Genomic DNA, 112,881 nt, shown 5'->3' with positions numbered 1-112,881 from the left:
ATAGCCATGCCGGTTTGCGATTTCAGCTGGGCTATGGCGGCCCAGATTTCCTGCCGCACCACAGGTGCCAGGCCTTCGGTCGCTTCGTCCAGAATCAACAGGCGCGGGTTGGTCATCAACGCGCGGCCAATCGCCAGCATCTGCTGTTCGCCGCCCGACAAGGACGCCGCCTTCTGGCTGCGTCGTTCTGCCAGACGCGGAAACAGCGCCGCAACCTTGTCAAAGGTCCAATCGCCTGGGCGGGCGGCTGCGGTCAGGTTTTCCTCAACCGTCAGCGGTGCAAAACACCGTCGTCCTTCGGGCACCAGACCAATGCCCAGCCGGGCAATCCGATGCGATTTCATCTGCCGCAGATCCGCCCCGGCGAACTCCAACTCGCCAGCAGACGCAGCAAGCATGCCACAGATCACCTTGATCGTGGTGCTTTTGCCCATGCCATTACGCCCCATCAGGGCCAGAACTTCGCCCTCACCAATCGACAGATCGACGCCAAACAAGGCCTGCGAGGGACCGTAAGAGGCGTTCAGCCCCCGAACTTTCAACAGGCTCATGTCAGCTCCTCTTCGCCAAGATAGGCGCGGCGCACCTCTGGATTGGTGCGAATTTCATCTGCCGTGCCGGTGGCGATGACCGTCCCGTAAACCAGCACCGATATACGGTCCGCCAGGGCAAAGACGGCGTCCATATCATGTTCCACCAACAGGATCGGTGCCTCTTGACGCAAACCATCCAGAAACCCGGTGAGCTCTTTCGAGCCACTGGCCCCAAGCCCCGCCATGGGTTCATCCATGAGGAACAATCGTGGTTTCAGAGTCAGTGCCACAGCCACCTCTAGCTGGCGGCGCTGCCCATGAGACAGATCGGCAGTACGCGCCTGTGCGGCGGCTTCCAGTCCCACCCGCGCCAAGGATTCATGCGCGGTATCGAGCAACGCCTTGTCCTTCATCACATTGCGAAACAGCCCCAGGCCACCGCCGCGCGCGCGACGCGCGCCCAGGGCCCCCAGCACCGCATTTTGCAGCACCGAGAATTCCATTGCCAGCGATGAGATTTGAAAGGTCCGCCCCAGCCCCATGCGCGCCCGCGCCACGGTATCCAGTGCGGTTACATCCCGGCCCAGCACCTCTATCCGGCCGGCATCCGGCGTAAGCCCGCCCGAGATCTGCTTGATCAGGGTGGATTTCCCTGCGCCATTGGGACCGATCAGCGCGTGGATTTCTCCCGGGCGCAGGTCAAGCGAAACATCATTGCTGGCCTTGAGCGCGCCAAAGCTTTTGCTCAGATGTTCGACCTTCAGAACCAGATCAGTCATGTGCAACCTCCCGGCCCAAAAGCGCGCCAATCAGCCCGCCACGGGCAAACAGCACCATGCCCAGCAGCAAAAGCCCCAGAAAGATCTGCCAATATTCGCTGATCCCGCCAAGAAGGTGTTCAAGCAGGATATAGACCGCCGCGCCCACCAGCGGACCATACAGCCGCCCCACCCCGCCAAGAATGACAAAGATCATGATCTCGCCACTGGTGTGCCAGCTCAGCATCGTCGGGCTGACAAACCGATTGAGATCAGCAAACAGCGCCCCGGCCAACCCGGTGATCGCGCCCGAGATAACAAAGGCCATGAGCCGCAGCTTGAACGGGGTCAGCCCCACGGTTTCCACCCGTTCTTGCGATTGGCGCGCCGCAGACAGGGCCAGCCCAAAGGCCGATTGCGCCAGACGCGCCGCGAACCACAGCGCCAGACAGAGAATGACAAAGGTGACGCCAAAGAACTGGATCGGATCAAGGGTATTCAGCCCCGGCATTTCATTGCGCACCCAGATCGACAGCCCGTCTTCGCCGCCATAGGCGGACCAGCTGATGGCGAAGTAATAAAGCATCTGCCCAAAGGCCAAGGTGATCATGATGAAATAAACGCCCGAAGTGCGCAGAGACAACGCCCCGATCACCAGCGCCGCGGCGGCGCTTGCCAGCACGGCCACCAGCCAGATCAGCGGCATCTGATTGCTGCCCTCAAACAAAAACGGCCAGGTAAACAGCGGCTCATAATTCTGCGCATGGGCTGCCAGAATGCCCATGGCATAGCCGCCAATGCCAAAAAATGCCGCGTGGCCCAGGCTGACCAGGCCGCCCAGGCCCAGGGCGATGTTCAACCCGACGCCCGCCAGCGCCAGGATGGCAACCTTGGTGGCCAGTGTGATGACAAAGGGTTCGTCCATGGCCAAGGCCAAAAGCGGCACCGCCAGCAGGGCCAACAGCATCGCTGCGTTGAAAAACTTTTCGCGCCCCATCTTATGCGCTCCCCCCGAATAGGCCGGATGGGCGTACCAAAAGCACAGCCGCCATCAGGATATAGATCAACATAGAGGCCAAAGAGGCCCCCAACGAGGCAGCAGCAGCAGGCTCCATCAAGAGCGCGAACAGCCGTGGCAGGAACACGCCGCCAAGGGTATCCGTCAACCCCACCAAAAGCGCGCCAACCAGCGCCCCCTTGATCGAGCCGATACCGCCAATGACGATCACCACAAAGGCCAGGATCAGCACCGGCTCCCCCATGCCCACCTGCACCGACTGGATTGCGCCAACCAGTGCGCCTGCCAGCCCCGCCAGCGCAGCGCCCAGCGCAAAGACCAGGGTATAGAGCTTGGAAATATCAACGCCCAGTGCCGCGATCATCTCGCGGTCGGCTTCGCCTGCGCGGATCTGCACGCCAATGCGGGTGCGGGCAATCAGCCAGAACAAGCCAGCGCCCACCATCAGGCCAATCACGATGATCGCCAGACGGTAGAGCGGATACTGAATGCCCCCCGGCAGCGTCACCGGACCGGACAGGTAATCCGGCACATCCAGAAACAGCGGGAAAGAGCCAAACAGCCAGCGGGTGCCTTCGGAAAAGATCAGGATCAGCGCAAAGGTCGCCAGGACCTGGTCCAGATGGTCGCGATCATACAGGCGACGGATGACCGTGACCTCGACCAGCGCACCGGCAGCAGCAGCAGCGGCAAGACTGGCGATCAGCGCCAGCACAAAGGATCCGGTCCAGCCCGCGACAGCGGCGGCGGCAAAGGCCCCCACCATATACAGCGCGCCATGGGCGAGGTTGATCAACCCCATGACACCAAAGACCAGCGTCAGACCAGCAGCCATCAGGAAGAGCATGACCCCGAACTGTAACCCGTTCAGGACCTGCTCAAGAATGAGAATAAGAGACATGGGGGTTTCTTTCCTTGGGTCGGGGCCGCGCCACAGCGCGGCCCCACCGTTCAAGGTCTATTACATATTGCACTCGGATGCGTAGGCATCCGCGTGATCGGTCAGGCCAGTGGCAATGATCTTGTTGGTAAAGACATCGCCTTCCTGGATCACTTCGCGCACATAGATGTTTTGCACCGGGTGGTGGTTGTTGCCAAATTTGAAGTCACCACGCACGGAGTCAAAATCAGCCGCTTCCAGGGCCGCGCGGAAGGCGTCCTGGTCCTTGACATCGGCCTTGTCCAGCGCACTGAGGATCAGATTGGCAGTATCAAACCCCTGGCTGGCATAAAGCGACGGCAAACGGCCGTATTTGGCCTGGAAGTCAGCAACAAAGGCCACATTGGCCGCATTGTCGATATCCTTGTTCCACTGCGAGGTGTTCTTGATGCCCAGCGCCGCGGCCCCAACCGCCTGCAGGATACCCTGATCAAAGCTAAAGGCCGGGCCAACAACCGGCAGGTCCACGCCGCTGTCGGCATATTGCTTGAGGAAGGAAATCCCCATGCCACCGGGCAGGAAGAAATAAACTGAATCGGCACCCGATGCCCGGATCTGCGCAATCTCGGCAGCGTAGTCGGTCTGGCCCAGCTTGGTGTAGATTTCACCCGCCAGTTCCCCGCCATACATCCGCTTGTAGCCGGTCAGCGCATCCTTGCCCGCCGGATAGTTCGGCGCCAGGATAAAGCTGTTTTTCAGGTCGGCATCATTGGCATAGGCCCCTGCCGCTTCGTGCAGGTTATCGTTCTGCCAGGCGACGTTGAAATAGTTCTTGTGGCAGCGCTTGCCAGCCAGCGCCGAAGGCCCGGCATTGGGCGAGAGATAGAACACATCCTGCGCCGTTGCTGCTGGCACCACGGCCATCGCCAGGTTCGACCAGATGATGCCGGTCATGATATCCACCTTTTCAGACTGGATCATGCGGTCGGCGATCTGTACCGCGCTTTCTGGTTTGCGCTGGTCGTCCTCAATCACCACCTCGACATCGTCGCGGCCTGCGGCTTCAATCGCCAGCATAAAGCCATCGCGCACATCCACGCCCAGCCCGGCACCGCCGCCGGACAGGGTGGTAATCATGCCGATCTTGGTCTCGGCCTGGGCCGCCAGGGCCAGCGTCGACACAGCCGTTGCCACTGCAAGTGATTTTAGAATTTTCATGTCTTACATACTCCCATAGTACTTCAGGTTTTCGCCCCGCGTTGGCCGCAGGTGCATGGCGTTACTATTCCCGCATCCGACGGGCGGCGCCAGTTATTCTTGCCCCATTCCGCGCGCTCTCTGGCGGAGCCTTGGCCGGACAGGGGCCCCGCAGTCTATCGCGGGCAGATTTTGAAGAAACTGTAAGCGGCATCCTGCTTTTGTTTCAAGGTTAAAATATTAAACCCTAAAATACAGCCTGTCTTACAGCCTGTCTTACTGGCAGGAAATCTGCCAGCGCCAGCGCAGAACGCCGGGAAAAAGACTGGCAGCTGCGATGCAGAAATGCGCAGGATTGCAACGGCCTGCCCCCAACGCAGGCAGCGCGATAAATCCCGCACGAAGGGTGCAGCGCTTCAGCGGGCCTTTTGCTGTAACCGGTTAAAACTCATAGAAATATGCGCGCGCTGAATATGCGCCACCGCTTCGACATCGCCCGACTTCAAGGCGCATTGGATGGCCTCCAGCTGATGTTGGAAGATCTTGAACTCCTCTTCCAGATCCAGCTGCGCTTCCTCTGCCGCCCTCAGCCAGAGCCGCTTGGTCTGAAAATACAGCCGCTCCAGCGTCTGGCGCAGCGGCTGATTGGCTGTCAGCTCTTGCAGGGTTAGAAATACATCGATGTCAAACTGGGTAAAGGCCCGTGCCGTGCCACTTTGTACAATGGCCGCGCCACGCAGGACCAATTGATCAAAACGGGCAATATATCCGAAATCCGGCGGCACCGGATCCAGCCGCCCGGTCATGGCCGTCAGCTCCACCCGTAGTCGGTAGACCTGTTCCAGCGCATCAAAATCCGCATCGGTCACCAGCGTCCCCACCCCGTGGAAGGACTGCACCAGACCCTCATCCTCGAGCCGGGCCAGAACCCGGCGAATCGGCGTGCGGCTGGTGCCGAATTCTTCCGCCAGGGCTGCCTCGGAAAGGCGCATCCCCGGCAGATAATCGAGCAGGCAAATCCGCTGACGGATTTCATGGTGCATCAGGGCATGACGATCCCGCACCGTCAGCCCCTCATCTGCCAATGCCTCTTGCGTCGAAGGAGGCTGGGTCACCTAAAGATATCCCCCAAGTTTCTGTAGCACGGATAGGCATTGATCCAGCTGATCCAGGGATAGATACTCATCCGCCTTATGCGCCTGATTGATTGAACCTGGGCCACAGACCACCACATCCATGCCCATAGCCTGGAAAATGCCGGCCTCGGTCCCAAAGGCGACCAGATCGGCCCCATTGGCCCCGGTGAGTTCGGACATGATACGGCGGGCCTCATTCTCGGCCATAGGCTCCAGCCCTGCCACTTCGCCAATGGTTTCCACCGTGATATCCGCCTCGGGATAGATCTGGCGCATCTCTGGTAAGAGCTCTTCTTCGCAGAGGCGGCGCAGCGCGGTTTTGACAAAATCCGCGTCACGGGCGCAGACCGGGCGCATTTCCCAATCGACCTGTGCCTTTGGGGCGATCACATTATAGGCCACACCACCCTGCATCGCCCCCACATTTACCGTCGTCCAAGGCGGATCAAATCGGCTGCCAACAGGGGCCATGCCGCGCAGGCGCTGTTTCAGCTGCAACAGTTCTGACACATAGCGCACTGCATATTCCACCGCGTTGACGCCAAGGTCGGGGGCAGAGCCGTGCCCAGGCAGGCCATGGAAATGGGTGCTATACTCATAGCAGCCTTTGTGCCCCTCGATCACCCGCATCTCGGTTGGTTCTCCGATGATGGCAACGCCGGGCAGTATCCCGCGCGCTGCCAGATCTTCGGCAAGATGCTGCGCGCCCAAACAGCCGACTTCCTCGTCGTAGGTAAAGGCAAAGTGGATTGGCCGGGCATTGACCTGGGTCGCATAGATCGGCGCCATGGCCAGGGTCGCCGCGATAAACCCCTTCATGTCGCAGCTGCCGCGCCCATAAAGCCGCCCGTCGCGCTCCTCCATATTGAAGGGGTCGCTGCTCCAGTCCTGATCCGTGACCGGCACCACATCGCTGTGCCCCGACAGCAAAATCCCACCGTCGACTTCTGGGCCAAGGGTCGCAAAGAGATTGGCCTTGCGACCACAGGGCGAGGTGGTGAAATCGATCTTGGCACCACAATCGTCCAGCAGGCCTGCTGCATAGGTGATCAGCGCCTGATTGCTCTCGCTCGAGACCGAGGGAAAGGCAATCAGATCATTGAGAATTTCCCGTGTGCGGGCATGCAGCTCCATCGCATCAGTCCTTGACGAAGAGCTTACGCTCGATGTTGCACAGCGGCTCGGCCGATCCGGTTTCGGTGATCAAGATGGTCTCGGTGGTTTCCAATCCCCAGGTATCCATCCAGAGCGCGGGCATGAAGTGGAACACCATCCCCGGCTCTAGCACGGTTTCATCCTCGCTACGGATAGACGCGCTGCGCTCGCCCCAGTCTGGCGGATAGCTGAGACCGATAGGATAACCGCAGCGCCCTTCCCGGTGGATGCCATGACTTTTCAGCACGCCGACAAAGGCATTGGCAATGTCACAGGTGCGATTTCCCGCCCGCGCCGCCTCTAGCCCGGCAGAAATTCCTTCCAGCTGGGCTGCCTCGGCATCCAGCACCTCTTGTGGGGGTTTGCCCAGATAGACCGTCCGGGATAGCGGCGCATGATAGCGACGGTAGCAGCCGGACAGCTCAAAAAAGGTGGCTTCCCCCTCTCGCATCGGGGCACCATCCCAAGTCAGATGGGCAGCGGTGGCATCCAGCCCCGACGGCGTCAGCGGCACAATCGCCGGATAGTCACCCCAGAGATCATCAACCCCGGTGATGCCGGCATGATAGATATCCGCCACCAGATCATTCTTGCGCAGGCCAGGCTCGGCCCGGTCGATCGCGGTAGACATGACCTTTCCCGTGATGCGCGCCGCCTTGCGGATAAAATCGATCTCGTCGTCGGATTTTACCAGGCGCTGCCAGTTGACCAATGCAGTGGCATCCAGAAGATGCGCCTGCGGCAAGGCCTCGGCCAGCACCATATGCGCCTTGGCAGAGTAGTAGTAATTCTCCATCTCGACGCCAATTCGCGCCCCGGCAAAGCCCAGCCGGGTGATATGTTCAGCCAGATCCTGCATCGGGTGACACTGGGTTGACTGCACATAATGGTCGCCATAGCCAAAGATCTGGTCCGCCCCCATCCAGCAGGTGCGCCCGGCACCAATACTGTCCATATGGCGCCCCCACCAGATCGGCTCTCCCTCCAGCCCCAGCAGGACCCCCTGATGCACATAAAATGACCACCCGTCATAGCCAGTCAGCCAGGCCTGATTTGACGGATCAGTGACAAAAAGCAGCTCGATCCCCGCCTGCTGCATGGCAGCGCGGGTCTTGGCAATTCGGCGGGTATATTCAGCACGGCTGAACGGGGCGTTTCCTGGGGCCAATGAGGTGTCCTTTCGAACATAGAATTTCATGATGTGTACAACACCAGTGATGATTTGGTGTTTGATAGGAATTACTGGCACAATTCACTATAAACGCAAGTGATTCATTTCGTGTTGTACACAAATTTACCGATTACACGTGACGGCTCTCAAACACATCCTGCCAAATAGCGACAGCCGGAACCACGAGGATGGCCTGGCGCGCTATTGCTCAGCGATGGGGATACGGGATGGTGCGGCACCCGCCTGGTGAGAAAATACAGCATGAACGGACACGAAGCCGCCACTGAGCCTATGGAAGATGACTCTTTCCGCATGCTTAGATGCATAGGGAGGAGCGCCAGAACATCGAGGCGTGGGTTCTAAGGGCTCTCGATACAGAAATGCTGCAACAAAGGGAAAGGATCAAACAGAAGACATTCCAAGCACGACGCTTGCACCACAGCCAACGTGCCGACCCAGCAACGGCCCCCGCGAAGCTATCTGAATCGTGATGGCACTGGCGGTGTGTCAGGCGTTTTCTGGGCGGTAGATGCAATCGGCAAGCGTGCCCCGGTTCAGATCGGCAACAAAGGCTGCTTCGGCCTGGGCAAGCCGCGCCTTCAATCGGCAATGCGGCGTCAGGGTACAGGCGTTGCCACTGACTGCGAAACATTCCACCAGAGCCTGATCGGCCTCAAGACGGGCAATCACATCCCCCAGCCGAATATCTTCGGCAGGATGCGCAAGGGTTGCGCCGCCGCCACCGCCCCGGCGGGTTTGCAGATACCCCGCCCCCGCAAGAGCCGAGATCACCTTGGCCAGATGATTGCGAGAGACACGGAATTCGTCGGCCAGTTCAGCCGTGGTGAACGGCCGGTCGGGGTCACCCGCCATCCGCATCAACACACGCAAGCCAAAATCGGTGAAAGAGGTGAGGCGCAAGGTCGCAGTCCTGATTTGGTAATTGATATGCCTATTCAGCGGGTGGTATGCGCATCCTAACTACCAATTCGCCGCGGCGCATGCAAGGCCGGGCACCCAGCCCTAGAAAGAGCCTGCGATGAACGATCTCTCTGCCCGCCAAGCCCCGCAGGAAACCGGTGCCCTGTACCCCCACCTGCCCCCGGAAGAAGACACGATCCTTGCCTGGTGCCGCAGGGCTATCGCCCCCGATACGACCCAGACAGAGGAGCTGTGAATGCACGACCCTGCAACTGATGCCCTGACAGACGTCCAGACCGAGGCACTGATCTCACATATCCGCACCCGCTATCACGATACGCACCGAAGAGAATTCCCGGATCTGATCAGGCTTGCCCGCAAGGTCGAGACCACCCATGCCACAGACCCCAACACGCCACATGGCCTCACCCATGCGCTTGAGGTGATGATTGCAGAGCTTGAGGCACATATGCACGAAGAGGAAGAGATCATCTTTCCCGCCGCCCGCACCGGGGCTGCCGGGCTTGCAACGGCGGCCATTCCCGGCCTGCGCAGCGCCCATGACGCGCATGAGGCAGCGCTGAACCAGATCGCGGCGATCACCCATGGCTTCCGGCTGCCCCTCAACGCCTGCCGGAGTTGGCGGCGCCTTTATCACGGGCTCGGCAAGCTGGCCGAAGATCTGGACGAGCATATTTACCTCGAGAACGAGGTGCTGTTCCCGCGCCTCGGAACGCAGGCATGACTGCCGAACGAAAGGATCGAAATTGAGCATGATCAGCGAAACGCCGCGGCCGTCGCGGCCCGGCGAAGGGGCGGTGGCGCGTTTGTCCTGCCTGGCACTTCAGCCGATCCTGTCGCGTATCGTGCGCCGGATCGCAAAGAAGCATTCTTCACTCTTTGCACGGCTTGGGCCGCACCAGACAACAGACTTCCTGATCGATCCGGTGGAACTGCCCTTCGCGCTGCATCTGCGCCCGGACCCGCAGGCGCTGGTGTTCCGCGCCGTGCCCCGCCATGCGGCACCGCAGGCAGGCGCGGTGATCCGGGGCCGTTTCCTGCTGCTGCTGGAACTGGTCGATGCCGAAGAGGACGGCGACGCGGCCTTCTTCTCGCGCGATCTGGAGGTTTCGGGCGATACCGAAGCGGTGGTACGGCTCAGGAATGCGCTCGACGATATGGAGGACTCGCTGGCCGAGGAAACCGCCGGAATGTTCGGCCCGCCAGGCCGGGCGATCCTGGCCCGGTTCAGGCGGGCCTATCTCAACACCAGCACAGAAGAAGAAAACCCATGAGCCTTGCTGAACTGATCTGCCCGGCTGGAACCCCTGCCGCCCTGCGCACGGCTGTCGATGCCGGTGCCGATGCCGTCTATTGCGGGTTCCAGGACGCCACAAACGCGCGCAATTTTCCGGGGTTGAATTTCACCCCCGACGAACTTGCCGCCTCTGTCAGCTATGCGCATGCAAAGCGCACCAAGGTCCTGTTGGCGCTGAATACCTATCCGCCTGCAGGCAAGGTCGATCTGTGGCGCCAGGCCGCCGACACCGGGGCGCGGCTGGGGGTCGATGCCTTTATCGTCGCGGACATGGGGGTGGCCGACTACATCGCCCGCACCCATCCACAGGTCCGCCTGCACCTGTCAGTCCAGGCCGCCGCCTCCAGCCCCGAGGCAATCCGGTACTACTGCGAGAGTTTTGGCGTCAAGCGCGTGGTGCTGCCCCGTATCCTGACGATCCCGGAAATCCGCCAGATCCGCGGGGAAATCCCCTGTGAGATCGAAACCTTCATCTTTGGCAATCATGGACTGATGGTAGAGGGCCGGTGCAGCCTGACCAACTATCTGACGGGGCAATCGACCAACATGGATGGGGTCTGCTCGCCCGCGTCCGACGTCGAATATGCCCGCCACGCCGATGGCTCGATGGCCTCGCAGCTTGCGGGTTTCACCATCGACCAGTTTGGCCCGGACGAAAAGGCAGGCTACCCGACAATCTGCAAGGGGCGCTATACCGCCCCCAACCGGCCCCAAGGCTACTACGCCTTTGAGGAACCGGTAAGCCTGAACCTCTCGCGGCTCTTGCCCGAACTGATCGAGGCAGGGGTGCATGCCTTCAAGATTGAGGGGCGACAGCGTTCCAAAAGCTATGTCCGCGGTGTGGTGCGGGCCTTTCGGGCTGCGGTGGACGACATCAAGGCAGGACGTGAGGCGAATATCGCCGACCTGGTCGCGCTGACCGAGGGGCAGAAACAGACCCAGGGCGCCTTCGAGACGAAGAAATGGAGATAACCCTGATGACAAAATTGACGCTCGGCCCCGTCGCCTATCACTGGTCCGCCGAGATGCGCCGAGATTTCTATGCCCGCATCGCTGACGAGGCCCCGGTGGACGAGGTCTATCTCGGCGAAGTGATCTGCTCCAAGCGCGCCCCCTTCCACGAACCCGACCTGCCCGCGACGATCGAGCGGCTGCAGAGGGCTGGCAAGCTGGTGATCCTCTCGACCCTGGCCGAGGTAATGCTGAAGCGAGAGCGCAAGGCAACCGAGGATCTGGCTGCGATGGAGGTGCCCGAAATCGAGATCAACAACGCGGCGGGCCTGTTTGCGCGGGGCAAACGCCCGCACCGGATCGGGCCCTTCATGAACGCCTATAACGAAGCGACAATCGCATGGATGGCCCGGCAGGGGGCGACCCATATCTGCCTGCCCAGCGAAATGCCTGCCCCGGCCATCGCCGCCGCCGCGCAGGCCGCGCGCCATCTTGGTCTCGGCGTGGAAGTCCAGGCCTTTGGCCGCGCCTCGCTTGCGGTTTCGGCGCGCTGCTACCACGCCCGCGCCCATGGCCGCACCAAGGACAACTGCCAGTTCGTCTGCGAAGAGGACGCCGACGGGATGCCGCTGCGCACACGTGACGATCAGCCAATCCTGCGGGTAAACGGTATTCAGACCCAATCCGAGAGCTATATCGATCTTCTGCCCGAAACTACGCGTCTGGTGTCAGAGGGGGTCACCCATCTGCGTCTGATGCCGCAGGCGGTCGATATGGTTGCCGTCGCACAACTATTCCGCGATGTGCTGGACGGCAAGATACCAATGGCTGAGGCCGATAGCCAGCTGGCAGAACTGAGCGGCGATACAGGCCTGAGCAACGGCTTCTATCATGGCGCGGCAGGCTATCGTCGCATCGCCATGGCCGCGCCAGTGTGACTGCGACAGCGGCAAGCCGATGTCAGCGCCACACCGCGCCCTGTTTCTGACGGGCGGCGCCTGGGCAATTGTAGCCGTCGCGCTGGCCAACTGGGACACAGGATTTAAAATCCCCAAGTCTCCGCTGGGCAGCTTGGTCGCTTGGCACGCATATGAAATGGTCTTTGACTTCGCCGCCGTCATGTTTGCCGGCTACGCCTTGACCGCAATGACAAGCTGGCGCGGCAAACCAACCCTGTCGCGGCTGGCGCTAGCGGTCTTGCTGTCGCCCTGATGTCTGGCGCGAATACAGCCGCCTTTTAGTCTGCTTCCTAGTGAGTGCCGCCATACAACACACCATATTTCACCCCACTCAAGGAAAGCATATGAGCTAGATCGAAAGAAATCCGACGGAAAGAATGGGGCGCATAAGCGGATGATTAAAAACGAAAAAGGCCGCCAGAGGCGACCAATTCACTGCCAACAAAAAGATATGATGGCGGAGACGAAGCCCGCCATGATGCGTAAGTAATCGTGTGCAATCAGATATCTAATCTGTTGTAAGAAAAGAACTTATTTCGAAATCCTGCATCACTGGCCATGCAATCTTGCACAATCGAATACATCCAATTACACTATTTATGTGGGGTAGGTTGTGGGGTGTAAAGTTGCCAAAGATTACAGATGAGCTTTCAGCCTTAGACGTGAAGCGTCTTACCCATCCCGGTGGGAATCGAAATGTCTTGGTTTCTGTCGGTGGTGTTCCCGGCCTACATTTGCAGTTGACCCCCAAGCGTGGCCGCTCTTGGGTGCTGCGCGCCAAGATTGGCGAAGCTCGCCGTGATATCGGTCTGGGCGGTTTTCCGGCTGTTACACTATCACTGGCCCGCCAAAAGGCCCGCGAGGCGCGCGAATTGATTAGCCAGGGTGTTGATCCCATCGAAGAACGCAAGGCCGCAAAGGCGGCGCTGGCAACCGCCCAGCGCCGTGGCCTGACATTTGCCGATGCGACGGATAAGTACCTTGCCGCCAAACTGGATGCCTTCAGCAACCCCAAGCATCGCCAGCAATGGCGAAACACTCTTGAGACCTATGCCAAACCTGAGTTGGGTAAGATGCTGGTGCAAGATATCACCGTGCAAGACGTTTTGCGCGTGCTGCAACCCATCTGGATGGAGAAGACCGAAACGGCTTCACGCCTTCGGGGTCGGGTCGAGGCGGTGCTGTCATGGGCAACGGTGGCGGGGCATCGCACGGGCGACAATCCGGCGCGCTGGGCTGGCAACCTGAAAGAACTCTTGCCCGCGCCTTCCAAGGTGGCACCGGAGGAAAACCAGCCTGCAATTCAGATTGAAGATGCACCACGTTGGTTTGCTGCCCTTAGGACACGCGAAGGGTTTGGCGCGCGTGCGCTGGAGTTTTTGGCGCTGACAGCACTTCGGTCAAAGGAGATACGTGGCGCACGGTGGGATGAAATTAACTTTGAACAGGCTTTATGGATCATCCCTGCGTCTCGGATGAAGATGAAGAAAGAGCACCGCGTTCCGCTTCCGGCGGAGGCTGTGGCACTGTTGCAAGCGCTGCCCCGGCTGTCAGACAATCCGCTCATATTTCCGGCGGCACGCGGCGGGCAGTTGTCAGATATGACCTTATCAGCGGCAATGAAACGTATGCATAAGGCGGATATTGAGGCGGGTGGCGCGGGGTTTGTGGATCGCGCGTCAAAGCGCCCGGCGGTGCCGCATGGGCTGCGCAGCACGTTTCGCGATTGGGTGGCAGAACGCACAAACTATCCCGGCGACATGGCTGAGGTCGCGCTGGCACACCGGATCAGCAATGCGGTGGAGGCGTCCTATCGGCGCGGTGACATGATTGAAAAGCGGCTCAAAATGATGGGCGATTGGGCAGAGTATTTGGCAGGCGCGGCGCGAGGCCGTGCTGAGATTGTGAGGATTGGGTGAACTACGGAGATTGGGAAGATTTTCATTACGAGTTGGAGCATTGGAGGTGGTGCGAGCATCTTTCGGTTTTTGACGCTTCGATGCTTGCCGCTGGACTGAACCCTAGTGTTTATGAACCATCGGTGCCAGGACGGTTGAGGGAAGGCGACTTCCACAAAATTGGCACTTCAAATAGCACCCAAAACTATCTTCAATCAAACGCGTTTGTGCCTATCTTTCGCGCGGTAACTTCGGCAGCCCTACGGGGTGATTTATCATGCGAATTTGCCCACCATGCACGAACGATCCCGACAATGACATATGGGGATCGAGATTTCGATGTCCCGTCAGAAGGTGGTGAAGACAGTATTAGCTATGATTTTCTGATCAAGTCAGACGCGCAAGTTTCCTCAAATTTTGAGATCCCAACTTACGGGGGGATGCGAACGTTCTATTTCGTTAAAGAACCTGATTGGGAACGCAGCACCATCAAAGTTGATGAATTTAAGGACTGGATGCGGAAACTGGGCCGAAGACCATTTTTCTTTTTTCCTGATACTAAGGATGATAGCGACGCATTCCGCAATCGAGAACATGAACATTTTTCTGCTGAGTTAGATTTCGCGGTTACGGTTTGGCAAGCACTCCTACCGAAACGGAAATTTAGCGGTGGCATAAAGGCCGCAATTGAAGCGTGGATTGAGGAAAACCCTGATGCGTGGCAGGGCGACGATGCGCTTTCGGGCGCAGCGAAAGAAAGAATTGTCACCCTCGTAAACTGGAACAAAAGCGGCGGCGCGCCGAAGTCCGGTGGTTAAGCTACCCACCCGTTGTCTGTATCCCTCCCCCCCTCAACAGCCCCTTGTTTCTAAGCGTTTTGGCACACGCCCACGGAAGAAATGGACTTAGCAATAAAGCTAAGTGGGTAGGTTTGGTGATTTCGGCTGGGTAGGTTTTCGTAACCCACCCAGCTATTCAGCGGTAAATCTTACGGCTCAATATGCAATCCAACGCAACCAGTTGGAGTGCATCACATGCCAGCCACATACCTCACAGACCGCCAAATCGGCGCACGTTACGGGGTCCATCACCTGACCCCGCGCCGCTGGCTCAAGACTGACCCGACTTTTCCCAAACCGATCCGCCTGACGCCCGGCTGCACACGCTGGAAGCTTTCGGATATCGAGGCTTGGGAAGAAGCCAAGGCAAACGCCGCATAACGAAAAACCGCCACCTTTTGAACGGGCAGCGGCTCTATTCGGCATAGCTTTGACAAGTGCAGGATACCCCCGTCCCGTTTTGTTTTCAATGAAGGAAACAGAACTCATGACAACCACTTCTAAGACCATCCGGCCACCCGCAAACGCATTGCGCGTCAAAGCTTGGCGTGACTTGCCAAGCGAGACAAAAAAGGCGCGCTATAAAGTCACTGACAAAAATGGCGACACCCATACGATCACAGTCGCAAAGGGGAACCGCATCATTCTTGACGCCTTGATTGCAAGTCCCGTCTTTTGTGCAAGCCCAGTGCGGGTATCTGACCGCGTTTGCATCCTGCGCCATGAATACTGCGTGCCGATCATCAAGGAAATGTATGAAAATGATGCTGCCACGGATAGAGCCAAATTCGGCGTCTATTTCTTGGATGGACGCGTTGAACGCCTTTCTGACAGTGGCAGCACAGCATGATGACGCTGTGCATTTTCCCGTCCGTGGCAAAACCGATTGAAGCCCATCTTGATGGGGAGGGTCGCCAATGACCGCCCTACGCCAGTCAAACTTGCCCGATGAATTTCGCAATGAGCTTGCCCGCCTTATGCGGGCGGGTTTGAGCCATGCTGGCCGGGGGCAAGGCTAATGTCCAAGTTCTACAAATCCAGAAAGCGGGGTGGCGGTCGCCACCTCCAGCTTTCAGAACACCTACAATCCACGGAAGCATGGGCAAGTTTGAAGCCAGGGCCAAGAGCGCTCTATGTTGAACTGAAGCGACGCTACAACGGTAGTAACAATGGGCGGATCTTCTTAAGCCATCGAGACGCTGCAAAAGCCATAAACGTGCATCGCAACACGGTTGGGCCTTACTTTAGAGAATTGGAAGAGCGCGGCTTCATTCGCATGACCCAAGCATCGCACCTTGGCACGGCTGGGATTGGGTTGGCTGCGCTTTGGGCTTTAGAGGAGGTGGCTACAGCAGATGGAAAACCCGCAACAAGGTCATTCATCAAGTGGAAGAAAAAGCCCCGCACAAAAACAGTGCAAGCCCGTCACAAAGGTAGTGCTGCCGCAGCCGAGAATGCCAAAACCGGCGGAGATACTGTCCTAAAGCTTGTGACGCGAGGGTGATTTTCCCAATATTTTCGGTGCCCAAAAATCAGGACATATATACATCTAACCAGGGGGTGGTGTGTTTACATATCTCTATTTAGTTGGTGGTGAGTTTGGGAGCGTAGAGGTGGCCGTGGCCTTCTATGTGCTTTTTCACGCTTTCATTTCTTGGCTAGATGAAAACCTCTGACCGCTCCAGCCTTGGCGAAGCGCCTCCAAGAGAAGCTCGCCCACCATCCGTAAAAAGGCGGCACTTCGTTTGCCAGAGGGTATCGCAATATGGCACGATGAGGGGATTAGTGAGGTGGAGATTATGAAAAAGCTATTGTGCGCGTTTCTGTTGGGGATACTGCCCCTAGTCTCCGCTACGTCTGCTCTGGCGCAGAACTATGAGCACCTTCTTCAAGATTTCAGGGCTAGTGAGCTTACGCGAGAGGATAAGCGGTTTTTGCAAGCCGCCTTGGCTTTTGAGGGGCATTATCTCGGATTGCTTGATGGGGATTGGGGCCGATTAAGCCGCGAAGCCATGGCAAGGTATTCGCGGAAGGAGTTCAACTCTGCCTCAGAGGAGTGGCATATCGCGGCTCTTGCGCTTGGGTTCTTTGACCGCTTTGAACGTGACGGCTGGGATATGCAGTTTTATCCCGGCTTAGAAATGTCGGTGTTGGTCCCCTTAAGGACATTGGTCACAGATCCGCCGTCGGCTAACTTCACAAACCTGCGTCATAGCGGCAGTAGTTTGTCTATTTCTATGGGAATACACAGCCAAGCTACGGCCCAGCGTGTCCATGACTTTACAATGGGAGCACATGCCCGCTCCTCAGCGCCGTATTCCGTGCGCAAAAGCAGTTTGGCTATTTCTTCGGTTACAAAATCTGATGGTTCCCTGCTGTATGCGCGCTCCAATTTCATCAATGGGTCTTGGTCCACAGTTATGCTGTCGGCTAGGAGCTATGATGCATCAACCCTAAATGCCGTTGCTTCCAGCCTCACAAGGGGTAGGGCAAGCCAGCTAACAATTACTCCCAACGGTAACTTGGAAAAAGCGATAAGAGGTACTCTGGAGGTCGTTGAAGCGGAAACTCGAAAGCAGCAAGGCGAGACCTCTCAAAACGTAAGCCGAGCAGATCAAGGGGCGGAAACAAACGGTTCTGCTGGGTCAGGTTTCGTTGTCTCCCAAGAGGGTCACATCCTAACCAATGCGCATGTGATTGAAGGGTGTAACGAAATTCTAGTTGATGGCGGTCCCGCTCGCCTGATCGACTCTTCCCAAGAGTTTGACTTGGCCATTTTGAAGGCGGACACACCCGTTGAGGAGGCTGTCGCCATCTTTTCGGCGTTTCCCGCTAAACTGAATTCGGACGTCACAGTAGTCGGCTACCCATATGGGGGACTGCTAGGTGGACTAAATGTCACGCGGGGTTCGGTTTCTTCGCTGAAAGGGTTGGGCGGAAACGCAACAACAATGCAAGTTACTGCCCCTGTTCAAAGTGGAAACTCAGGTGGGCCGTTACTTGGTCCTAGCGGAAACGTTGTGGGCGTCGTTGTTTCAAAGCTGGATGCTGTAAAGGTCGCTGGGTCGCTCGGAGATATGCCGCAAAATGTGAACTTTGCCATAAGAGGAGAGATTGCTAAGCTATTTCTGGCACAAAACGGTGTGGACCCCGAATTGAGCCTCTCCAGAGACGTGGCTGCGCCTGTTGCTATCGCAGAGCAAGCCACCAAGTTCACGACATTCATTGAGTGCAAGTAAAACGAAATTGCCTATAGATTTCGGAAAAAGTTGGAGGCTGTTTTAGTGGGGGGATATGGATCTGGGCGAACCGGCTATAAGCAAAAAGCCGAGAACTGCCGCTCGCTGGATGTAAACCTGATGCACCGCGAGGGTTGCCTGTCAGAAGGTTGGCGCGGCAACTGGCAGTGGTCTCGCAATGGTGAGGTGCTGTCGAAAATTGGAATGCGGGCCGAACAAGGGCGCATTGTGTTGGATTATCGGGTTCGATTGCGTGGCGGCGATTGGGAGCCGGTAACGCAGCCAGTGAACATCAGCCAGGTGGATTGCAATTTCGGTGGTCAGAGGCCCTTCTTCCTTTGTCCCGGCATCGTCAACGGCCAGAACTGCGGAAGGCGCGTAGGTAAGCTGTTTGCAGGAGGTTGCTACTTCCTTTGCCGTCACTGTCATAATGTAGCGTATACAAGCCAGTCAGAGCCACGCTACGACCGTATGCTGCGGCGCGCCAATAAACTGCGCATGGCGCTGGGCGGCGAACCCGGAGCCGCAAACTGGATTGCACAAAAACCCAAAGGCATGTGGTGGCGGACTTATCAGCGCAAGCGGTCGGAGATTGGGTCGTGCGAGGATCAAGCAAACATAGATTTTGTCGAGAAGTTCGCACACTTACTTAGTGCAGAGGACCGAGAGCGTTTTTTTGAATGAAAGCACTCATTGCGCTTGTTGAAAGGGTTAATGCCGCCCGTACAGCTGGTTTTGAGCGTGCACGACTTAACTCAAAATGCGCAAATGCCCAGCTATTCCAAGCGGTTATTCTTTGTGGGGTATTATGTGGGGTAGCGGTCAAATTTGCCAAATTTCCCCAATGATATCAATGGTAATGGCGGAGACGAAGGGATTCGAACCCTCGAGACCCTTCCGGGCCTACTCCCTTAGCAGGGGAGCGCCTTCGACCACTCGGCCACGTCTCCGTTGACGCGTATAGCCAAGAAAGCATGGGGGTTACAAGGCGAAAAAACCCGATTTTGATTTTTTTCCGCTGGGGCAACAAACCCTTTAAAATGGCACCGAATTGCACCGGGTTTGGGAACCTTTTGGTCAAGCCTACTCACAGAAAAAGCACCTTGGACTGTGTCACGAAAACTGTGCGACAGCATTCGTCGGGCGTGAGGACGAATGATCGAAAGGCATTTCAGCGGACGCTCGCCCGAACCGATCTGCTTTTTGTAAGGCGGCCTGGTATGAAGAACGTCAGGAACGATCCGGGTTCGGCACGTACAGAAGAGCTGGCCGAGTATCGAAGAGTATCACAGTCAGCTGACCTAGCTATCGGAACGGCCCGGCGGTCGTCGCGCAGAGCAATCAAAAACGAGGACGGAACCTGATTAAGCTTTTCAACATGGATTTTGCATTTCTTCTTCGGTACTTCCAGGTTCGGCTATACCCACCAATAATCTCTGTCAGAATCGGACTGTACTGCAACGCGTGTTTCACTGCCTTTCTGTTTCCAGTCCTAAGAGACTGGTCAACAAAGTGAAGGATCCAGGCGTGTGCCAGCTCTGGAAACGACCTATCGGGGAAATAGCGGTCTCGCCAATCGACAATCGTTTTGATCTGATTCCAGGTATTCAGATGCTGGTTATTGCCGTGTTTGCGGTACTTCATGCCGGGTCGGTGAACGAGTTCAAATCCAAGGTCGGGATGTTCTATCATGAACATGAAAATCTTGGTGCGCAGGATGATGTCGTCACCTGAGATATCCGGATCCATTCCTCCGATTGCTCTTACGATGTCTGCCTTCACGACAGAAGCCTGTACATAAAATGTACCCAAATTCTCGTACTCGACTTCTAGCAGTTCCTGCGCCGATGCATAGGTCTGGCGGTAAAGCTGCGATGTAAAGCTCTCGCAGGTCACCTCTCCGGCATTGTCGATTTCCATGTTCTCGGTATTCGCGACCAGGACGACTTTGGGATTGTGCTTGATTATCTGCATCTTGGAGGAAATGGCATCCGGCAGTAACAGATCGTCCAATGACAGAAACGAGAAGTACTCACCTGTCGCGGCCTCAATCCCTCTATTGACGTTTAACGGGACATTGCCGGTATTGTCTTGCAGGATTAGCCGGAAAGGATAGGGGGACTGTGCAAGCGTATTTTCCAACACCTCCGCATTTCCGTCCGTCGAGCCGTCATCGACGACCACGATCTCAATGTGGTCGTAGTCCTGCTGGAATATCGACTCGAGCGCCGCCCGCGAGAATGCCTCGTGGTTATATGTGGTGCAAATGATCGAGCACACGGGCGACGGAGAGATCGGGTCTGTCACTTAGGCCATCCTTTCATGGTTTTGTACTAGCTCAGGCGAGCCAAAGATCGTTCTCGATCATATGTTCTATCTGTTCACTGGGTTGGGACGGGCGCATCTGATTTTATAGCGGGCGTTGGCTAGCCGCTTCTGAAAGGTCTCGTGTCTAACAGGCCGGGGCAGAGCGATGCCAGACCGCCCGCCCCTGTCCGACGCAAGCGACACATCCAGATCGCAGCAGCCTTCACGAGGCATGACGGTTCCCCCCCTATTGGAGGTGCCTTTTAGTACCTTGTGCCTGCTATGTCGACAAACGGTTTTGCGCCACCAGATCGCATGGTGCACGCGCCCGCATTAGGACCTGCAATAAACGCGGTAATTGCGTCGCCCCCAGTCGGTATATAGATCGGCCATGATTGTACAAAACTGGCCTTCGACCGTGAACTGCCGGATCGGAGCAGCCCCCGGGCCACCAAAGACGCTGACGGTATCCCCAATCTGAATACTGTCGGCCCCGGTGACATCAGCAACAATCGCATTCATAGAGATTTTCCCAACCACCGGCGCCAGAAAATCCCCTGCGACAACCACATTGCCATTGTTTGAATTGCGCCTGAACCCATTCTCATACCCGATCGCGATACAGGCCAGACGGCGGCTGCTCTCGATCCGGTAATCTCTATCATACCCAACGGTTGACCCCGCCGGGTAGTCTTGCAGGCTCACCACGCGCGCCTCAAGATCCATCGTGCTGCGAAAGCCCAGTTCGGGCTTGAGAATCCCATATAGTATGGCACCGCAGCGATACATGTCGGTGGAGACTTCCGTCTCTGAGATCAGCGTCAGCGAACTGCCCGCATGCACCAAGACATCGGCGCGGTTCAGATCACTGTTTTCAAAGACCCACGACACCTGTTGCTGGAACAGGGCGTCACTTTGCTGCAATTGCAGCGGGTCGTTTGATGGAAAATGCGTACAGATCCCGCCAATGTTGTCGCCCAGGGTGGCCAGGATATCACTGCATTCGGCCTCACCCACCTCTGTCGAGATTTCAAGCGCATCCCGCGACATGCCTGCTGAATTCAGGGCTAGATGCACGCAGGTCCTATACCGTCCAGTCTCCAGATGGTTGAGGATCAGTTGTGCCGCCTGACGCGTGGCAACCTGCTCTTCGACCCGATCCTCCAGCGCGCCCTCGATTTCCTGAGGGGCCGCAGCCCTAAGACGAATAACAGAGCCGTCGAACCCCGCCTGACGCACCGCCCGTGCCTCGGCATTGGTGGTGATCCCGATGCAGGTGACACCCTGTTCGCGGACAAGCGGCACAACCTGCGAAATGCCATGCCCGTAGGCATCGGCCTTCAGCACCGCACAAAAACGTCTCCCCTTTGGGACGAGATCAAGAGCAAGTTCAAGGTTCTTCGAAATACGATCCGTGTGAATGGTACACCAAGAGGCGGGTCGGGTTTCCATGATTTTCAACTCTGCACGGGTCTAAGAAGGTCATCAATGACGCAGCAAAATAGGTCGGTCACAACCGGAAGCAAGGCGTCTGGGAAATCGTAGTCCGGGTTGTGAAGCTGCGGCTGCGCCTCCCCCGCACCGACATACAGCAGGGCCGCCTTGGCACCGTCTTCCCCGAAACGGCCAAAGTCCTCTGACCAGCGCATCGGTGCCGCCATCTCCAGGCAGGTCTGACCCAGAGCCTGCGCGCCGCGCCGCGCGACTGCCGTGGCCTCTTCATCATTCACGACGGCCCGAAAGATATCATGCCAGCGGGTCTGGACCTTCAGATTGGCGCTCTTGTCTGCAACCAACTGCAGCGCCTCGGCGATCAGCCCATCCATCCGTTCGTTCGTCATCGAGCGCAGCGTCACGCGCAGCTCCCCTTCTGCGGGCGATATCCCAAAAGCGGGTTCACCAAGGTTTGCATGGGTCAGAGTGCTGAGCGCGAAATCGGCATCGCTGGTCACCCCCTGGCTAAGCCCGGGCAGAGTAACCATCAGATCGGCCATTGCATTGGCGGGTGAAACCCCATCTTCGGGGGCTGCCGCATGAGAGCTTTTGCCCTCCAGCAGAATCTGCATACCGCGCGACGCACAGTTGCCCGGCCCCGCCCGCAGGCCGATTTCGCCAAGCGGGCGACCAGGAACATTGTGATAGGCAAAGGCATAGTCTGGACGTATCTCGGGCCAGCGCGGATCTTCGATAACGGCCTTGGCGCCAGCGCCTGTTTCTTCGGCGGGTTGAAACAGCAGAATGACGCGCCCGGCGGCGGGACGATGGCGCGCCAGCCGCATGCCAACCCCAAGAAGCGAAACCATGTGCCCGTCGTGCCCGCACAGATGTCCGCGCCCCTCTATTTCGGATTTATATGGCAAGGTCGAAAGTTCACGGATCGGCAGCCCGTCGAGTTCGCACCGCAGCAGCACGGTGGGACCTGCCGCAGCCCCGGTGAACTCAGCCGCGACGCCATGGCCACCAAGGCCCTGCCAGATCCGATCTGCACCCAGCAGGGTCAGCTCAGAGGCGATCCGCTCTGCCGTTGCGGCCTCTTCGCCCGAAAGTTCGGGGCGGCGGTGCAGCGTCTGGCGCAACGCCGTAAGCTGCATAATCTGATCAGAAGAAAGAGCAGGCATCAAAAACTCCTCAGAAGACCTTGGCGTTCACGGCAACGACAGGGGGGATATTGACCGCAAGAGGCGGGGGTGGAGCAAAGGCTGTTGGCGTGGCGCATAGATTGCTCCTTAGATCTCTTCGGTGCCGCACCAGTCGGCGATGAACATGGCTGTGGCTTTGGTTATGCGACGCATGCTTTCCAGGTCGACGCGTTCATTGAAGCCATGAATGGCTTCGGCGCGCGGGCCATAGACCAGTGCTGGCGTATCCGCATAAAGACCAAAGAAACGCGCGTCGGTTGTGGCAGTGATCGCTTCGCGCACCAACGCCTCGCCCGTGGCGGACCGATGCGCCTGATCCAACGCCGCGATGGCTGATACCGCCTTGGCGGAACTGTCCCGCGACAGTGCGTAGCCCTCGGCGTGAAAGCCGTGATAGACAATTTCAGGCAGCGAATTGCGCAGAAAATCATTATCACGGGCGGCATCCAGGATCACTTGCTCGATCTCGGCCTTTGCGGCCGCGATGGATTGGCCGGGAAAGATAGCCATGCGCACGTCAAAGACGCTCCAGGCTGGGACCGAACTGGTCCAGTCTCCACCTTCGATCTTGCCGACATTCAGGTTCAGCGCATGATCCATATGCGCGTAGTCTTCGGGCCGGTTTTCAGCGGCGTTCCAGCGGTGTTCCATATCATGCAGCGCCCGGATCAACGGAAAGGCGGCTTCGATCGCATTGGCACCGCTGCCCGCATAGGCAACATGGGTCGGCAGCCCCTTGAGATGCACCTGGAACCAGATCACCCCCAACTGTGCAGTGACCAGATGTTCGCTAAAGGGTTCCGGGATCAGGGCCGCATCGGCCCGATACCCGCGCGCCAGACAGGCCAACGCACCGTTGCCAGTGCATTCCTCTTCAACCACGGACTGGAAAAACACATCCGCTGCCGGGGCGCGGCCACAGGCCCTAAGCGCATCCAGCGCAAAAAGGTTCGAGGCCAGCCCGGCCTTCATGTCGCCGCCGCCCCGCCCATAGAGCCAGCCGCCTTCGACCCGCGGTTCAAACGGTGGGCTGTCCCACATGTCCAGCGGCCCGGCAGGCACCACGTCAATATGCCCGTTCAGGATGAGTGATCGGCCCGCCTGTGTCCGGGACCGGTGGGTGCCCACCACATTGACTGCATCCTCATAGGGGCCAAGCACCGGCGAAAATCCCGGCAGGTGCTGGATCTCGGCGATATCAATCTGCCAGCGATCAAGATCATAGCCGCGCGCGCTTAGCTCCGCCGCCATGAAATCCTGCGCCGATTGTTCATTGCCACGGGTCGAAGGATGCGCGGTCAAATCGGACAGGAAGGTGACCTGCCGGTCAAAAGCTGCATCCACGGCCGCGCCCAGGTCTGTGTTCAGGCCTGCGTTCAAGTCATGTTCCATGGCGGGCCTCAAATTCTGGCAGATCGGTATCCGGCAGCAGCAGGGGCGCGCCGGTGGCCTCGGCCACTTCTGCCGCGCTAATTCCGCCCAGTGTTTCAACAAGCATAAAACCCCGTGGCGTTACGTCGATCACGGCCATGTCTGTAAAGATCCGCGCCACACAGGCCCTTGCCGTTAGCGGCAATGAGCATGTTTCTTTCAGCTTCGGGTTGCCGGCACGGTCGGTATGCGTGGTCAGAACCACCACCCGCCGCGCCTTTTGGGCCAGCTCTACGCCGCCACCGACGCCGGGGCTGAATTTGCCGGGGATCTTCCAATTGGCCAGATCGCCGCTGGCGCTCACCTCGAAAGCGCCCAGCATTGTCAGATCCAGCCGTCCCGAACGCACCATGGCAAAGCTGGTGGCACTGTCGAAAAAGGCCGATCCCGGCACTGTCGAGACATAGCTGCCACCGGCATCAATCAGATTGCGGTCGGCCAGGTCCGGCGTCAGCGTTGGACCGATACCAGTCATGCCGTTTTCGGTGTGCAAGCAGACCGGAAAATCCCTGGGCAGGTGGTTGACCACCTGGGTCGGCAGGCCGATGCCAAGGTTGACCACCATCCCCGGTGTGATCTCGCGCGCGGCGCGGGCAATCATGCGTTCTTTAGCGCTGGACAACGGCGTATTCCTTGCTCAGTTCTGCCAGTTCGGCAACATGATCGACAAAAACACCAGCGGTATGGACGGCATTCGCAGCCAGCCCGCCAAGCGGCAGCAGGGTTTCGGTCTCGGCAATCACGCAATCAGCCGCCATTGCCATCAGCGGGTTAAAGTTCTGCGCAGTTGCGACATAGGCCAGGTTGCCAAAGATATCGGCGCGGTCGGCGTGGATCAGCGCCACATCGGCACGCAGGGCGGTTTCCACCAGATGCGGCTTTCCCGCGATCTCGACCACCTGCTTGCCCACCGCCAGCTCGGTGCCGATACCGATATCACTCAGCACAGCCCCAATCCCGGCACCGCCTGCCCGAATACGTTCGGCCAGAATACCCTGTGCGTTGAACTCCACCTCGATCTGGCCTGTATTCATCAGCGAAATCGCATGGGTATTCAGGCCCAGATGGGTGGTGATCAGCCGCGAGACCTGGCCGCTTTGCAGCAAATGGTCGATGCCCATGCCCGGCTCGTTTGCGTCATTCTTGATGATCGTCAGGTTATCTGCCCCATGGTCGACAAGCGCCTGGATCAGCGTCATCGGTGTGCCGGGCACGCCAAAGCCGCCAATCATGACCCTGTCGCCCGGTTTGATCTTGGCAATGGCGCTGGCAATCTTGCAGCTTTTGTCTGGCAGTCTCATGCGGCCTCCGCGATGGGCAGTCCCACCTCTGTGGCAAAGGCATCCAGCGCATCCAGCAGGATCGTCATGATCTCGTCGATCTGCGCTTCGGTAATGATCAGCGGCGGTGCGATCAGGAAATGGTCGCCTGCGGTGCCGCCTCGGGTGCGGCGGGAATAGATGATAAGGCCGCGCTCATAGGCCAGTTCGACAAGCCGTGCATGGGCGTCCAGCTCTGGCGGCAGGGGCTCCATGGTTGTACGGTCCGCGACAAATTCAAAAGCCGTCAGCAACCCCTTGCCGCGCACATCGCCGATAAAGGGATAGCGATCCATCAAGGCACGCAGGCGCGTCATCAGGACATCCCCCATGCGGGCAGCATTTTCGATCAGGTTTTGGTCTTCCATCTCTTCCAGCACCGCCAACCCAGCGGAACAGGCAAGCGGATTGCCGGCATAGGTAAAGCCATGCAGAAAGCCACCCGCATCCAGAACCGGATCGACCAGACGCGCGCGCGCCACAATAGCACCCAAAGGCGCATAGCCTGCGCCAAAGCCCTTGGACATGGCGACAATATCCGGGGTGATGCCCCAGTGTTCGGCGGCCAGGAACTTGCCGGTGCGGCCTGCCCCGGTCATCACCTCATCATAGATCAGCAGCACGCCAAATTCGTCGCAGATCTCACGCACCCGGCCATAGTAGCTGTCGGGGGCAACCAGCGCCCCGGTCGAGGCCCCGCCGACGGGTTCCATCAGGAAGGCCAGCACATTCTCCGGCCCTTCTTTCAGGATCTGCTCGCGTAGCAGCTCGGCATATTTCAAGCCGCGTTCTTCTTCGCTCAGGTTGTCGCGGTCCAGATAGGTCGCGGGGGCCGCCACCTTGGGCATACCCTGCATCATCGGGGCAAAGGGTTCGCGCAGCGGATCATAGCCTGTCAGGTCCAGCGCCCCGAAGGTGCACCCATGATAAGAAGGAAAGCGCGAGATCACCCGGTGACGGCTGCCCTGCCCCTGGGTCAAGGCATATTGCCGGGCCAGCTTCACGGCGCTTTCCACCGCTTCGGACCCGCCCGAGACAAAGAAAACACGATCCAGCCCGTCCGGCGTCATCGCAACGGTTTTTGCCGCCAGATCCTCGGAGGGATGGGTGCGAAAATGCAGCCGGTAGCCAAAGGTGGCCTTGTCCATCTGCGCCTTCATCTTGGCAAGGACGCGCGGGTTGGAGTGACCGATGTTGGACACCATCGCGCCGGACGATCCGTCGATGTAGCGTTTGCCGGTCTCATCAAACAGATAGATGCCCTCGCCATGCTCCAGAAAGGGGCGCGGCGTGCGGGATTGATAAAACAGGTAGGAAATCTCGTCGCTCACTTTGCACCTTCGATATGTTTGCGGAGGAACTCTCGGGTTCGTTCCTTGGTTGGATGTTTGAACATGGTCGCAGGTGGGCCTTCCTCGACAACAACGCCCTTGTCCATGAACAGCACGCGGTCACAGACCGAGGCCGCAAAGTCCATTTCATGGGTGACGATAATCATCGTCATGTGCTCTTCTGCGAGCCGTTTCATGACCAGGTTCACCTCTTCCACCAATTCGGGATCCAGGGCAGAGGTTGCTTCGTCAAACAGCATCAGCTTTGGCTTCATCGCAAGCGCCCGGGCGATGGCGACCCGCTGCTTCTGACCACCAGACAGCTGCGAGGGATAGTAGTCGATCCGCTCCAGCATCCCCACCTTGTCCAGCTGCTCTTCTGCGAGCTTATCGGCGGCCTCTTGCGACAATCCCTTGAGCATCTTTGGCGCCATCGTGACATTTTCGCGCGCGGTCATGTGCGGGAACAGGTTGAAGTGCTGAAACACCATGCCGACCTGCTGACGCATTTCATTGATGTGTTTTTCATATTGGCGGTGCGGCAGGCTTTTGTTCACCTGCACGCCGTCCAACCAGATTTCCCCGCCGGTCAGCGGATCCAGATCGTTGATGGCGCGCAGCAGTGTGGATTTGCCTGACCCTGATGAGCCGATGATGCCAACGATCTGGCCGCGCGTAACGGAAAGGCTGATGTCCTTGAGAACCTCAAGCGCGCCAAAGGATTTCTGTGCATGGCGGATTTCGACGAAGTCTGTCTGTTCGGTCATGATTGGTCTCGCAAGATCAGCGGGAGATGGCAATGCGGCGCTCGATCTTGCGCTGCACCCATTCCATGCAAAGGTTGATGACGTAGTAGAAGGCAGCGGCAAGGATGTAGAACTCGAACGGACGATAGGTCTTGCCGATCACCCGCTGGGCGGAAAGCGTCAGTTCGCTGACCCCAATTACCGAAACCAGGGCGCTGTCTTTCAGCAGGGCAATCATGTTGTTGCCAATCGGCGGGATCACGGCGCGCACCGCCTGCGGGATCACTACTTTGCGCAGGGCTTCGCCTCGGCTTAATCCCAGGGTGCGTGCCGCTTCCATCTGGCCCTTGTCGACTGCTAGGATTGCCGTCTGGATCAGTTCAGAGTTGTAGACCGCAAAATGCAGCCCCAACCCGATGATGCCGGCCACAAAGGCAGGCAGGTCAATGCCGATCTGCACCAGGCCAAAATAGATCAGGAACAGCTGCAGCAGAAGCGGCGTGCCCATAAATACCCACTCGATCAGGCGGAAAGGCTGGCGGATGATCCAGGGCGCATAAAGCGCGATCACGGCGAAAACGATACCGCCAAAAAAGCTGAGGATCGCGGATGCGACGGTGATGCCCATAGTCCAGGCAGCACCCAGCAATACCACATCCAAATACTTGGGAATAATCGAAAAATCGAGGCCCATCTGTCTTTCCTTTTCCGATCAGTTAATCTGAACTTTGCGATCCAGCCAGGCAACGCCACGGCCCACCACATAGATGATGATCATGTAGAGAACCCCCGCCAGCAGGAACATCTCGAAGGGTTTGTAGGTCGAGCCGATATAACGTTGTGCGGTATAGGTCAGTTCGATGACCGAAATCGCCGCCACCAGGGCTGTCGCCTTGATCAGCATATTCAGGTTCACGCCCAACGGGCGCACCATCAGCCGCGAGGCCTGCGGCAGGATAACCTGATATGTGGCTTGCCAACTGCTAAGCCCCAGGGTCCGGGCGGCTTCGCGCTGCCCCTTGTCGATCGAAATGATCGCCCCGCGAATGGTTTCCGTCATATAGGCTCCGGCATTGATACCCAAACCGATGACGCCAGCCTCGAAGGCATCCAACTGGATGCCGATCTGTGGCCCGCCAAAATACAGGATGAACAGCTGAATCAAGGCGGGGGTGCCGCGAAACAGGCTGACATAGGCGGCCCCGAGGAATCGCAGGGCCGCAAATCGTGACAGTCGGGCGGCAGCGCCGAGCGTGCCACAGGTCAGGCCCAGAATGGCGGTCAGCACTGACAACAGGATCGTTGTCCAGGCGGCCTCCAGAAAGAACGGATAAACCTTGAGCATCAGTTCAAAGTCCATGCTTCACTCCTTTGACCTGGCGACTCAGCCGCGATGCAGCCATGTGCAACATTCGTGACGAAAGAAATCCCATGCTGGAAATCATGCAGGTCCACACTTTGTTTGGGTAGGGATCGGCCTCTATGCTTAGGTCAGGCCACAAAGGGGCCGAATTGCCGAGGCGCGTAATCCATCATGCCATTGCGGCAACCCCCTGCCGCCGTATCCGGCGGCAGGGAACAGCGATATCAGCGGATGTCAGCGCCGATCCATTTTTCAGCAAGAGCGAGATAGGTGCCGTCTTCCATCATCGAATCCAGGGCTTTTTGCATTTCTGCGGCCAGCTCGGGGCTGCCCTCACGAATGGCAATACCCGCGCCGAAGGGCTCTGTGGTGGGGTCGGCAAACATCTCGAACGCCTGCTCCTTCGCGGTCATCGCCAGGATGGCTGCAATCGAGTCGTTTACAATTGCATCAACCCGGCCGTTTTCCAGCTCAAGCAGCAGTTCTGGCAGACCTTTGTAGGTATTGATGTCATAGCCGCGATCACGGGCCCAATCTTCGTGGGTTTCGCCCAGTGTCAGGCCAACACGCTTGCCTTCCAGATCTTCAAGGCTGGCAATGCCCGACCCCGGCTTGGTAAAGATGGCGCGCTTGTCCGAATAGTAGGGGCCAACAAAATCAACCACTTCGTCCCGCTCTGCGGTGATGGTCATCGACCCGACAATCGCATCATATTTATTGGCCAAGAGGCCACCAATGATGCCGTCCCATGCCGTGGTGACGATTTCGGCTTCCAGGCCCATGCGCTTGGCGATTTCGGTCCCGACGGCAGGGTCAAAGCCGACAACCTCGTTTTCATCGTTCACAAAGTTGAACGGAGGGTAAGCGCCGGACATCGCGATGCGGATCACCCCTTTTTCTTTCAGGCTATCCAGCTCCTCGGCGGCGGCAGTGTTCATGCCGAAGGCCGCAAGACCTACGGCTGCGATTGCACTTTTAAGGATGGTACGGCGGAATGTCATTGTGATCTCCCTATTGATCAAAATCAGGATTTATCCTGTGCGTTTATTGGCGGCAGGCCCGCTCTGAGAAAAGACTTGCATGTGGCATCGCATCGCGCAAATAAATAATAGGCATTCTTAACATAGATGAAAACTATGCAGCTACCACATGGACATCGCTTTCCCTGGAACCTTGATTGGAATCTCTTGCGTACTTTCATGGTGGTGGTCGAGCAGCGCGGCATCTCCAAAGCAGCGAATTTTCTTGGCTTGAAGCAGCCAACGGTATCGGCAGCCCTAAAGCGTCTTGAGCAGACCACCAATAAGACGCTGGTTATCCGCAAGCCCAATGAGTTCACCATTACCCGCGCAGGCCATGCGCTTTATACCGAATGCGCCAAGATCTTTGGCTCGATCTCCCAGCTTCCGTCACTGCTTGACGCGGATACCGCCGAATTGCGCGGACATCTGTCGATTGCCATCACCAGCTCTGTGATTTCAGAGCACTTCGGGGATATTCTGAATCGGTTCTGCAAGGCGCACCCACATGTCACCTATTCTTTTTCCGTGCACGAAAGCGGCGATATCGAGACCATAATATCGCAAAACCGGGCCAGTTTCGGGGTCTGCCTCTTGTCGGCGCTTCCGAAAAATCTGAACACATTGGTCCTGTACCGGGAATTCTTTGGTCTTTACTGCGGCGCACGGCACCCCCTGTTCAGCGCCAAAACCATCACCCCGAAAGATCTGGAAGGCGAACCCTTCGTGGCCTTTCAAACCGAAGCCGAAGGCGGGCCGCTTGAAGTCATCTCTCGCCTGCGTGCCCGGATGGGATTGGCCAATACCTGGCGCGGGGTATCCTCGAGCCTGAATGAAATCCGCCGGATGATCATGGCTGATATCGGGATCGGCGCCCTGCCCCTGCACGTCGCCAAACCGGATGTGGCAGCTGGCCACATCCGCCAGTTGCCGCCCTATGACGCCCTGCCGATGGTGAACATCTACCTGATTACCAACCCGGCACGCCGCCTGTCCGATGCGGAAGCCGCCTTCTTGTCCACCTGCGAAGCTGAGATTTCAGCCATCGACATTACCGAACGGACATATGGGGCAGACCTGGATCCCCAAGCCCTGCAATACCCAGCCGAGGGCACCCCCCTATCGCCGCCCGTCCAGTCGGATTGAAATCCGCATTTCGAACGACATTCAGGTGCGTCGCAATTCTATTGTGATCCAAAAAGATGTGGCCTTCGTAGATTGGGTATGATGACATTCGACATTGATATCCCTCACAGGCGCGCTCTCACCGGGCGCCCTCGCCATGAAGGCAAAGACGTGTCGAAAGTGCAAAGCAACTATTCTGAGCAAACCAAATGGATGCTGAGGGTGAAGATCGATAGGGACAGGGCCGCCTTTGCTGCCTTGTTCGATCACTTTGCACCGCGCCTGAAGGGGTTTGTCATCCGTGGCGGCACCCCTGCTGCGCAGGCCGAGGAAGTGATCCAGGATGTGATGCTGACAGTCTGGCGCAAGGCCGAGCAGTTCGACCCGCATCGCGCCCAGGTATCCGCCTGGATCTATCAGATTGCCAGACACCGGCAAATTGACATAGCCCGCAAAGAGGCCAGGCCGGTTCCTGAAGAACTGAAAGAAGATCCGGGCGCTGAAGCGGATGCCAGCCAGATCCTGGCGATAGAGCAGGAAAGCGAACACCTGAAGCAGGCGCTTCAGCGTCTGAGCGAAGATCAAAGGGTCATTGTCGAAAAGGCCTATCTGGGGGAACTGACCCACCAAGAGATCCAAACTCAGACGGGGCTGCCGCTCGGGACCATCAAATCAAGAATTCGTCTTGGCCTTGAGCGGCTGAGACATGACCTAAAGGGGCTGCGCTCATGACCGCAATCACCCATCATATCCCAGATCATTTGCTCGCATCCTATGCTGCGGGCACCCTGCCGCATGCCTTTGCCCTGGTCGTGGCCAGCCATATTTCCATGTGTAATGACTGTCGCGCCGCCGTTGCCGCCCATCAGGCCGTCGGCGGGGCCATCCTGGAAGCCACCAGTGCAAGCCCTCTGTCCAGCGGGTTGCGCGCCAGCGTCCTGGCGCAATTGGATGCACCGGCCAGAGCCGAACCAATCTATGACCGTTCTGGCATCTACCCCGGTCCCGTCGTGGCGGCGCTGCAGGGACAGCAGCCCAAATGGAAAGCTCTGGGCATGGGGGTTCGCCAGACCATCCTGACGGCGGATGCCGAGTCAAATGCGCGCCTGCTGTTCATCCCGGCAGGGCAAGCGGTACCAGACCACAGCCACAACGGATTGGAGCTGACAATGGTGCTGCAGGGCAGTTTCAGCGATAGCACCGGACGTTTTGGCATTGGCGACGTCGAAATCGGCGATGAGGACCTTGATCACACGCCAACCGCCGATCCAGGTGACCCCTGCATTTGCCTTGCCGCGACAGATGCGCCGCTGCGCTTCAAAGCCCTGATACCGCGCCTGCTGCAACCTCTGTTTCGGATCTAGCCCCCGTGCCACCATGCAACAGCGGCCTGGTCGCGGGCCGCGATCCTGCAAGATGAAGTGCGGCACCGGGGCAGTCATCAACCGCATTCCAAAGCGGCAAGCCCCCGGTCAACTGCCCCGCCGCCGCTGGCTGGCTGGCTTTCACCAGCGCAAAAGCCCGATGATCAACGGTGCATCGTGGCCAGAAGCTCGGCAACTTTGATGCCGTATTTGCGCATTTCAGACTTGTTCATAATGACGCCATTCTCAGTCAAATACATCCAATCCGTCGCCTCCAGGGTATAGCCGCCCGACTCTTCCGGCAGGGTGATCAGGTAGCTCAGCTTGACGGTTGACCCAGAGATGACGCCTTTGCCCTCGCCAACGATGTCATCCGCGGTGGCGGTAAAGGTAGAGGCGCTGTCCATCCGCAGATACCATTTGCGTTGCTGTGTTTTACCGTTCGAATAGGTGAAGTTTTCTGTCAGGGTTCCGGTATCGCCGTCCCATTCGCCAACCATCTCTGCAACAAAACTGTTGGTCATATCGCCCTTTGGCCCAAAGATAAGCCCCTCTGACTGCAGGCGGCCAGAGAGATGCTCCTGCAAGACAAAGCTGGGTCCGCTGTCCTTGTAGTCTGCCGGGTTTTGCGCGCGAAAGCTGAAGAACCGGTCTCGCGCCATAATTATCAACAGCACAAGTACCAGAATGGTGGTCAGGATTTTCATGTCGCGGTATCCTCCGTCGGAAGGGTCATGGCCAGGCCAATCGCGGCCAGTTTCAGAAGGCAGGGCAAAATCGCATAGGCCCCATTCAGCGCTGCAAGCGCCTGCGGCGTGTTTTCTGCTCCGGGTTCAAAGCCGCTCCATTGCAAGGTCGGCAGCACCAGAAAGGCCGCCAGGGCCAGCCCCAGCTTGCCTGCAAAAGACCAGATACCAAAAGCAGTTGATGCCCTTAGATTTGCCCGTACCAGGGCCATGGAAAACATCACCGGCAGGATCACCATATCGGCGCCCAATGCGCCACCCGAAGCCAAGCAGATGATGGCAAACCCAATCAGGTTGCCAGGGGCAAGGAAGGCCGCGCCGACAAAGGCACAAACCGCCAGCGGCATTGCAATCAACAAGGTATTGCGCGGGCCAAGTTGACGACTGATCCGTGCCCAGAGAGGGACAGACAATCCCGCAGATGCAAAGAAGAGCAGCAGCAAAAGGCCCGACTGGTCTGCAAGATCGAGCCTGTCTTCGACAAAAAACAAAAACAGAGTTGATGTGATCGCGACAGGCAGGCTGTTGATCAGCGCCAAAAGCAACAGGCGGGCGGCACCGGAGGTTGCCAGGCCTTGCAGGTTCAACGCGGTGCCAAGCTGCACCGGACGTCGCCAGATGCTGCGCGCCAGGACCGCCGTCATCAAGGCCAAAGTGCCAAGGCCCCACCCCAGCGCCGGATAGCCCTGCGCCGAAGCCCCCAGCAAGACAAGGAGCGTCGGCGCAATCGCCACCAAAACCACCCCCAGCAGCATCCCGCCTTCACGATAGGCCGCCATGCGGGTGATCTCGGCAGTGGTTGCCTGTTTGGCCAGCATCGCACTGCGTCCGTACAGCAGGATCATGCCCAGGCTGTAGGCGGAAAACAGCAAGACCAAAACCAGGGTGAGCCGAAACGTGATGCCTTCTCCGGGTTGCAGCATGAACAGAGCGGGGAAGCCAAAAGCCAGGCCAAGGGCCGCCGCAGCCGCAAAGACCCGCTGCGCCCGCGCCCAACGATCCAGCGCCCATCCGATCAATGGGTCCTGCACCAGATCAATCAGCCTGATCCCCATCAGGATCACGCCAACCGTGCCCAGACCAATCCCCAGATTGACCGAGGCAAACCGCGGCAAATGGATGTAAAGCGGAATACCCGCCGCGGCCAACATCAGGGCATAGAGACTGACGCGCGGGTAAAGCAGGCTCTGGCTCACCGGTTCGCGCGTCAACGGCATGCCCCACTGTTCTGACGGGCAAGCCCCTGCCTAACGCCACCCAAAGCTTGCCACTGCCGCCGAAATGCAGGATGCACCCCGCGCCCGCCCTGCCGGACAGCGTACAGGCGCGTTCTGCCCCGCATTCTATGCATGGTCGAGTTCCACCTGCACAACATTGGTATGGCCGATGGCAAAAGAGGCAGCGCAGATTTCCAGATAGTACTGCCAATTGCGAAAGAAGCTGTTGGAGTACCCCATGTCCAGAATACGCGCGCGCTGTGCAACCAGCCGCTTTGCCCAGATACGGCAGGTGCGTGCATAATCTTCACCAAAGGAAAAACTGTCCCGCACACGCAGCCCCGCCTGTTGCGCCTGGGCGGCGATCACGCTGTCCGACAGCAGCATCCCACCGGGGAAAACATACTGGCGGATATAGTCAGACGAACTCTTGTAGGCGGCAAAGAAACTGTCTTGAACTGTGATCGCCTGCAATAAAACCCGGCCATCTTCGGCCAGGTTGCGCTTGAGCATGGAAAAATAGCTCGGCCAGTAACGGGCGCCGACGGCTTCGATCATCTCGATGGAAACGATGTTGTCATAGTGCCCATGGACATCGCGATAGTCCCGCAGTTGGATTTCAGCCCGTCCATCCAGGCGACATTCAGCATAGCTGTGCTGGTTGCGTGAGATGGTGATGCCGGTGACGTTGCGCCCCTCGGAGGCAGCGTGATCGGCAAAGCCGCCCCAGCCACAGCCAACTTCCAGAACCTGTTCGCCATCATTCAATCGTGACAGGGCACGGCTGTTCTTGCGGCGCTGTGCGGAGCCCAGATCGTCATCTCCACCCGCAAAGAGACCGGACGAATAGGTCATGCCCTCGTCCAACCAAAGCTGATAGAATTCATTCCCCACGTCATAGTGCGCCCGAATATTCTTACGTGCGCCGCTACGCGAGTTCGCACGCAGCACCGTATCCAACAGCCGGTACTTCAGGCTGCTGAGGCGGCTCGCCTTGTCATAAGCGCCCAGATTGTCGCGGTTCAGCATGGCCAGACTCACCAGCCCCTCTATCGACGGCGTGTCCCAGAGCCCATGCACGTAGGCTTCGCCCAGACCGACCTGACCATGCGCTGCCATGGCGGAAATTGCCGACCAATCGCGAATATTCATCTCGGCCTGCGGCCCGGAGTTACCAAATTCATAGCGCGCACCATCCGGCGTGCGCAGGGTCAGCCGCCCCTCATGCAGACGTTCGCAGATCGACAGGAATTGCGTTTTTAGGGCTTTGTCCGTGATGCGCATAATTGGATCCCTTCTCTATCGATACTGTAGTCATTTGCTGCACAATGCGCATCGCGCTGGCGATGCCGTCCTCATGAAAGCCGTGCCGATTGTAGGCCCCGGCAAACCAGGTGCGATTTTGCCCCTGTATGTGGCGCAGGGTCTTTTGGGCCTGCAATGCCGCCCGGTTAAACACGGGATGTGCAAACTCTACCCTATCATAAATCTTACTATTCTGGATGGAGTTTGCTGGATTGAGGGTCACAAACAACGGATCTTGTTCAGGAATTCCCTGCAATTTGTTCATCCAATAGGTCACACTGGCCGTGTCGGCCTCGGCTCTGTAGGTCCAACTGGACCAACAGGCACGGCGCTTTGGCATCTGTGTGACATCGCAGTGCAACACTGCGGTATTGGGCTGATAGCTTATGGAACCAAGCGCCTGAGCCTCCAGCTCTGTTGCCCCCGCGCCCACTGCGCCCCCCTGCCCCAGAATGGCCAAGGCCTGATCCGAATGACAGGCAAGGATCAGTTCATCGAAACCCGCCTCTGTTGCCCCATCGCAGGTAATTGAAACCCCCAGATCAGACCGTTGAACCGCCCGGACCGGGGCCCCTATGCGCAGGGTACAGCCGCGCGCCAGCAAGGCAGCCTGCAGCCGACGAACATATTCAATACTGCCGCCTTTCACCGTCCACCATTGGTGCTTTCCAGTTCCGGCCAGCAGGGCGTGATTGCGAAAAAACCGCACCAAGGATTTCGCCGGGAAAGCATCTACATCACCAACCGGCGTTGACCAGATCGCACCACACATCGGCATGAGATACTTGTCTCGAAACCAAGTCCCCAGCCCCAGCTCCTTCACCAGGTCCCCAATCGTGATGTCATCGTGATGCGCGGCGCTTTCCGCGTTCTTTCCGAACTTCACGATATCAGCAATCATGCCATAAAACTCTGGCCGGGCCAGATTGCGTTTTTGGGCAAAGATAGAGCGCAGATCGTTCAGCCCATATTCCAACCCGCTATTGTCCATGCTGACGCCAAAGCTCATGTCGCTTTTCATCACCGGCACGTTCAGATCATGAAACAAGCGGGTCAAATACGGGTAGGTCGCATAGTTGAAGACGATAAAGCCGGTATCAACCGGCTGATCCCCATTCTTGCCAGCCAAGACGGTTCTTGCATGCCCCCCCAAGCGATCGTCCGCCTCAAACAGCGTCACGTCGTGATAGGCAGAAAGATAGTATGCAGCCGATAGCCCCGATATCCCCCCGCCAACGACCGCAATTCTTTTTCTAGGGCCCCGTGTCTGGTCAAGCATGCCTACCTCATTCGCTTATCGTTCTCAGGGTGTTACGGTGGTGCCTATCAAACGGATCAGATTTTCTTTTGCAAATGTCAGAAAGAGTGATCCGTGACAGCCCAGAACACGTAGGCATTGTATGATTGATCACATTCAGGCCAGGACATTTCACCGCCGCCGTGGCGCGCTGCACAACGCCTTTCACTATGGCGTTGATTTTGTCGTGAGCGACCTCTCCCCGACCTCTGGACACCTGCCTGTACGTCTGCTGTCGCACAATCGCTTCAATCTCTGGTCTTTGTGGGATCGCCACCACGGCGGTCCGCGCGGCCAAGGCCGGGGCGTCAACTGGTTTCGCCAGGTGCTGGCTGAACAGGGTTTCCCCCTGGACCAAGCGCAGCTACTGTTGGTTACCCAGCCGAGCTTCTTGGGGTTTCAATTCAATCCTGTCAGTTTCTGGGTCGCCCTGCTTGACGAAAAAGTATGTGCCTTTGTTGCCGAGGTGAACAATACATTTGGTCACCGCCACTGCTACTTCTGTGCCCACGAGGGGTTTACCCCCATCACATTTGAACAGGTGCTCTGCGCCCGCAAGGCGATGCACGTCTCGCCCTTCCAGCAGGTCGCAGGCGAATACAGATTCAACTTTGGCTTCACCAAAGATCAGTTGAATGTCCGCATCCACTATCAGAATGGCGATCAGGGTGTGCTGGCGACCTTGGCAGGAAAACGCAAACCTGCAACGGATCGCTCATTGCTCTGGGCTGCGCTACGGCGTCCCTTTGGGGCGGCTCGTGTGGTTTTCCTGATCTATTGGCAGGCCCTGATCCTATATCTGAAACGGGCACCTTTTCTGAAAACACCGCCCCCCGGGCTGTCACCGATGACAGCCAGCAAAAACCTGGATGAATGAGGCAAACATGCCACTGGCGGGAAAAACATATTGGCTGATAGGTGCCAGCGAGGGCCTCGGCCGTGAACTGGCAGTGCAACTGGACCAGGCCGGGGCGCGCTTGGTGCTGTCGGCCCGCAGTACCAGTAAACTGGCAGCCCTGACCCAAGAGCTGACGCAAGCCAGGGCGTTGCCAATGGATGTGACCGATGCAACTGCCGTACGCCGCACATGCGCTGAATTGGGCCCTGTGGACGGTGTGATCTACAATGCCGGAGCCTACGAGCCGATGGCGACCCAGGACTGGCAGGCAGACTCCGTCCTGCAGATGGCCGATGTCAATTTCATCGGCGCCCTCCGGGTGCTTGGCGAAATCATGCCCCGCTTTGTCGCACAGGGGCACGGCGATATTACCCTGATCGGATCCCTGGCCGGTTACCGCGGCCTGCCAAATGCCATCGGATATGGCGCAAGCAAAGCTGCCCTGATCAGCCTGGCCGAAACCATGCGCCATGATCTAAAGGGCAGTGGCATTACCGTGAGGCTGATAAACCCCGGTTTCATCAAAACGCGATTGACCGACAAAAATACTTTCAAAATGCCGATGCTGATGACGGCGACTTCGGCTGCTCAGCAGGTCCTCAGCGCCATGCAGTCCCGCAGGTTTCGCACCGATTTCCCCCGCCCTTTTTCCTGGGGGATAAAACTGTACTGCCTGTTGCCTGACCTGATGGCCTACCGGGGGCGCTAGGGGCCGCCCCGGTGTGGATGGCCACGCCGGGCAAGCCCGGACGCGGCCCTGTCCAGCAGGTTAGTGTGCCTGCATCTGCGCCGCGACATCGGCGGCGGTCAGCCCGGCGGGATAATAGGTCGGCCAGTTCGTCAGCTCCTCCAGCAAGGCGGCGCGGTCATCGCCCCAATAGAGATGGAAGTGATCTGATTTGGACGGGGCGATCCGGTGGTCGCTGAATTGGAAGAAGGCAGGGGCAGCCTCATCGCCGCTGACCTTGGCAAAGACAAAGCGCACCCCGCGATTGCCCCTTTTGTAGGTAAGCACCTCATAGCCATCATTTGCATATTGGGCCTGCACCGCCCCACCCTGACTGAAAAAGGTGACGTTGTCGCCTTTAATCAGGATCCGTTCCACATCTGTGGCATATCCTGTGGAATAATATGCCTTGTATTCCTCGGCGGTTTTATCCCCGTGCTCTGCCTTGTGCTGCATCACGCCATCCAGCGCGCCACTCTGCAACAAGGGATAGACTGATTGCCAATCTCCGGCCCAATCAGACAGGGCACGGGCCTTGATCTGGGCATCGTCAAAGTAACCTTTGGAGATCTCTTCTGCAGCGTGCGAGTGGTCATGGCTATGGCTATGGCTATGGCTATGCGTGCTAGCTTGGGCACTGTCACTCCCGGTTTCGGCACCCGCCGAAAGGGGAACTGCAACCAGGGTGCCAGTGGTCAAGCTAGCAACAGCCAGGGCGCGGATCTGTTTTGCGAGGGGAAGCGGCATATGTGTCTCCATCCAAGTGGGGAGCTTCTAGCCCAATTGATTCGTTACGTTATGACATAACAATCTCAGCTCGTAGCCGATCCCACTTCTGACGGCAACCCGCGCCGTTGCCGCCAGTCAACTGCCAAGTCACAAATCAACCCATGTGTTAATATACCAGCCACTGGAGGCGGGCGAATTCCGCCCGCCTCTCTGCCTTACTGCGGTAGCTGGGACTTTAGAAATGCAAAGTGACACGCCGCCATGCCCTGGTAGGCCCGCCAGCCATCAGCCGTGTTCTGCGCCACCGCATCCGAGAGCACCGCAAGCGGTGTGCCGCTGGATCGCGCCAGGATCAGCGTCTGCGCCGCCTTTTCAAAGAAGTACAGATCCTCAAAGGCATCCGCCACGGTTTGCCCGACAACCGTCACCCCGTGATTGCCCATCACCAGCACCGCCTTATCCCCAAGAGCCTCTGCCAGGCGAGCCCCCTCTTCGGCGGCATCAGCGATCCCGCCAAAGGCAAGATCATAGGCCGTACGGCCATAAAACCGCGCCGTGTTGTTATCGATTGGCACAATCGTTGGATCAGCCAGACAGGACAGCGCGGTGGCATAGGGCGTATGGCAATGCAGGATCACCCGCGCAGCCGGATTGCACCGGTGCAGGGCCCCGTGCACGCACCAGGCAGAGGCATCAGGGGCATTGGGCCGCTCCAGCGCCGCGTCATCTGCGCCATCCAGATGCAACAGGTCGTCGGGCTGGATCGTGGCAAAATGCTGCCAGCGCGGATTCAGCAGAAACTGCTGCCCATCCGGTGATGTCGCGGCGCTAAAGTGATTGCCGACGCTTTCGCTCCAGCCCATCTGGTGACAGATGCGAAAGGCCGCCGCGAGATCCTCGCGCAGGGCAACCGCTCCTGCGGCCTCTGCTGTTGGTGCGCTCATGCCTTGAACCGCCCTTCGCTGACGAGGGCGCGATAGGTCGAGCGCATCTCGGCGCGATCCGTATAGCAACCGCGCAGATACCGGTCGCCGCTGGTGGCCGAATAGGCCGCGCGCCCGTGCACGATGCGGTGGTTGTCAAACACCATGCACTCGCCCGCCTGCATGACGAATTGCATCATGTACTTCTCTTCCTGCAGCATCCGGCCAAAACGGCAGAACGCCGGGTAATAGTCATCCAGAAGCTCTTGCTTCAGATCAAAAATATCCGCCATATGCTGGCTGATCGTCACGCCGGAAACCGCGCCATGCTGGTCAAGTTCAATCACCCGTTGGCGCGACCGCATGTCATAGGTGTCATGTTCGCAGTAAAACGGGATATCCACCTGCGACAGCAGTTTGAAACCCTCTGGATCACGGGCGCGGAAATCATTGGCAACCGCCACCCCATCAGAATAAAGACTACCGCCCCCCTGCACGGTATTGGCGCGGCAATGCAGAAACTGGATCCCAGGCGCGTGCTCTTCCGCCGGAGTGTCGGTGTGCAACTCCAGCGCTGCCGCCGTATAGGCCGTATTGGTTGGGTTGATATGGGTTTTGACGTCAAAATAGGTGCCAAAGAATGTTGGTCGTACCTGCCCGATCATCTGCGCCGTCTCGGTCAGCGCGTCATCGCTGTCGGGCATATCGGTCACGATGGTAAAGCCATCCACCAGCATTGCCTCGATCCATTTTTCCCGCAGCGCCAGATCTGCCAGCAACTGCGGCTGGCTAAAGCGCGGCACCTGAGGATAATGATCGCCATACCAGGCACGGCGCGGCATGTCGGCAGGATCAAAACGCGGCGCAGCGCGGCACCCCTCTTCCAGCCACTCCAGCGGAAAGCGACTGACATGCTGCTCTCCTTCCCAGGTGATTTCCAGCGCATCGCCCGTCACCTCCGCCAGGGCGGCGCGTGGCGGCTGCTCCCCGAGCTGAAAGATATCAAAACTGCGCTCGCGCGTGTCAGGGTTAAAAGACGAAGGGCAATTGTCCCGCAGCCAATAGTAGTTGAAGTAATGGCTGGCACCGTCGGACAGCACAATCTCCAGCCCCTTTTCCTTGAGCATCGGCGCGGCAATCGGCAGGGAAGTCACATTCATATCTGGTCTGGCTCACTTTGTTTTCAGACAGGTTTCCCCTGCTACATCTCATGGGTTTCACAGCTGAAACAGATCGAATAGAGTGAAGCTATATTAAGCCACAGGTAAACTAATGGACCCACTTCCGCCGCTGCGGCTTCTGGCCACCTTTGAAACCGTCACGCGCCTGGGGTCGATGCGAGAGGCCGCTGCCCGGCTGAATGTCACGCTGCCGGCGGTCAGCCAGACGCTCAAGGCGCTGGAAGGACACGCCGGTGCCGATCTGTTTGATCGCAGCACCCGCCCAGCACGGCTGACCGATGCCGGAGAGATCCTGGCGCGGGCCACCCGAGAAGGGCTGGGCCAAATCGCCGCCGCGCTGGAGGACATCCGCGCCATGCATGGTCAGGAAGACCGCCATGTAACCCTGGCCTGCACCCTGGGCATGGCAACCTATTGGCTGATGCCCCGACTGCCCGACTTTTATGCCCACCACCCCGAAATCACCGTCAATGTGCAGGCACCGCCCTCGGATCTGCCCAACCTGGCCCCTGGCATTGATATCGCGGTGCGCTATGGCACCGGCGGCTGGCGCGAGGGCCGCACGCACAAGCTGTTTGACGAAAGGGTATACCCCGTTGGCACACCGGCGCTGATTGCGCGGCTTCAGGCAGACGGCATCGGACTGGACCAAGCGCGCCTGATCCATGTGCGCAGCCCCCACAATCAGCACTGGGCCGGATGGGAGGACTATCTGCGGAAATCCGGCATCCATCGCACCCGGCTGTCAGGTCAAAGCTTCAACAACTATGTGCAGGCCGCCCAGGCGGTTCTGGATGGGCGCGGTTTGATGCTGGGATGGCGTTCAATCAGCACCCGCGCGGTCATGGACGGCGCCCTGCAGGCCTGGCCCGATGCAACCCTAGACCTAGGCACTGCCTATTTTGTCACCGCCGCCAGCCGCCTTTCCAACAGCGCCCAGTGCTTTCTGGACTGGTTGACGAAACAGGGGGACAAAGAAGACCAGGCGCAGACTGACGGCACCCCCTGCCCGCCGCACCCTGCCTAAGCATTTGAACGAAATCGACTATCGCGCTAAAAGATACCTGATTGCCCACCCTGCAGGGAGAAACCGCCCCTCTGCAGCCGCGAGCCTGCGGGCAAGCGCTTAATGGAGATTTTAACTTTGAAACTGCTACGATTTGGCCCCAAGGGGCAGGAAAAACCCGGCCTTCTGGACGACAACGGCACGGTCAGGGATCTGTCCGCCCATGTGAGCGATATTGCCGGCGATACGCTGGGCGCGGCTGGGCTGGCAAAAATTGCCGCCCTTGATCCAGCCAGCCTGCCTGCGGTTGAACCAGACCGGCTTGGCCCCTGTGTCGGCCAGACCGGAAAATTCATCTGCATCGGGCTGAACTATTCCGACCACGCAGCCGAGGCTGGCATGGACGTCCCCAAAGAACCTATCATCTTTGCCAAGGCGACCTCGGCGATTTGTGGCCCCAACGACGATATCGAGCTGCCGCGCGGATCAAAGGCCAGCGACTGGGAGGTCGAGCTGGCTGTGGTGATCGGCAAAGAGGCCAAATACATCACCGAGGCCGAGGCCTTGGACCATGTTGCCGGCTATTGCGTTGCCAACGATCTGTCCGAACGTGATTATCAGATCAAACACGAAGGCCAGTGGACCAAGGGCAAATCCGCCGATACCTTTGGCCCCCTCGGCCCCTGGCTGGTCACCCGCGACGAGGTGCCGGATCCGCAGAACCTCAGTCTCTACCTGGATGTGAATGGCACCCGTATGCAAAGCGGATCTACCGCCACGATGGTCTACGGGGTCGCCCATGTTGTCGCCTATCTGTCACGCTTCATGAGCCTGCAGCCAGGGGATGTGATTGCAACTGGCACCCCTCCCGGCGTTGGCATGGGTATGAAACCGCAGCCCGTTTACCTGAAGCCAGGCGATCAGATGGAGCTTGGCATCGAGGGGCTGGGCCAGCAGGTGCAGAAGGTCGTGCAGGGCTAACCCTATCAGCAAAGGGGGCGGAGTAGCCCCAGGAAATGACGAAGGCTGCGCCCCCCTGCGGGCCGCAGCCTTCTTGATACCCGGCAACGCCCGTTACGGAAGCAAGGCCAGACGCTTGAGGAACAGAGATTTCACCGCCGGGGCATCGACACCGATACATACGGCGGTGGGCTTGCGCGTGCCGGCCTCGGCCTCCAGCGTCGCGCCAGAGGTCTCGCCACTGCATGACACCCGCATGGGCAGGGTTTCCACCTCGAACAGATCGGGGTGGGTGCAGGCGATGACCGCTGCAGGGTCATGCAGGGAGCACCCGTCGAGCTTGCCAACCGTTTCATAAAAGGCCAGGTAGAAGGCCGACATTTCTTGCAGCATGCCGCCCAGCTCTGGCGACTGACCCGCGATACTGGCAAAATCATCCGGGGTGCACAGAATTCGGTGGGTGACATCCAGTCCGACCATGACCAGCTTGACCCCCGCCGCAAAGACCACATCCGCCGCATGCGGATCGTGATAGATATTGGCCTCGGCATGGGGGGTGATATTGCCGCCCTCCCGCAGGGAGCCCCCCATAATGACGATGCTTTTGACATTGCGGGCAAAATCAGGATCACGCTGGATGGCCAGGGCGATATTAGTCAGCGGTCCGATGGGGCAAAGCACCAGCTCACCTTTGTATTCCCGCGCCATGCGGATCAGAAAATCGGCAGCCTCTTCCGCCACGGGCTGCCCCTTGGGGGTGGCGGCAGGAATATCGCCAAACCCTTCCGCGCCATGCACCTGCGCCGAGGGGGCAAAGGGCGGCAAGGACAGCGGTGCGGCGGCCCCTTCAGCAACCGGCAGCTCCAGATCAACCGCTTCCAGCAGGCGCAGCGCATTGCGGGTGGCAATCTTTGTGGTGACGTTGCCAAAGATCGTAGTCAGCCCCAACAGCTCGATATCCGGGGCGGCGGCGGCATAAAAGATCGCCATGGCATCATCAATGCCGGGATCTGTGTCGATAATCAGTTTGACCATGAATCTCTTTCCCCTCGCTGATCGCGCTGGCCTAGCATTTCTGCCGCAGCGCCAGCAAGACCCGGCCCGTCGCAGCGCCCAAGGCCCCAGACAAAAACGCCCGCGCAGGGGCGCTGCACGGGCATATATCTTTGCAAGAACCGGGTTTACCCGGTCATGGCTGGATCAGGTGTTGAACAGGAAGTGCATGACATCGCCATCCTTGACGACATATGACTTGCCCTCAGAGCGCATCTTGCCGGCCTCTTTTGCACCCTGTTCACCATTGCAGGCGACAAAATCGTCAAAAGCGATGGTCTCGGCCCGGATAAAGCCCTTTTCAAAATCACCGTGAATGACCCCAGCCGCCTGCGGCCCCGAGGTGCCCTGGCGAATGGTCCAGGCGCGGGCCTCTTTGGGGCCAACGGTGAAATAGGTTTCCAGGTGCAACAATTCATAACCTGCCCGGATAAGACGGTCGAGCCCGGCCTCTTCCAGCCCCATCTCGTCGAGGAACATCTGGGCTTCCTCAGATTCGAGCTGGCTGATTTCTTCTTCGATCTGCGCCGAAATAATCACATGGGAATTGCCCTGCGCCGCCGCCATTTCGGCCACTTTGGCGGAATGTGCGTTGCCCGCGACCGATTCCGACTCACCCACGTTGCACACATAGAGCACCGGCTTGGTCGACAGCAGCTGCAGCATCTTCCAGGCCTTGGCGTCGTCTTCATCCACTTCGACCAGGCGTGCAGGCTTGCCATCTTCCAACATGGCCTGGGCCTCGGCGAGCAGGCGCTCCTGCTGCTGTGCCTCTTTGTCGTTGCCTTTCAGCTTGCGCACCAGATTGGCCCGGCGCTTTTCGATGCTTTCGAGATCCGCCAGCATCAGCTCTGTTTCGATGGTTTCGGCATCGGCAACCGGATCAACGCGACCATCAACATGGGTCACGTCGCCATCTTCAAAACAGCGCAAAACATGTGCAATTGCATCGGTTTCGCGGATATTGGCCAAAAACTGGTTGCCCAGACCTTCACCCTTGGATGCGCCTTTGACCAGACCGGCGATATCAACAAATGTCATCCGGGTCGGGATGATTTGTTTGGATCCGGCGATCGCAGCCAGCTTATCCAGACGCGCGTCTGGCACCCCGACTTCGCCCACATTGGGTTCGATCGTGCAGAACGGAAAATTTGCCGCCTGTGCCGAAGCGGTTTTGGTCAACGCGTTAAACAAAGTCGACTTGCCAACATTCGGCAGGCCCACAATTCCCATTTTAAAGCCCATATCGGCCTCCTGATGCCACTTGGGAATGGCTTCTAGGCAGCATTGCCCTCCGGCGCAAGGCAACTTGACGTCTTGCTCCTGTTCAGAGTGATATGGGGAGGTCTTGATATACCATCACGCAACGTCGCATCTGCGTGTGCGCAGGTTTCATATTGAGAAGAAGATCCTATTTCATTCCAGGTTCCAGGACGATTGAGGAAAGCAATGAAAACAACGATACTATTGTCTGCAGCTTTGGCTACCGGGCTTGCAAGTGCTGTTACGGGCCAAGAGATCGTTCTTGGCGCGGGCTATACCGACTATTCGCACAATGGCGCCCAGGATGGCGCATTGCTTGCGCTTGAATATACGCACACTCCTTTTTACGAGGGCCGGATCTTTTCCACCCACCTCGCTGGCGCCATCGAAGTGGTCGAAACCGGGGATGCCTTTCTGGGGGTCGGTGTCAGTGGCAAATGGACCCTGCAAAACAGTTGGTTCATCGAGGCAAGCGTTTTACCCGGCGCCTATGTCGAAGCCATCCAGCTGAACGAGCTCGGCTCTACCTTTGAAATCCGCAGCCAGATCGCGGTTGGCAAGCGTTTCAACAACGGCAAGGGCCTGTCGCTTGGGCTAAGCCACAAATCAAATGCCTCGACCGGATATATCAATCCAGGCGTCAATGCGGTGACCCTGCGCTGGCATATTCCGCTGAGCTAGGGACGGTGCCACCTTGGGCCAATTTACGCAAAGCGCAATTTGGCCTGGGCAGCGGGATTGATTTCCCGGGCAAGTTTCGGCACACCAGAGCGATAAGTTGCAAGAGGCCCGACAATGACCCGTATTGACGCAAAATTCGCCGAACTCAAAGCCGCCGGCAAAAAGGCCTTTGTGTCCTATGTCATGGCTGGTGACCCCGATTATGACAGCGCATTAGAACTGGTGAAGGGCCTGCCCGCCGCAGGCGTCGACATCATCGAACTGGGCCTGCCCTTCACCGATCCGATGGCAGACGGCCCCACCATTCAGCTGGCCGGTCAGCGCGCGCTTGATGGCGGCATGACCCTGGAAAAAACGCTGCAGATGGCCGCCGAATTCCGCAAGGGCGATGACACCACCCCGATTGTATTGATGGGCTACTACAACCCCATCTATAACCGCGGTGTAGAGAAATTTTTGATCGATGCCAAAGCTGCGGGTATTGACGGGCTGATCGTGGTGGATCTGCCCCCCGAAGAAGACGAGGAACTGTGCATTCCAGCGCAAAAGGCAGGGCTGAACTTTATCCGCCTGGCCACCCCCACCACGGATGACAAGCGACTGCCCACCGTGCTTCAAAATACCTCTGGCTTTGTTTATTATGTCTCCGTCACGGGCATCACCGGCTCTGCCGAAGCCCAGGCCGGCGATGTTGGCCCCGAAGTCGCCCGCATCAAGGCGGCAACCGATCTGCCCGTGATTGTCGGCTTTGGCATCAATACCCCTGAAAAGGCGCAGAACATCGCCTCTATTTCCGATGGGGCCGTTGTTGGCAGCGCCATCGTCAGCCAGATCGGTGCAGGCAAACCCACCGCCGAGGTTCTGGATTTTGTCAAATCCCTGGCAGAGGGCGCCCACCGAGGGTGAACAGAACCTTAGCGGTGCAACTGTCACCACCTGCCGCTGAGGTCCACATCATCAGAAGCCGCGCCGCCTGGTGCGGCTTTTTGTGTCATAACTGCCGCCCTTCTGCAGTGTTGCAGCAGTCCTCAATAATTGGTAAGGAAAACTTACCACATCATAGCGAGGGCTAATCCGTGCCGGTAATCACCAATATTCAGGACCTGAAACGCATCTATGAACGGCGAGTGCCGCGGATGTTTTTTGACTATACCGAAAGCGGAAGCTGGACCGAGCAGACCTTTCGCGAAAACAGCTCTGACTTTGAAAAAATTCGCCTGCGCCAGCGCGTTGCGGTGGATATGTCCGGGCGCTCAACCAAGGGTCAGATGCTTGGCCAAGACGTCACCATGCCGGTATCCCTGGCCCCGGTTGGCCTGACCGGCATGCAACACGCTGATGGTGAAATCAAAGCCGCCAAGGCTGCTGCCGCCTTTGGCATCCCCTATACCCTTTCGACCATGTCGATCAACTCTATCGAAGACGTTGCCGAAGCCACGGATAAACCCTTCTGGTTTCAGCTCTACACCATGACGGACGAAGACTATGTACGCCGCCTGATCCAACGCGCCAAGGATGCAAAATGTTCTGCCCTTGTCATCACGCTTGATCTGCAGATTCTGGGCCAGCGGCACAAAGATCTGAAAAACGGCCTCTCTGCCCCCCCGAAACTGACCCCAAAGACAATCGCCAACCTGATGACAAAATGGACCTGGGGCCTGCAGATGCTGGGGGCCAAGCGGCGCGAGTTTGGCAATATTGTCGGCCATGTCGAGGGCATATCGGATGCCTCTTCACTGGGGGCATGGACGGCGGAACAATTTGACCTGTCGCTGGACTGGGGCAAAATCGCCAAACTAAAAGAAATGTGGGGCGGCAAGGTGATCCTGAAAGGGATCCTCGATGCCGAAGACGCCAAGATGGCCGTCAAAGTAGGGGCCGATGCTATTGTGGTCTCCAACCATGGCGGTCGACAGTTGGACGGGGCGCTCAGCTCGATCAGAATGCTGCCACAGATCCTGGATGCCGTAGGGGGCGACATCGAGGTAATACTGGACAGCGGTATTCGCTCTGGTCAGGACGTACTGAAGGCGCTGGCCATGGGGGCCACCGGCACCATGATCGGACGCGCCTATATCTACGGGCTGGGTGCCATGGGCCAGCAGGGCGTCACCACCGCCCTAGAAGTGATCAGCAAAGAGCTGGACACCACCATGGCACTCTGTGGCGAACGAAATGTCAGCGATCTTGGCCGCCACAACCTGCTGATCCCCAGTGACTTTGAAGGCTCCTGGCAGGAATAACGGCCAAGCCGGATCAGAATATCCGGTCCTGAAACCAGATCAGGGCCGGATAGGCGCAAAGCCAGATCCAGAAAAACCGGTTCAGACCAAAAAAGCAGGCGTTGGACAAATGAAACCCCGCCGCGCCGAGCAGTGCCAGCTTCAATGCGATGGGGTTCAACAGGGCCAGCGGGAAGACCAGTTCAAACAGGATGACCGCCCAGCCCATGATCCATAAAAAGCGCCGTCGCTCGGCCAGGCCGCGCAGCGCTTCGCTCACCGGATAGGCGGAAAAGCGAAAGACATCGCGCAGGGCGCTGCCGCTGCGCCATTCGGGATTGATCACCTTGACCCAGCCCGAGACAAAATAAGACAATAGCAGTTGCACCGCCAGATAGGACAGCGCCATCTCTTGCCAAAAGACTGTCGGCGACAGATGCGCCAGGCTCAGACAGCTGAGGATCAGCATCGTCATCTTGTCGCTGCCGCCGTTATAAGGCCCCTGATACCGCCAGAGCATCGCCAGGCCGAGTCCCCAAAGCCCCCAGACCGGCCAGCCACCACCAAGCCCAAACGCCAGCCCGAGACACAGCAGCAGCCGCGACACAAAGGTCACCCGATCCCGCAGTGCTACCCCTCCCAGCGCCAGGTGCTCCAGGCTTTGCTGGGCAATGGCAAAGGCCAGGAACAGCTGTATCCAGCCCATCGCCTGGGCTGCCGTCAGCCCCTGCTCCAGAAACAAGATCCCGCTCAAATCGGGCCCTCCTGTATCTGGGCCAACGGCACCGGCCTGCTTTCATATTCCACCAGCTTTACAATCCGCGCGCCTTCTCGCGACAGAAACACCAGGCGAAATTGCAACTCCTGAGCCCCCTGGGGCAGAAATCGAGCGACCCTATGGTTGATTTCATCAATGCTATGCTGGCTTGGTGCCTCAATCAGGCGTTCCGCGCAGCTGACCAGATAAAGCTGTTCGTTCCATTGCGGGTTCCACAACATCCGCTGCAGCATCTGCCACAGGCGCAAATGCTGCGGCCGGGGGCGGTCCTCTTGCCAGCCGCCAACCGCATGGGCCGCGCTTTGGCCTGGCTCAATCAGGCGAAATTCAATCCGAGGCGAAGGCGCCACCGTATTGAAAAACCGCCAAGAGGGAATCACCGTTGGCAAGAACAGGGAAATCAGACGCAGCACCTCAGCAGCCTCCAGGGATTGAACACTGGCGCAAGACTAGCCTGCTGGCTTTAACACTTCCCTTAGCCCCTGCTGTTTGCCCCGGCTTGCAACTCGGCAAAAGCTCTGGTTAAGGGCGGCTTCTGGGCGACGCATCACATATCGGTCGGTTTCATTTGGCTGCCGACTTCATTTGGCCGCAAATATCCCGGGGGGAGGCCGCAGGCCGGGGGGCGGCGCCCCCAATCCCGGGGCCCTGCGAACTGCCCCTTGCGAAACCCCGAAATCCCCTGTAAGGGCAGGCCTTCACGTGGGGTGACAGCCTTGGAGGCACCCCGCATAGATATATTGGAGAATTCAAATGGCAAAAGAGATTCCTGATCTCGTCGCCGAGGAACGTGCGGGGACGGGCAAGGGCGCCGCTCGCGCAGCACGTCGTGCTGGCATGGTTCCTGGTGTTGTTTACGGTGGTGATACAGATCCACTTTCGATCCAGATCCCGTTCAACGTTCTGTTGAAAAAGCTGAAGGCCGGCAAGTTCAAGTCCACCCTGTGGAACCTGAAAGTTGAAGGCCAGGAAGACGTACGCGTGATTTGCCGCGACGTTCAGCGTGATGTTGTCAAAGATCTGCCAACCCACCTCGACCTGATGCGCCTGCGCCGGACGTCGAAGATCAACCTGTTCATCCCGGTTGAATTCCTCAACGAAGATACCTGCCCTGGCGTCAAAAAAGGCGGCATGCTGGCCGTGGTTCGTCCCGAAGTCGAACTGGTTGTGACCGCAGGCGATATCCCTGAGAAGCTGACCGTTGATCTGGCGAACAGCGTCATCGGCGATGTTATCACCATCTCGTCGATCGAGCTGCCCAAAGGTGCACGCCCAACCATCGACCGTGACTTCGTTATTGCAAACATTGCAGCCCCCGGCGGCATTGCTGCAGGCGATGAAGACGAAGATGCAGGCGACGAAGCTGCCGAAGCAGCTGAAGAATAAGTTTCTCTTCCCCATGGGAGAGGATGAAACGGGGTCCTTCGGGGCCCCGTTTTTTTTGTCGCGGCCTATGCCTCAGCCCTGCCCCGCCTTGCGCAGCCCGGCTCTGCGGCGCTCAACCGATAAAATCTGCGCAAAAACGGCACCGAACACGACACAGCCCCCTGACGAAGCCGTAGCGCGCAAACCGTTCCTTTGCTTTTGCCAGCCATACTCGGACCCGGAGTGAGAAGAATTTAGGTGAGTAAAATGTTGGATCCCCTAGAACAGGAAGAGGCACGCCTGCGCAGACGGCTGCTGTTTCGGATATTGCGTGGTTTCAATTTTGACGCGCCACAGTTTTGCGGCGAGACCATATCAGATCCGGTCCCGCGCCAGTTCTTGTCACAAAAAGAGACCTACCTCCTCCGCCCAGAGAGCCGCTGCCCACGCATCTGATTGCCGGTCTCGGCCTTGGGCCTTGCTGCGCAGGGTAGCCTGCGACACAGGGCACTGGATTTCCGGCCCCAAACAGGTCATGTAGCAGCCCAAACCAGCGCTGCCCCACAAGGACCAATGACCCGAACGCCGGGCGTATCATCCAGGGGCGGCACCACCAGATCAATGTGAGACGAGACAGGCTATGAAACTCTTTGTTGGGCTCGGCAATCCAGGCGACAAATATGCCCGCAACCGCCATAACATCGGCTTTATGGCCCTGGATCAAATTGCCTCTGACCATGGGTTCAGCCCCTGGAAAGCCAAATTCCAAGCTCTGATTTGCGAGGGCACATTGGGTGGTACCAAGGTTTTACTGATGAAACCCCAGACCTTTATGAACCTGTCGGGCCAGGCAGTCGGAGAGGCGATGCGGTTTTACAAGCTGACCAGCCAGGATGTCACCGTACTGCATGATGAGCTGGATCTGGCACCGGGGAAATGCCGGGTAAAACAGGGCGGCGGCCATGCCGGCCACAATGGGCTGCGCTCGCTGCATTCCCATATCGGGGCCGATTATGGCCGGGTGCGCCTGGGCGTTGGGCATCCCGGCCACAAGGACGCAGTTGCCGGCTATGTCCTGCGCGACTTTCCCAAGGCTGATGAAGCCTGGCTGGGTGATCTACTGCTTGGTATTTCAGATGGGGCGGCGGCCCTGGCCGCCGGGGATGGCGGAAAATTCATGAATGCCGTGTCATTGCGGGTGGCGCCGCCGCGCAGTTCCACCGGTTCCAAACCCGTAAAAAATCAGCCTGCGCCCGCAAAACCCGGCCAGCAGCCCGCCCAAAAAGCACCCACTGACTCACCCGCAGGGCCGCAAGACAAGGCAGCGGATGCTAATCCAGCGCCAGACAGCCGCTCGCCCCTGGAACGGCTCGTCGACAAGTTCAAATAACTGCCTGCCGCCATGTCATGCTTCCTATCGCGCCCCTACGCGGTCTAGGTTTGTGATCTGAGGAGGCCCAATAATGAAAAAACAGCTCAAACGCCTGCTGCGCATGCTCGCCGTCGTGGCCATTCTGCTGGCCGGGTTTGGCATCTGGAAGCGGGAACAGATCCTGCGGCTCTGGGCGGTGAACTCACTGTTTTCCGCCGAAAAGATCGTGGCCAATTTTTCCAACATGGATGCGGCCTTCCTGACCACACCGGTTTTGCGCGGCACCGGCCCCGTCAGCCCGCTGCCACAGGGGCCTGAAATGACCCTGCCCGCCACCACGCCGGACTGGATAGAGACACGCGCCGTGACCTCTTTGTTGGTTCTGAAGGATGGAGAGATCCGCCACGAGAGCTATCACCTTGATACAAATCCAGATGACCGGCGCATCTCTTGGTCGGTGGCCAAAAGTTATCTTTCGGCGCTGTTTGGGGTGCTGCTTGAGGAAGGTGCCATTGGATCAATCGACGACCCCGTCACAAAATATGCGCCGCAGCTGATCGGCAGCGCCTACGACGGTGCGTCGATCCGAAATGTGCTGAATATGGCCAGCGGCGTCACCTTTGATGAAGACTATCTGGATTATGATTCTGATATCAACCGCATGGGCCGCGAGGTCGCCCTGGGCGGCACATTGGATCAGTTTGCCGCCGACCTCACCGAGACCTTCGCCGCCCCCGGTGAGACCTGGCAATATGTCTCTATCGACACGCATGTGATTGGCATGGTGATACGCGGTGCCACCGGGCAGAGCATTGCAACGCTGCTGCAGAACAAGATCATCGCCCCCCTCGGGCTCGAACAGGACCTCTACTATGTCACCGATGGGCAGGGGGTCGCCTTTGTTCTGGGCGGGCTGAATATCACCACGCGCGACTATGCCCGCTTTGGGCTGATGATCGAACAGCAAGGCCGCTACAATGGGCAGCAGGTGGTGCCGCGCGATTGGGTTGAGGTCTCCACCGCCGCCTCTGCCCCGACAAAACCCGGCAAGATCGGCTATGGGTATCAATGGTGGATCCCGGTTGGTGCCCATGACGGAGAGTTCCTGGCACGTGGCGTCTACGGACAATATATCTATATCGACCAGACACGGAATGTGGTCATTGTCAGCACCGCCGCCGACCGCAAGTTCCGCGATCCAGGTGTCAGCGCTGCCAATGTCGAAATGTTTCGAAAACTAGCGCAGATACTGTAAGCTACACGGTATGACACCAGATCCCAGCCTCAATGTGCTGGGCGGGGCACTAGAGCCCTGCTCGCATGCCCCGCGTACCGGCTTCTTTCGGGATGGCCATTGCAATACCTGCGTTCAAGACCAGGGCAGCCATACCGTCTGCGCGGTGATGACGGCCGAGTTTCTGGCCTTTTCAAAATATGTCGGCAACGATCTGTCAACGCCGCGCCCCGAATACGGCTTTGCCGGGTTGAAGCCGGGCGATCGCTGGTGTCTCTGTGCCAGCCGTTTCTTGCAGGCCGTAGACGAAGGCTGCGCGCCGCTCGTCGTGCTGGCGGCTACCCACCTACGCGCACTGGACGTCATCCCCATGGCCCTGTTGCAGGCCCATGATGTGCAGCCCCCCGGACAGCGTAACCTTCAATAGGCCAGGCCTGCCCGCCCTGCCGCCTTTGGCAACCGCCTAAAGCGTGATCTCGGCAATTGACCTGGCGGCGGGTTTGCCGCTATCCACCACTGTCGCCAGCTGCCCGGTCCTCCCTCGACCGTTCAACGCCAGCCTTTCCCCCATATACTAGGAGACCGGCCATGAGCTTTATCGCTATGAATCGTTTTAAAATTCGCCTCGGGCGCGAAGAAGATTTTGAACAAATCTGGAAATCCCGCGAATCCCACCTCAAAGAACTTTCGGGATTTCGCGAGTTTCGCCTTCTGAAAGGACCCGAAAACGAGGATCACCGCCTGTATTCCAGCCATGTGATCTGGGACAGCCGCGATGATTTTGAAGCCTGGACGAAATCGGAACAATTCCGAGCCTCGCATCGCAACGTCGGCAAACGCGAAGGCGAAAGCCCAATCCTGGGCCACCCGCAGTTTGAAGGCTTCGAAACCGTCCTGCACGAGGCCTGACCACGATAAAGGCCGACCCGGTATTCTGGATCGGCCTGCCACTTGTCCTGATTTGGCTGACGCCATTAGTCCTCGAAGGTGCGGCCTTCTTCGGTATCAGACATGTCAAAGCCCAGGTGTTTGGCCACGGTAAAGACATCCTTGTCACCACGGCCACACATATTCATCACGATGATATGGTCCGCAGGCAGATCCGGCGCGATCTTCATCACATGGGCCAGCGCATGGCTGGGCTCCAGTGCCGGAATGATACCTTCCATCGCACAGGACAGCTGGAATGCCTCCAGCGCTTCCTTGTCGGTAATCGAGACATATTTCGCCCGCCCCGTATCATGCAGCCAGGAATGTTCGGGGCCGATACCGGGATAATCCAGCCCAGCCGAGATTGAGAACCCTTCCTGAATTTGGCCGTCGTCATCCTGCAGCAGATAGGTGCGGTTGCCGTGCAGCACACCGGGGCGACCCCCGGTAAGAGAGGCACAATGCTGCATGCGGTCATCAACGCCTTTGCCGCCAGCTTCGACCCCGATGATATTGACGGATTTGTCATCCAGGAAAGGATGGAACAGGCCAATTGCGTTCGAACCGCCACCAATTGCAGCAATCAGCGTATCTGGCAGACGACCTTCGCCCTCTTGCTCCGCCAGCTGCCAGCGCACTTCCTTGCCGATGATCGACTGGAAATCACGCACCAGGGCCGGATAGGGATGCGGGCCTGCGGCGGTGCCGATGCAATAGAAGGTATCGTTGACGTTGGTCACCCAGTCGCGCAATGCGTCATTCATGGCATCCTTCAGGGTGCCACGGCCCGATGTCACCGGGATCACCTCGGCGCCCAGCAGGCGCATGCGGAACACATTGGGAGCCTGACGCTTCACATCATGCGCGCCCATGTAAACTACACATTTCAAGCCAAACTTGGCACAGACAGTGGCGGTGGCCACCCCGTGCTGCCCGGCACCGGTTTCGGCAATGATGCGGGTTTTGCCCATGCGCCGCGCCAGCAGAATCTGGCCCAGCACATTGTTGATCTTATGCGCGCCTGTATGGTTCAGCTCATCGCGCTTCATGTAGATCTTGGCACCGCCCAGATGGGCGCTCAGCCGTTCGGCATGATACAGCGGGCTGGGACGGCCGACATAGTGCTGCCACAGATCGTCCATCTCGGCCCAGAAGCCTGGGTCATCCTTGGCACGGTTGTATTCTTCTTCCAGGCTCAGAATAAGCGGCATCAAGGTTTCCGAGACAAACCGCCCCCCAAAGATGCCAAAGCGACCCTTTTCGTCGGGGCCATTCATAAAGCTGTTGAACAGATCGTTTGCCATGGGTTTTCCCTTTGTCGCAGCGCTCAATATGACTATCGCGCAGGCGGCGGCGGGTAAAGAGAGAGGCTGCAGGATTCTGCACGGGCCCGAAATTTCCCCACCAAGACGCCACAAGGGCCCGGTTGGTGGCGTGGCACCGCTCTGCTGCGGCGACCCTGCCACCAACCAGGCCCTTGTCTGCCGTATTGTTAGCGGGTCACAACGGGAGGGGCCGACAGGGCGGCAGTTGTAAATCTGGCGATCAATTCAGCGTCTTTTTGCCCCGGCGCTGCCTCTACCCCGGAAGAGACATCCACCTGACGCGCCCCGGTCATGCGGATAGCCTCGGCCACATTGTCGGGCGTCAGACCGCCAGCCAGCATCCAGGGGCGCTGCCAGTATTTGCGCCCGGCCAGCAAGCGCCAATCAAAGGCCAGCCCATTGCCGCCCGGTAAATCGGCGTCTTTTGGTGGCTTTGCATCTATCAAGAGCTGATCCGCAACCTGTGAATACAGGTCGATCTGCGGCAGATCGTCGGCATCGGCGACGCCAATGGCTTTCATCACCGGCAGCCCATAGCGCGCCTTGACCTCGGCCACCCGCTGCGGGCTCTCACGGCCGTGCAGCTGCAACATATCAAGCGCAACCGTCTCGGTCAGCGCATCCAGCGCGGCATCATCGGCATTGACCGTCAGCGCCACCTTGCACAGGCCAGCGGGCACCTCCAGCGCCAAAGCGGCGGCCTGCGGCATGGGTATATTGCGCGGGGATTTTGGGAAAAACACAAAACCCACATAGGCGGCACCCGCATCGGCAGCTGCCACCACATCCTGCGGGCTGCGCAGCCCACAGATCTTTACCCCAATTGCACTCATTCGCTTGGCTCAGCTGGTCTCATCCAGAAGGGCCAGAACGTCGTCTTTGCCCTCATGTTTCTGTTGTTTCAGCTTTTTGACTTCGCGTGACAGTTTTTTCACTTCGCGATTCTGGGTGCTGACGGCCCGGCGGTGCTTATGCTCGCGGAGCCATTCCCAGATAAAGCCAATCGCCAGCCCCGCGCCCAAGCCCCCCAGCACCACCACAAACAACGGCAAAGCAATAGAAGGATTGATGCCAAAAAGCTCGGCCACGGCGGACGGCAGCAGCTTCAGGTCGACAATCGTACGGTTTGCGATGCAAACCGACACCAGCAGGATCCCCAGGGATCCCAGAATAGCATAGCGAATATAGCGCATTTAGGCCTTTCCGTTCAGGCGGTCCCTCAAGAGCTTACCGGTCTTGAAGAACGGAACATGTTTTTCTTCCACTTGGACAGTTTCACCAGTGCGTGGGTTGCGGCCCACCCGCGAGTCTCGCTGTTTCACCGAGAACGCGCCAAAACCGCGCAATTCGACCCGGTCGCCCCGGGACATCGCGTCGGTCACTTCCTCGAATACCGTATTCACGATCCTTTCGACATCCCGCTGATACAGGTGCGGGTTTTCGTCTGCAATCTTCTGAATCAATTCAGAACGGATCATACTTCCTGCCCTCCCAAAACTACGCAAGCCTTTGTTGGCTAACGACAACTATAGGTACAAATCAGCGTTCAAGGAACCAAAACAGACAAGGGGCGGCCAAATTTTAGCGCCCATAGCCCCCCAAGAGGCGGGATTTTCTCTTTGTTTACGCAGCTTGAGCGCAAAAACAGGCCCCAGACAGGCTTTCAGCCAACAAAAGGAGCGCTGCGAAAGTGATTGATTCGCAGAGTGTTACGCTGCAGCTGTGGCGCGCAGTCCGCCGCGCCGGGCCCCGGCGGACCAGCCCCCCGCCGCAAGGCCCACAACACAGGATTGAATGCGCTGCCAGGCTGCATTCCCTGGTGGAAATCCGCTCAAACAGAAACGGCCCCGCCATAAGGCGGGGCCGTTCTGCTCAACCTGCGCCAAAGCGCCAGTCGAAATTTAGTCGTTGTTCAGAGCTGCGCCCAGGATATCACCCAAGCTTGCGCCGGAATCCGAGGAACCATACTGCTCAACAGCTTCTTTTTCTTCTGCGATCTCGCGGGCTTTGATCGACAGACCCAGACGACGGGTCTTGCTGTCGACATTGGTGACGCGCACGTCGACCTTGTCGCCAACATTGAAGCGCTCGGGGCGCTGCTCTGCGCGATCACGCGACAGGTCGGAACGACGGATGAAGCTCTTCATGCCTTCGTATTCGACCTCGATGCCGCCTTCTTCGATGGCAGTAACGTTCACGGTGACAATCGAGCCACGCTTCACGCCGCCAACGGCTTCAGCGAACTTGTCGCCGCCCAGGGCTTTGATCGACAGAGAGATACGCTCTTTTTCAACGTCCACTTCGGAGACAACGGCCGAAACCATGTCGCCTTTGCGGTAGTTCTGGATCGCATCTTCGCCGCGCTCGTCCCAGGACAGGTCGGACAGGTGAACCATGCCGTCGATGTCGCCGTCGAGGCCGATGAACAGACCGAATTCGGTGATGTTCTTGACTTCGCCTTCGACTTCGGTGCCCTCGGGGTTGGATTCCGAGAAGACTTCCCATGGGTTGCGCTGTGTCTGCTTGAGACCCAGGGAAACGCGGCGCTTGGAGCCGTCGATTTCCAGAACCATGACGTCAACTTCCTGCGAAGTAGAGACGATCTTGCCGGGGTGCACGTTCTTCTTGGTCCAAGACATTTCGGAAACGTGGACCAGACCTTCGACACCGGGCTCCAGCTCAACAAATGCACCGTAATCGGTGATGTTGGTAACACGGCCTTTGTGGACCGAGGAGAGCGGATATTTGGCGCCAACCAGATCCCATGGATCTTCCTGCAGCTGCTTCATGCCGAGGGAGATACGGTGGGTCTCTTTGTTGATCTTGATGACCTGAACCTTGACGGTTTCGCCGATCGCCAGGATCTCGGAGGGGTGGTTCACCCGACGCCATGCCATGTCGGTGACGTGCAGCAGGCCGTCTACGCCGCCCAGGTCAACAAATGCACCGTATTCGGTGATGTTCTTGACCACGCCGTCAACCGAATCACCTTCGGAGAGCTTGCCGATAACTTCGGCGCGCTGCTCGGCACGGGATTCTTCGAGAATCGCACGACGCGATACAACGATATTGCCACGACGACGGTCCATTTTCAGGATCTGGAAGGGCTGTTTCAGACCCATCAGAGGGCCAGCGTCGCGCACGGGGCGCACGTCAACTTGCGAACCTGGCAGGAAGGCAACTGCGCCACCCAGATCGACGGTAAAGCCACCTTTGACACGACCAAAGATCGCGCCTTCGACGCGCTCGTCGTCGGCGTAGGCTTTTTCCAGACGGTCCCAGGCTTCTTCGCGGCGCGCCATCTCGCGAGAGATAACAGCTTCGCCACGGGCGTTTTCTGCGGAACGCAGGAAGACTTCTACCTCGTCACCAACAGCAATTTCAGGAGCTTCGCCAGGGTTTGCGAATTCTTTCAGGTCAACGCGGCCTTCCATCTTGTAGCCTACGTCGATCAGGGCCTGGCCCGCTTCGATCGCGATAACCTTGCCTTTAACAACGGACCCCTCGTTTGGGGTGTCCATTTCGAAGCTTTCGTTAAGAAGGGCTTCGAAGTCCTCCATAGATACGTTTTGAGCCATGAGGTCTCAGGTTTCCTTTACAAAGTTTTCTGGCCGTGCGGTTGTCTCCGCCGGTCTTGGGGTTTGGTCGCATGGGACGTGGCACAAAGGCATCTGGAGCAAACAAACACAAAGGGCCGGAACTTGCCCCGACCCTGCTCAGATTGCCATTCGAGCGTTGGCCGCCCCTATACTGACAGCGCGGCTTATACGTCCAATACCCGCTACAATCAAGCCTAAAGCCCCTGCGCACTGATGCGCGGCCCTTGAAACAGGACCAGTTTGATCCAGCCCGACAGCCCGGCCCCCGATGCGGGGCAAAGGCCGCCGGGTACAGCAGCCTTTGCCATGATCTGAAATGCGATCAGTCGATATTGGTCACGAATGTGTTCAGCGGTTTGCGCACCTTCTTCAAATCCACCAACCAATCACCGCTTGCATCCCGGGTGCCCAGCGGCAAGAGCAGGACCGAGCGCAGGCCTTTCTCTTTCAACCCTAGGATTTCGTCGACCTGGGCCGGATCGAAGCCTTCCATCGGAGTGCTGTCAACGCCCAGTTCAGCCGCCGCAGCCAGCGCAAATCCAAGGCCGATATAGGCCTGCCGCGCCGCGTGGGCGTAGTTTTCTTCTTCGGTTCTGGGCAGATACATCGCCTTGAGGCGGTCATAGTAGCCCTGCAGCAGATCGGTCATGCCGCCCCGCTCTGCCGCCATCTGATCGACCACGGCGTCAATGCGCGCTTCGCTGTAGTTATCCCAGGCGGCAAAGACCAGCAGGTGTGAACCATCGGTGATCTGGGCTTGATCCCACGCCACAGGGCGAATGGCGGCGCGAATGTCCTTGTTCCGCACAACCAGCAATTCATAGGGCTGCAACCCGCTGGAGGTCGGCGCCATCTGAACCGCCTCGACGATCTTGGCCACGGCCGCCTCTGAAACTGGCTTGGAGGGATCCATCTTCTTGGTGGCGTAGCGCCAGTTCAGCTTTTCTAGAAACATATTCTTTCCCGTCATTGGAAGGTTTTACTCCCTCGACATAGAACTGAACTGTTCAGTTTAAAAGGGGCGCGCAGAAAAATTCCATGATACATCACCGGAAACCGGTACAGGACCGGTGGTGCCGGGGCTGCAATCCGTGTGTTACGGCTGTTGCTGGCGTGTCTCGATCAGGGCAATGGCCTGCGCCACCGCCTGTTCAATAGAGAGGTCGCTGGTATCAATCACCACCGCATCCGGCGCCGGTTTCAGGGGCGCTTCGGCCCGGTTCATATCACGGTCGTCGCGCGCCTTCACGTCAGCCAGCACCTCTTCCAGCGTGTCTGCCTGTCCGGTGGCCGACAGCTCCAGAAAGCGGCGCTTGGCGCGCACTTCGGCGCTGGCTGTCACAAAAAGCTTTACCTCGGCCTGTGGGCAGATCACGGTGCCAATGTCGCGCCCATCCAGCACTGCGCCGCCTGCCCGCCGGGCAAAGGCACGCTGGAAATCCACCAGCGCTGCGCGCACCTCCGCGATCACCGCCACCTTCGACGCGGCCTGCGCCGCCTCTGGGCCACGCAGATCATCGCGCTGCAGATCCTCGGATGTCAGCGCCTGCGCCGCATCCACCGGGGCAAGGCCGTCCAGTGTCTTGACGCCAACCGCACGATACAACAGCCCGGTATCCAGATGGCCCAGCCCCAGCGCTGCCGCAACGGCCTTGGAGATTGTGCCCTTGCCTGCGGCTGCAGGCCCGTCGATGGCAATGGTAAAAGGCCCGGTCATCTGCGCTGTGCTCCTCTCTGGCATGGCTGGGTCTGGCTTGAAATCTGGTTTCAAGCCAGCTCTCAAGCCTGGCTGAACTTCGCGCCCAGTCCTGTCATCAGGGGTTCGAAAATCGGAAAAGACGTGGTGATCGGCGAGCCATCATCCACCGTCACCGGTTTTTGCGCCCCCATGCCCATCACCATGAAGGACATGGCAATACGGTGATCAAGAAAACTCTCACAGGTGCCCCCGCCTGGCACGCCATCGGGGCCAAGGCCTTCGACCGACCACCAGTCTTCGCCGTCTTCGACAGTAACCCCATTGGCCCGCAGCCCGCGCGCCATGGCGTCGATGCGATCACTTTCCTTAACGCGCAGCTCTTTCACACCGGCCATCATGGTCTTGCCAGTTGCAAAAGAGGCCACAACCGATAGCACCGGATATTCATCAATCATCGAGGCCGCCCGTTCCGGTGGCACCGCGATCCCCTGCATATCGGGGGAATATTTGGCCCGCAGATCTGCCACAGGTTCGCCCCCCTCTTCGCGCGGGTTTTCAAAGGTCAGGTCAGCGCCCATATCCTGCAGCGTGTAAAACAGGCCTGCGCGAGTCGGGTTCAGGCCAATGCCCGGCACCAAGACATCCGACCCCGGTGTGATCAGCGCAGCACAGACCGGAAAGGCCGCACTGGAAGGATCACGCGGCACCGCAATCACCTGTGGCTTCAGCTCAGGCTGCCCCGTGAGGGTGATCACCCGGCCCTCGTCGCTGTCCTCGACGGTGATTTCGGCGCCAAAGCCTGCCAACATGCGTTCAGAATGGTCGCGCGTGGCTTCCTTTTCGATCACAACGGTTTGACCCGGCGCATTCAGCCCCGCCAGCAGCACCGCGGACTTCACCTGCGCCGAGGGCACAGGCACCACATAGCGCACCGGTGTCGGCTGCGCCGCGCCGACGATCGTCATCGGCAAACGCCCGCCGCTGCGGCCAACCGTTTTGGCACCAAACAGCGCCAGAGGATCCGTCACCCGGGCCATTGGACGCCCGTTCAGACTGGCGTCGCCGGTAAAGGTCACCGCAATTGGCGAGGTCGCCATACAGCCCATGATCAGCCGCACCCCGGTCCCGGAGTTGCCGCAGTCGATCACCTGATCCGGCTCGGCAAACCCACCGACGCCTACACCAAAAACCGACCAATTGCCGCTGCCGTGGTTCACCACTTCCGCACCAAAAGCCTGCATTGCCTTGGCGGTATCCAACACATCGTCGCCTTCCAGCAGACCTGAAATCTTGGTTTCCCCGACAGCCATGGCCCCCAGGATCAGGGAGCGATGTGAAATCGACTTATCCCCCGGCACCTCGGCCACACCGGTCAGCGGCGCGGCGCGGTGAGAGGTCATCGGGATCGGGGTACCGTGTCCGGACATGGCGCTTCCTTTGTATCATCGTTCGGTCTGTTCTGTTGCCGCTATCGGTAACGAATTGCAGCCAGCGGGTCCAGCGCGGATCACAGGCGACAGGCCAGGCACGGGACCAAGCGGCTAACCAAGTCGGCGAAAGGTCAGATAGGTTGGTGTTCTCCCCTCGCGCAGCGCCTTTTGTTCATAGCGGGTAGAAATCCAGTCGCCCCAGGGTTCGCGCCAATCCGCCGCCTCGCTGGCCAGCCATTCAAAACCCGCCTTCGGGACCTCTTCCAGGGTCTGGCGCACATAGTCGGGAATATCTGTGGCGACGCGGAAAATGCCCCCCGGCTTCAGGCAGCGTGCCAGCGGCTCCAGGTGTTCCTGGGTGACAAAACGGCGGCGGTGGTGGCGGGTCTTGGGCCAGGGATCCGGGTAGAGCAGAAAGGCCTTGGCAATCGACTGCGGCGGAATCACATCCATCAGATCACGCGCGTCCCCCGGATGCACCGCGATATTGTCACAGCCCGCCTTGCGGATTTTCCCCAAGAGCATGGCAACCCCGTTGATAAAGGGCTCGGCACCGATAATGCCCACATCCGGATTGTTGCTGGCCTGATGCACCAGATGCTCTCCGCCGCCAAAGCCGACCTCCAGCCAGGTGTCGCGACCGCCAAACAGCGCCTGCAGGTCCAGCGGCACACGATCCGGGTTTTCATCCCAACCAACCGCACCGGGGCTCAGCGCCTCCAGATCCTCAGCCAGATAGCGGCGCTGGCTGTCCTTCAGGGTCTTGCCACTGAAACGACCATAGAAGTTGCGCCAGGGCGCGCCGCTGACATGGGCACCGTTATCCGAGGCGTCCAGAGCAGAGCCAGTTTCACGGGGTGTTTTCTTGTCAACCATGGGCAGGGTCATCCTTTATGCGGGGCGCGGTGGCACCAGATGTCCGGCATACCAAGGCCAGCACTGGCCCGAACCACGCAATTGGCCGCTCATCTGCCGCAACCACAGGCACAGGTCAAGAGAGCCCGGCCCCATCCCTCCGCGCGTTTACCCCTGGACAGATACAAAAAGGGGCAAAGCGGGCCAATCACAGACCGCTTTGCCCCAGAGGGCCAGCGCCAAGGCATGACTTAGACGCCGCGTGCCAACGCATCGGCCAGATCCGTGCGCTCCCAGCTGAAGCCACCATCAGCGTCAGGCTCGCGGCCAAAGTGGCCATAGGCGGCGGTGCGCTGATAGATCGGCTTGTTCAGGCCCAGGTGCTGGCGAATGCCACGCGGGGTCAGATCCATCGCCTGGGCAATGGAGCGTTCAATCGCCGCCGGGTCGACCTCACCGGTGCCATGGGTGTCGGCATAAATCGACAGCGGTTCCGAAACGCCGATCGCATACGACAGCTGAATGGTGCAGCGCTCGGCCATGCCGGCAGCAACCACATTCTTGGCCAGATAGCGCGCCGCATAGGCCGCCGAACGGTCAACCTTGGTCGGATCCTTGCCCGAGAACGCACCGCCGCCATGCGGGGCCGCACCGCCGTAGGTATCAACGATGATCTTGCGCCCGGTAAGACCCGCATCGCCATCCGGACCACCAATGACAAATTTGCCGGTTGGATTGACGTGCCAGATGGTCTCTTCCGTCAGCCAGCCTTCGGGCAGGACTTCGTGGAAATAGGGTGCAACGATGGCACGGATGTCTTGCGACGTCAGGCTTTCATCCAGATGCTGTGTCGACAGCACGAGCGAGCCGATCCGCACCGGTTTGCCATTTTCATAGACCACCGAAAGCTGTGATTTGGCGTCCGGGCCAAGCGCTGGCTCGGTGCCATTTTTGCGAACCTCTGCAAGGCGGCGCAGCACCGCGTGGCTATAGTGGATCGGCGCGGGCATCAGCTGTGGCGTCTCGGTAGATGCATGGCCAAACATGATGCCCTGATCGCCGGCACCTTCATCTTTGCCCTCCGAGGCATTCACGCCCTGGGCAATATGCGCTGACTGTTCGTGCAACAGGTTGGTCACTTCCACCGTTTCATGGTGGAACTTGTCCTGCTCATAGCCAATATCTTTGATACAGGCCCGGATAATGCCATCAATGCGCCCCATGTAATCGTGCAGCTTATCCTGATCCGACAGGCCCACCTCACCGCCAATCACAACGCGGTTGGTGGTGGCGAAGGTTTCCGCTGCAACCCGCGCTTCGGGCTCTTCGGCCAAGAAGGCGTCAAGCACCGCATCCGAAATCTGATCGCAGACCTTGTCCGGGTGACCTTCAGAAACGGATTCCGAAGTAAAAATATAGTTCTTACGAGACATGAAAATGCTCCATTGGGTTAACCTCATCACGCCAGGAAGCCGTTGTGAGAGGAATTCCTTTCTGAGGTACGCTGGGCTGCCCCAGAGGTCAAACACTATTCCAAGGAGGTTAAGCCCCTATGAGCGAGACACAAGGCCGCGCCGCCCCCAGGTCGCCGTCAGCGCCAGCAGGATGCACAGGACGAATACCGGCGCATCGCCCGTGCGACTGTATAGCGTTGCGGCCAGCGGTTTGGGCAGAGAGGCATCAATGGCACCGGCCACGCCCAGCGGCAGGCTTTCGCGGATTCGGCCATAGGGATCAATCATCGCGCTGATCCCGGTATTGGCAACGCGCACCATCGGCAGCCCCTGTTCAGCCGCGCGCATGCGCGCCTGCACCAAATGCTGATAGGGGCCAGAACGGGTGCCAAACCAGGCATCATTGGTGATCTGGATCAGCATATCCGGCCGCGCTGGGGCGGCGTTCACATCGCGGGCAAAAACCGCCTCATAGCAGATCAGCGGCAGCGCCTGGCCAATGCCAAGATCCATCAGCACCGCCCCTGGTCCCGCCGTATAGCCTGCCCCCGCCTGGGCGGCAAAACCGTGGATGCCAAAGCGGGCCATGACATTCCCAAAAGGGACGTATTCGCCAAAAGGCACCAGGTGCGCCTTATCGTAGATCTGATCGACCCGGCCCTGCCCGGTCAACAATACCGCCGAATTGAAATAGCGCCCCTGATCGCGCCGCTGAATACCTAGCAACACAGGCTGCCCACCGACCTGCGCCGCGATGGCAGACAGGGCGTCTTCGGCATCGTTGAGCAACTGCGGCACCGAGGTTTCCGGCCAAAGGATCAAATCCGGCTGTGCCTGGCCTGGCGCCCCGTCACCCGCGCTCAGCTCTATCGCGCGACGGACAAAATCCCAGCGCCGCTCGGGCAGCCATTTTTCTGCCTGGGGCGCATTGGGCTGTACCAGCCGCAGCAGATGTGGGCTCATCTCTGGTTCCGGGGGACGGTTGAGCAGGGCATAGCCCGCCAGCGCCACCACCAGCAGCGGCGATACCGCCAGCAAAGGCCGACGCCGCAATAGTGCCAGCGGCAGCGTCAACACCAGGGTCAGCAACGCCACCCCCTGTTCCCCCACAAAGGGCAGCAGCCGCGCTACCGGAGTGTCGATCCAGAACTGGGCAAATCCCGCCCAGGGAAATCCGGTAAACAGATAGGCGCGGCCAAATTCCGCCAGCGCCCAAAGCGCAATCAGCAAAACCAGCCGATGCCCCCCCCGCGCCCAGCGTGCCGCCAGACCAAAGGCAAACGCCCAGAACAGGGCCAGCCCCGCCGCCAGAAAGACCAGTGCAAAAGGTGCCATCCAGGCATAGCGCGCAGCATCAATCTGAAAGGGTTCAACAATCCAGGACAGACCAAAGCTGAAATAGCCCAGCCCCGCGAATAATCCAATACCAGCCCCTTGCATCGCAGAGCGCGCCCAAAGCACCAGCGCCCCGATACCACCAAAGGCCAGCGGCAGGCCCCACAAGATATGAAAAGGGGCCAGCGACACCGACAACAAGGCCCCCAGCCCAAAGGCAGAAAAACTCGCCAGCCAGGTCGGGCGATGCGCTGCAGCACGCCGGGATCGTGCCCAGAAACCGGTGCTCACGCGGCGGGATCCGGCATCATCACCCGCAGCCGCTTGATGCGGCGGGGATCGGCATCCATGACCTCGAATTCGGGCCCGTCAGGGTGTACGATAACCTCTCCGCGCGCCGGAACTCGGCCGCAAAGCATAAAGACCAGACCGCCAAGACTGTCGATTTCTTCGGCATCCACATCTTCGTGGCCGGTGAGCGAGCAGCCAATCTCGGCCTCGAACTCGGCCAGGGGGGTGCGGGCCAGCGCGATATAGCAGCCGGCCTTTTCCTGATACCAGGTCTGGTCTTCGCCAGGATCGTGTTCATCCTCGATTTCCCCGATCACCTGTTCGATCAGATCTTCGATGGTGACCAGCCCGTCAACGCCGCCATATTCGTCAATCACCAGCGCCATGTGGCGGCGCTCTGCCTGCATTTTGGCCAGCAAAACACCAATGGGCATCGAGGGTGGCACAAAGAGCAGAGGCCGCAGCATCTCAGACAGTTCAAACGGCTTGCTGCCACCGTTGAACCCATGGGTCAGGGCAAAATCCTTGAGGTGGGCAAAGCCAAGCGGCGTGTCCAGCGTGCCCTCATAGACCGGGATGCGGGTAAAGCCGCTGTCGCGGAACACCTGCACCAGGTCATCGCGATCAATCGAAACCGGCACCGAGAGAATTTCCGCAGCGGGAATAGCCACGTCTTCGACCCGCATCCGACGCAGGTTCATCATGCCACGAGATTGGAACTCAGGGCTTGGACCCTGCGCCACTGGTGGCTCTTGCTCGGGGGGGGAATCCGGCGTGAAAGCGCCAAAAATACGCTCCCACAAGCTTGGTTGTTGTACAACACCTGCTTCTGCCGTGGTCTTGCCAATGTTCTGGAGCGCGCCATGCGCCGCGTTAGAACTGCCTTCTATTTCGCCCATCTGTCCTATCCAAAATGCCCCGTCAGAGGCGGTCATCAACAGTATATGGGTCATCCAGACCCAAATTGCCAAGTATCTTGACCTCCAAGCCTTCCATTACTGTGGCATCAAGGTCGCTAATGTGGTCATAACCCAGAAGATGCAACACTCCATGAACGACCAAATGCCGCAAATGATCAGCCAAAGGCTTTTTTGCGGCATCCGCCTCGCGCTGGCAGGTCTCATAGGCGATTGCGATATCGCCCAGCGGGATTTCCCCGGTATAATCTGTCTCGGGTCGTCGCGGCTGGCCGCCAGGTTCTGCAGCCGCCAGATCTTCGGCTGGCCAGCTTAACACATTGGTGGCGGTAGGCTTGTCGCGGAACTCATCATTCAACGCACAGATCTGGGCATCATCACAGGCCAGCAGGGCGATTTCGCAGGCCTCTGGATCCAGCTCAAAATGCGCCAGCACCGCCAGGACCGCCTGGCTTGCCAGCCTGTCCAGCCCAGCCTCTTGCCAGCGGCTGTCTTCAATTGTGATCTCCAGCGCCATCGCCTGCGGCCTCTCTGCTCATGTCAGCCCCCACAAAGTCCAGCGCGGCTGCTTGCGCAGCAAACCTCAGGCCGGGGGTGTTTCTGCGTCATAGGCTTCGATGATGGCGGCGACAAGCGGATGTCGCACCACATCGCGGGCGGTAAAGTAATTGAAGCTGATTTTGGAGATCGGCGAGAGCAGCCGCTCCGCATCAGCCAAGCCCGAGGTGACGCCGCGTGGCAGGTCAACCTGGGTGCGATCCCCGGTCACCACCATGCGTGATCCCTCGCCCAGGCGGGTCAGGAACATTTTCATCTGCATCGAAGTGGCATTCTGCGCCTCGTCAAGCACCACAAAGGCGTTTGACAGCGTCCGCCCCCGCATAAAGGCCAGTGGGGCGATCTCGATCTGCTTTTCCTCCAACAGCTTGGCCAACTGCTTGCCCGGCAGAAAATCATTCAGCGCATCATAAAGCGGCTGCATATAGGGATCGACCTTATCCTTCATGTCGCCGGGCAAATAGCCAAGCTTCTCGCCCGCCTCGACCGCAGGGCGCGACAGGATGATCTTGTCGACCTGACCGGTAATGAAGAGATTCACCCCAACAGCCACCGCCAAATAGGTTTTACCGGTACCTGCAGGGCCAATGCCAAAGGCCAGCTCATGCTCAAAAAGCGACCGAACATAGGCCTTTTGCGCGTCGGTACGCGGCTCTACCAGTTTTTTACGGGTCTTGATCTCGACCTGCCCGCCCATGAACATCTCAAGCTGGTCATCGCGAGTTTCTTCTGGCCCATGGCCCATGCGCAGTTCCCGGTCAACATCGCCGTGTTCGACGCTGCGGCCAGTTTCCAGCCGATCATAAAGCGCCGTCAGCACCTCTACCGCTTGATCCCGCGCGGCGTCCTCTCCCATGACCAAAAGCTGGTTGCCCCGGCGCACGATCTGCACGCCGATGTTTTTTTCGATCTCCGACAGGTTGCGATCATATTCACCGCACAGGTCAATCAGCAGGCGGTTATCAGGAAATTCAAGCAGAGCTTCTTGCGCGCTCTGGGTGGTTGGCGGCTGGATCCGGGCGCTTGTGGCCAATTGGGGCTCCTGAATTTGAGGTTTACCTCCCCAGTCTGCCCCCGCCCATGCGCAGGCGCAAGCGGGCGCGGCGCAAATTCACACAAAAGATACAAAATGGCCGCCCGAGACAGGCGGCCATTTCAAAAGCAAAGGCAAGCAGGGTTGCGATCTGCACCCTACAGTGCGTCAGGCAAACTCGACCCGTCTTTGAAAGGTCCAGTCGCCACATTGCGCGGCAGCGGGCTGTTGCAAACGGGTTTGCCATCGGGGGTGCGCCGCAGATCAGCATAGCCTTCGAGGCCATCATCAATGATCCAGTGTTCACAACCCTGCGGATCCACCCAGATACCCGCTGTCATATTCGACAGATGAGAGTTGGAGCTATCCCCGGCGTGCTGATCACGGGTCTTGTCATAGGTAACACCACAGGCCGACACGGATGCCAAGGCAAGGGACAGAGCGGTTGCTTTGAAAAAATGCATCTTGATGTCCTTCATTAGCGCAAGCAGTAGATTTCGACGCGGCGGTTTTGCGCCATATTGGCAGCGCTGGTATTTGGCACCCGTGGGTCGCGCTCACCATAGGCGCGAATATCTGCAATGCGCGCGCCGACAGACTTGGCGACCCCGGCGACCGCATTGGCACGCCGCTGCGACAGGGCGATATTATATTCGTCAGAGGCACGGCTATCTGTATGACCCGCAACCACAAAGGAGCGCACCTGCCCCTTGTTGGATTTAAAGAACTCTTGCAGGCGGGACTTACCAGCGGCGCTGATATAGGATTTATCGGTGGCAAAAAACTGATCTGTTTCCATCACCCCGCAGAGATTGCCACGGCGGCACACCGGCTTGCCATCCGGTGTCACATGCGGCGTCATGTAGCCCTCGGCGCCATCATCCATGACCCAATGTTCACAGCCATCCGGGTCAACCCAGATTGTGGGCACATAGCGTTCCCCCACGATGGTGCGCTGACCTGTGGTGGCGTTTTGCGCCTGAACCGATGCCGCCGTCAGGCTCAGCGCGGCCGCAGCAGCGGCCAGCACAACGCGCATATTCTTTGTCTTAAATATCATCACAACCAGATTTCCTTCACCTAAGTCCCCCCAGGGAGCTTGCCGCTTAAAATTCCTAACACTCAGGTTATCAGCAACAATCTACACGGTTTTTATCTAAAAACAGCCCCCACTCAGGCAGGCATCCGGCATGACTATGCGATTTTACGCAACACTCGTACAGCTTTATTGAAATTGTCGCCAAAGGCGCTGCAATAATGACTCACCTCCTGCAATGGGAAGCGAGGGCCAAACAGATTTCCCCGTGAAATCAATCGTCAACCGGGACCCTAAGAATCACTAGGGCCCAGGGCTGCGCTAGTCAATCAACTCACCTGCAAGCGAATTGGTGCGCGATTCAACGATGCGCACCCGTGCCAGATCGCCAACTTTGCGACCGCAATCAGCCACGTGAACCGCATGCAGGTAGTCCGATTTTCCCAGCATCTGACCGGCTTCGCGCCCAGGCTTTTCAAACAGAACCCCAACCTCGCGGCCAACCATACTATCCTGGATCTCGCGCTGCTGCCGGGTCAAGAGCGCCTGCAGACGTTGCAACCGATCATCGGCCTCGGCCGGGTCCACCTGGGGGCGTTCGGCAGCTGGCGTTCCGGGACGGGTGGAATATTTAAAGGAATAGGCAGTGCCGTATTTCACCTCTTCAACCAGATCCAGCGTCGCCTGAAAATCCGCTTCGGTCTCTTCTGGGAAGCCAACAATAAAATCCCCCGAGATCAAAATATCGGGGCGTGCCGCCCGGATCCGTTCCAATAGACGCAGATAGCTCTCGGCGGTGTGGCTGCGGTTCATCCGCTTGAGGATCCTGTCCGATCCCGCCTGCACCGGCAGATGCAGATAGGGCATCAGCTTCTTGCAAGTCGCATGTGCCTCGATCAGATCATCCATCATGTCGTTGGGGTGGCTGGTGGTAAAGCGAATGCGCTCCAGCCCATCGACCTTGTCCAGCTCCCAGATCAACTGGGCCAGTGTCATGTCCCCCTGCGGTCCGGCCCCGTGATAGGCATTGACGTTCTGCCCCAGAAGGGTGATTTCACGCACCCCTCGTTCCACCAGATCGCGCGCCTCGGTAAGGATACGATCCACCGGCCGCGACACCTCGGCCCCCCGCGTATAGGGCACCACGCAAAAGGCGCAGAACTTATCACAGCCCTCTTGCACCGTCAGAAAGGCCGATGGCCCGCGCGGGGCCTTGGGCCGACGCTTGAGCTTCTCGAACTTGTCCTCTTCGGGAAAATCAGTGTCGAGCACCTTTTCCCCGCTGCGCGCCTTCGCTTCCATCTCTGGCAGACGGTGATAGCTTTGCGGCCCCACAACCAGATCCACCAGCGGCTGGCGGCGCATGATTTCCTGCCCCTCGGCCTGCGCGACACAGCCCGCAACCCCGATTTTCAGATCCGGCTTTGCCGCCTTCAGCTTTTTGAACCGGCCCAGCTCGGAATAGACCTTCTCGGCGGCCTTTTCCCGAATGTGGCAGGTATTGAGCAGGATCATATCCGCATCTTCAACTGATTTGGTCTCGCTATAGCCCTGCGCGCCCAGCTCTTCTGCCATGCGTTCACTGTCATAGACATTCATCTGGCAACCATAGGTCTTGATAAACAGCTTCTTGGGCGCGGTCATATGGTAGGGCCTTCCAGCAGAGGTGGGATAAAGGACAAAAACAACGGCCTGCCATAGCGGCAAATCTCGTGGCTTGCAATGCAGGCGGGATTACCTGATTTTAGCGGCAAATGCCAGAAAGGCAGAGACAAAGAGCATGATGCATTCTTCGCTGGACGATTTCCTCAAGCAACACAAGGCGCTACTGGTGACAGGCCCGGTGGCGCTGATCTTTGTCGAGGACGATGTCGAGATTGCCTCGACGCTGCGCCATCACCTGCAATCCGGCTTCATGACGGTTGTCGCCCTCATGCCCGATGCCTTTGATCTGCCGCGCGACATCAAGCCCAAGGTGCACCGGGTGCCGTTTGATTGCAGCGCGCCTGAACAGGTCTTTGCAGCAATCAACCAGGTCATTGGGGCCGCCACGCCGGGGTGCTGGCTCTATTATTGCTACAACGCTGAATACCTGTTCTTCCCCTTCTGTGAAACCCGCACCGTGGCTGAAATGCTGACCTTCCACCGCGAGGAACGGCGCGCTGCTATGCTGACCTATGTGATTGATCTTTATGCCGGGGATCTAACGCAGCACCCCAATGCCGTCTCACTGGAGACCGCCTATCTGGACAAATCCGGTTACTACGCCCAATCCCGCATCAACGCGCAGGGCGACGCGCCATGTGAGCGGCAGCTGGATTTCTTTGGCGGGGTGCGCTGGCGCCAAGAAGAACACATCCCGCCAGACAGCCGCAAGATAGACCGAATTTCACTATTCCAGGCCAGGGACGGCTTGGTGCTGAACGCGAATCACACCTTCAACCTGCAGGAATACAACACCTACGCCTGCCCCTGGCATCACAACCTGACCGCCGCAATCTGCTCCTTCCGCACCGCCAAGGCGCTGAAACGCAACCCAGGATCGACTTTTGCTATCAGCAGTTTTCGCTGGCACAACTCAACGCCTTTTGAATGGCACTCACGGCAATTGCTCGATCTGGGCCTGATCGAGCCCGGGCAATGGTTCTGACCCCCAGTTTCCTCCCCCCTGTTCAATTTCGCCCACCACTTCATTTGGCCCCAAATATCCCGGGGGTGAATTGCGCCCCTGGGCGCAAGAGGGGGCAGCGCCCCCCCCCTTTAAAGGCAGCCTCGGAGAACGAGAACCTGTCACGTTCATTCGCGTTAAAGCGACAGGCTATCGTTTGTTGATTTCGCATGTCGAATAGCTCGAAACCGGGAACCACTTTCGAGCGACATACTCTAAACTACCGCTGCAGCAGCACCGGGAACCAGTCCTCGCGCAGCCGTTGGCCCGGCTGCATCTCGTGGCCAGGATAGGGCGGCGAGGTCGGGCCGGGGCGCTCCACATAACGCGCGTCATCGCCCACCAACCGCAGAGAGAAAGCCCGGCGACGGCTCTCGCTGGTATTGGCGCGCGCCCCATGCAGGGTTTTGTAGTTGAAGGCCACCGCATCGCCCGGTGCCATGTCCCATTCGCGAATGTCCATACCTTCCGCTTCCGGGTCAGGCACCGCCATGTACTGGCCTTCATCGGCAAAAAAGCCTTCTTCGGACACCCAGCGCGTTGGCAGCACCTCCTTTTCCCACCGGTGCGACCCGGCCACGCAGCGCAGCGCTGCCTGCCGCACCGGATCCAGTGGCGACCAAAAGCTGATCGTCTGCGCGCCTTCGACAAAATAATAGGGACCATCCTGATGCCAGGGCGTCGCCATCGAGGTGCCCGGCTCCTTGACCAGCACGTGATCGTGGAACATCTGCACCCGGTTTGATTGCATCAGATCGGCTGCCACCTCCGCGACCGGAGAAGCCTTGATCGCCGCCTCGAAATCCGGAATGCGCGACCAGTTGCAATAGTCATCAAAAAACCGCCCGGTCTGGCCTGGCTTGTCATTGTTCGACGCATAAGGGCCGGGGTCAGCCATATTGTGTTCAACCCCCTGGCGCAGCTGCTCAACCTGGTCATGGAACAGACCTTTGATAAGCACCACGCCATCGCGCTGGAACTGGTCGATATGGTCTTGGGTAATCAGGGGGTGCACCATTTGGGCCTCCATTTTGGATCGGTGTAGCTTTCGGTTTTTCTACCGCGACACTGTCCGCTTCAGGGTTTAGTTTCAAATCATATATTTCTAAGTTAGGTATAGTTTCATGTTATATCTTACCCTGCGCCACTACGAATATGTCTGTGCCGTTGCACAGCAGGGCAGCCTTTCGGCGGCCGCAGAGCGGCTGCATGTCAGCCAGCCCGCGCTCTCCACCGCGCTGGCCCGGATCGAAACACACCTTGGCCATGTGTTGTTCCAACGTCGGCGCGGCGCGCCCCTGACCCTGACACCACGCGGACGCGACTTTGCCAGGGCCGCCCAGGCCCTGCTGGATCAGGCGGCCCAACTGGAAACCCCAGGCGGTGCCAGCCCGGTGACCCAAAGGCTGGTGCTTGGCTGTTTTGCCGATCTGGCGCCTCTCTTGCTAGCCCCTGCCCTACGCCTCCTACGTCAGAGCCTGCCAGAGCTGACCATCAGCCCCCGCGTCGATGGGTTTACCGGTCTTACCGACGCGCTGCTGCAGGGCGATGTTGATCTTGCGCTGACCTATGATCTGGGGCTGGATGCCAGTTTTGAACGCCGCGAGATTGACCAACGCTGCCCACAGGCGCTGGTATCGCCAGACCATCCGCTGGCCAGCCACAGCTCCCTGCCGCTGGCGGCGCTGGCCGAGATGCCACTGATCCTGTCGCAGGAAGGCCTGTCGCTACAGCATATGCTGGCCTTGTTCAAAACCCAGGGACTGACGCCGCGCATCGCCCATCGCGCCGCATCTCTCGAATTGCTGCGTAGCCTGGCGGCCAATGGCGAAGGGGTCGGCGTTAGCTATAGCGCCCCACCGCTAGGGCAGAGCTATGATGGCAAGCCGCTGATCATGGTGCCCATCAGCGATGCCAGCGCCCGCGAGCCGGTGATCCTGACCAGTCATGGTCAACCACCGGCTGGCTCTGCTCAGGCGCGTGCAATTCAGGCCCTATCGCAGGGCCTGGCCACGCAGGCTGCACAGCACACGGCCCTGTAACAAACAGGGCAGTCAGCAGTCAGGCAGTCACAACGGCGAGCGGGTGATGCATCAATCAGCGCCTCGTCCCGCAGGGCGCAATGACCTGTCGGCACGGTTCAGATTTTGCGCAGGCGGATCACCACATCAACCGAGGCAATTTCCATACCCTCGGGCGCGTCTGGCAGACGCTGGATCACCAATTGGTCCGATGGTGCATCGGTGACTCGGCTGCCATCTTCCCAGAAATAATGCGGATGATCATGGGTATTGGTGTCGAAATAGCTTTTGGAGCCATCAACGGTGATCTCTTGCAGCACGCCCGCATCACAAAAGGCGCGCAGGGTATTATAGACAGTGGCCAGGGAAACGGCCGTCCCCTTGGTCTTGGCAGCGTCAAACAGGCTTTCGGCGGTGACATGGCGATGGTTGCCATCCCCAACCAGCAATTCAGCCAAAGCAAGCCGCTGCCGAGTCGGGCGCAGCCCAGCCTCGACCAACCAGTTTGTTGCCACGTCTTCGCTGTTTGGCGTCATGTGCGGATCCTGCATCGCGTTGCTATTGGGGGTTATACTGCAAATGCGTCGCGTTTTTCAAACAGAATCCCCATTTCCAGCGATCCTGTCCAGCGCCCTGATGACACATTCTCTTTGTCAGCCTGGCTTCACTGCTCTTGCCGGACCGGCAAGCCGGGTGCTACAGGAAAGAAAACACATGAAACACCCAGGCAGGAGACGCGCCAGCATGGCCGATTACCCCAGAAGCTTTGACAAAGACGACCTGTTGAAATGTTCCCGAGGAGAGCTGTTTGGCCCCGGCAACGCCCAGCTTCCCGCCCCGCCAATGTTGATGATGGACCGCATTACCGAGGTCAGCGCCGATGGCGGTGCCCATGGCAAGGGCCATATCGTCGCGGAGTTCGATATCAACCCGGACCTGTGGTTCTTTGAATGCCATTTCCCCGGCAACCCGATCATGCCCGGCTGCCTGGGTCTGGATGGCCTGTGGCAGCTCACCGGCTTCAACCTCGGCTGGCGCGGCTGGAAAGGCCGCGGCATGGCCGTCGGCGTTGGCGAGGTCAAACTGACCGGCATGGTCCGCCCCGAACGCAAGATGCTGACCTATAAGATCGACTTCAAGAAAGCGATCCAGACCCGCCGCCTGACCATGGGCGTGGCGGATGGCATCGTCGAAGCCGATGGCGAGATGATCTATGACGTCAAGGACATGAAAGTCGTTCTGTCCGAAGCCTAGTTCGCTCTATTCTTCTGCGATGAAAAAAGAGGCCTCCGGGCCTCTTTTTTGTTTGAGAACTGCCCGCTCAGAGCCCGGATTACCGTTTAGGTTTGCTCAAATGCCATGCATTGTAGAGGCCCACTCCAAGCGCCAGCACAGCGAGCAAAAACCATACGTTCCCTGATTGCTCTGAATGTACGACACCCGCGTCATCATCAAAGCAGCGGCCCAATTCATTGAAACAATTCCGCCATTTGAAATACTCGACGTAGTACAAATACCCAAAAGCCAACGCAAACCCGAAAGAAACCAGAGAAGCGATCTTTCTAATCATCTACCAGCCCCTTGCATCACCGCCAAAAGTTTAACGCTTCGGCAGCGAACTTCAACGACCGCTTTGCCCTGTGGTTTCAACGCGGCCAACCACCGCAAAACCAGCTGCAAGCCTGCGCCGCGCCGCCATGCCGTCTTGCACCCCCGCCCTGCAATGCATACTAAGACATAAGCAATTAAGGGAGTGCACGTATGCGTCGTGTCGTCGTCACCGGTCTGGGGATCGTCTCCTCCATCGGAAACAACACCGAAGAAGTCATCGCTTCACTGAAGGCGGGGAAATCCGGCATCGTTGCCAGCCCCGAAATGACCGAGCACGGCTTTCGCAGCCAGGTTGCCGGCACGCTGAAGATCGACATCAAGGAACATGTAGACAAGCGCGCGCTGCGCTTTATGGGCCCCGGTGCCGCCTATGCCCATATCGCCATGAGCCAGGCCATCGCTGATGCGGGCCTTTCAGAAGACCAGATCGTGAATGAGCGCACTGGCCTGGTGGCCGGTTCCGGTGGGCCCTCCACCTCTGCCATGCTGGCGGCGCATCAGGTGGTTGCCAAGACCGGCGCCACCAAGCGTATCGGGCCTTTTGCGGTGCCGAAATGCATGTCCTCGACCATTTCGGCCAACCTCGCGACGGCCTTCAAGATCAAGGGCATCAACTATTCCATCACCTCCGCCTGCTCGACTTCGCTGCACTGCATCGGCAATGCGGCGGAACAGATCATGATGGGCAAGCAGGACGTGATGTTCGCCGGTGGCGGCGAAGAGCTGGACTGGACCCTGTCCTGCCTGTTTGATGCCATGGGCGCCATGTCCTCCAAGAAAAACGACGACCCAGAAGCAGCCAGCCGCGCCTTTGATCAGGACCGCGACGGTTTTGTCATCTCGGGCGGCGGCGGCATTGTGGTGCTGGAAGATCTCGACCACGCGCTGGCGCGCGGCGCCAAGATCTACGCCGAAGTGGTTGGCTATGCGGCCACCTCCGATGGTCACGATATGGTAGCGCCATCTGGCGAGGGCGGCGAACGTGCCATGCGTCTGGCGCTGTCGACCCTGCCCGAAGGCCGCAAGGTCAGCTATATCAACGCCCACGGCACATCCACACCTGTGGGCGATGTCGGTGAAGTCGAAGCCGTGCGCCGGGTCTTTGGCGAAGGTCAGACCCCGCCGATTTCGTCAACCAAATCCATGACCGGTCACGCCCAGGGCGCTGCAGGCGCACTAGAGGCGATTTTCTGCCTGCTGATGCTTGAGAATGATTTCATCACCCCCTCGATCAACGTGGACACGCTGGCCGACGGTATTCTTCCCGGCGAAATCGCCACTGACCTTGTCGAAAATGCGGGCCTCGACTGTGTAATGACCAACAGCTTTGGCTTTGGCGGCACCAATGGGTCGATGGTTTTGAGCAAGTACAAAGGATAATCTCATAATGTCAGGATTGTTGACGGGCAAACGTGGATTGGTCATGGGCGTAGCCAATGAACGTTCAATCGCTTGGGGCATTGCCAAGGCCATGGCTGGTGCCGGTGCCGAGCTGGCCTTTACCTACCAGGGCGATGCCTTTGGCAAACGGTTGGAACCGCTGGCCCAAAGCCTGGGCAGTGACTTCATGGTCGATGTCGATGTGACCAATGATGCCTCGCTGGATGCCGCCTTTGAACAGCTGGGCAACCGTTGGGACAGCATTGATTTTGTCGTGCACGCCATTGCCTATTCGGACAAATCCGAACTGACAGGCCGTTTCCTGGATACCAGCCGGGCGAATTTCAAGAATTCGCTGGATATCTCTGCCTATTCCTTCATCGAAGTGGCGCGCCGGGCGCATCCCTTCATGAAAGACAACGGCGGCACCCTGCTGACGCTGACTTATGGCGGATCCAACCGGGTGACGCCCAACTACAATGTCATGGGTGTGGCAAAGGCGGCACTGGAAAGCGCCACCCGCTATCTGGCCAATGATCTTGGCCCCGAAGGCATCCGCGTCAACGCCATCTCGCCCGGCCCGATGAAGACCCTGGCCGGGGCGGCCATCGGTGGTGCACGCAAGACCTACAAGCACACCGAGCAGAACGCCCCCATGCGGTCCAATGCCACGCTTGAGGCCGTTGGCGGTACTGCGGTCTATCTGGCCTCAGATGCCGGTGCCTGCACCACTGGCGAAATTATCCGCGTTGATGGCGGTTTTCACATCCTCGGGATGCCGCAGCAAGAGCACTTGTAGGCCATCGCGGCGCAAGCGATGCACAAGACCCAAGACAAAAAGGGCGCCTCATCAGGCGCCCTTTTTCTGTTCCAACAGTGCCTTGCACCTGCTCAGCCGATCGAGACCAGCTCGATCTCAAAGTTCAGATCCTTGCCGGCCAGCGGGTGATTGGCGTCCAAGGTCACGGTGGCCTCGGTCACTTCAACCACGGTCACCGGCAGTACATGGCCTTCTGGGCTTTGCATTTGCAGTTGGGTGCCCAGCTCCAGCGGGATGTCATCAGGAATGCCTTCGCGCGGAATCGCCTGGCGTGCCTCGGGGTTCAGCGGGCCGTAGGCATCGGCGCTTGCGATCTCAAGGCTCTTTTTGTCACCGACGACCATGCCGGGCAGGCCAGCATCCATTCCAGCAATCACCTGCCCAGAGCCAACGGTGAACTCCAGCGGGTCACGCCCCTCAGAGCTGTCAAAGACGGAACCATCCGTCAATGTGCCAGTGTAGTGGATGCGGACAGTATCGCCGTTTTTTACCTCGGTCATGGGACCTCCAGTTTATACAAAATTACAGTGGCGCACCCTACAGGCCTCAGTTCTGAAGTAAACCCGCCTATCCGAGCCTTTTTTGCCCCCTTTACGGCCCCTGCCGCTGGCGAGGAAACCAGCAACCCCAAGCCGAAGTTACGGCCCAAATTCAGGTCCGAATTCAGGCCCGAACTGCGTCCAAGGCGATATAAGGCGCGGCGGCTGAAGAATTGTATCCATCACAACTTCGCGCTTTGCCCCCTCCGGGAGGCATGACAGGATATCCCCAAAGGAGATGTTACATGCCGATTACCACCTGCGTTTTTGATGCCTATGGCACGCTCTTTGATGTGACCGCCGCAGCCCGACAGGCCGCCGCTGACCCCGCGTTTCCGCAGCTGCAGGAAACCTGGCCCGCGCTGGCCAATCATTGGCGGCTGAAGCAGTTGCAGTACACCTGGCTGCGCGCGATCACAGATGCCCACTGCGGGTTTTGGCAGGTCACCCAGGATGGCCTTGACTGGGCGCTAGAGGCCACCGGGCTGCAGGGCGACGCCAAACTGCGCCAGCGCTTGCTGGATCTCTATTGGGAACTGCAGGCCTACCCAGAGGTCCCCGCCATGCTGGCCACCCTGAAAGAGGCTGGCCTGAACACCGCCATCCTGTCAAATGGCTCTCCGGATATGTTGGACGGGGCAGTGCAATCGGCCGGGATTGGTGCGCTGCTGGATGATGTCTTATCCGTGGAAAGCGTCGGCATCTTCAAGCCGGACTCCCGTGTCTATGATCTCGTCGGCCAGCGCTTTGGCTGCCAGAACAAAGAGGTTCTCTTTGTGTCCTCCAATGGCTGGGATGCCGCCGGGGCTGCGGGCTATGGGTTCACCACAGCCTGGGTCAATCGCGTGAAAGAACCCATCGACCGCCTGCCCTGGACACCGGCGCATGTGCTGCAGGATCTGACGACGATTCCAGCCCTTGCCTGCCCGTAACCACCGCTTTTGCACTACAAACCATTTTCGCCACTCAGATTACCGGAGCCCCAGATGTCCTCTTTTGCAATGATCCAGTCCGCAGCCAAGCGGTTGCAGGGCCATGCCCGCATCACGCCGATGCTCAGCTCGCCCTTTATGGACGAGATCGCCGGCCGCCGCGTGCTGGTCAAGGCAGAGTGCCTGCAACACACCGGATCCTTCAAGTTTCGCGGCGGCTGGGCTGCGATTACTGCGCTGGCCCCCGAAGAACGCGCCCGCGGCGTGATCGCCTATTCCAGCGGCAACCATGCCCAGGGTGTGGCCGCTGCCGCCAAGGCCCATGGCGTCGCTGCCGTGATCCTGATGCCTGTCGATGCACCACGCCTCAAAATCGAAAACACCCGCGCCCTGGGCGCCGAAGTGGTGCTGTATGACCGCGCAGGCGGCGAAGATCGCGATGCCATCGGATTGGATCTGGCCCAGACGCGCGGCCTGACCCTGATCAAGCCCTATGACGAACCCGAAGTCATCGCCGGACAGGGCACCACCGGACTGGAAATCGCAGAGCAGGCGGCCAGCCTGGGGGTCGAAACCGGTGATGTGCTGATCTGTTGCGGCGGTGGCGGGCTGACCAGCGGCGTCGCCCTGGCCCTGGAAGGGCTTGGCTCCTCCCTGCAGGTCAGACCGGCAGAGCCCGAGGGTTTTGACGATGTGACCAGATCCCTGGCCAGCGGCCAGGTTGAAACCAATGCGGCGGTATCAGGCTCGATCTGCGACGCCATTCTGACCCCCGCCCCCGGAGAACAGACCTTTCCGGTGCTGCAACGGCTGTGCGGCGGCGGCATCGTGGTCAGCGAGGAAGAAGCCCTGCGCGCCATGGCCCTGGCCTTTGTGCGGTTGAAAATCGTGCTGGAACCGGGTGGTGCCGTCTCACTGGCGGCGGCGCTGTTTCACCCGGATCAGATCCAGGGGGAAGCGGTGATCGCCATCGCCACCGGCGGCAATGTCGACACCGCCGTGTTTCAGCGTGCGCTCTCCAGCTACGCATAGCCCTGCGGCGACGCGCGACCTGCGCCCCCACGGGCGCAGGCAAATCGCACTGTGGGCTTTACCCCGGCCCGGCACCTCTTCTAGATAGCCTGCAAGAGTTATCGGAGAACACACCATGCAGATCGCAGATCTTGGCGATGTCCAGCTTCACTACCGCATTGATGGCGACCCAGAGGGCGCGCCCATTGTCTTTGCCAATTCGCTTGGCACCGATCTGCGGGTCTGGGATCAGGTGGTGGATCGCCTGCCCGCCGGGTTGAAGGTAATCCGCTATGACAAGCGCGGCCATGGGTTGTCCTCTTGTCCAGATGCGCCCTATTCGATGGGGGCGCTGGTGCGCGATGCGGAACGGCTGCTGGATCTGCTATCGGTGCGCGACTGCGTCTTTGTCGGCCTGTCGATCGGCGGCATGATTGGTCAGGGGCTGGCGGTCAAGCGGCTGGACATGGTGCGCGCCCTGGTGCTGTCCAACACTGCGGCCAAGATTGGCACCGCCCAGATGTGGCAGGATCGGATCCAGGCGGTCACCGACCACGGCATCGAAGCACTGGCCGACAGCGTGATGGAGCGCTGGTTTGCCCGCGATTTTCGCGCCAAGCCAGAATTGCAACTGTGGCGCAATATGCTGGTGCAACAGTCGCGCGCCGGATACATCGGCTGCTGCACGGCCATTTCTGGCACTGATTTTTACACCCCTACCAGCGGGCTGCGCCTGCCCTGTCTGGGCATTGCCGGATCAGAAGACAGCTCTACTCCGCCCGATCTGGTACGCGAAACCGTCGATCTGATTCCCGGCAGCCAGTTCCACCTGATCCGCCGCGCAGGCCATATCCCCTGCGTTGAACAACCCGACGAATACGCGGCACGCCTGACCCAATTCCTGCAAGAGGTCGGCCACTGTGACTGATTTTCTACTGATCCATGGCTCTTGCCATGGTGCCTGGTGCTGGCGCGATGTGATCCCGGCGCTGGCTGCGCGTGGCCATACTGCCCGCGCCATTGATCTGCCCGGTCATGGGGATGCCCGTGATCCCGCCACCGTCACCCTACAGGAAACCGCCGAGGCGATCCTGGCCGCCGCCACCCCTGAAACCGTTGTTCTGGGCCATTCCTGGGCCGGCTATCCCATTTCCGCCGCCGCCGACATCGTCCCCAAGGCGCTGCGCGGGTTGATCTATCTCTGCGCCTATGTGCCTGTTTCGGGCCAGTCGCTGATCGATATGCGCAAGGCCGGGCCACGCCAGACCATCGGATCCGCCGCGATCAAATCTGCCGATGGCGCCAGCTATACCATTGAACCAGCTGCGGCCCCGCGCCTGTTCTACCACGATTGCCCGCAAGAGGCGGTGGATTACGCGCTAAGCCATCTCTGCCCGCAGCCGATCTTGCCGCAGGACACGCCACTGGTGCTGGGGGACAACTGGCAGGCCCTCCCCAAGGCCTATATCCGCTGCACGAAGGATCAGACGATTCCGCCGGAATATCAGGCACAGATGGTGGCGGACTGGCCACGCGGCAGTGTATACGAGATGCCAAACTCTCATTCGCCCTTTTTTGCCAACCCTGAGGGGCTTGCTGATCTGATCGGGCATATCGCAAAGGACTTCTGATGGCGGGTTCCGTTTTTGACAGCCAGATCTATGGCGACCTATTTACCTCGGGCGATGTAGGGCGCCTGTTCACCGACACCGCCGAAGCACGCGCCATGCTGCTGGTCGAAGGCGCATTGGCCCGGGCGCAGGGGGCCGCCGGGGTGATCCCGCAAGACAGCGCCGCCGCCATTGGCCGCGCCGTGATGGAGGTGGCACTGGATCCCGGCACCCTGCGCAAACCCACTGGCCAGAACGGCGTGCCGGTGCCCGGATTGATCGCCGCCTTTCGCGCCGAGATGAACGCGCCGGAGCACGCGCAATATGTGCATTGGGGCGCGACCTCGCAGGATATCATGGACAGCGCCCTGATGCTGCGCCTGCGCCAGGCGCTGGCCCTGATCGAAGATGACCTGAAGCTGGCGCTTTTCGCCTTGGCCAGGCTGGCCGAAACCCATGCCGAGCTGCCGATGCCCGCGCGCACCTATGGTCAACATGCGACCCCAACCAGCTTTGGGGCGGTGGTCGCCGCCTGGGGCGCCCCCCTTCTGGCGCTGGTTGGCGAGTTGGACACCCTGCGCCGCGACTGCCTGCTGATATCGCTTTCCGGTGCTGCAGGCACCTCTGGGGCACTCGGCCCCAAGGCTGCCGAAATCCGCGCCGAGATGGCCAAGGCCCTGGGACTACACGACCCCGAGCGCAGCTGGCACAGCGACCGCACAGCCCTGCTCCGGCTGATGGATTGGATGGTGCGGGTCAATCTGGCGCTGGGAAAACTGGGCGAGGACTGTATCGCCCTGGTCCAGACAGGCATTGGCGAGATCACCCTCGGGGATGCCGGGGCCTCGTCCACCATGCCGCAAAAGCAGAACCCCGTTGCCGCCTCGGCGCTGGTGGCGCTGGCACGGCAAGGCAGCGGGTTGTTGTCGATCCTGCACGGCAGCGCCTTGCAGCAGCACCAACGCGACGGAGCCGCCTGGTTCAGCGAATGGCTCTGCTTGCCGCAGATCGTTCTGGGCTGTGCCAGTGCTGCGCGCAGTGGTCGCGACCTCTGCGCCGGGATCACCCCGCGTGCCTCGGCCATGGAAGCTGCGCTGGCGAGCGGGCTGGACATGATCCACGCCGAAGCGCTGAGCTTTGCCCTGGCCCGCGACATGCCCCGGCCCGAGGCACAGGCCCTGGTGAAAACCCTGTGTCGCGAGGCCCAGGACACCGGACAGCCACTGCGGGACCTGGTTGCCCGCGACCAGCCTCAGCTGGATGTTGCCACGTTGTTTGATCCGGCAGCGCAGCTTGGCGCAGCCCCGGCCGAGGCCCGGCACTTTGCCCGCAAGGTTGCGGAGCTACCCACCGATTGACATGATAGACCGCTGGCGCCGTTCCACGCCCAGCCCTTGCCAGCAAAGACCATTTTGATGCGCCTGCCTTTGTTCTTTGTGCTGATCACCGTGATGATCGACGCCATAGGCGTGGGGCTGATCATGCCGATCATGCCCAGCCTGCTGCAAGAGGTGCAGGGCGGCAGCCTGGCAGATGCGGCGATCTGGGGCGGGGTCCTGGCCACCACATTCGCAGTGATGCAGTTCCTGTTCAGCCCGGTGCTGGGCGCGCTGTCGGATGCCTATGGGCGCCGCCCCGTTCTGCTGATTTCGCTTTTCATCATGGCGCTGGACTATCTGGTAATGGCGCTGGCCGGATCGCTATGGCTGCTGCTGTTGGGACGGCTGGTGGGCGGCATAACCGCCGCCACCCATGCCACGGCCGGCGCCTATATCGCGGATATTTCCAAACCCACTGAAAAGGCCGCAAACTTTGGCCTGCTGGGGGCCGCCTTTGGCATTGGCTTCGTGCTGGGGCCTTTGATGGGCGGCCTGCTCGGAGAGCTGGGCACCCGCGCGCCCTTTTATGCGGCGGCGCTGCTGGCGGGGCTTAACTTTACCCTGGGCTGGTTTGTCATGCGTGAAACTGTCACTGATGAAACCCGCCGCGCCTTTGACTGGCGCCGTGCCAATCCGCTTGGGGCCTTTCGCGCAATGGGCCGCATTCCCGGCATCAGCGGCTTGCTCTGGGTGTATTTTCTTTATTCCGTTGCGATCTATGTCTACCCGGCGGTCTGGTCGTATTTTACCGCAGAACGCTTTGGCTGGCAGCCGCAAATGATTGGGGTCTCGCTTGCGACCTACGGGATCTGCATGGCCTTGGTTCAAGGCGGCTTACTGCGCTACATGGTGCGCCGCCTCGGCGAACGGCGAACGGTGATCTGGGGGCAGATCTTTGATTTTTTTGCCTTTGGCATCCTGGCGGTGATCAGCAGTGGCGGGCTGGCGCTGGCGCTGATTCCGATCTCGGCCCTTGGCGCCGTCGTTCAACCGGCCCTGCAAGGGCTGATGTCGCGTGCCGTTGCTGACAACCAACAAGGAGAGCTGCAGGGCGTTATGACTGCGGCACATGCGCTGTCGATGATTATCTCACCGCTGATGATGACCGCCACCTTTGCCGCGTTTTCAGATAGGAACAGCGGGTATTACCTGCCGGGCGCGCCCTTTTTACTGGCGTTGTTGCTGATGCTGATCGGTGCTGCATTTTTTGTGCGCAGCCGGTCTTCCGTGACGTAAAACTTCAGGCTGTTCGTGGTTTCCATCTTGCGACACCAGAGACAGCGCGCCACCCTACCCCAAACAGGGAGAACACGATGAAAACCATCAAAGCCGCCGTCTGCCATAGCCATGGGGAACCCTTGGTCATCGAAGATATTCAACTGGCCGCGCCACGTATGGGCGAGGTCGAAGTCACCCTGGATGCGGTCGCGATCTGCCATAGCGATATTTCCTGGGCCGAAGGCGCCTGGGGCGGGTTTCTGCCTGCGGTCTATGGCCACGAAGCCGCCGGAGTAATCACTGCCCTGGGTGATGGGGTCAGCGGTTTTCGCGAAGGCGACAGCGTTGTGGTCACCCTGATCCACTCTTGCGGCAGCTGCCCGAATTGCGCAGGCGGCAAACCAACGCTTTGCCAAACGCCCTATGATCCCATCAAGGACGGCCCCCTGCAGACCGCTGATGGCGGCCCCTTGATGCAGGCGATGACCTGTGGTGCCTTTGCCGAAAAGGTGGTGGTAGATCAACGCCAAATCGTGAAGATCCCCGATGACCTGAACAAAGAGGCGGCCTCGTTGATTTCTTGCGGGGTGATCACCGGGGTGGGGGCTGCGGTCAATGCTGCCGGGCTGCGCGCCGGACAAGATGTGGTTGTGATTGGCGCGGGCGGTGTCGGCCTGAACGCCATTCAAGGCGCGCGCATTGCCGGGGCACGGCGCATCGTGGCAGTTGATATGACCGAAGAGAAACTGGAAATCGCCAAGGAATTCGGCGCCACCGATGGCGTGCTCGGCAGCCTGAAATCCCCCTGGAAAGCCGCCTTCAAGGCGCTTGGCGGCAAGGGGGCCGATGTGGTGTTGGTCACTGTGGGGGCCATTCCCGCCTATGAACAGGCGCTGCGCTATCTCGGCTATGGTGGCAAGGCCGTAATCATTGGCATGCCCCATTCTGGCGCAAAGGCAGAATACGAACCCGTCATCATGGCAGCGGTCGGGCATGGTCTTATCGGGTCCAAAATGGGCGATGTGGTCATCCAGCGGGATATTCCCTGGATGGTTGACCTCTACCAGCAGGGACGGCTGAAACTGGACGAACTGATTTCGGGGCGCTGGCGGCTGGATCAAATCAACGAGGCCATCGCCGATACAAAGACTGGCAGCGCCAGACGCAATGTGATTGTGTTTGACCGAACCGACTAAGACGGAGCCTTTCCGGTGCTGCAATTTCTGACCGAGCTGTTCAAACCCAAGCCCGCCCCGACGCCGCCCATCACCGCTGAAACCTCGATGAATTTTGAGGCCAGGGATATCGGCCCCTTTCTGGCACGGCTGGCGGGCTCGCCCCGATTTGAGCTGCCGCGCGATTTTGCAGCCACAATCACAGACGCCCTGCCTGACCTGGACCTGGGCCAAACCCGGCGTTGGCGCATTGATGGCGATTTCGATCAACGTGCCGCGGTGCTCGAAATTCAGGTCTTCATGGATGATTTCGACGCTCCGGACCTATCCTTTTTCAGCTCGGCCCCCGTCATCGCTGCGATCAATGCCGAGCTGGACCTTTTTGACGACACCGCAGAGAGGCCTGGCACATGAAGCTACAAGATCTCGACATCATCGTCACAGCCCCGCCTGCCCCCGGCTGGGGCGGGCGGTACTGGATCCTGATCAAGCTGACCACCGACAGTGGCATCACCGGCTGGGGGGAATGCTATGCCTCCACGATCGGTCCCGAAGCGATGAAACCCGTAATCCGCGATGTATTTGAACGGCACATGGCAGGGGAAAACCCGGAAAACATCGAGCTGATGTTCCGCCGGGTTTACTCCTCGGGCTTTACACAGCGCCCCGACCTGACAGTCATGGGTGCCTTTTCCGGACTAGAGATCGCCTGCTGGGATATCCTGGGCAAGGATCGCGACCGCCCGGTGCATGCGCTGATCGGCGGCCGGATGAACGACAAGATCCGCGCCTATACTTACCTCTACCCGCTGCCGCACCACGACATGAACGCATTCTGGACCGCCCCCGATCTGGCCGCGGAATCCGCCGCCGAAATGGTGCGCCAGGGCTATACCGCCATCAAGTTCGACCCGGCCGGCCCCTACACCATGCGCGGAGGCCACATGCCCGCGATGCAAGATATTGCGCTATCGGTTGCCTTTTGCAAAGCCATTCGCGGTGCTATCGGTGACAAGGCGGATCTGCTGTTTGGCACCCATGGTCAATTCAACACCGCTGGTGCGATACGACTGGGGCAGGCGCTAGAGCCCTATTCTCCACTCTGGTTTGAAGAGCCGACGCCGCCGGACAATATCGAAGACATGGCCCGCGTTGCCCGCAACCTGCGTATACCCATCGCTACCGGCGAGCGGATGACCACCAAAAGCGAATTTGCAGCCGTGCTGCGCAGCGGTGCCGCCGAGATCCTGCAGCCGGCGCTGGGGCGTGCCGGCGGGATCTGGGAGATGAAGAAGGTCGCCGCCCTGGCAGAGGTCTTCAACGCCCAGATGGCACCGCATCTTTATGCCGGTCCGGTGGAATGGGCCGCCAATATCCAGCTGGCCGCCTCGATCCCCAATATCCTGATGGCCGAATGCATCGAGACCCCGTTCCATGACGCCCTGATCAAAGGCAGCATCCGGGTCGAGAATGGCTTTATCACCCCGCCGCTGACCGCCGGCCTGGGCATCGAAGTAGACGAAGCCCTGGCCCGCGCCCATCCCTTTGGCGGCGACGATCTGCATCTCAACATGCAAGAGGCCCCCTGCGACTACCAAGGCGGGAACAGTTTTGCCGGGGGGGCACCACCACTGGACGCCTAACCTGGCGGAGCGCCTTGCCCCCTGCGCCGCCCATCTGGCAAGAAGGTTTTGCAGGGGGTGACTTATCCCGGTCAAATCGGGCAATATGGGGCCACCAGCCACCGCAGGATCTAGAATACGTGCCCCTTCAGACACCAGCCGCCCCCCGTGAAACCGCTGCGTCCCCCATGCCGGAGGAAACCCTGGCAGGCCTGCCCGCCATGGCCCCCGACGACATGGCCGACCGCGCAGCCGAGGCCGCTGCCTTTCTGAAAACCCTGGCCCATGAAGGCCGCCTGATGATCCTGTGCCACCTGGGCACCGGCGAAAAATCCGTTGGCGCACTGGGAACCCTGCTGAGCATGCGGCAGGCGGCAGTCAGCCAGATGCTGGCGCGGCTGCGCGACGAAGGTCTGGTGCAGACACGGCGCGAGGGAAAGACCATCTACTACGCGCTGAAGAACCAACACACCGAAGAAATCATCGCGCTGCTGCATCGCCAGTTCTGCAGCCCCGACTAGCTGCGCCGCACCCGACCCACAGCAAACAGCCTGTTGCACAACCCGGTGGTCTGTCCAGTACTCTGCGGCTGCGTGCACCAAGACCTGTCGCGTTCATTTGCTTTCGCATGTTTCAGATGCGCTAGTGGCTCACGTAGCCAGACACCACCTGCAACAGCTTGAAGGCTGTATTGGCGTCGTTCTCCACCACCGACAGGAACTCTTCCTCGCCGATCCGCAGGCAGGTCAGCTCTGTCTCTGCCACCATGCTCAGGGCGCGGGGTTCCTTGCGGATCAGCCCCAGTTCGCCCACCAGATGCCCTGGCCCGACCGAGGTCACCAGATGATCGGCCTTGCCCTCTTGTGGCAGAAACAGCCCCGCCTTGCCGTCGATGATCATGTAGACACCATCGCTGGCCACATCGTCCTTGTGGAAGACCGTGTCGCCTGCCTCGGCGGAATACCAGCGCGCGCCAAAGGCAAGCAGCCGCAGCTGTCGACGGTTCAGCCCGGAAAACAGCTCTGTCTGTTCCAGCGCACGCAGCTTGCGCGCCAGATCCTGGCTGGCGGCGCTGTCTTCTACGCTTTCCTGCTGCGCCTCATCGCTGACCAACCTGCCCTGCCGCAACTCGAAATGGACATCAAAGACATCCACATTCTCAAAGCCGACCTCAAGATAGATCAGCGTCGTATCCGGCAACAACTCGCGCAGGTTTTTGTGAACCGCAATCCGGGTCTCATTATCATAGCTGCTCAGGGCCCCATCCAATAGCAGGATATCAGGCCGCTTGATTGTCGCCCGCGCAAAGGCCAGTGGCTCTGCATAGCTGGCGGGCAGCCCCTGACCGCCAATTGCGACCGGCAGGTCAAAGATCAGCTCTACCACCATGTCCCGGCCGCCATTCTCTACCAGGACCTGCGCTACCAGACGGCGGACATCATCGCCGCGCGCGCCGGAACTGTCAGAGATTTTCCCAAAGAGCGCATTTTCCAGGACCGTCAGGCCCGGCGCGAATGCCTCCTCGTCCAGCCGTACAACGACATCCGACAGGCTGCCCATCAGATCATCCGCGTGGTTTTCGCGAAACTCCAGAATGCGCGCCTTCATATCATCACTGAAGGCCGGGCCGATCTGCTCTGCCGAGATACTGAAAGGGACAATCATCAGCTGTGCCAGTTCTTGATGGCCCAGCGCACCGCCCCCGTTGGCGCGGGTTGTATCCACCAGCGCCGAGGCCCGTTCGTAGGCCCTAACATCCAGCCCCAGCTTGCGAAACAGCGGATGATCGGTGCCGTCCATGCCAAAGATCTGGCGCAGGATGTCCACGACATCTTCAGTCAGCGCCACCAGGTCATCCACCAGTTTCAGCGCCTGCAGCCGGTCGAGAAATTCAACATGCCGCTGCAAGAGCTCTTCCGAGATCGGCTCTCGGAGGGTGGCATAGAGCAGGTTTTCCGCCACCGGCAGCGCCGAATTATACCTGTCTGGTGCCAGCGCATGGACCTGGCTTGTCAGCCCCGCCTCTTTGAGCGCGGCACGCACCTTGGGACGCAGGTCAATCAGACACTGCGCCAGCCTCGGGTGCAGCTTGGGGTCAAAATGTTGCTCCATACCGCGGCGAAACAAGGCGCTATCGGTGCCTATCCCCGCCAGCAACTGCACCCACCAATCGCGCAGGTCATGCGCCGAAGAAAAGCCCGCCAGGCCCGGATCAAGCCAGGGCGCGTCAAAGGGATCGGCGCTGTTCCCTGCCTGCTGCGCGGCGCGATAACGCTGCACATCGCGCGGTTCCCCCTGTGGGCGAGAGCGCATGGGCATCATCACGTTGTCGCCAAAAGAGCCCTGAAACAGCACCGGACGCGAGGTCACATGGCCAACCCGCAGCGCCAGAACCGCCTGATGGATCGAGCGCAAATCCACATCTGCAATCGTCACCTTGCCCGCCGAGGGCAGCACTTCACGGGTCAGCAACTGGGCCAGCGCCCGCCGGTCTTCTTCCGACGGGGCAGCAATGCCGATAACCTTGCCCCCAGGCAGGCAGGCATTCAGATCCTCCAGCACCAGGTTGCCATCAGCATCACGCACATTGACCGCATCCAGCACGATATCGCCGCGCAGCCGGATCTGCTCTTCCGGTTCGCCGATCATCAGCTCTTCGCGCACCATGCCCGGCGGGGCAAACCGTTCCAGTATCACATCCCAACGCAGGGACATATCCTGGGTCTGGTTGTAATAGGTCAGCAGTTCTTTCCAGGGCGACGCAAGATCCTTATAGGCCGCCAGGGCCGCCACCAAAGCCCCAAGAGAGACCTTCCCCTGCAGCACCAGATAGCCGCCAATCGCATAAAAGAAAAAGGGCGTCAGATTGGTAATGAAGTTATTGAGAAACTTCATGAAAAACTTTTTCTGGTAGATCTGGAAGCGGATATCATACAGATGCCCCAGCCGATCCGTGATCGCCGCCATCCGATAGCGCCAGCCGCCATTGATGCGCAGGGTCGCCGCCCCTGCAGCGCTTTCACCGATTTCAGAGGCCAGGGCGCGCACCTGATGGATCCGGGTCTTGTTCAACAGGTTGATCTGACGCTGCAGCATCGGGATCAGCCAGCCCTGCAAGGGGATCAGTGCCACCGCCGCCAAGCCAAACCAGAGACTTTGGCTGAACAGGAAAAACAGAATGGTCGCCATCTGCCCGGCCTGCAAGACTGGCTGACTGACCGCATCGCCCATCAGCCCGCCCATCGGCTCGCTCTCAGAGGTGATCATCGAAACCAGTTCCCCCTGGCTCACCCTTTCGAAATAGGGCTGCGGAAAGCGCAGCACGCGGGCGATCAGAGAATAGCGAAAGCGGCGCAGCATCCGTTCGGCCAGCACCCCCTTCATGGTGTTGATCCGCATCTTCAACAGTCCGTGCACCAGCACCGAGATCAGGAATGCGCCGCACAGGATCCACAGATAATTCAGCTGCGCGATATCGTATCCCAAAAGATCAATACTATCGCTTTGGGCACCAATCGCGTCATTGATGATCCGCTTTGGCAGTTCCAGCGTCAGGTAGAGCAGTGGAAAAAGACAAGTGGTGACCGCCAGTAAAAGCACTTGATCACGTTTGGAATATTTCCAGATAAAGCGGAACAGGGAACGTTCTATGGGACAGCTCCAACTCTGGCTGCAACAAAAGGGATCTTTCATGACTAGCGCGGATTACCCCTGACAGGCAATGGCCGGATGGCGCTGTGATCTAGTTCACCTTCGCATAACCCCAACCGTGATAAGCAGTATTTGCCAGCCCGCCAAAAACCCGTATGGTTTCACTTAAGTTGTTCATCACAGGGGATCGCATTGCCAGGACTTGTCGGATCAGTATTGACCTTGCTCTGCCTGTTGCAGATCAAACATCTTTTTGCGGATTTCTTTCTGCAAACCCCCAAGATGCTCTCTGGTCGCGATACCTATCTGCATACTGGCCGCGCCCAACATGCCGGGGTTCATACGCTTGGATCAATTGCGGTTTTTGTGCTGATGGGGGCCAATGTCGGCTTTATCCTGCTGATTTGCCTGGCGGAATGGGTGGTGCATTTCCACATCGACTACGGCAAAGCGCACTATTCCGAAAAGAAGGATCTGACCCCACAGCAGGCGATGTTCTGGCGCGCCATGGGCACCGATCAGTTTTTGCATCAACTTACCTATCTTGCCATGGCGGCCATCTGGGTAAAGTGTACCTTCTGGTAACCGCCAAGGCTGCCTGCTCCGTCCCACCACCGCAGGGCGTAAGCCAACATCAGGATGTTATGGCACCACCGGGCAATCACGTTTGATGGTGCGCAGCACCACGTTCGTTTGGGCGCTGGCCACCGCAGGTAGCCGAAACAGGAAGTCTTCCAAAAAGCGGTTGTAGGCCTCCAGATCCGGCGCCAGCACCCGCAGGTGATAATCCGACTGGCCGGTGGTGGCATAGCACTCCTGCACCAGGGGGCTCAGCTCGACAGCGCGGATGAATTCAGCTAATTTTTCCGGGTCATGGCGGGTCAGATGTACATGCACGATGGCGTGAAACCTCAGCCCCATGGCAGGCGCGTTGACCACGGCGCCATAGCGTTCGATTACGCCGGTTTCTTCCAACGTTCGCACCCGGCGCCACAGGGCCGAGGCCGACATGCCGACCTTTTCGGCCAGATCTGCATTCGAGATCCGGGAATCTTCCTGCAAAAGGCGCAATATCTGCCCGTCGCGCGCGTCCAAAACCTGCATATCGAATAAAAACTCCGAATAAGTCCAATATTCCGGTACAGATATCCAAAAAAAAGACCATATACAAGAAATCAGGCACCGTTATCCAGAAAGGTCGAAATATTCTGTCAGCCAAACCGCCATATTTCATCCCAGCCCCGCAAGGACCGCCAGAATGACCAAGCTGAGCCATGACTTTCGCAGTTATAAACTTGATGACCGCTACGCCCGGAACGAGGGGCGCGTGTTTCTGACCGGAACCCAGGCTCTGGCGCGGGTGATGCTGGATCAGGCGCGGCGCGATAAAACGGCGGGGCTGAACACGGCTGGGTTTGTCTCTGGCTATCGCGGATCGCCGCTTGGCGCGGTGGATCTGGAGTTTTGGCGGTCGCGCCAGCGGATGGAAGATAACCGCATCACCTTTATGCCTGCCGTCAACGAAGACCTGGGCGCCACTGCGGTATTGGGCGCGCAGCAGGCTGTCCTGGATCCCCACTGCGAAGTCGAAGGCGTGTTTTCGCTCTGGTACGGCAAGGGCCCCGGCGTGGATCGTTCTGGTGATGCACTGAAGCACGGCAATGCCTATGGGTCTTCCGCGAAGGGCGGCGTGTTGGTGGTCGCAGGTGATGACCACGGCTGCGTCAGCTCCTCTATGCCGCATCAATCGGATGTGGCGTTCATGTCGTGGTTCATGCCGGTGCTGAACCCGGCGGATATCTCTGAATTCCTGACCTACGGCGAATATGGCTTTGCCCTGTCGCGCTATTCCGGCACCTGGGTTGGCTTTAAGGCGGTATCGGAAACGGTGGAAAGCGCGCGGTCGGTTGAATTGCAGCCGGATCGTGATTTCACCTACCCAGAGCTGCCCGACTATCCCGGCGGGCTGCACATTCGTCGTGCCGACCTGCCCTCGCCCGAGATCGAGACCCGCATTCGCGCCAAGATCAAAGCGGTACGCACCTTTGCCGAGGCCAACCCGATTGATCGGCGCATCTATGACGACGACAACGCGAAATTCGGCTTTGTTACCACTGGCAAGGGCCATCTGGACCTGATGGAAGCCCTGCGCCTGCTTGGCCTGGACAAGGCGGCCTGCCGTCGCCTGGGCATCGACATCTACAAGGTTGGCATGGTCTGGCCCCTGGCCCGCCCAGAGGCCCTGCGCTTCATGCGCGGCAAGGAAGAAGTGCTGGTTGTCGAGGAAAAGCGCGGCATCATCGAAAGCCAGTTCAAGGAATATTTCTACGATTGGCCCGGCGACAAACCCAAAAAGATGGTTGGCAAATACGACAGCGCGGGCGAACCGCTGATCCCCTGGACCGGAGAGCTAAGCCCGCTGATGCTGGCCCCGATCGTGGCGGCGCGTCTTGATAAGTTTTTTCCCGGCGAAGACCTGCCCGCCAAGGCCTCCGCGCTGCTGGCCGAGCCACCCAAGCTGATCAATGTGCCCGGCGCCAATCGCACGCCCTATTTCTGTTCCGGCTGCCCGCATAACACCTCGACCAAACTGCCCGAGGGCAGCGAGGCCAAATCCGGTATTGGCTGCCATGTGATGGCCAGCTGGATGGACCGCGAAACATCAGGCTATGCGCAGATGGGCGGCGAAGGCATCACCTGGACGGCGGCCTCGCAGTACAATGGCGGCAAGCATATCTTCCAGAACCTCGGCGAAGGCACCTGGTATCACTCTGGCTCGCTCGCCATTCGCCAGGCAGTCGCGGCGCATACCAATATAACCTATAAGATCCTGTATAACGACGCGGTTGCCATGACTGGCGGCCAGCCCGTTGATGGGCCGGTCAGCGTGTTGGGTATCGCCCAGACCTGCCGCGCCGAAGGGGTGCAGCGTATCGCCCTGCTGTCTGACGATATCGACAAATTCAACCGCAGCGATTTCCCCAGCGGCACCACCTTCCACGACCGCGCCGATATGGATCACGTCCAGCGCGAGCTGCGCGAGATCAAGGGCGTGTCGATCCTGATTTACGAGCAGACCTGCGCCACGGAAAAACGCCGCCGCCGCAAGCGCGGCACCATGGAAGACCCCAAGAAATTTGCCTTTATCAATGATCTCGTTTGCGAAGGCTGCGGCGACTGTTCCATTGAAAGCAACTGCCTAAGTGTCGAACCCAAGGAAACCGCCTTTGGCCGCAAGCGCAAGATCAACCTGTCCAGCTGCAACAAGGATTTCTCTTGCCTGAACGGATTCTGCCCCAGCTTTGTCACCGTTGAAGGTGGCGCGCGGCGCAAGAAACAGCCTGCCGGGCTGGACCGGGGCGCGCTGGCGGCAAAACTGCCCCAGCCTGAACTGCCAGCACTCGACAAGCCCTTTGACCTGCTGGTCACCGGCGTTGGCGGCACCGGGGTTGTGACGGTCGGCGCCCTGATCACAATGGCGGCCCATCTTGAGGGCAAAGGGGCCAGCGTGCTGGATTTCACGGGCTTTGCGCAGAAATTTGGCACTGTTCTCAGCTATATTCGCCTGTCCGACAGCCCAGACAACCTGAACCAGGTGCGGATTGATCATGCGGCGGCGGATGCGGTGATTGGCTGCGATGTGGTGGTCAGCTCCGCGCCCAAGGCCTCGGCCCATTATCGCGCCGGCACCCGTATCGTGCTGAACCGCGCCGAAATGCCCACCGGTGATCTGGTCCTGCACCGCGATGCCGATCTGATGGCAGGCCTGCGCGAAAAGGAAATCGCCACCGCCGTTGGTCCGGAAAACCTGTCAGGTTTCAACGCCAATGAAGCCGCTGAAACTCTGCTGGGGGATGCAGTGCTGGCGAATGTGATGATGCTGGGCTTTGCCTGGCAAAAGGGTCTGGTCCCCGTCAGCGCCACGGCGCTGGACCAGGCGATTGAACTGAACGGCGTCGCGATTGAAAAAAACCGCCTGGCCCTGACCATCGGTCGCGCCATGGCCGTCGATCCAGATCTGGTCTCGCGCTACTATGCCGAAACGCCCGAAGCCGAGGAAAGCCTGGAGCAAATCATCGAGCGGCGCGCAGTCTTTCTTGCCGGCTATCAAGATGCCGACTATGCCAACCGCTACACAAATACCCTGGAAGAGTTCCGCGGCCAGCTGCCCAAGGGCAGCGCCGATGAGCTGACGGAGGCGGCGGCGCGGTCTTTGTTCAAACTGATGGCCTACAAGGATGAATATGAAGTCGCCCGCCTGATGACCAGCACTGGCTTCAGCGATCAGCTGGCCGAGGAATTCGAAGGCGACTACAGCGTCAACTACCACATGGCACCGCCGCTATTGTCCCGCAAGAAAGACGCCCGTGGGCGGCCGCTCAAAAAGCGCTTTGGTCCCTGGTTGCGCCCTGCCCTGTCCCTGCTGACGCGGGCCAAGCGCCTGCGCGGCACCTCGTTCAACCCCTTTGGCTATCACGAGGAAGCCCGCCTGCACCGCAGCCTTTTGGACTGGTACGAGGCAGCCCTGCGCAGCGTCAGCACAGGGTATGACAGCAAAAAGCACAACGACTGCCTGGCGATCCTGACCGCGCCGATGGAAATCCGCGGCTATGGCCCTGTCCGCCTGGAGGCCGCCCGCAAGCATCGCGCCCTCGCCGAGCAGTTGCTGAAAACGCTCTGATCAGACAGACACCAGCGCGTAATCATAGGAAATGGCCCCCACGTGGGGCCATTTTCATCTGCCCCGATCACCAGCGCGTTTTCCTGTCACAGGTCCCAGTATTGCAGGGTGAAAGCGGTGAATTCTTCCAGTTCTGCCGCGCTTGGCTCGCAGCCGGTAAAAACCTTGAGATACTGCGGCGTCATTTCCAACCGATGCGCATGGCTTTCATTGGGTTCGGCCATGTCATAGCCAAGCTGCATATAATACAGCACCTTGGCGCGGGTCATCGCCTCAAGTGCGTCATACCCATACCGCAAAAACATCTGGGTCAGCGCCTCAACCCGGCGGGCATCCGAACGATCCAACAGGCTGCGCACCTTGCCCGAGCGGCGCGCCCAGTCACGCACCGCAAAATCCAGCGCGGTGTTGAACAGCGCCGGATTGGCGATGCAGTGAAACACGTTCAAGACCGCGCCGGTGATCGCCTCGGCCGGGGCCTCTGCGCGTGATACCATGGCGGCGGTATTGGTCTGTTCCCAGGTTTTCAGCAACGCATCCAGCAGATCTTGGCGTGACTTGAAATACCAATAGAAAGAAGACCGTGACACATTCATCCGCTCGGCCAGGGCCAGCACCTTGACCTGATCCACCCCGTCAGAGATCAGCACATCCATCGCCACATTCAGCCAGTCATCCCGCGTGACTTTGACATTGCCGACAAGCGGCGCGGCGCTGGGGTTATCGCGGTGCAAAAGCGGCTTTGGCGGCATATGGTGAGATTTCCTGTTGCGGAGCGAAGCCGCATCCTGCGGATCCCTCCCTCAATTGTCCAGCCTTGTCACCGCCCCCACATTATAGCTGGGCGCTTGGACGGGCCTTGATCGCCGCGTGCCAGGCCAGGCTGGCGCTATTTTCTTCGGGAATGCGCTGCTTGATGACGCGGGCGAATTCAACAAAGACAAAGGCGGAAATATCCGCCAGGGTAAAATCGTCACCGGCCAGATAGGGGCTTTCCTTCAAGCGCTCTTCCAATAGGGCGAAAAAGGCCTGGGTGCGCGCCTGTCCACGCGTCGCCAACTCGGGAAGCTGCGCATAGTTGTCGGGGCCGGGAATGGCGCGATCCTGAAAGGCGGGGTGGGTGTTGCGCAGCGTCTCGGCAATGGGCATGCCGCCTTGCTGTTCGACAATGGCATTCCACATCAGCACCAGGCCCTTTTCATCGGCGGTGCGCCCCATCAGGGCCGGTTCAGGGGTATGGGCCTCCAGATAGGCGGCAATTCCAAGGTTTTCGGTCAGCACCGTACCCGCATCCGTCACCAGCACCGGGATGGTGGCGCGCGGGTTTACCGCAAGAAACGCCGCCCCCAGCTGCTCTCCCTTGGCGATAGAAATGTCGTGGCTTTCCGGCGCAAGGCCTTTTTCCGCCAGAAACATCCGTGCCCGGCGTGGGTTTGGCGCGGTGGAACAATCGTAAAATATCATCAGCTGGCCTCCTTGGTTGCAGGCCAGCCTAAAGGGCTTTGCGGGCAAACCTCCAGCGTAACCAAACGTCCGACCGTGCTCTTGGCATCGCTCTCGACGCTTTAGGCGTCCCGACGATAGATAAAGCAACGCCCCGCGACCGCTTCGGAAGGCAGTGGCATTTCGCGCAGCGCGTCAAAATACATCCGGTCCGAAGAAACCATCAAACCACCCACCGCCAAGAGCGGCTCGACCAGAGGTGAGATAAGCCGGGCGAACGCATCGTTTTTGTCCCGGTTATGGCCGCCCAGGTCCGCGTGAATGAGGCTGGCCGTCGCGCCAAACCGCTTCAACGCCTCTGGCAGGGTTTCGCGCACATCGCCCAGGATGACACGATCTTCTGGCGGGGTGCTGTCAGGATGCGAGGCAACAGCGCGTTCAAAGACGTACAGATCCCGCCCCGTCACATTGTGCTTCATGTGGTGATAGGTGCGCCCGTTGCCCAGGCCCAGTTCGAACACCGGCCCCGAAAGGGATGCCGTCTCGCGGATGCCAAAATCCAGACAGGCGCGTTGCGACACCATGCGATCAATAAAAAGGTCTAGTCGGGTGATCATGGCAGGTCTCCTTTGGGCAGCTGATGGTGCCGGCTGATCTTGGCGGTACTCCAGCCCGCCACATACCCACCCTGCCTGTCAGATCTTGGCACAAATGTGTAGCACTTGCCGAAGATCACCGGCAGCACAGGACAATATTGTGTCCCTAGGGTGCCGCTGGATCAGTTTTCGACCCGCAACCCCTTTGTTTGGCAAATGGGATTTGACTAGACCGTCGCCACCGCGCCATGGTGAAGCCAAAAAACAATCGAACAAGACGGGACCGTTATGACAGGGACAACACATCACGGCAGGCGGCGCTGAATGGTGCCTTTGCTTTCTGTAAGAAACCTTACCATCGGCTTTGGCAAGGATGACCCTGTCGTGCGTGACGTCAATTTTGATGTCGCCGAGGGCGAAACCCTGGCGCTGGTTGGCGAGAGCGGATCCGGAAAAACCGTGAGCTGCCGCGCGGTGCTGCGCGTTCTGCCCAAAGTTGCCCAGATTCGCAGCGGCAGCATCACCCTTCGCAATGGTACGGGCACTACTGATTTGGTCACCCTGCCGGAACGCGCCATGCGGGATCTGCGCGGCAATCAGATTTCGATGATCTTTCAGGAACCAATGCGCTCTTTGTCGCCGCTGCACCGTATTGGCAACCAGGTGGCAGAGGTGCTCTGGCTGCATGGCCGCAAAAGCGAGGCCAGCGCCAAGAAAGAGGTGCTTGCCTGTTTTGACCGCGTCGGCTTTCCCGATCCCGAACGCACCTATAGTTCCTATCCGTTTGAACTGTCCGGTGGGATGCGGCAGCGGGCGATGATTGCCATGGCCATGGTGGCCAAGCCCAAACTGCTGATCGCGGATGAGCCAACGACGGCGCTGGATGTGACAACACAGGCGCAGGTTCTGGGCCTGATGAAGGAATTGCAGCGCGATACCGGCATGGCAATGATCCTGGTCACCCATGACCTGGGCGTGGTTGCCAATATGGCGGAACAGGTGGTGGTGATGCACAAGGGCCGGGTGATGGAATCCGGCGCTGCCGAACCGCTGCTTTCGACCCCGGCCCATGCCTATACCCGCGCGCTGATGAAGGCGGCGCCGCAAATCCCCGCCAATGTCGCGCCCAAGCCGATAGAGCCCACTACCGACCTGATCCTGGAAATGAACGCGGTTTCAAAGACCTATAGCATGCGGGCAGGCAAGGGCTGGAAGGCCCCCAGCCTGATCTATGCCTGCTGCGGCATTGATCTGCATCTGCCGCGCGGCAAGACGCTGGCGATTGTCGGCGAGAGCGGATCGGGCAAGACCACCGCCGCGCGCATTGCCCTGGGCGCCGAGCCGCCTGATCAGGGCGGGCAGGTGCTGTTTCGGCCGACCAAGGGCGCAGATCCGATTGAGGTGCACCAGATGGACCGCACCGCGCGCACCGCCTTTCAGCGCGAGGCGCAGATGGTGTTTCAGGATCCCTATTCCTCGCTCAGCCCAAGGATGCGGATTTTTGATACCATGGTTGAACCGCTGGAAATCCACCGCATTGGCAGCCGGGCAGAACAGCGCGACAAGGCCGCCGAGATGCTGCAGATGGTTGGCCTTGGAAGGGATATGCTGCAGCGCTATCCGCATGCGTTTTCTGGTGGCCAACGCCAGCGCCTGTCGATTGCCCGCGCCCTGATGCTGGATCCTTCGCTGCTGGTCTGCGACGAGCCCACCTCGGCGCTGGATGTTTCGGTGCAGGAACAGATCCTGCGCCTGTTGGAAAGGATCCGCGACCAGAAGCAGCTTTCATATCTGTTTATCAGCCATGATCTTGCCGTGGTGGCGCGCATCGCCGACGAAGTGGCGGTCATGCGCCGTGGGCTGGTGGTCGAACAGGCCAGCCCGGAAACTCTGTTCCACAACCCGCAACACCCCTATACTAAGGCGCTGATTGCGGCGCAGCCCGAACCTGACATTCATCGCCCCATTGATCTCAAGCTGGTGGCGCAGGGGGCTGGTAGCCCGGAAAATTGGCCAGAACATTTTCGCTTCGCAGGCTATGATGCACCGCCGCTGGTGCCGCTAGAGCCCGGACACAAGGTACGCTGTCATGTCTAAGCCACGCCTCATCCAAGCCCGTAAATTTGCCAGGTCTTTGGCCTGCTCTGTCGCTGCTGCGGCCTTGACGCTGATGGCAGGCGCTGCAGCGGCTGGCCCCAGCTTTGTAGAAAGCAGTTTCTGGCAAACTGAAGTGGACATAGGCCACCTGCCGCCGGTGTCTGAACGACTGCCGCATATTCCATTGATTGTAGACCTAGCTGCCAAGGGCCGCAGCTTCGGTCAGCAGGGCGGTACGCTCAACACCATGGTCACCCGCTCCAAGGACATCCGCCAGATGGTTGTCTACGGCTATGCCCGGCTGGTGGGGTATAGCGAAGACTACCAGCTGCAGCCCGATATCCTGCACAGTTTCGAGAATGTCGGCAACAGGCGCTTCACGCTGAATCTGCGCCCTGGCCACCGCTGGTCCAGTGGCGATCCCTTTACCTCTGCCGATTTTGAATATTGGTGGAAGGATATCGCCAATAATCCGCTGCTCAGCCCCGCCGGGCCGCCTGATTTTCTCTATGTGGATGGCGGCCTCCCCCGGGTCAGCTTCCCGGATGAAACCACGGTGATCTATGAATGGGACCAGCCCAATCCGCAGTTCTTGCAAAGCCTGGCCCAGGCACGCCCGCCCTTTATCTACCGCCCCTCGGCCTATCTGAAGCAGTTTCACGCCGACTATACCGATGCCGAAAGCCTGGCCGCTGAAGTCGACTATGCCCGCGTCAAAAGCTGGGCCGCGCTGCACAACAAATACGACAACATGTACAAATACGATAATCACGAGCTGCCCACCCTGCAGCCCTGGATCAATGCCACCCCCGGCAAGCGGATCCGCCATCAGTTTGTGCGCAACCCCTACTACCACAGGGTCGACAGTAAGGGCGTGCAGCTCCCCTATATCGACACCGTCGAAATGGAAATCGTTGCAGGTGGGCTGGTGGCGGCAAAATCCAACGCGGGCCAAGCCGACCTACAGGCGCGTGGGCTGGGCTTTCGGGACATCCCGATCCTGCGCAAGGGCGAAACAGAAGGCGGCAATTACCAGACCTATCTTTGGGGCACCGGCGCTGCTTCGCAGATCGCGATCTACCCCAACCTAAATGTAAAAGACGCGGTCTGGCGCAGTGTGCTGCGCGATGTACGGGTGCGCCGGGCGCTGTCACTTTCGATCAACCGCCCGGCCATCAACAGGGCGCTCTATTTCAAACTGGCCAAGCCCGGCGCCATGACCGTGCTGGAACAAAGCCCGTTTTTTGACCCGATGCTGCGTGACTCCTGGGCCTCTTTCGACCCGGAACTGGCCAACCAGTTGCTGGATGAAGCCGGGCTTACGGAAAAAGACGGCTATGGCATCCGTATCCTCCCCGATGGCCGCCGGATGGAACTGGTGGTGGAAACCGCCGGCGAGCGGCAAGAGGTGGAAAACGCGCTGCAAATCATCACCGATGACTGGAACGATGTCGGCGTCAAACTGGTGATGCGCCCGCTGGACCGGGATATTTTGCGCAATCGGGTGTTTTCCGGCACCACCATGGCATCGGTCTGGTACGGCTGGGACAACGGCCTGCCACAAAACCATACCTCTCCGGCCTATCTGGCACCGACAGATCAGGTGTTTCTGGCCTGGCCCAAATGGGGTCAATATTACCAAACCAACGGGACCTCTGGTGAAGCGCCTGACATGGAACCCGCTCAGCGTCTGCTGTCACTGTTGCACGACTGGGAAGCCGCCGAGAATGACAACGACCGCGCAACCGCCTGGCGCCAGATGCTCAAGATCCATGCCGAGCAGGTCTTTGGCATCGGCATCGTCGCGGCGGCACCGCAGCCGGTGGTTGTATCAAACCGGTTACGCAATGTGCCCAAACGCGCCATCTGGGCCTGGGAACCCGGCGCCCATTTTGGCATCTACCGCCCTGATGAGTTCTTCTTTCAGGATGGTGAAAGCTGATGCCAATTCTGCGCTACGCCCTCTATCGCTTTGGCACCATGCTGCTGACGCTCTGGGTGGTGTCCATTCTGGTGTTTGCCATCATCAACCTGCCGCCGGGGGACTATCTGTCCAACCAGATTGCTGAACTGCGCGCCAGCGGCCAATCAGCCGGTGTGGCCAAGGCCGAATTTCTGCGCAGCGAATATGCCTTGGATAAACCTCTCTGGCAGCAGTATTTCATCTGGGTTGGCTTTTTGCCGGGGCCGCATGGGTTTTCCGGCTTGATGCAGGGCAATTTTGGCTGGTCCTTTGAATTTGACAGTCCCGTGGCCGAGATTGTCGGTGACAGTCTCTGGTTGACCGTGTTGGTCAATCTGGCTGCTGTTATCTTTGTCTATGTCGTGGCCCTGCCCCTGGGCGTGCTGGCAGCAGCGCGGGCGCGCAGCTGGGTGGACTACACCTCGGCCTTTGTCGGTTATCTCGGCCTGGCCACACCCAACTTTCTGCTGGCGCTAATCCTGTTTTACTATGGTCACCGCTGGTTTGATCTACCCATTGGCGGCCTTATGGATCCCAGTTTTGAAGGTCTGCCGATGAGTTGGGAGAAGGTGAAATCCATCCTCATCCACCTGATTGTGCCAACCTTCGTGATTGGCACCTCCGGGGCCTCGGCGATGATGCAGCGGCTGCGAGCTAATATGCTGGACGAGCTGGGCAAACCCTATGTGGAAACCGCCGTGGCCAAGGGCATGTCACCGTCCAGGATGCTGGCAAAGTATCCGCTGCGGGTGGCCTTCAACCCCTTTGTTGCAGATATTGGCAACCTGCTGCCGGCAATGATCTCCGGCTCGGTGTTGGTTTCGGTTGTTCTTGGGTTGCAAACCATCGGCCCCACCCTGCTGACAGCACTCAAGACGCAGGACATGTTCCTATCCGGATTTGTTCTGATGTTTGTGGCGCTGCTGACCCTGATAGGAACGATGATTTCCGATGTCCTGCTGGTCCTCTTGGACCCCCGCATTCGATATGAGGGGCGCAAAGCATGACCCAATTGCCTGATGGACGCTTTGTAGACGACGCCCCCTATGATCCCGACGCCGCCCTGCAAGAGCTGGAGCGCAAGGATCTGGACGCCCCCAACTGGGTGCTGATCTGGCGCAAGTTCAAGACCCACAGGCTTGGCCTGATTTCCGGTGCCTTCTTGTTGTTCTGCTATCTGCTGCTGCCGGTGATTGGCTTTATCGCGCCCTATGGCCCGAACCAACGCCTGAGCGAGCATCTCTATGCTCCACCGCAATCCATCAATCTGTTTCATGAGGGCGAATTCATTGGCCCCTTCATTTACCCGATGACATCCGAAGCCGATCTGGAGACATTTCAATGGGTGTTCAAACCGGATCTCGACACTCCGCGCAAATTGGATTTTTTCTGCGAGGGAAAGACCTATCACATTGCCGGGCTGATCCCCTCTGACACCCACCTGTTCTGCGCGCCCAAAGGTGCAACCGTGTTCCTCTGGGGCTCTGATCGGCTGGGCCGCGACATCTTCAGCCGCATCCTCTATGGCGCGCAGCTGTCGCTGACGGTTGGCCTGATCGGGATTTCGGTCTCCTTTGTTCTGGGGATCTTCTTTGGGTCTGTTGCGGGGTATTTCGGCGGCAAGATCGACTGGGGGATCAACCGGCTGATCGAAGTCCTGCGCTCGCTGCCAGAGCTTCCTCTGTGGTTGGCGCTTTCGGCGGCGGTGCCGTCTAACTGGTCGCCGGTGGCGGTGTTTTTCATCATCTCCATAATCCTGGGAATCCTGGATTGGCCGGGGCTGGCGCGCTCTGTCCGGGCCAAGTTCCTATCCCTGCGCGAAGAAGAATATGTGCGCGCCGCCGAAATGATGGGCGCCTCCTCTGGGCGGGTCATTCGCAAACACCTGATCCCCAATTTCATGTCGCATCTCATTGCTTCTGCGACCCTGTCGATCCCGGCGATGATCTTGGGGGAAACCGCGCTGTCTTTCCTCGGGCTGGGGCTGCGCGCCCCCGCAGTCAGCTGGGGGGTGATGCTCAATGACGCGCAGAACCTCGCCTCGATCGAGATCTACCCCTGGACTGCAATCCCGATGCTGCCGATTGTCATCGTGGTACTGGCCTTCAACTTCTTTGGCGATGGGCTGCGCGACAGTCTCGACCCGTATCAGCAGTGACCCGGTCGCAGTTCCTGCCGCTGCTCCCCACACCGGGCAGCTATCACGTCACCGGAACGGGACGCTACACCAGCGCCTTTGCGGTAAGCGAACTCGCCAATGCCTGCTTTGCCGCCGTAGGGCAACAACTGGCAGAGTTGATGCAGGCAGGCGGGCTCAGCCACGATCTGCCCTCCGTCACGGTGAACCAGCGCCTTGCGTCCCTTTGGTTTGGCTACAGTTTTGCCGCGCAGGACTGGGACCTGCCAAGCCTATGGGATCCGATAGCGGGGAACTACCGGTGCAAAGACGGCTGGATCCGGCTGCATACCAATCTGCCCCATCATTGTGCAGCTGCCCTCTCAGTCCTGGGCTGTGCCAAAGACCGGGCAGCCGTGAGCGCAGCGGTCGCCACATGGGCCGGCGAACAGCTCGAAACTGGGATTGTCGCCCAAGGCGGTGTCGCTGCCTACATGCGAAACCGGGCGCAGTGGTTGGCCCATCCGCAGGGGCGCAGTGTCACCCAGGAACCTCTGGTGCACTGGGGCGCGCCGCGCCATGTCACCCCGCGCTCGCGCCCCATGGCCTCTGCGGCACGCCCTCTGGCAGGGCTGCGGGTGTTGGATCTGACACGGGTCCTTGCCGGACCAATTGCCACGCGTACCCTGGCGGGCCTTGGCGCAGAAGTGTTGCGGATAGACCCTCCTGGCTGGGATGAACCCGGTGTTATACCCGACATTTCCCTGGGCAAGACAATGACCAGCCTCGACCTGCATGACCAAACAGATCGGCACAGATTCGAAGAGCTACTGGCACAGGCCGATGTTCTTGTGCATGGCTACCGTCCCGGCGCGCTGGATGGCTTGGGCTATACAGGGGCAACCCGCACAGCGCTGGCGCCAAACTGCATCGAGGTAAGCCTCAATGCCTATGGCTGGAGTGGCCCCTGGGCGGAGCGGCGCGGCTTTGACAGCCTGGTACAGATGAGTGCAGGGATCGCAGACGCTGGCGCGCAGTGGGCCGAAACGGACAGACCAACTCCACTGCCTGTCCAGGCGCTGGATCACGCCACCGGCTACATGATGGCGGCGGCCGTGCTGCGGGCGCTAAAATCTGCAATGCTGGAAAATCGCGCCGCCAACGCGCGTCTGTCCCTGGCGCGAATGGCAGAGCAGCTGGCGCAAACGCCGCATCACCTTGACGGCCCAGCGCTTCACGCCGCAGAGGCAGACGACTATGCATGCGAGATCGAAAACAGCACCTGGGGGCCCGCGCGACGTTTGAAACCCGCCCTGCAAGTTGGTGGGACCCGGATGTATTGGGATCGCCCGGCCCAGGCCTGCGGCAGCGCCCCGGCCCGCTGGTCAACAGCCTAGATCCACCAGCCTTTCAGGCTGCGCCCCGCCGGGCCTCTGGCCCGGCGCCCGGCCCAACGCCAGACGAGGCGCGTCAGCGGATCGGATTGGGGGCGGGAGCCCCCCCCTTGTTTAATCTCTCATATCAGGGCGACAGCGTTTCGCGTTTAACGCGCCGCATCATTCATACCCAACGCAGGCCTCATCAACGCGCCTCCTGCGCTGTCTTGCGGTCCCGAACGGCCTTAGCGGTCGTCGCCACCGCCATTGACATCCATGATGTCTTCATCAATTGCCGCCTGCACCCCACCAGCAATGGCTTCCCGCTTGTGCTGCGGGATGTCGTCCACCTGATCCTCGGCCAGCCGTACCGTGACTTCGCGATGGGCAAATTTGATGCCTTCGCGGGCAAAGAGCTCGCGGATATCCTGATAGACCCGCTTGCGTATCAACCACTGATCTCCCGGTTTGGTCATGAACTTGACCCGGATGATCATCGCAGAATCCTGCATTTCAATGACCCCCTGCGATTTCAGCGGCTGCATGAAGCTGTCGCCGATCACCGGATCGCTCAACAATTCGTTGCCCAGCTTCTTGATCAGCTTGCGCACCTTGTCGACATCGGTGTCATAGGTCACCCGCAGCGGCAGCTTCATCATCACCCAATCGCGGGAATAGTTGCTCAGCACCTTGATTTCACCAAAGGGAATAGTGTGCAGCGCGCCCAGATGATGGCGCAGCTGGAACGAACGCACAGAGATCTTTTCCACCGTGCCCTTGACCTCGCCGATGTCAATATACTCCCCTTTGCGGAAGGCATCATCCATCAAGAAGAAGGCACCCGAAAAGATATCACGTACCAGCGTCTGCGACCCAAAGCCAACCGCCAGGCCAACCACCCCAGCACCTGCAAACAGCGGGCTGACATTGATCCCAAGCTCCATCAGCACAATCAGCACCACCGCAACCACAACCACGGCCAGGATGACCCCGCGAAACAGCGGCAACAGGGTTGCCAGACGGCTGGCCCCACCATGGCCGCCTTCGTCACCCAGCTCGGCCTCTTGCACATCGCCGGTTTCTTCCTGGATCTTGCTGTCGATCCAAATTCGCGCCGCGTGATAGACAATATAGCCCAGAAAGGTGATCACGATCACATCAAAGGCGCTTTCCGCCGCGCTTGTCTTCATCCATTTGGCTTCTGGGTTCCAGACCATGACAAGCGCATAAGCCCCAACCAAAAAGGACAGGATCCCGGCAACCCGGCGGGCCAGATCCTCGATACTGGCAACCGGGTGGCGCTGCCCTTCGGACATTGCCTGAATTTCATCCTCTGAAATCCCCCCCTCTAGGTCCTCGCCCGCCGGTACGGGACCTACGCCCTCGGCCCCAAGGGCCGGGTCGCGGGCCAGCTTTGCTTGACTGCGCCGCCCATAGGCCTCGATCCCGTAGTTGATAACGCCATAGACCACCAGAATGGAGGTCAGCACCATATAGGTACCCGCCATCAACGGCATCGACATTTCGCGCTCCAGCACCAGATCGAACGCCAGTTTGAGCCAGCCAAAAATGACATAGATGACGAGAACAGGCGCCCAGAGCATCGACAGCGCGCGCAACAACCAGGAGCATTCCTCCTTCGGGCGGCCCGCCCGGATCCCATTGCTGATGGCACGGGCATTGACGGCGATCAAAACCAGGCTGCCCAGAGTGCCCACCAGGGCCAGGATGCCAGAGACCAGCGCATAAACATTATAGTTCAGGCCAAAATCGCCAACCCAGGTGGCAAAGATCAGCGTAAAGACATCATAGGTCGCCAGCAACGACGCCGAAATGTAAAGACGCTTGGCATCCCTGTCCGAAAAGACCGGCATTCGGTATTGGCTCAGATAGGGCGACAGGACCATGCGCCACAGGTCCGATACCGTGCGGGAAACAAAGAAGGCGGTATAGATCGCGGTCACGGTAAATTCGATCGAACTGTCGCCCGAGGCACCAAAAATCAGATAAGAGACCGCAAGGGCAAAAACCATTGCAAAGAGCGTGCCGCCAACCCCCATCAGGAATCGGAAGATCAGGAAGGGCATCTTTTCATAGTAACCTTCCGGTTGCGCCTTGATCCGGGCCTGGACATAGCGCTTGGCAATCCGCTTGCCGTAGATTTCCACCGACAGCCAGCGCCCGATCATCAGAAACAGCAGGCTCCAGCCCAAAACCTCTACATAGGTCATGATGCGGCCATCGGGGCTGGTCTGGCGCAGGATATATTTCATCTCGAATATCGAATAGGGCAACGCCTCTAGCCGGCTGCGCAACTCCTGCCGGAAGGATTGCAGCTCCGACTGCGCCTTCATCAAGGATGAGGCCCCCTCCATCGGCGGGCTGCTCGCCCCGGTGCCGGGCGGTGTCACGCCTGTTCCGGTCAGCTTGCCACTGCCATCGACGATGATCACGCCAAGGCCGCTTTCTGTTGCCAGTTCAACCGCGCGCGCCACCGGATCGACAGGATCGGTGGAATCGCCCGGCACCGCTGCACCGCCTTCTGTTGCCGTGGCAGACTGTTGCGCCTGCGCGCCCAGCGGCATCAAACTCGCGGCAGACCAAAGCAGCAGAAACAAACAAATAGCGCGCAATAGACCGTTAATCATGGCAGGAAAACTCCGAGTACAATGCCATCAGGCTAGCCTCTCCGTTGCGCGGTCGCAATCGCACAGATCTGTTTCTCAACCAGAGGCACCAACGGTTGCAGGCAAGACACTCTGCCCTTTTGCACCATGTGCAGCCCCGCACTCTGCCCACAGCAGAACCTGCCCCAAGTGCCGCGAAGACCTGCCGATTTGTCCTCTGCGGGCCATATCGCTGCAAAATCACACGGGAAACAGGGTAATACCCTTGATCTTGGCACCTTCCTATTGCACCACCCCTAGGGAGTACACCTGCAGGCTGGCCCATGATTTCCACCAACGACAGCTCCGCTGAGCTAGATCATCTTCAACGCGGCCCCCGGGTTATGCTGTATAGCCATGACACCTTTGGCCTGGGTCACTTGCGGCGCTCACGCGCCCTGGCCGGGGCGATTACCGCGGCGGATCCTACCGCCTCTGCCCTGATCCTGACCGGGTCGCCGGTGGCGGGGCGGTTTGCCTTTCCCAGCCGGGTCGACCATATGCGCCTGCCCGGAGTGATCAAACGATCCGACGGCAGCTATGCTTCGCGCACCATGGGGATGAGCATCGAGGAAACCACCGCCCTGCGCAGTGGCCTGATCCGCTCCATGGCCCAGCAATATGCCCCCGATGTGCTGATCGTCGACAAGGAGCCCACTGGCTTTCGCGGTGAATTGCTGCCCGCGCTGGAGCTGTTGTCGCAGAAAGGGCACAGCAAGCTGGTACTGGGGCTGCGTGATGTGCTGGACGAACCAGAGGTGCTGGCCGAGGAATGGGCCCGCAAGGAGGCCATCGCCGCAACCGAGCAGTTTTACGACGAGATCTGGATCTATGGGCTGGCCTCGATCTATGACCCAACCAAGGGCTTGCCGCTCAGCCCTCGCGTGCGTGATCGGATGCACTGGACCGGCTATCTGCGCCGGGATCTTGGCCCGCTGGATACCCCGCCCGAACAGCCCTATGTGCTGATCACCCCCGGCGGTGGCGGCGATGGGGCAATGATGGTGGATCTGGTGCTGTCAGCCTATGAACAGGACCCCGACCTGGCGCCCCGTGCGGTGCTGGTCTACGGCCCGTTCCTGTCGGGCGAAACCCGCGAAGCCTTTGAAACCCGTGTCGAGGCGCTGCAGGGGCGGGTGACCACGGTGGGCTTTGAATCCCGTATCGAAACCCTGTTTTCCGGCGCGCAGGGCGTGGTCTGCATGGGCGGCTACAACACCTTTTGCGAGGTGCTGTCCTTTGACAAGCCCGCCGTCATCGTGCCGCGCACCACACCGCGCCTGGAACAATGGATCCGCGCCAGCCGTGCCGAAGAACTGGGCCTGGTAACCATGCTGGATGAACGCCGCGATGGCTGGACGCCAGCCGCCATGACTAGGGCCATTCGCGCCCTGGCGGCACAGAAGCAACCATCACAGGCCTTTTCCAGAGGATTGTTGGATGGGTTGGATTGCGTCACTCAGAGGGTCTCTGCCCTGTTGCAGGATCTGCCGCAAAAGGCCGCAAAATGACCACAGAAAATCCCCCCCTTGCCGTGCTGGTCAAAGGCTGGCCGCGCCTCTCCGAGACCTTTATCGCCCAGGAACTGGTCGCGCTGGAAGAAGCAGGCCTGACCTTTGAAATCTGGTCCCTGCGCCACCCAACCGATGTAAAGCGCCACCCCCTGCATGACCGTTTGCAGGCGCGGGTACGCTATCTGCCCGAATATCTCTATCAGGAACCGACCCGCGTCTGGCAGGCGCGCGCCACAGCCCAGGCCCTTCCCGGCTACGCCGAAGCCTATCGCATCTGGCGGGCCGATCTGCGCCGCGATCCCAGCCGCAATCGCGTCCGCCGCTTTGGCCAGGCCTGCGTACTGGCTGCCGAAGCCCCTGCCGAGGTGCTCGGACTATATGCCCATTTCCTGCACACCCCCGCCTCGGTGGCGCGCTATGCTGCCATTATGCGCGGACTGCCCTGGAGCTTCTCTGCCCACGCCAAGGACATCTGGACTTCCCCGGATTGGGAGATTTCGGAAAAGCTGTCCAGCCAGCACCACGGCGCCGCCTTTGGTGCCACCTGCACCGCCTTTGGTGCCCGTCACTTGCGGCAGATGTCGGATGATCCGGCCCGGATTGATCTGATCTATCACGGGCTTGATCTGACCCGGTTTCCCAAACCACCGCAACGCCAGTGGCGGCAGGCGCAGGATCCGCTCAAGCTGATGTCGGTGGGTCGCCTGGTCGAAAAGAAGGGCTTTGACCGCCTGATCTCTGCACTCGCGCTCCTCCCGGCAGAACTGGACTGGCACTGGATCCATATTGGCGGTGGCGATCTTGGTAGTCAGTTGCAGGATATGGCCAGGCAGGCCGGGATCGCGCAGCGCATCACCTGGCGCGGCGCCTGCGATCAACCCGAAGTCATTGCCGAGATGCGCGCCAGTGATCTCTTTGTCCTGCCCAGCCGGGTTGCCGCCGATGGCGACCGAGACGGCTTGCCCAATGTGCTGATGGAGGCGGCCTCGCAACTGCTGCCTATACTGTCGACGCCTGTTTCGGCCATTCCCGAATTCATAACAAGCGGCACCCATGGGCTGCTCAGCAAGGATGACCCAAAGGCCCTGTCTGCCGCCATCCAGTCTTTGGCACAAGATCCGCAACAGGCCGCAACCATGGCCGAGGCAGCCCTGCAGCGCCTGCGCCGCGACTTTGGCATGGATCCTGGCATTGCCCAGTTGGTGGCCCGCCTGGGTGCCATGCTGCAGGGCTCATGACCGACGCGGCAACAGCCACGCGGATTGCCTTTTATGCGCCGATGAAATCGCCGCGCCATCCGGTCCCTTCGGGTGATCGCGAGATGGCGCGCAATCTGATGGCCATCATCGCCGCCGTACCGCAGGCGGTTGTCGAGATTGATCTGGCCACCGAATTAAAAATCTTTGACAAACACGGCGATGCCGCGCTGCAGGCCAGGCTGCGCAGCAAGGCAGCCCAGGAAGTCGCTCGACTGGTGCAAGAGATGCCACGCCTGGATCTCTGGGTGACCTACCATAACTATTACAAGGCCCCCGATCTGATCGGCCCGCAGGTCGCCCGTGCCCGTGGCATTCCCTATGTGCAGATCGAAAGCACCCGCGCCCTGCGGCGTCTCAAGGGGCCCTGGGCTGGTTTTGCCCAATCTGCCCATGACGCCGCCGATGCCGCCGACCTGATTTTCTATCTCACCGCCAATGATCTGATCACCCTGGAGCGCGAGCGCTATCACGATCAACAGCTGGAACTTCTGCCGCCCTTCTTGCCGATGGATCAACTGCCCACCGCCAGCAGCCTGTCAGGGCCGATGCTCAGCGTCGGTATGATGCGCCCCGGCGATAAGCTCGCCTCTTACCAGATTATCGCGGACAGTCTGCGGGGGCTGGATGGCGACTGGCAACTACAGATCGTCGGCGATGGTCCCGCCCGCGCCGATGTCGCGGCCCTGATGGCCCCCTTTGGCCACCGCGTTACCTTCCTTGGGGAACTGTCTCGGGAAGATCTGGCGCAGGTCTACGCCGAGGCCAGCCTGTTTTTCTGGCCAGGCGTCAACGAGGCCTTTGGCATGGTCTACCTGGAAGCTCAGAGCCATGGGCTGCCGGTGGTGGCGCAGGATCGCCCCGGTATGCGCGACATTCTGGCCCCCGGTGTCTATCCCGACGTGGCCCAGGGGGCTGCGGCCCTGCGCCACCGGTTGCAGACCCTGCTGCACAGCCCAGACCTGCGCCGGAATCTTGGCACCCAGGCCCGCAATATGATTGCCAGAACTCATCTGGCCCCCGCCGCCAGCCACCGCTTTGGTGCAGCACTTGCCCGCCTTTTGAAGGAGCAGAGATGATCCGCCTTGCCCTTTTGCGCCATGGCCATACCGCCTGGAACCGCGCCGGACAGATCCAGGGCCGCAGCGATATTGCGCTGGACGATGCTGCCCGGGCCGAGCTGTCCAGCTTTGCCCTGCCCACGCCTTGGGATCAGGCAGATCTCTGGTCCAGCCCGCTGTCGCGGGCGGTGGAAACCGCGCAATTGATAACCGGGCAGATAGCGCAGACCGCCCCGGCCCTGACAGAAATGTTCTGGGGGGACTGGGAAGGCAAGAAAGGGCTGGAGCTGAAGGCCGACCCGGACAGCGGCTTTCGTGATATCGAGCACTGGGGCTGGGACTATCGCCCCCCGGGTGGCGAAACCCCGGCAGAGGTCTGGAACCGACTGCAGCCTTGGCTGGCCGGGCTGCAACGCGACACCGTCGCGGTCTGCCATAT

Annotated in this window: 112 protein-coding genes, 1 tRNA gene and 1 riboswitch (2 of these 114 cut by a window edge); of the genes, 54 read left to right on the top strand and 59 right to left on the bottom strand. The window is 59.4% G+C overall.

Annotated elements, in window-relative coordinates:
* From ACN0VH_RS11880 to ACN0VH_RS11840, 9 genes are all read right to left on the bottom strand, one after another.
* Positions 1–551, bottom strand: the 5' portion of a protein-coding gene (locus ACN0VH_RS11880) for an ABC transporter ATP-binding protein (protein ID WP_278923680.1). Its footprint begins 139 nt before the window's first position; the window shows 551 of its 690 coding nt (coding positions 1–551); its start codon is at positions 549–551; its stop codon lies off the left edge, out of view.
* Positions 548–1,312: an ABC transporter ATP-binding protein gene (locus tag ACN0VH_RS11875; RefSeq protein ID WP_278923681.1), complete on the bottom strand. Its 765-nt coding sequence runs from the start codon at positions 1,310–1,312 to the stop codon at positions 548–550. Before ACN0VH_RS11875 ends, ACN0VH_RS11880 begins: the two co-directional genes overlap by 4 nt.
* Positions 1,305–2,288 carry a branched-chain amino acid ABC transporter permease gene (locus tag ACN0VH_RS11870; RefSeq protein ID WP_417700691.1) on the bottom strand — a complete coding sequence of 328 codons (984 nt, stop codon included), beginning with the start codon at positions 2,286–2,288 and terminating at the stop codon, positions 1,305–1,307. Before ACN0VH_RS11870 ends, ACN0VH_RS11875 begins: the two co-directional genes overlap by 8 nt.
* 1 nt (position 2,289) lies before the next feature.
* Entirely contained in the window at positions 2,290–3,210 is a 921-nt protein-coding gene (locus tag ACN0VH_RS11865; protein ID WP_278923683.1) for a branched-chain amino acid ABC transporter permease, read from the bottom strand.
* A gap of 60 nt (positions 3,211–3,270) precedes the next feature.
* Positions 3,271–4,407, bottom strand: a complete 1,137-nt coding sequence (locus ACN0VH_RS11860) for an ABC transporter substrate-binding protein (RefSeq protein ID WP_417700690.1) — start codon at positions 4,405–4,407, stop codon at positions 3,271–3,273.
* Between the two features lie 395 nt (positions 4,408–4,802).
* Positions 4,803–5,501, bottom strand: coding sequence for a GntR family transcriptional regulator (locus tag ACN0VH_RS11855; protein WP_278923685.1), 699 nt, complete (start codon positions 5,499–5,501; stop codon positions 4,803–4,805).
* On the bottom strand, positions 5,502–6,656 hold the full coding sequence (gene argE / locus ACN0VH_RS11850; RefSeq protein ID WP_278923686.1) for an acetylornithine deacetylase: 1,155 nt from the start codon (positions 6,654–6,656) through the stop codon (positions 5,502–5,504). It lies immediately after the preceding gene.
* 4 nt (positions 6,657–6,660) lie between these two features.
* Positions 6,661–7,845, bottom strand: a complete 1,185-nt coding sequence (locus ACN0VH_RS11845; RefSeq protein ID WP_278923687.1) for a M24 family metallopeptidase — start codon at positions 7,843–7,845, stop codon at positions 6,661–6,663.
* Positions 7,846–8,355: 510 nt separating this feature from the next.
* Positions 8,356–8,769: an Rrf2 family transcriptional regulator gene (locus ACN0VH_RS11840; protein WP_278923688.1), complete on the bottom strand. Its 414-nt coding sequence runs from the start codon at positions 8,767–8,769 to the stop codon at positions 8,356–8,358.
* A 118-nt stretch (positions 8,770–8,887) separates the two neighbouring features.
* On the opposite strand from ACN0VH_RS11840, the gene ACN0VH_RS11835 reads away from it, so the two are divergent.
* The 13 genes from ACN0VH_RS11835 to ACN0VH_RS11775 all read left to right on the top strand — a co-directional run bounded on the left by ACN0VH_RS11835 (position 8,888) and on the right by ACN0VH_RS11775 (position 18,657).
* Positions 8,888–9,025, top strand: coding sequence for a hypothetical protein (locus ACN0VH_RS11835; RefSeq protein WP_417700689.1), 138 nt, complete (start codon positions 8,888–8,890; stop codon positions 9,023–9,025).
* Entirely contained in the window at positions 9,026–9,514 is a 489-nt protein-coding gene (locus tag ACN0VH_RS11830; protein ID WP_417700688.1) for a hemerythrin domain-containing protein, read from the top strand.
* Between the two features lie 28 nt (positions 9,515–9,542).
* Positions 9,543–10,064, top strand: a complete 522-nt coding sequence (ubiT, locus tag ACN0VH_RS11825; RefSeq protein ID WP_278923711.1) for a ubiquinone anaerobic biosynthesis accessory factor UbiT — start codon at positions 9,543–9,545, stop codon at positions 10,062–10,064.
* Positions 10,061–11,059: a ubiquinone anaerobic biosynthesis protein UbiU gene (ubiU, locus tag ACN0VH_RS11820; RefSeq protein ID WP_278923691.1), complete on the top strand. Its 999-nt coding sequence runs from the start codon at positions 10,061–10,063 to the stop codon at positions 11,057–11,059. The genes ubiT and ubiU overlap by 4 nt, the downstream gene beginning before the upstream one ends.
* 5 nt (positions 11,060–11,064) lie before the next feature.
* Positions 11,065–11,976, top strand: coding sequence for a ubiquinone anaerobic biosynthesis protein UbiV (ubiV, locus tag ACN0VH_RS11815; protein WP_417700687.1), 912 nt, complete (start codon positions 11,065–11,067; stop codon positions 11,974–11,976).
* 19 nt (positions 11,977–11,995) lie between these two features.
* Complete coding sequence (locus tag ACN0VH_RS11810) at positions 11,996–12,250, top strand: NnrS family protein (RefSeq protein WP_417700686.1); 255 nt, start codon at positions 11,996–11,998, stop codon at positions 12,248–12,250.
* Between the two features lie 373 nt (positions 12,251–12,623).
* Positions 12,624–13,916, top strand: a complete 1,293-nt coding sequence (locus ACN0VH_RS11805; RefSeq protein ID WP_417700685.1) for a tyrosine-type recombinase/integrase — start codon at positions 12,624–12,626, stop codon at positions 13,914–13,916.
* On the top strand, positions 13,913–14,713 hold the full coding sequence (locus ACN0VH_RS11800; protein ID WP_417700684.1) for a hypothetical protein: 801 nt from the start codon (positions 13,913–13,915) through the stop codon (positions 14,711–14,713). The genes ACN0VH_RS11805 and ACN0VH_RS11800 overlap by 4 nt, the downstream gene beginning before the upstream one ends.
* Positions 14,714–14,929: 216 nt before the next feature.
* Entirely contained in the window at positions 14,930–15,115 is a 186-nt protein-coding gene (locus tag ACN0VH_RS11795) for a helix-turn-helix transcriptional regulator (protein ID WP_417700683.1), read from the top strand.
* Positions 15,116–15,194: 79 nt separating this feature from the next.
* A complete protein-coding gene (locus ACN0VH_RS11790) occupies positions 15,195–15,584 on the top strand; it encodes a hypothetical protein (RefSeq protein WP_417700682.1) in 390 nt (129 codons plus the stop codon).
* Between the two features lie 168 nt (positions 15,585–15,752).
* A complete protein-coding gene (locus ACN0VH_RS11785) occupies positions 15,753–16,238 on the top strand; it encodes a hypothetical protein (RefSeq protein WP_417700681.1) in 486 nt (161 codons plus the stop codon).
* A gap of 295 nt (positions 16,239–16,533) precedes the next feature.
* On the top strand, positions 16,534–17,973 hold the full coding sequence (locus tag ACN0VH_RS11780) for a S1C family serine protease (protein ID WP_417700680.1): 1,440 nt from the start codon (positions 16,534–16,536) through the stop codon (positions 17,971–17,973).
* Positions 17,974–18,003: 30 nt separating this feature from the next.
* On the top strand, positions 18,004–18,657 hold the full coding sequence (locus ACN0VH_RS11775) for a hypothetical protein (RefSeq protein WP_417700679.1): 654 nt from the start codon (positions 18,004–18,006) through the stop codon (positions 18,655–18,657).
* Between the two features lie 176 nt (positions 18,658–18,833).
* Here ACN0VH_RS11775 and ACN0VH_RS11770 read toward each other — a convergent pair.
* From ACN0VH_RS11770 to ACN0VH_RS11715, 12 genes are all read right to left on the bottom strand, one after another.
* A tRNA-Ser gene (locus ACN0VH_RS11770) sits at positions 18,834–18,923 on the bottom strand.
* A 391-nt stretch (positions 18,924–19,314) separates the two neighbouring features.
* Positions 19,315–20,280: a glycosyltransferase family A protein gene (locus ACN0VH_RS11765; protein WP_417700678.1), complete on the bottom strand. Its 966-nt coding sequence runs from the start codon at positions 20,278–20,280 to the stop codon at positions 19,315–19,317.
* Positions 20,281–20,613: 333 nt separating this feature from the next.
* A complete protein-coding gene (locus ACN0VH_RS11760) occupies positions 20,614–21,732 on the bottom strand; it encodes an alanine racemase (protein ID WP_417700677.1) in 1,119 nt (372 codons plus the stop codon).
* Positions 21,733–21,737: 5 nt separating this feature from the next.
* Positions 21,738–22,898: an amidohydrolase gene (locus tag ACN0VH_RS11755; RefSeq protein WP_417700676.1), complete on the bottom strand. Its 1,161-nt coding sequence runs from the start codon at positions 22,896–22,898 to the stop codon at positions 21,738–21,740.
* 108 nt (positions 22,899–23,006) lie between these two features.
* Positions 23,007–24,311 carry an ArgE/DapE family deacylase gene (locus ACN0VH_RS11750; protein WP_417700675.1) on the bottom strand — a complete coding sequence of 435 codons (1,305 nt, stop codon included), beginning with the start codon at positions 24,309–24,311 and terminating at the stop codon, positions 23,007–23,009.
* The gene (locus ACN0VH_RS11745; protein ID WP_417700674.1) at positions 24,301–24,972 is read right to left on the bottom strand and encodes a 3-oxoacid CoA-transferase subunit B; all 672 of its coding nucleotides are present in this window, start codon (positions 24,970–24,972) and stop codon (positions 24,301–24,303) included. Before ACN0VH_RS11745 ends, ACN0VH_RS11750 begins: the two co-directional genes overlap by 11 nt.
* The gene (locus ACN0VH_RS11740; protein WP_278923366.1) at positions 24,959–25,651 is read right to left on the bottom strand and encodes a CoA transferase subunit A; all 693 of its coding nucleotides are present in this window, start codon (positions 25,649–25,651) and stop codon (positions 24,959–24,961) included. The genes ACN0VH_RS11745 and ACN0VH_RS11740 overlap by 14 nt, the downstream gene beginning before the upstream one ends.
* Positions 25,648–27,000: an aminotransferase family protein gene (locus tag ACN0VH_RS11735; protein WP_278923367.1), complete on the bottom strand. Its 1,353-nt coding sequence runs from the start codon at positions 26,998–27,000 to the stop codon at positions 25,648–25,650. The genes ACN0VH_RS11740 and ACN0VH_RS11735 overlap by 4 nt, the downstream gene beginning before the upstream one ends.
* Positions 26,997–27,767, bottom strand: coding sequence for an amino acid ABC transporter ATP-binding protein (locus ACN0VH_RS11730; RefSeq protein WP_278923368.1), 771 nt, complete (start codon positions 27,765–27,767; stop codon positions 26,997–26,999). The genes ACN0VH_RS11735 and ACN0VH_RS11730 overlap by 4 nt, the downstream gene beginning before the upstream one ends.
* A 16-nt stretch (positions 27,768–27,783) precedes the next feature.
* A complete protein-coding gene (locus ACN0VH_RS11725; RefSeq protein WP_278923369.1) occupies positions 27,784–28,440 on the bottom strand; it encodes an amino acid ABC transporter permease in 657 nt (218 codons plus the stop codon).
* 18 nt (positions 28,441–28,458) lie between these two features.
* Positions 28,459–29,106, bottom strand: a complete 648-nt coding sequence (locus ACN0VH_RS11720) for an amino acid ABC transporter permease (protein ID WP_278923370.1) — start codon at positions 29,104–29,106, stop codon at positions 28,459–28,461.
* A gap of 227 nt (positions 29,107–29,333) precedes the next feature.
* A complete protein-coding gene (locus tag ACN0VH_RS11715) occupies positions 29,334–30,110 on the bottom strand; it encodes a transporter substrate-binding domain-containing protein (RefSeq protein ID WP_278923371.1) in 777 nt (258 codons plus the stop codon).
* Positions 30,111–30,245: 135 nt separating this feature from the next.
* On the opposite strand from ACN0VH_RS11715, the gene ACN0VH_RS11710 reads away from it, so the two are divergent.
* The 3 genes from ACN0VH_RS11710 (at position 30,246) to ACN0VH_RS11700 (ending at position 32,617) form a co-directional block, all read left to right on the top strand.
* A complete protein-coding gene (locus ACN0VH_RS11710; protein ID WP_417700673.1) occupies positions 30,246–31,274 on the top strand; it encodes a LysR family transcriptional regulator in 1,029 nt (342 codons plus the stop codon).
* A 192-nt stretch (positions 31,275–31,466) separates the two neighbouring features.
* Complete coding sequence (locus ACN0VH_RS11705) at positions 31,467–31,985, top strand: sigma-70 family RNA polymerase sigma factor (RefSeq protein ID WP_278923373.1); 519 nt, start codon at positions 31,467–31,469, stop codon at positions 31,983–31,985.
* Complete coding sequence (locus ACN0VH_RS11700; RefSeq protein ID WP_278923374.1) at positions 31,982–32,617, top strand: ChrR family anti-sigma-E factor; 636 nt, start codon at positions 31,982–31,984, stop codon at positions 32,615–32,617. The genes ACN0VH_RS11705 and ACN0VH_RS11700 overlap by 4 nt, the downstream gene beginning before the upstream one ends.
* 164 nt (positions 32,618–32,781) lie before the next feature.
* On the opposite strand, the gene ACN0VH_RS11695 is transcribed toward ACN0VH_RS11700, so the two are convergent.
* The 4 genes from ACN0VH_RS11695 to ACN0VH_RS11680 form a co-directional block, all read right to left on the bottom strand.
* Positions 32,782–33,324, bottom strand: a complete 543-nt coding sequence (locus ACN0VH_RS11695; protein ID WP_278923375.1) for a DUF3833 family protein — start codon at positions 33,322–33,324, stop codon at positions 32,782–32,784.
* The gene (locus ACN0VH_RS11690) at positions 33,321–34,580 is read right to left on the bottom strand and encodes an MFS transporter (RefSeq protein WP_417700672.1); all 1,260 of its coding nucleotides are present in this window, start codon (positions 34,578–34,580) and stop codon (positions 33,321–33,323) included. The genes ACN0VH_RS11695 and ACN0VH_RS11690 overlap by 4 nt, the downstream gene beginning before the upstream one ends.
* Before the next feature lie 126 nt (positions 34,581–34,706).
* A complete protein-coding gene (locus ACN0VH_RS11685; protein ID WP_278923377.1) occupies positions 34,707–35,864 on the bottom strand; it encodes an SAM-dependent methyltransferase in 1,158 nt (385 codons plus the stop codon).
* Positions 35,803–37,164 carry an NAD(P)/FAD-dependent oxidoreductase gene (locus ACN0VH_RS11680; RefSeq protein ID WP_278923378.1) on the bottom strand — a complete coding sequence of 454 codons (1,362 nt, stop codon included), beginning with the start codon at positions 37,162–37,164 and terminating at the stop codon, positions 35,803–35,805. The genes ACN0VH_RS11685 and ACN0VH_RS11680 overlap by 62 nt, the downstream gene beginning before the upstream one ends.
* Before the next feature lie 121 nt (positions 37,165–37,285).
* Here ACN0VH_RS11680 and ACN0VH_RS11675 point away from each other — a divergent pair, with 121 nt between their 5' ends.
* Positions 37,286–38,059: a DUF1365 domain-containing protein gene (locus ACN0VH_RS11675; RefSeq protein ID WP_278923379.1), complete on the top strand. Its 774-nt coding sequence runs from the start codon at positions 37,286–37,288 to the stop codon at positions 38,057–38,059.
* On the top strand, positions 38,052–38,789 hold the full coding sequence (locus ACN0VH_RS11670) for an SDR family NAD(P)-dependent oxidoreductase (RefSeq protein ID WP_417700671.1): 738 nt from the start codon (positions 38,052–38,054) through the stop codon (positions 38,787–38,789). The genes ACN0VH_RS11675 and ACN0VH_RS11670 overlap by 8 nt, the downstream gene beginning before the upstream one ends.
* Before the next feature lie 60 nt (positions 38,790–38,849).
* On the opposite strand, the gene ACN0VH_RS11665 is transcribed toward ACN0VH_RS11670, so the two are convergent.
* The 3 genes from ACN0VH_RS11665 to ACN0VH_RS11655 all read right to left on the bottom strand — a co-directional run bounded on the left by ACN0VH_RS11665 (position 38,850) and on the right by ACN0VH_RS11655 (position 41,619).
* The gene (locus tag ACN0VH_RS11665) at positions 38,850–39,554 is read right to left on the bottom strand and encodes a ZinT family metal-binding protein (RefSeq protein ID WP_417700670.1); all 705 of its coding nucleotides are present in this window, start codon (positions 39,552–39,554) and stop codon (positions 38,850–38,852) included.
* Positions 39,555–39,751: 197 nt separating this feature from the next.
* Positions 39,752–40,480 carry a class II aldolase/adducin family protein gene (locus ACN0VH_RS11660; protein WP_278923382.1) on the bottom strand — a complete coding sequence of 243 codons (729 nt, stop codon included), beginning with the start codon at positions 40,478–40,480 and terminating at the stop codon, positions 39,752–39,754.
* A complete protein-coding gene (locus ACN0VH_RS11655; RefSeq protein WP_278923383.1) occupies positions 40,477–41,619 on the bottom strand; it encodes a TauD/TfdA family dioxygenase in 1,143 nt (380 codons plus the stop codon). Before ACN0VH_RS11655 ends, ACN0VH_RS11660 begins: the two co-directional genes overlap by 4 nt.
* A 112-nt stretch (positions 41,620–41,731) precedes the next feature.
* Between ACN0VH_RS11655 and ACN0VH_RS11650 the strand changes: the two genes are divergently transcribed.
* Positions 41,732–42,667: a LysR substrate-binding domain-containing protein gene (locus ACN0VH_RS11650; protein WP_278923384.1), complete on the top strand. Its 936-nt coding sequence runs from the start codon at positions 41,732–41,734 to the stop codon at positions 42,665–42,667.
* Between the two features lie 117 nt (positions 42,668–42,784).
* A complete protein-coding gene (locus ACN0VH_RS11645) occupies positions 42,785–43,627 on the top strand; it encodes a fumarylacetoacetate hydrolase family protein (RefSeq protein ID WP_417700669.1) in 843 nt (280 codons plus the stop codon).
* A 93-nt stretch (positions 43,628–43,720) separates the two neighbouring features.
* Here ACN0VH_RS11645 and ACN0VH_RS11640 read toward each other — a convergent pair whose 3' ends face one another.
* Together ACN0VH_RS11640 and ychF are read right to left on the bottom strand one after the other, a co-directional pair.
* Positions 43,721–44,641, bottom strand: coding sequence for a nucleoside hydrolase (locus ACN0VH_RS11640; protein ID WP_417700668.1), 921 nt, complete (start codon positions 44,639–44,641; stop codon positions 43,721–43,723).
* 165 nt (positions 44,642–44,806) lie between these two features.
* Positions 44,807–45,904: a redox-regulated ATPase YchF gene (gene ychF, locus ACN0VH_RS11635; protein WP_278923387.1), complete on the bottom strand. Its 1,098-nt coding sequence runs from the start codon at positions 45,902–45,904 to the stop codon at positions 44,807–44,809.
* A 204-nt stretch (positions 45,905–46,108) separates the two neighbouring features.
* Here ychF and ACN0VH_RS11630 point away from each other — a divergent pair, with 204 nt between their 5' ends.
* The 3 genes from ACN0VH_RS11630 to ACN0VH_RS11620 all read left to right on the top strand — a co-directional run bounded on the left by ACN0VH_RS11630 (position 46,109) and on the right by ACN0VH_RS11620 (position 48,846).
* Positions 46,109–46,603, top strand: a complete 495-nt coding sequence (locus ACN0VH_RS11630; RefSeq protein ID WP_417700667.1) for an acyloxyacyl hydrolase — start codon at positions 46,109–46,111, stop codon at positions 46,601–46,603.
* 114 nt (positions 46,604–46,717) lie between these two features.
* The gene (gene trpA / locus ACN0VH_RS11625) at positions 46,718–47,509 is read left to right on the top strand and encodes a tryptophan synthase subunit alpha (RefSeq protein ID WP_278923389.1); all 792 of its coding nucleotides are present in this window, start codon (positions 46,718–46,720) and stop codon (positions 47,507–47,509) included.
* Between the two features lie 170 nt (positions 47,510–47,679).
* Entirely contained in the window at positions 47,680–48,846 is a 1,167-nt protein-coding gene (locus ACN0VH_RS11620; RefSeq protein ID WP_278923390.1) for an alpha-hydroxy acid oxidase, read from the top strand.
* A gap of 13 nt (positions 48,847–48,859) precedes the next feature.
* Here the strand turns inward: ACN0VH_RS11620 and ACN0VH_RS11615 are convergent, their stop codons facing one another.
* Both ACN0VH_RS11615 and ACN0VH_RS11610 read right to left on the bottom strand, forming a co-directional pair.
* Complete coding sequence (locus ACN0VH_RS11615; RefSeq protein WP_417700666.1) at positions 48,860–49,579, bottom strand: HTTM domain-containing protein; 720 nt, start codon at positions 49,577–49,579, stop codon at positions 48,860–48,862.
* Entirely contained in the window at positions 49,576–50,016 is a 441-nt protein-coding gene (locus ACN0VH_RS11610; RefSeq protein WP_417700665.1) for a hypothetical protein, read from the bottom strand. Before ACN0VH_RS11610 ends, ACN0VH_RS11615 begins: the two co-directional genes overlap by 4 nt.
* Before the next feature lie 340 nt (positions 50,017–50,356).
* Here ACN0VH_RS11610 and ACN0VH_RS11605 point away from each other — a divergent pair, with 340 nt between their 5' ends.
* The 5 genes from ACN0VH_RS11605 (at position 50,357) to hmuQ (ending at position 54,483) form a co-directional block, all read left to right on the top strand.
* Positions 50,357–50,989: a 50S ribosomal protein L25/general stress protein Ctc gene (locus ACN0VH_RS11605; protein WP_417700664.1), complete on the top strand. Its 633-nt coding sequence runs from the start codon at positions 50,357–50,359 to the stop codon at positions 50,987–50,989.
* A gap of 619 nt (positions 50,990–51,608) precedes the next feature.
* Positions 51,609–52,358 carry an aminoacyl-tRNA hydrolase gene (gene pth / locus ACN0VH_RS11600; RefSeq protein WP_278923394.1) on the top strand — a complete coding sequence of 250 codons (750 nt, stop codon included), beginning with the start codon at positions 51,609–51,611 and terminating at the stop codon, positions 52,356–52,358.
* A gap of 73 nt (positions 52,359–52,431) precedes the next feature.
* Entirely contained in the window at positions 52,432–53,595 is a 1,164-nt protein-coding gene (locus ACN0VH_RS11595; protein ID WP_417700663.1) for a serine hydrolase domain-containing protein, read from the top strand.
* Positions 53,596–53,605: 10 nt separating this feature from the next.
* Positions 53,606–54,001, top strand: a complete 396-nt coding sequence (locus ACN0VH_RS11590; RefSeq protein WP_278923396.1) for a DUF2237 family protein — start codon at positions 53,606–53,608, stop codon at positions 53,999–54,001.
* Positions 54,002–54,162: 161 nt separating this feature from the next.
* Positions 54,163–54,483, top strand: coding sequence for a heme-degrading protein HmuQ (gene hmuQ, locus ACN0VH_RS11585; RefSeq protein ID WP_417700662.1), 321 nt, complete (start codon positions 54,163–54,165; stop codon positions 54,481–54,483).
* A gap of 65 nt (positions 54,484–54,548) precedes the next feature.
* On the opposite strand, the gene trpB is transcribed toward hmuQ, so the two are convergent.
* The 17 genes from trpB to miaB form a co-directional block, all read right to left on the bottom strand.
* Positions 54,549–55,808: a tryptophan synthase subunit beta gene (gene trpB, locus ACN0VH_RS11580; protein ID WP_278923398.1), complete on the bottom strand. Its 1,260-nt coding sequence runs from the start codon at positions 55,806–55,808 to the stop codon at positions 54,549–54,551.
* A gap of 188 nt (positions 55,809–55,996) precedes the next feature.
* Positions 55,997–56,662 carry a phosphoribosylanthranilate isomerase gene (locus tag ACN0VH_RS11575; RefSeq protein WP_417700661.1) on the bottom strand — a complete coding sequence of 222 codons (666 nt, stop codon included), beginning with the start codon at positions 56,660–56,662 and terminating at the stop codon, positions 55,997–55,999.
* 9 nt (positions 56,663–56,671) lie between these two features.
* On the bottom strand, positions 56,672–57,022 hold the full coding sequence (locus ACN0VH_RS11570) for a lipopolysaccharide assembly protein LapA domain-containing protein (protein ID WP_278923400.1): 351 nt from the start codon (positions 57,020–57,022) through the stop codon (positions 56,672–56,674).
* Positions 57,023–57,307, bottom strand: a complete 285-nt coding sequence (ihfB, locus tag ACN0VH_RS11565) for an integration host factor subunit beta (RefSeq protein WP_009811081.1) — start codon at positions 57,305–57,307, stop codon at positions 57,023–57,025.
* Between the two features lie 423 nt (positions 57,308–57,730).
* Entirely contained in the window at positions 57,731–59,407 is a 1,677-nt protein-coding gene (gene rpsA, locus ACN0VH_RS11560; RefSeq protein ID WP_278923401.1) for a 30S ribosomal protein S1, read from the bottom strand.
* A gap of 343 nt (positions 59,408–59,750) precedes the next feature.
* Positions 59,751–60,383, bottom strand: a complete 633-nt coding sequence (locus tag ACN0VH_RS11555) for a nitroreductase family protein (protein WP_278923542.1) — start codon at positions 60,381–60,383, stop codon at positions 59,751–59,753.
* A 141-nt stretch (positions 60,384–60,524) separates the two neighbouring features.
* Complete coding sequence (gene cmk, locus ACN0VH_RS11550; protein ID WP_417700660.1) at positions 60,525–61,145, bottom strand: (d)CMP kinase; 621 nt, start codon at positions 61,143–61,145, stop codon at positions 60,525–60,527.
* Between the two features lie 62 nt (positions 61,146–61,207).
* A complete protein-coding gene (gene aroA / locus ACN0VH_RS11545; RefSeq protein WP_278923403.1) occupies positions 61,208–62,554 on the bottom strand; it encodes a 3-phosphoshikimate 1-carboxyvinyltransferase in 1,347 nt (448 codons plus the stop codon).
* A 114-nt stretch (positions 62,555–62,668) separates the two neighbouring features.
* Positions 62,669–63,433, bottom strand: a complete 765-nt coding sequence (gene trmB / locus ACN0VH_RS11540; protein WP_278923404.1) for a tRNA (guanosine(46)-N7)-methyltransferase TrmB — start codon at positions 63,431–63,433, stop codon at positions 62,669–62,671.
* Positions 63,434–63,663: 230 nt separating this feature from the next.
* Positions 63,664–64,845 carry a methionine adenosyltransferase gene (metK, locus tag ACN0VH_RS11535; RefSeq protein ID WP_278923405.1) on the bottom strand — a complete coding sequence of 394 codons (1,182 nt, stop codon included), beginning with the start codon at positions 64,843–64,845 and terminating at the stop codon, positions 63,664–63,666.
* Between the two features lie 5 nt (positions 64,846–64,850).
* Positions 64,851–64,899: riboswitch (SAM-SAH riboswitch) on the bottom strand.
* Between the two features lie 63 nt (positions 64,900–64,962).
* Positions 64,963–66,492, bottom strand: a complete 1,530-nt coding sequence (gene lnt / locus ACN0VH_RS11530) for an apolipoprotein N-acyltransferase (RefSeq protein ID WP_417700659.1) — start codon at positions 66,490–66,492, stop codon at positions 64,963–64,965.
* Positions 66,489–67,391: a CBS domain-containing protein gene (locus tag ACN0VH_RS11525; RefSeq protein WP_278923407.1), complete on the bottom strand. Its 903-nt coding sequence runs from the start codon at positions 67,389–67,391 to the stop codon at positions 66,489–66,491. The genes lnt and ACN0VH_RS11525 overlap by 4 nt, the downstream gene beginning before the upstream one ends.
* Positions 67,392–67,413: 22 nt before the next feature.
* Complete coding sequence (gene ybeY, locus ACN0VH_RS11520) at positions 67,414–67,926, bottom strand: rRNA maturation RNase YbeY (RefSeq protein ID WP_417700658.1); 513 nt, start codon at positions 67,924–67,926, stop codon at positions 67,414–67,416.
* 66 nt (positions 67,927–67,992) lie between these two features.
* On the bottom strand, positions 67,993–69,000 hold the full coding sequence (locus ACN0VH_RS11515) for a PhoH family protein (protein ID WP_278923409.1): 1,008 nt from the start codon (positions 68,998–69,000) through the stop codon (positions 67,993–67,995).
* A gap of 158 nt (positions 69,001–69,158) precedes the next feature.
* Entirely contained in the window at positions 69,159–69,464 is a 306-nt protein-coding gene (locus ACN0VH_RS11510; protein ID WP_278923410.1) for a hypothetical protein, read from the bottom strand.
* 14 nt (positions 69,465–69,478) lie between these two features.
* Complete coding sequence (locus ACN0VH_RS11505) at positions 69,479–70,060, bottom strand: OmpA family protein (RefSeq protein WP_278923411.1); 582 nt, start codon at positions 70,058–70,060, stop codon at positions 69,479–69,481.
* 297 nt (positions 70,061–70,357) lie between these two features.
* On the bottom strand, positions 70,358–71,680 hold the full coding sequence (gene miaB, locus ACN0VH_RS11500; RefSeq protein ID WP_417700657.1) for a tRNA (N6-isopentenyl adenosine(37)-C2)-methylthiotransferase MiaB: 1,323 nt from the start codon (positions 71,678–71,680) through the stop codon (positions 70,358–70,360).
* 136 nt (positions 71,681–71,816) lie between these two features.
* Between miaB and ACN0VH_RS11495 the strand changes: the two genes are divergently transcribed.
* On the top strand, positions 71,817–72,686 hold the full coding sequence (locus ACN0VH_RS11495) for a glycosyltransferase family protein (protein ID WP_417700656.1): 870 nt from the start codon (positions 71,817–71,819) through the stop codon (positions 72,684–72,686).
* Positions 72,687–72,924: 238 nt separating this feature from the next.
* Here ACN0VH_RS11495 and ACN0VH_RS11490 read toward each other — a convergent pair whose 3' ends face one another.
* Positions 72,925–73,722 (bottom strand): phytanoyl-CoA dioxygenase family protein, encoded by a 798-nt coding sequence (locus ACN0VH_RS11490; RefSeq protein ID WP_278923414.1) that lies wholly within the window; start codon positions 73,720–73,722, stop codon positions 72,925–72,927.
* Positions 73,723–73,828: 106 nt separating this feature from the next.
* On the opposite strand from ACN0VH_RS11490, the gene ACN0VH_RS11485 reads away from it, so the two are divergent.
* Positions 73,829–74,746, top strand: a complete 918-nt coding sequence (locus tag ACN0VH_RS11485) for a LysR family transcriptional regulator (RefSeq protein WP_417700655.1) — start codon at positions 73,829–73,831, stop codon at positions 74,744–74,746.
* A gap of 98 nt (positions 74,747–74,844) precedes the next feature.
* On the opposite strand, the gene irr is transcribed toward ACN0VH_RS11485, so the two are convergent.
* Positions 74,845–75,261 (bottom strand): Fur family transcriptional regulator Irr, encoded by a 417-nt coding sequence (irr, locus tag ACN0VH_RS11480; RefSeq protein WP_278923416.1) that lies wholly within the window; start codon positions 75,259–75,261, stop codon positions 74,845–74,847.
* 208 nt (positions 75,262–75,469) lie between these two features.
* Between irr and fabA the strand changes: the two genes are divergently transcribed.
* Positions 75,470–75,979: a bifunctional 3-hydroxydecanoyl-ACP dehydratase/trans-2-decenoyl-ACP isomerase gene (fabA, locus tag ACN0VH_RS11475; protein ID WP_417700654.1), complete on the top strand. Its 510-nt coding sequence runs from the start codon at positions 75,470–75,472 to the stop codon at positions 75,977–75,979.
* 79 nt (positions 75,980–76,058) lie between these two features.
* On the opposite strand, the gene ACN0VH_RS11470 is transcribed toward fabA, so the two are convergent.
* On the bottom strand, positions 76,059–76,295 hold the full coding sequence (locus tag ACN0VH_RS11470) for a hypothetical protein (RefSeq protein WP_278923418.1): 237 nt from the start codon (positions 76,293–76,295) through the stop codon (positions 76,059–76,061).
* A gap of 191 nt (positions 76,296–76,486) precedes the next feature.
* Between ACN0VH_RS11470 and fabB the strand changes: the two genes are divergently transcribed.
* Positions 76,487–77,716 carry a beta-ketoacyl-ACP synthase I gene (fabB, locus tag ACN0VH_RS11465; protein ID WP_278923419.1) on the top strand — a complete coding sequence of 410 codons (1,230 nt, stop codon included), beginning with the start codon at positions 76,487–76,489 and terminating at the stop codon, positions 77,714–77,716.
* Between the two features lie 7 nt (positions 77,717–77,723).
* Positions 77,724–78,515: an enoyl-ACP reductase FabI gene (locus tag ACN0VH_RS11460; protein WP_278923420.1), complete on the top strand. Its 792-nt coding sequence runs from the start codon at positions 77,724–77,726 to the stop codon at positions 78,513–78,515.
* 92 nt (positions 78,516–78,607) lie between these two features.
* Here ACN0VH_RS11460 and ACN0VH_RS11455 read toward each other — a convergent pair whose 3' ends face one another.
* Positions 78,608–79,036 carry an FKBP-type peptidyl-prolyl cis-trans isomerase gene (locus ACN0VH_RS11455; RefSeq protein ID WP_278923421.1) on the bottom strand — a complete coding sequence of 143 codons (429 nt, stop codon included), beginning with the start codon at positions 79,034–79,036 and terminating at the stop codon, positions 78,608–78,610.
* Positions 79,037–79,320: 284 nt separating this feature from the next.
* Here ACN0VH_RS11455 and ACN0VH_RS11450 point away from each other — a divergent pair, with 284 nt between their 5' ends.
* The 10 genes from ACN0VH_RS11450 to ACN0VH_RS11405 all read left to right on the top strand — a co-directional run bounded on the left by ACN0VH_RS11450 (position 79,321) and on the right by ACN0VH_RS11405 (position 88,543).
* Positions 79,321–80,007, top strand: a complete 687-nt coding sequence (locus tag ACN0VH_RS11450) for a haloacid dehalogenase type II (protein ID WP_417700653.1) — start codon at positions 79,321–79,323, stop codon at positions 80,005–80,007.
* A gap of 54 nt (positions 80,008–80,061) precedes the next feature.
* The gene (locus ACN0VH_RS11445) at positions 80,062–81,039 is read left to right on the top strand and encodes a threonine ammonia-lyase (protein ID WP_278923423.1); all 978 of its coding nucleotides are present in this window, start codon (positions 80,062–80,064) and stop codon (positions 81,037–81,039) included.
* A 115-nt stretch (positions 81,040–81,154) separates the two neighbouring features.
* The gene (pcaD, locus tag ACN0VH_RS11440; protein ID WP_417700652.1) at positions 81,155–81,946 is read left to right on the top strand and encodes a 3-oxoadipate enol-lactonase; all 792 of its coding nucleotides are present in this window, start codon (positions 81,155–81,157) and stop codon (positions 81,944–81,946) included.
* Positions 81,939–82,649: an alpha/beta fold hydrolase gene (locus ACN0VH_RS11435; RefSeq protein WP_417700651.1), complete on the top strand. Its 711-nt coding sequence runs from the start codon at positions 81,939–81,941 to the stop codon at positions 82,647–82,649. Before pcaD ends, ACN0VH_RS11435 begins: the two co-directional genes overlap by 8 nt.
* A complete protein-coding gene (locus ACN0VH_RS11430) occupies positions 82,649–83,986 on the top strand; it encodes a lyase family protein (RefSeq protein WP_417700650.1) in 1,338 nt (445 codons plus the stop codon). The genes ACN0VH_RS11435 and ACN0VH_RS11430 overlap by 1 nt, the downstream gene beginning before the upstream one ends.
* A 57-nt stretch (positions 83,987–84,043) precedes the next feature.
* Entirely contained in the window at positions 84,044–85,243 is a 1,200-nt protein-coding gene (locus ACN0VH_RS11425) for a TCR/Tet family MFS transporter (protein ID WP_278923427.1), read from the top strand.
* A 77-nt stretch (positions 85,244–85,320) separates the two neighbouring features.
* Positions 85,321–86,421, top strand: a complete 1,101-nt coding sequence (locus tag ACN0VH_RS11420; RefSeq protein WP_278923428.1) for a Zn-dependent alcohol dehydrogenase — start codon at positions 85,321–85,323, stop codon at positions 86,419–86,421.
* A 15-nt stretch (positions 86,422–86,436) separates the two neighbouring features.
* Positions 86,437–86,814 carry a hypothetical protein gene (locus ACN0VH_RS11415; protein WP_417700649.1) on the top strand — a complete coding sequence of 126 codons (378 nt, stop codon included), beginning with the start codon at positions 86,437–86,439 and terminating at the stop codon, positions 86,812–86,814.
* A complete protein-coding gene (locus ACN0VH_RS11410; protein WP_417700648.1) occupies positions 86,811–88,043 on the top strand; it encodes a mandelate racemase/muconate lactonizing enzyme family protein in 1,233 nt (410 codons plus the stop codon). Before ACN0VH_RS11415 ends, ACN0VH_RS11410 begins: the two co-directional genes overlap by 4 nt.
* 167 nt (positions 88,044–88,210) lie before the next feature.
* Positions 88,211–88,543, top strand: a complete 333-nt coding sequence (locus tag ACN0VH_RS11405; protein ID WP_417700783.1) for an ArsR/SmtB family transcription factor — start codon at positions 88,211–88,213, stop codon at positions 88,541–88,543.
* Positions 88,544–88,664: 121 nt separating this feature from the next.
* Here the strand turns inward: ACN0VH_RS11405 and ACN0VH_RS11400 are convergent, their stop codons facing one another.
* Positions 88,665–91,715, bottom strand: coding sequence for an ABC transporter transmembrane domain-containing protein (locus ACN0VH_RS11400; protein WP_417700647.1), 3,051 nt, complete (start codon positions 91,713–91,715; stop codon positions 88,665–88,667).
* 150 nt (positions 91,716–91,865) lie between these two features.
* Between ACN0VH_RS11400 and ACN0VH_RS11395 the strand changes: the two genes are divergently transcribed.
* Positions 91,866–92,258: a DUF3307 domain-containing protein gene (locus ACN0VH_RS11395; protein WP_278923432.1), complete on the top strand. Its 393-nt coding sequence runs from the start codon at positions 91,866–91,868 to the stop codon at positions 92,256–92,258.
* A 57-nt stretch (positions 92,259–92,315) separates the two neighbouring features.
* On the opposite strand, the gene ACN0VH_RS11390 is transcribed toward ACN0VH_RS11395, so the two are convergent.
* A complete protein-coding gene (locus ACN0VH_RS11390) occupies positions 92,316–92,777 on the bottom strand; it encodes an Lrp/AsnC family transcriptional regulator (RefSeq protein WP_417700646.1) in 462 nt (153 codons plus the stop codon).
* A gap of 154 nt (positions 92,778–92,931) precedes the next feature.
* Here ACN0VH_RS11390 and ACN0VH_RS11385 point away from each other — a divergent pair, with 154 nt between their 5' ends.
* Positions 92,932–96,354, top strand: a complete 3,423-nt coding sequence (locus tag ACN0VH_RS11385; protein ID WP_417700645.1) for an indolepyruvate ferredoxin oxidoreductase family protein — start codon at positions 92,932–92,934, stop codon at positions 96,352–96,354.
* Between the two features lie 86 nt (positions 96,355–96,440).
* Here the strand turns inward: ACN0VH_RS11385 and ACN0VH_RS11380 are convergent, their stop codons facing one another.
* The 3 genes from ACN0VH_RS11380 to ACN0VH_RS11370 all read right to left on the bottom strand — a co-directional run bounded on the left by ACN0VH_RS11380 (position 96,441) and on the right by ACN0VH_RS11370 (position 98,414).
* Entirely contained in the window at positions 96,441–97,106 is a 666-nt protein-coding gene (locus tag ACN0VH_RS11380; protein WP_278923435.1) for a TetR/AcrR family transcriptional regulator, read from the bottom strand.
* A gap of 82 nt (positions 97,107–97,188) precedes the next feature.
* Positions 97,189–97,818, bottom strand: coding sequence for a glutathione S-transferase family protein (locus ACN0VH_RS11375; protein WP_417700644.1), 630 nt, complete (start codon positions 97,816–97,818; stop codon positions 97,189–97,191).
* A 101-nt stretch (positions 97,819–97,919) separates the two neighbouring features.
* Entirely contained in the window at positions 97,920–98,414 is a 495-nt protein-coding gene (locus tag ACN0VH_RS11370; protein WP_417700643.1) for a class I SAM-dependent methyltransferase, read from the bottom strand.
* Positions 98,415–98,717: 303 nt separating this feature from the next.
* On the opposite strand from ACN0VH_RS11370, the gene ACN0VH_RS11365 reads away from it, so the two are divergent.
* The 5 genes from ACN0VH_RS11365 (at position 98,718) to ACN0VH_RS11345 (ending at position 105,966) form a co-directional block, all read left to right on the top strand.
* A complete protein-coding gene (locus ACN0VH_RS11365) occupies positions 98,718–100,490 on the top strand; it encodes an ABC transporter ATP-binding protein (RefSeq protein ID WP_278923438.1) in 1,773 nt (590 codons plus the stop codon).
* Between the two features lie 73 nt (positions 100,491–100,563).
* Entirely contained in the window at positions 100,564–102,432 is a 1,869-nt protein-coding gene (locus ACN0VH_RS11360; RefSeq protein ID WP_417700782.1) for an ABC transporter substrate-binding protein, read from the top strand.
* Positions 102,432–103,460 carry an ABC transporter permease gene (locus tag ACN0VH_RS11355; RefSeq protein ID WP_417700642.1) on the top strand — a complete coding sequence of 343 codons (1,029 nt, stop codon included), beginning with the start codon at positions 102,432–102,434 and terminating at the stop codon, positions 103,458–103,460. The genes ACN0VH_RS11360 and ACN0VH_RS11355 overlap by 1 nt, the downstream gene beginning before the upstream one ends.
* Positions 103,457–104,611, top strand: a complete 1,155-nt coding sequence (locus ACN0VH_RS11350; protein ID WP_278923440.1) for an ABC transporter permease — start codon at positions 103,457–103,459, stop codon at positions 104,609–104,611. Before ACN0VH_RS11355 ends, ACN0VH_RS11350 begins: the two co-directional genes overlap by 4 nt.
* Positions 104,608–105,966, top strand: a complete 1,359-nt coding sequence (locus ACN0VH_RS11345; protein WP_417700641.1) for a CoA transferase — start codon at positions 104,608–104,610, stop codon at positions 105,964–105,966. Before ACN0VH_RS11350 ends, ACN0VH_RS11345 begins: the two co-directional genes overlap by 4 nt.
* A gap of 224 nt (positions 105,967–106,190) precedes the next feature.
* On the opposite strand, the gene ACN0VH_RS11340 is transcribed toward ACN0VH_RS11345, so the two are convergent.
* The gene (locus ACN0VH_RS11340) at positions 106,191–108,593 is read right to left on the bottom strand and encodes a mechanosensitive ion channel domain-containing protein (RefSeq protein WP_417700640.1); all 2,403 of its coding nucleotides are present in this window, start codon (positions 108,591–108,593) and stop codon (positions 106,191–106,193) included.
* A 302-nt stretch (positions 108,594–108,895) separates the two neighbouring features.
* Between ACN0VH_RS11340 and ACN0VH_RS11335 the strand changes: the two genes are divergently transcribed.
* The 4 genes in view from ACN0VH_RS11335 to ACN0VH_RS11320 are tightly spaced (each overlapping or abutting the next) and all read left to right on the top strand, a layout consistent with a single transcriptional unit that may run on beyond the window.
* Positions 108,896–110,122, top strand: a complete 1,227-nt coding sequence (locus ACN0VH_RS11335; protein WP_278923443.1) for a glycosyltransferase family protein — start codon at positions 108,896–108,898, stop codon at positions 110,120–110,122.
* Positions 110,119–111,363, top strand: coding sequence for a glycosyltransferase family 4 protein (locus tag ACN0VH_RS11330; RefSeq protein ID WP_417700639.1), 1,245 nt, complete (start codon positions 110,119–110,121; stop codon positions 111,361–111,363). The genes ACN0VH_RS11335 and ACN0VH_RS11330 overlap by 4 nt, the downstream gene beginning before the upstream one ends.
* Positions 111,360–112,460 carry a glycosyltransferase family 4 protein gene (locus ACN0VH_RS11325; protein ID WP_278923445.1) on the top strand — a complete coding sequence of 367 codons (1,101 nt, stop codon included), beginning with the start codon at positions 111,360–111,362 and terminating at the stop codon, positions 112,458–112,460. The genes ACN0VH_RS11330 and ACN0VH_RS11325 overlap by 4 nt, the downstream gene beginning before the upstream one ends.
* Positions 112,457–112,881, top strand: partial view of a histidine phosphatase family protein gene (locus ACN0VH_RS11320; RefSeq protein ID WP_417700638.1) — the 5' portion only. It continues 163 nt past the right edge of the window; only the first 425 of its 588 coding nucleotides appear in the window; it begins with the start codon at positions 112,457–112,459; its stop codon lies off the right edge, out of view. The genes ACN0VH_RS11325 and ACN0VH_RS11320 overlap by 4 nt, the downstream gene beginning before the upstream one ends.

The organism is Pseudophaeobacter sp. (assembly GCF_048267565.1).
Taxonomy (GTDB): Bacteria; Pseudomonadota; Alphaproteobacteria; order Rhodobacterales; family Rhodobacteraceae; genus Pseudophaeobacter; species Pseudophaeobacter profundi.
The sequence above is the reverse complement of the archived record's forward strand: the minus strand, read 5'-3'. Positions and strand labels throughout refer to the sequence as shown.

Excerpts from the sequence above, each read along its gene's own strand:
- ACN0VH_RS11875 (WP_278923681.1), bottom strand. The coding sequence starts at position 1,312 with ATGACTGATCTGGTTCTGAAGGTCGAACATCTGAGCAAAAGCTTTGGC.
- ACN0VH_RS11870 (WP_417700691.1), bottom strand. The coding sequence starts at position 2,288 with ATGGGGCGCGAAAAGTTTTTCAACGCAGCGATGCTGTTGGCCCTGCTG.
- ACN0VH_RS11865 (WP_278923683.1), bottom strand. The coding sequence starts at position 3,210 with ATGTCTCTTATTCTCATTCTTGAGCAGGTCCTGAACGGGTTACAGTTC.
- ACN0VH_RS11860 (WP_417700690.1), bottom strand. The coding sequence starts at position 4,407 with ATGAAAATTCTAAAATCACTTGCAGTGGCAACGGCTGTGTCGACGCTG.
- argE (WP_278923686.1), bottom strand. The coding sequence starts at position 6,656 with ATGGAGCTGCATGCCCGCACACGGGAAATTCTCAATGATCTGATTGCC.
- ACN0VH_RS11835 (WP_417700689.1), top strand. The coding sequence starts at position 8,888 with ATGAACGATCTCTCTGCCCGCCAAGCCCCGCAGGAAACCGGTGCCCTG.
- ACN0VH_RS11830 (WP_417700688.1), top strand. The coding sequence starts at position 9,026 with ATGCACGACCCTGCAACTGATGCCCTGACAGACGTCCAGACCGAGGCA.
- ubiT (WP_278923711.1), top strand. The coding sequence starts at position 9,543 with ATGATCAGCGAAACGCCGCGGCCGTCGCGGCCCGGCGAAGGGGCGGTG.
- ubiU (WP_278923691.1), top strand. The coding sequence starts at position 10,061 with ATGAGCCTTGCTGAACTGATCTGCCCGGCTGGAACCCCTGCCGCCCTG.
- ubiV (WP_417700687.1), top strand. The coding sequence starts at position 11,065 with ATGACAAAATTGACGCTCGGCCCCGTCGCCTATCACTGGTCCGCCGAG.
- ACN0VH_RS11810 (WP_417700686.1), top strand. The coding sequence starts at position 11,996 with ATGTCAGCGCCACACCGCGCCCTGTTTCTGACGGGCGGCGCCTGGGCA.
- ACN0VH_RS11795 (WP_417700683.1), top strand. The coding sequence starts at position 14,930 with ATGCCAGCCACATACCTCACAGACCGCCAAATCGGCGCACGTTACGGG.
- ACN0VH_RS11785 (WP_417700681.1), top strand. The coding sequence starts at position 15,753 with ATGTCCAAGTTCTACAAATCCAGAAAGCGGGGTGGCGGTCGCCACCTC.
- ACN0VH_RS11780 (WP_417700680.1), top strand. The coding sequence starts at position 16,534 with ATGAAAAAGCTATTGTGCGCGTTTCTGTTGGGGATACTGCCCCTAGTC.
- ACN0VH_RS11760 (WP_417700677.1), bottom strand. The coding sequence starts at position 21,732 with ATGGAAACCCGACCCGCCTCTTGGTGTACCATTCACACGGATCGTATT.
- ACN0VH_RS11755 (WP_417700676.1), bottom strand. The coding sequence starts at position 22,898 with ATGCCTGCTCTTTCTTCTGATCAGATTATGCAGCTTACGGCGTTGCGC.
- ACN0VH_RS11750 (WP_417700675.1), bottom strand. The coding sequence starts at position 24,311 with ATGGAACATGACTTGAACGCAGGCCTGAACACAGACCTGGGCGCGGCC.
- ACN0VH_RS11740 (WP_278923366.1), bottom strand. The coding sequence starts at position 25,651 with ATGAGACTGCCAGACAAAAGCTGCAAGATTGCCAGCGCCATTGCCAAG.
- ACN0VH_RS11730 (WP_278923368.1), bottom strand. The coding sequence starts at position 27,767 with ATGACCGAACAGACAGACTTCGTCGAAATCCGCCATGCACAGAAATCC.
- ACN0VH_RS11725 (WP_278923369.1), bottom strand. The coding sequence starts at position 28,440 with ATGGGCCTCGATTTTTCGATTATTCCCAAGTATTTGGATGTGGTATTG.
- ACN0VH_RS11720 (WP_278923370.1), bottom strand. The coding sequence starts at position 29,106 with ATGGACTTTGAACTGATGCTCAAGGTTTATCCGTTCTTTCTGGAGGCC.
- ACN0VH_RS11715 (WP_278923371.1), bottom strand. The coding sequence starts at position 30,110 with ATGACATTCCGCCGTACCATCCTTAAAAGTGCAATCGCAGCCGTAGGT.
- ACN0VH_RS11710 (WP_417700673.1), top strand. The coding sequence starts at position 30,246 with ATGCAGCTACCACATGGACATCGCTTTCCCTGGAACCTTGATTGGAAT.
- ACN0VH_RS11705 (WP_278923373.1), top strand. The coding sequence starts at position 31,467 with ATGCTGAGGGTGAAGATCGATAGGGACAGGGCCGCCTTTGCTGCCTTG.
- ACN0VH_RS11700 (WP_278923374.1), top strand. The coding sequence starts at position 31,982 with ATGACCGCAATCACCCATCATATCCCAGATCATTTGCTCGCATCCTAT.
- ACN0VH_RS11695 (WP_278923375.1), bottom strand. The coding sequence starts at position 33,324 with ATGAAAATCCTGACCACCATTCTGGTACTTGTGCTGTTGATAATTATG.
- ACN0VH_RS11690 (WP_417700672.1), bottom strand. The coding sequence starts at position 34,580 with ATGCCGTTGACGCGCGAACCGGTGAGCCAGAGCCTGCTTTACCCGCGC.
- ACN0VH_RS11685 (WP_278923377.1), bottom strand. The coding sequence starts at position 35,864 with ATGCGCATCACGGACAAAGCCCTAAAAACGCAATTCCTGTCGATCTGC.
- ACN0VH_RS11680 (WP_278923378.1), bottom strand. The coding sequence starts at position 37,164 with ATGCTTGACCAGACACGGGGCCCTAGAAAAAGAATTGCGGTCGTTGGC.
- ACN0VH_RS11675 (WP_278923379.1), top strand. The coding sequence starts at position 37,286 with ATGATTGATCACATTCAGGCCAGGACATTTCACCGCCGCCGTGGCGCG.
- ACN0VH_RS11670 (WP_417700671.1), top strand. The coding sequence starts at position 38,052 with ATGAATGAGGCAAACATGCCACTGGCGGGAAAAACATATTGGCTGATA.
- ACN0VH_RS11665 (WP_417700670.1), bottom strand. The coding sequence starts at position 39,554 with ATGCCGCTTCCCCTCGCAAAACAGATCCGCGCCCTGGCTGTTGCTAGC.
- ACN0VH_RS11660 (WP_278923382.1), bottom strand. The coding sequence starts at position 40,480 with ATGAGCGCACCAACAGCAGAGGCCGCAGGAGCGGTTGCCCTGCGCGAG.
- ACN0VH_RS11655 (WP_278923383.1), bottom strand. The coding sequence starts at position 41,619 with ATGAATGTGACTTCCCTGCCGATTGCCGCGCCGATGCTCAAGGAAAAG.
- ACN0VH_RS11650 (WP_278923384.1), top strand. The coding sequence starts at position 41,732 with ATGGACCCACTTCCGCCGCTGCGGCTTCTGGCCACCTTTGAAACCGTC.
- ACN0VH_RS11640 (WP_417700668.1), bottom strand. The coding sequence starts at position 44,641 with ATGGTCAAACTGATTATCGACACAGATCCCGGCATTGATGATGCCATG.
- ychF (WP_278923387.1), bottom strand. The coding sequence starts at position 45,904 with ATGGGCTTTAAAATGGGAATTGTGGGCCTGCCGAATGTTGGCAAGTCG.
- ACN0VH_RS11630 (WP_417700667.1), top strand. The coding sequence starts at position 46,109 with ATGAAAACAACGATACTATTGTCTGCAGCTTTGGCTACCGGGCTTGCA.
- trpA (WP_278923389.1), top strand. The coding sequence starts at position 46,718 with ATGACCCGTATTGACGCAAAATTCGCCGAACTCAAAGCCGCCGGCAAA.
- ACN0VH_RS11605 (WP_417700664.1), top strand. The coding sequence starts at position 50,357 with ATGGCAAAAGAGATTCCTGATCTCGTCGCCGAGGAACGTGCGGGGACG.
- pth (WP_278923394.1), top strand. The coding sequence starts at position 51,609 with ATGAAACTCTTTGTTGGGCTCGGCAATCCAGGCGACAAATATGCCCGC.
- ACN0VH_RS11595 (WP_417700663.1), top strand. The coding sequence starts at position 52,432 with ATGAAAAAACAGCTCAAACGCCTGCTGCGCATGCTCGCCGTCGTGGCC.
- ACN0VH_RS11590 (WP_278923396.1), top strand. The coding sequence starts at position 53,606 with ATGACACCAGATCCCAGCCTCAATGTGCTGGGCGGGGCACTAGAGCCC.
- hmuQ (WP_417700662.1), top strand. The coding sequence starts at position 54,163 with ATGAGCTTTATCGCTATGAATCGTTTTAAAATTCGCCTCGGGCGCGAA.
- trpB (WP_278923398.1), bottom strand. The coding sequence starts at position 55,808 with ATGGCAAACGATCTGTTCAACAGCTTTATGAATGGCCCCGACGAAAAG.
- ACN0VH_RS11575 (WP_417700661.1), bottom strand. The coding sequence starts at position 56,662 with ATGAGTGCAATTGGGGTAAAGATCTGTGGGCTGCGCAGCCCGCAGGAT.
- ACN0VH_RS11570 (WP_278923400.1), bottom strand. The coding sequence starts at position 57,022 with ATGCGCTATATTCGCTATGCTATTCTGGGATCCCTGGGGATCCTGCTG.
- ihfB (WP_009811081.1), bottom strand. The coding sequence starts at position 57,307 with ATGATCCGTTCTGAATTGATTCAGAAGATTGCAGACGAAAACCCGCAC.
- rpsA (WP_278923401.1), bottom strand. The coding sequence starts at position 59,407 with ATGGCTCAAAACGTATCTATGGAGGACTTCGAAGCCCTTCTTAACGAA.
- ACN0VH_RS11555 (WP_278923542.1), bottom strand. The coding sequence starts at position 60,383 with ATGTTTCTAGAAAAGCTGAACTGGCGCTACGCCACCAAGAAGATGGAT.
- cmk (WP_417700660.1), bottom strand. The coding sequence starts at position 61,145 with ATGACCGGGCCTTTTACCATTGCCATCGACGGGCCTGCAGCCGCAGGC.
- aroA (WP_278923403.1), bottom strand. The coding sequence starts at position 62,554 with ATGTCCGGACACGGTACCCCGATCCCGATGACCTCTCACCGCGCCGCG.
- trmB (WP_278923404.1), bottom strand. The coding sequence starts at position 63,433 with ATGGTTGACAAGAAAACACCCCGTGAAACTGGCTCTGCTCTGGACGCC.
- metK (WP_278923405.1), bottom strand. The coding sequence starts at position 64,845 with ATGTCTCGTAAGAACTATATTTTTACTTCGGAATCCGTTTCTGAAGGT.
- ACN0VH_RS11525 (WP_278923407.1), bottom strand. The coding sequence starts at position 67,391 with ATGGGCGAAATAGAAGGCAGTTCTAACGCGGCGCATGGCGCGCTCCAG.
- ybeY (WP_417700658.1), bottom strand. The coding sequence starts at position 67,926 with ATGGCGCTGGAGATCACAATTGAAGACAGCCGCTGGCAAGAGGCTGGG.
- ACN0VH_RS11510 (WP_278923410.1), bottom strand. The coding sequence starts at position 69,464 with ATGCATTTTTTCAAAGCAACCGCTCTGTCCCTTGCCTTGGCATCCGTG.
- ACN0VH_RS11505 (WP_278923411.1), bottom strand. The coding sequence starts at position 70,060 with ATGATATTTAAGACAAAGAATATGCGCGTTGTGCTGGCCGCTGCTGCG.
- miaB (WP_417700657.1), bottom strand. The coding sequence starts at position 71,680 with ATGACCGCGCCCAAGAAGCTGTTTATCAAGACCTATGGTTGCCAGATG.
- ACN0VH_RS11495 (WP_417700656.1), top strand. The coding sequence starts at position 71,817 with ATGATGCATTCTTCGCTGGACGATTTCCTCAAGCAACACAAGGCGCTA.
- ACN0VH_RS11490 (WP_278923414.1), bottom strand. The coding sequence starts at position 73,722 with ATGGTGCACCCCCTGATTACCCAAGACCATATCGACCAGTTCCAGCGC.
- ACN0VH_RS11485 (WP_417700655.1), top strand. The coding sequence starts at position 73,829 with ATGTTATATCTTACCCTGCGCCACTACGAATATGTCTGTGCCGTTGCA.
- irr (WP_278923416.1), bottom strand. The coding sequence starts at position 75,261 with ATGACGCCAAACAGCGAAGACGTGGCAACAAACTGGTTGGTCGAGGCT.
- fabA (WP_417700654.1), top strand. The coding sequence starts at position 75,470 with ATGGCCGATTACCCCAGAAGCTTTGACAAAGACGACCTGTTGAAATGT.
- ACN0VH_RS11470 (WP_278923418.1), bottom strand. The coding sequence starts at position 76,295 with ATGATTAGAAAGATCGCTTCTCTGGTTTCTTTCGGGTTTGCGTTGGCT.
- fabB (WP_278923419.1), top strand. The coding sequence starts at position 76,487 with ATGCGTCGTGTCGTCGTCACCGGTCTGGGGATCGTCTCCTCCATCGGA.
- ACN0VH_RS11460 (WP_278923420.1), top strand. The coding sequence starts at position 77,724 with ATGTCAGGATTGTTGACGGGCAAACGTGGATTGGTCATGGGCGTAGCC.
- ACN0VH_RS11455 (WP_278923421.1), bottom strand. The coding sequence starts at position 79,036 with ATGACCGAGGTAAAAAACGGCGATACTGTCCGCATCCACTACACTGGC.
- ACN0VH_RS11450 (WP_417700653.1), top strand. The coding sequence starts at position 79,321 with ATGCCGATTACCACCTGCGTTTTTGATGCCTATGGCACGCTCTTTGAT.
- ACN0VH_RS11445 (WP_278923423.1), top strand. The coding sequence starts at position 80,062 with ATGTCCTCTTTTGCAATGATCCAGTCCGCAGCCAAGCGGTTGCAGGGC.
- pcaD (WP_417700652.1), top strand. The coding sequence starts at position 81,155 with ATGCAGATCGCAGATCTTGGCGATGTCCAGCTTCACTACCGCATTGAT.
- ACN0VH_RS11430 (WP_417700650.1), top strand. The coding sequence starts at position 82,649 with ATGGCGGGTTCCGTTTTTGACAGCCAGATCTATGGCGACCTATTTACC.
- ACN0VH_RS11425 (WP_278923427.1), top strand. The coding sequence starts at position 84,044 with ATGCGCCTGCCTTTGTTCTTTGTGCTGATCACCGTGATGATCGACGCC.
- ACN0VH_RS11420 (WP_278923428.1), top strand. The coding sequence starts at position 85,321 with ATGAAAACCATCAAAGCCGCCGTCTGCCATAGCCATGGGGAACCCTTG.
- ACN0VH_RS11410 (WP_417700648.1), top strand. The coding sequence starts at position 86,811 with ATGAAGCTACAAGATCTCGACATCATCGTCACAGCCCCGCCTGCCCCC.
- ACN0VH_RS11405 (WP_417700783.1), top strand. The coding sequence starts at position 88,211 with ATGCCGGAGGAAACCCTGGCAGGCCTGCCCGCCATGGCCCCCGACGAC.
- ACN0VH_RS11400 (WP_417700647.1), bottom strand. The coding sequence starts at position 91,715 with ATGAAAGATCCCTTTTGTTGCAGCCAGAGTTGGAGCTGTCCCATAGAA.
- ACN0VH_RS11390 (WP_417700646.1), bottom strand. The coding sequence starts at position 92,777 with ATGCAGGTTTTGGACGCGCGCGACGGGCAGATATTGCGCCTTTTGCAG.
- ACN0VH_RS11385 (WP_417700645.1), top strand. The coding sequence starts at position 92,932 with ATGACCAAGCTGAGCCATGACTTTCGCAGTTATAAACTTGATGACCGC.
- ACN0VH_RS11380 (WP_278923435.1), bottom strand. The coding sequence starts at position 97,106 with ATGCCGCCAAAGCCGCTTTTGCACCGCGATAACCCCAGCGCCGCGCCG.
- ACN0VH_RS11375 (WP_417700644.1), bottom strand. The coding sequence starts at position 97,818 with ATGATATTTTACGATTGTTCCACCGCGCCAAACCCACGCCGGGCACGG.
- ACN0VH_RS11370 (WP_417700643.1), bottom strand. The coding sequence starts at position 98,414 with ATGATCACCCGACTAGACCTTTTTATTGATCGCATGGTGTCGCAACGC.
- ACN0VH_RS11365 (WP_278923438.1), top strand. The coding sequence starts at position 98,718 with ATGGTGCCTTTGCTTTCTGTAAGAAACCTTACCATCGGCTTTGGCAAG.
- ACN0VH_RS11360 (WP_417700782.1), top strand. The coding sequence starts at position 100,564 with ATGGCAGGCGCTGCAGCGGCTGGCCCCAGCTTTGTAGAAAGCAGTTTC.
- ACN0VH_RS11355 (WP_417700642.1), top strand. The coding sequence starts at position 102,432 with ATGCCAATTCTGCGCTACGCCCTCTATCGCTTTGGCACCATGCTGCTG.
- ACN0VH_RS11350 (WP_278923440.1), top strand. The coding sequence starts at position 103,457 with ATGACCCAATTGCCTGATGGACGCTTTGTAGACGACGCCCCCTATGAT.
- ACN0VH_RS11340 (WP_417700640.1), bottom strand. The coding sequence starts at position 108,593 with ATGATTAACGGTCTATTGCGCGCTATTTGTTTGTTTCTGCTGCTTTGG.
- ACN0VH_RS11335 (WP_278923443.1), top strand. The coding sequence starts at position 108,896 with ATGATTTCCACCAACGACAGCTCCGCTGAGCTAGATCATCTTCAACGC.
- ACN0VH_RS11330 (WP_417700639.1), top strand. The coding sequence starts at position 110,119 with ATGACCACAGAAAATCCCCCCCTTGCCGTGCTGGTCAAAGGCTGGCCG.
- ACN0VH_RS11325 (WP_278923445.1), top strand. The coding sequence starts at position 111,360 with ATGACCGACGCGGCAACAGCCACGCGGATTGCCTTTTATGCGCCGATG.